100 protein-coding genes and 1 tRNA gene (2 of these 101 only partly in view) are annotated in these 115,343 nt (G+C 44.4%); 52 read left to right on the plus strand and 49 right to left on the minus strand.

The features are described from left to right. From secA to surE, 4 genes are all read right to left on the minus strand, one after another. Window positions 1-678: the 5' end (the start) of a preprotein translocase subunit SecA gene (gene secA, locus SCB77_RS11540; protein ID WP_320186588.1), read on the minus strand. Its footprint begins 2,628 nt before the window's first position; only the first 678 of its 3,306 coding nucleotides appear in the window; it begins with the start codon at window positions 676-678; its stop codon lies beyond the left edge, outside the window. Window positions 679-904: 226 nt separating this feature from the next. After that, window positions 905-1,780 carry a 1,4-dihydroxy-6-naphthoate synthase gene (locus SCB77_RS11545; RefSeq protein WP_320186589.1) on the minus strand — a complete coding sequence of 292 codons (876 nt, stop codon included), beginning with the start codon at window positions 1,778-1,780 and terminating at the stop codon, window positions 905-907. An 89-nt stretch (window positions 1,781-1,869) separates the two neighbouring features. Continuing rightward, window positions 1,870-2,139 (minus strand): hypothetical protein, encoded by a 270-nt coding sequence (locus SCB77_RS11550; RefSeq protein WP_320186590.1) that lies wholly within the window; start codon window positions 2,137-2,139, stop codon window positions 1,870-1,872. Beyond that, window positions 2,126-2,914, minus strand: a complete 789-nt coding sequence (gene surE, locus SCB77_RS11555) for a 5'/3'-nucleotidase SurE (RefSeq protein WP_320186591.1) — start codon at window positions 2,912-2,914, stop codon at window positions 2,126-2,128. The genes SCB77_RS11550 and surE overlap by 14 nt, the downstream gene beginning before the upstream one ends. Before the next feature lie 158 nt (window positions 2,915-3,072). On the opposite strand from surE, the gene kduI reads away from it, so the two are divergent. Together kduI and SCB77_RS11565 are read left to right on the plus strand one after the other, a co-directional pair. Next, window positions 3,073-3,921, plus strand: coding sequence for a 5-dehydro-4-deoxy-D-glucuronate isomerase (kduI, locus tag SCB77_RS11560; protein ID WP_320186592.1), 849 nt, complete (start codon window positions 3,073-3,075; stop codon window positions 3,919-3,921). A 30-nt stretch (window positions 3,922-3,951) separates the two neighbouring features. Next, on the plus strand, window positions 3,952-4,716 hold the full coding sequence (locus SCB77_RS11565; protein ID WP_320186618.1) for an SDR family oxidoreductase: 765 nt from the start codon (window positions 3,952-3,954) through the stop codon (window positions 4,714-4,716). Between the two features lie 38 nt (window positions 4,717-4,754). On the opposite strand, the gene nadD is transcribed toward SCB77_RS11565, so the two are convergent. The 6 genes from nadD to dnaN form a co-directional block, all read right to left on the minus strand. Next, window positions 4,755-5,330, minus strand: coding sequence for a nicotinate (nicotinamide) nucleotide adenylyltransferase (nadD, locus tag SCB77_RS11570; RefSeq protein WP_320186593.1), 576 nt, complete (start codon window positions 5,328-5,330; stop codon window positions 4,755-4,757). Between the two features lie 7 nt (window positions 5,331-5,337). After that, window positions 5,338-5,907 (minus strand): guanylate kinase, encoded by a 570-nt coding sequence (gene gmk / locus SCB77_RS11575; protein ID WP_320186594.1) that lies wholly within the window; start codon window positions 5,905-5,907, stop codon window positions 5,338-5,340. A 2-nt stretch (window positions 5,908-5,909) separates the two neighbouring features. Beyond that, on the minus strand, window positions 5,910-6,785 hold the full coding sequence (locus SCB77_RS11580) for a YicC/YloC family endoribonuclease (protein WP_320186595.1): 876 nt from the start codon (window positions 6,783-6,785) through the stop codon (window positions 5,910-5,912). 54 nt (window positions 6,786-6,839) lie between these two features. After that, the gene (locus SCB77_RS11585; RefSeq protein WP_320186596.1) at window positions 6,840-7,421 is read right to left on the minus strand and encodes a CAP domain-containing protein; all 582 of its coding nucleotides are present in this window, start codon (window positions 7,419-7,421) and stop codon (window positions 6,840-6,842) included. Window positions 7,422-7,564: 143 nt separating this feature from the next. Continuing rightward, a complete protein-coding gene (locus tag SCB77_RS11590; protein ID WP_320186597.1) occupies window positions 7,565-8,224 on the minus strand; it encodes a DedA family protein in 660 nt (219 codons plus the stop codon). 10 nt (window positions 8,225-8,234) lie between these two features. Then, window positions 8,235-9,356, minus strand: coding sequence for a DNA polymerase III subunit beta (gene dnaN / locus SCB77_RS11595; protein WP_320186598.1), 1,122 nt, complete (start codon window positions 9,354-9,356; stop codon window positions 8,235-8,237). 120 nt (window positions 9,357-9,476) lie between these two features. Between dnaN and SCB77_RS11600 the strand changes: the two genes are divergently transcribed. The 6 genes from SCB77_RS11600 (at window position 9,477) to SCB77_RS11625 (ending at window position 14,829) form a co-directional block, all read left to right on the plus strand. Then, on the plus strand, window positions 9,477-10,619 hold the full coding sequence (locus SCB77_RS11600; RefSeq protein ID WP_320186599.1) for a DNA polymerase III subunit: 1,143 nt from the start codon (window positions 9,477-9,479) through the stop codon (window positions 10,617-10,619). A 104-nt stretch (window positions 10,620-10,723) separates the two neighbouring features. After that, window positions 10,724-12,004, plus strand: coding sequence for a PSP1 domain-containing protein (locus SCB77_RS11605; protein WP_320186600.1), 1,281 nt, complete (start codon window positions 10,724-10,726; stop codon window positions 12,002-12,004). Window positions 12,005-12,223: 219 nt separating this feature from the next. Next, window positions 12,224-12,694, plus strand: a complete 471-nt coding sequence (locus SCB77_RS11610; RefSeq protein ID WP_320186601.1) for a gliding motility lipoprotein GldH — start codon at window positions 12,224-12,226, stop codon at window positions 12,692-12,694. Continuing rightward, window positions 12,691-13,725, plus strand: coding sequence for a tetraacyldisaccharide 4'-kinase (gene lpxK, locus SCB77_RS11615; protein ID WP_320186602.1), 1,035 nt, complete (start codon window positions 12,691-12,693; stop codon window positions 13,723-13,725). Before SCB77_RS11610 ends, lpxK begins: the two co-directional genes overlap by 4 nt. Window positions 13,726-13,834: 109 nt before the next feature. Beyond that, the gene (locus SCB77_RS11620; protein WP_320182174.1) at window positions 13,835-14,221 is read left to right on the plus strand and encodes a hypothetical protein; all 387 of its coding nucleotides are present in this window, start codon (window positions 13,835-13,837) and stop codon (window positions 14,219-14,221) included. A 227-nt stretch (window positions 14,222-14,448) separates the two neighbouring features. After that, window positions 14,449-14,829, plus strand: coding sequence for a hypothetical protein (locus tag SCB77_RS11625; protein ID WP_320182175.1), 381 nt, complete (start codon window positions 14,449-14,451; stop codon window positions 14,827-14,829). Between the two features lie 149 nt (window positions 14,830-14,978). Here SCB77_RS11625 and dnaA read toward each other — a convergent pair whose 3' ends face one another. Further along, entirely contained in the window at window positions 14,979-16,406 is a 1,428-nt protein-coding gene (gene dnaA / locus SCB77_RS11630) for a chromosomal replication initiator protein DnaA (RefSeq protein ID WP_320182176.1), read from the minus strand. 372 nt (window positions 16,407-16,778) lie between these two features. Beyond that, window positions 16,779-18,707: a 1-deoxy-D-xylulose-5-phosphate synthase gene (gene dxs / locus SCB77_RS11635; RefSeq protein ID WP_320182177.1), complete on the minus strand. Its 1,929-nt coding sequence runs from the start codon at window positions 18,705-18,707 to the stop codon at window positions 16,779-16,781. Between the two features lie 149 nt (window positions 18,708-18,856). Between dxs and SCB77_RS11640 the strand changes: the two genes are divergently transcribed. Then, window positions 18,857-19,609 (plus strand): segregation and condensation protein A, encoded by a 753-nt coding sequence (locus SCB77_RS11640; RefSeq protein ID WP_320182178.1) that lies wholly within the window; start codon window positions 18,857-18,859, stop codon window positions 19,607-19,609. Here the strand turns inward: SCB77_RS11640 and SCB77_RS11645 are convergent. From SCB77_RS11645 to SCB77_RS11655, 3 genes are read right to left on the minus strand one after another with little or no spacing between them, the layout of a single operon-like run. Continuing rightward, window positions 19,606-20,316: an enoyl-CoA hydratase/isomerase family protein gene (locus SCB77_RS11645; protein WP_320182179.1), complete on the minus strand. Its 711-nt coding sequence runs from the start codon at window positions 20,314-20,316 to the stop codon at window positions 19,606-19,608. The genes SCB77_RS11640 and SCB77_RS11645 overlap by 4 nt on opposite strands. After that, the gene (locus SCB77_RS11650; RefSeq protein ID WP_320182180.1) at window positions 20,306-21,163 is read right to left on the minus strand and encodes a beta/alpha barrel domain-containing protein; all 858 of its coding nucleotides are present in this window, start codon (window positions 21,161-21,163) and stop codon (window positions 20,306-20,308) included. Before SCB77_RS11650 ends, SCB77_RS11645 begins: the two co-directional genes overlap by 11 nt. Further along, the gene (locus SCB77_RS11655) at window positions 21,156-22,304 is read right to left on the minus strand and encodes an acyl-CoA dehydrogenase family protein (RefSeq protein WP_320182181.1); all 1,149 of its coding nucleotides are present in this window, start codon (window positions 22,302-22,304) and stop codon (window positions 21,156-21,158) included. Before SCB77_RS11655 ends, SCB77_RS11650 begins: the two co-directional genes overlap by 8 nt. Before the next feature lie 124 nt (window positions 22,305-22,428). Here SCB77_RS11655 and SCB77_RS11660 point away from each other — a divergent pair, with 124 nt between their 5' ends. Continuing rightward, window positions 22,429-24,036 (plus strand): acyl-CoA carboxylase subunit beta, encoded by a 1,608-nt coding sequence (locus SCB77_RS11660; RefSeq protein ID WP_320182182.1) that lies wholly within the window; start codon window positions 22,429-22,431, stop codon window positions 24,034-24,036. Between the two features lie 33 nt (window positions 24,037-24,069). Here the strand turns inward: SCB77_RS11660 and SCB77_RS11665 are convergent, their stop codons facing one another. The 3 genes from SCB77_RS11665 to nadA form a co-directional block, all read right to left on the minus strand. After that, window positions 24,070-25,989 (minus strand): acetoacetate--CoA ligase, encoded by a 1,920-nt coding sequence (locus tag SCB77_RS11665; RefSeq protein ID WP_320182183.1) that lies wholly within the window; start codon window positions 25,987-25,989, stop codon window positions 24,070-24,072. Between the two features lie 141 nt (window positions 25,990-26,130). Then, window positions 26,131-27,189 (minus strand): thiamine-phosphate kinase, encoded by a 1,059-nt coding sequence (gene thiL, locus SCB77_RS11670; protein ID WP_320182184.1) that lies wholly within the window; start codon window positions 27,187-27,189, stop codon window positions 26,131-26,133. Between the two features lie 106 nt (window positions 27,190-27,295). Further along, complete coding sequence (nadA, locus tag SCB77_RS11675; RefSeq protein WP_320182185.1) at window positions 27,296-28,294, minus strand: quinolinate synthase NadA; 999 nt, start codon at window positions 28,292-28,294, stop codon at window positions 27,296-27,298. Window positions 28,295-28,790: 496 nt separating this feature from the next. Between nadA and nadB the strand changes: the two genes are divergently transcribed. Further along, entirely contained in the window at window positions 28,791-30,383 is a 1,593-nt protein-coding gene (gene nadB / locus SCB77_RS11680; RefSeq protein WP_320182186.1) for an L-aspartate oxidase, read from the plus strand. Window positions 30,384-30,385: 2 nt separating this feature from the next. Beyond that, a complete protein-coding gene (locus SCB77_RS11685; protein WP_320182187.1) occupies window positions 30,386-30,901 on the plus strand; it encodes a gamma carbonic anhydrase family protein in 516 nt (171 codons plus the stop codon). Between the two features lie 16 nt (window positions 30,902-30,917). Here SCB77_RS11685 and SCB77_RS11690 read toward each other — a convergent pair whose 3' ends face one another. The 4 genes from SCB77_RS11690 to apaG form a co-directional block, all read right to left on the minus strand. Then, window positions 30,918-32,600 (minus strand): Ig-like domain-containing domain, encoded by a 1,683-nt coding sequence (locus SCB77_RS11690; protein WP_320182188.1) that lies wholly within the window; start codon window positions 32,598-32,600, stop codon window positions 30,918-30,920. Between the two features lie 76 nt (window positions 32,601-32,676). Further along, window positions 32,677-34,536, minus strand: a complete 1,860-nt coding sequence (mnmG, locus tag SCB77_RS11695; RefSeq protein ID WP_320182189.1) for a tRNA uridine-5-carboxymethylaminomethyl(34) synthesis enzyme MnmG — start codon at window positions 34,534-34,536, stop codon at window positions 32,677-32,679. Between the two features lie 74 nt (window positions 34,537-34,610). After that, window positions 34,611-36,473, minus strand: a complete 1,863-nt coding sequence (locus SCB77_RS11700; RefSeq protein WP_320182190.1) for an ABC-F family ATP-binding cassette domain-containing protein — start codon at window positions 36,471-36,473, stop codon at window positions 34,611-34,613. A gap of 216 nt (window positions 36,474-36,689) precedes the next feature. Beyond that, window positions 36,690-37,076: a Co2+/Mg2+ efflux protein ApaG gene (apaG, locus tag SCB77_RS11705; RefSeq protein WP_320182191.1), complete on the minus strand. Its 387-nt coding sequence runs from the start codon at window positions 37,074-37,076 to the stop codon at window positions 36,690-36,692. Window positions 37,077-37,195: 119 nt separating this feature from the next. Here apaG and SCB77_RS11710 point away from each other — a divergent pair, with 119 nt between their 5' ends. From SCB77_RS11710 to SCB77_RS11750, 9 genes are all read left to right on the plus strand, one after another. After that, complete coding sequence (locus SCB77_RS11710; RefSeq protein ID WP_320182192.1) at window positions 37,196-37,909, plus strand: SAM-dependent methyltransferase; 714 nt, start codon at window positions 37,196-37,198, stop codon at window positions 37,907-37,909. A 13-nt stretch (window positions 37,910-37,922) separates the two neighbouring features. Beyond that, entirely contained in the window at window positions 37,923-38,411 is a 489-nt protein-coding gene (locus SCB77_RS11715) for a hypothetical protein (RefSeq protein WP_320182193.1), read from the plus strand. Further along, window positions 38,401-39,498, plus strand: coding sequence for a Nif3-like dinuclear metal center hexameric protein (locus tag SCB77_RS11720; RefSeq protein WP_320182194.1), 1,098 nt, complete (start codon window positions 38,401-38,403; stop codon window positions 39,496-39,498). The genes SCB77_RS11715 and SCB77_RS11720 overlap by 11 nt, the downstream gene beginning before the upstream one ends. Beyond that, the gene (locus SCB77_RS11725) at window positions 39,498-40,241 is read left to right on the plus strand and encodes a zinc ribbon domain-containing protein (RefSeq protein ID WP_320182195.1); all 744 of its coding nucleotides are present in this window, start codon (window positions 39,498-39,500) and stop codon (window positions 40,239-40,241) included. The genes SCB77_RS11720 and SCB77_RS11725 overlap by 1 nt, the downstream gene beginning before the upstream one ends. A gap of 202 nt (window positions 40,242-40,443) precedes the next feature. Further along, window positions 40,444-43,752 (plus strand): S41 family peptidase, encoded by a 3,309-nt coding sequence (locus SCB77_RS11730; RefSeq protein WP_320182196.1) that lies wholly within the window; start codon window positions 40,444-40,446, stop codon window positions 43,750-43,752. Window positions 43,753-43,820: 68 nt separating this feature from the next. After that, window positions 43,821-44,738 carry a CPBP family intramembrane glutamic endopeptidase gene (locus SCB77_RS11735; RefSeq protein ID WP_320182197.1) on the plus strand — a complete coding sequence of 306 codons (918 nt, stop codon included), beginning with the start codon at window positions 43,821-43,823 and terminating at the stop codon, window positions 44,736-44,738. Next, window positions 44,720-44,941, plus strand: coding sequence for a putative signal transducing protein (locus SCB77_RS11740; protein WP_320182198.1), 222 nt, complete (start codon window positions 44,720-44,722; stop codon window positions 44,939-44,941). The genes SCB77_RS11735 and SCB77_RS11740 overlap by 19 nt, the downstream gene beginning before the upstream one ends. Then, window positions 44,931-45,734: a phosphatidate cytidylyltransferase gene (locus tag SCB77_RS11745; protein ID WP_320182199.1), complete on the plus strand. Its 804-nt coding sequence runs from the start codon at window positions 44,931-44,933 to the stop codon at window positions 45,732-45,734. Before SCB77_RS11740 ends, SCB77_RS11745 begins: the two co-directional genes overlap by 11 nt. Window positions 45,735-45,743: 9 nt before the next feature. Further along, window positions 45,744-46,406, plus strand: a complete 663-nt coding sequence (locus SCB77_RS11750; RefSeq protein ID WP_320182200.1) for a DUF2461 domain-containing protein — start codon at window positions 45,744-45,746, stop codon at window positions 46,404-46,406. Here SCB77_RS11750 and SCB77_RS11755 read toward each other — a convergent pair. Continuing rightward, window positions 46,400-47,620 (minus strand): anhydro-N-acetylmuramic acid kinase, encoded by a 1,221-nt coding sequence (locus SCB77_RS11755; protein ID WP_320182201.1) that lies wholly within the window; start codon window positions 47,618-47,620, stop codon window positions 46,400-46,402. The genes SCB77_RS11750 and SCB77_RS11755 overlap by 7 nt on opposite strands. Before the next feature lie 96 nt (window positions 47,621-47,716). On the opposite strand from SCB77_RS11755, the gene gcvH reads away from it, so the two are divergent. Further along, a complete protein-coding gene (gene gcvH, locus SCB77_RS11760; RefSeq protein ID WP_320182202.1) occupies window positions 47,717-48,097 on the plus strand; it encodes a glycine cleavage system protein GcvH in 381 nt (126 codons plus the stop codon). Window positions 48,098-48,218: 121 nt separating this feature from the next. Here gcvH and SCB77_RS11765 read toward each other — a convergent pair whose 3' ends face one another. The 3 genes from SCB77_RS11765 to SCB77_RS11775 all read right to left on the minus strand — a co-directional run bounded on the left by SCB77_RS11765 (window position 48,219) and on the right by SCB77_RS11775 (window position 50,844). After that, window positions 48,219-48,974 carry a DUF6263 family protein gene (locus SCB77_RS11765; protein WP_320182203.1) on the minus strand — a complete coding sequence of 252 codons (756 nt, stop codon included), beginning with the start codon at window positions 48,972-48,974 and terminating at the stop codon, window positions 48,219-48,221. A gap of 131 nt (window positions 48,975-49,105) precedes the next feature. Continuing rightward, window positions 49,106-50,092, minus strand: coding sequence for a pyruvate dehydrogenase complex E1 component subunit beta (locus SCB77_RS11770; RefSeq protein WP_320182204.1), 987 nt, complete (start codon window positions 50,090-50,092; stop codon window positions 49,106-49,108). A 134-nt stretch (window positions 50,093-50,226) separates the two neighbouring features. Next, window positions 50,227-50,844, minus strand: a complete 618-nt coding sequence (locus SCB77_RS11775) for a nucleoside phosphorylase-I family protein (protein WP_320182205.1) — start codon at window positions 50,842-50,844, stop codon at window positions 50,227-50,229. 65 nt (window positions 50,845-50,909) lie between these two features. Between SCB77_RS11775 and SCB77_RS11780 the strand changes: the two genes are divergently transcribed. The 8 genes from SCB77_RS11780 (at window position 50,910) to SCB77_RS11815 (ending at window position 57,232) form a co-directional block, all read left to right on the plus strand. Then, on the plus strand, window positions 50,910-51,320 hold the full coding sequence (locus SCB77_RS11780; RefSeq protein WP_320182206.1) for a 6-pyruvoyl trahydropterin synthase family protein: 411 nt from the start codon (window positions 50,910-50,912) through the stop codon (window positions 51,318-51,320). A gap of 97 nt (window positions 51,321-51,417) precedes the next feature. After that, window positions 51,418-52,050 (plus strand): GTP cyclohydrolase I FolE, encoded by a 633-nt coding sequence (gene folE / locus SCB77_RS11785; protein WP_320182207.1) that lies wholly within the window; start codon window positions 51,418-51,420, stop codon window positions 52,048-52,050. Window positions 52,051-52,181: 131 nt separating this feature from the next. Continuing rightward, window positions 52,182-52,817, plus strand: coding sequence for an O-methyltransferase (locus tag SCB77_RS11790; RefSeq protein ID WP_320186619.1), 636 nt, complete (start codon window positions 52,182-52,184; stop codon window positions 52,815-52,817). 22 nt (window positions 52,818-52,839) lie between these two features. Beyond that, window positions 52,840-53,574, plus strand: coding sequence for a glucosaminidase domain and LysM peptidoglycan-binding domain-containing protein (locus tag SCB77_RS11795; RefSeq protein WP_320182208.1), 735 nt, complete (start codon window positions 52,840-52,842; stop codon window positions 53,572-53,574). Continuing rightward, on the plus strand, window positions 53,575-54,426 hold the full coding sequence (locus SCB77_RS11800) for a glucosaminidase domain-containing protein (protein ID WP_320182209.1): 852 nt from the start codon (window positions 53,575-53,577) through the stop codon (window positions 54,424-54,426). 58 nt (window positions 54,427-54,484) lie between these two features. Further along, the gene (locus SCB77_RS11805; protein WP_320182210.1) at window positions 54,485-55,246 is read left to right on the plus strand and encodes a hypothetical protein; all 762 of its coding nucleotides are present in this window, start codon (window positions 54,485-54,487) and stop codon (window positions 55,244-55,246) included. 4 nt (window positions 55,247-55,250) lie between these two features. Next, entirely contained in the window at window positions 55,251-56,318 is a 1,068-nt protein-coding gene (locus SCB77_RS11810; RefSeq protein ID WP_320182211.1) for a DUF3078 domain-containing protein, read from the plus strand. An 11-nt stretch (window positions 56,319-56,329) separates the two neighbouring features. Further along, the gene (locus SCB77_RS11815; RefSeq protein WP_320182212.1) at window positions 56,330-57,232 is read left to right on the plus strand and encodes an N-acetylmuramoyl-L-alanine amidase; all 903 of its coding nucleotides are present in this window, start codon (window positions 56,330-56,332) and stop codon (window positions 57,230-57,232) included. On the opposite strand, the gene SCB77_RS11820 is transcribed toward SCB77_RS11815, so the two are convergent. From SCB77_RS11820 to SCB77_RS11845, 6 genes are all read right to left on the minus strand, one after another. Beyond that, window positions 57,212-58,909, minus strand: a complete 1,698-nt coding sequence (locus tag SCB77_RS11820) for a sodium:solute symporter (protein WP_320182213.1) — start codon at window positions 58,907-58,909, stop codon at window positions 57,212-57,214. The genes SCB77_RS11815 and SCB77_RS11820 overlap by 21 nt on opposite strands. 105 nt (window positions 58,910-59,014) lie before the next feature. Further along, window positions 59,015-59,212 carry a hypothetical protein gene (locus tag SCB77_RS11825; protein WP_320182214.1) on the minus strand — a complete coding sequence of 66 codons (198 nt, stop codon included), beginning with the start codon at window positions 59,210-59,212 and terminating at the stop codon, window positions 59,015-59,017. A gap of 13 nt (window positions 59,213-59,225) precedes the next feature. Beyond that, window positions 59,226-61,664 carry a PIG-L family deacetylase gene (locus tag SCB77_RS11830; RefSeq protein WP_320182215.1) on the minus strand — a complete coding sequence of 813 codons (2,439 nt, stop codon included), beginning with the start codon at window positions 61,662-61,664 and terminating at the stop codon, window positions 59,226-59,228. A gap of 392 nt (window positions 61,665-62,056) precedes the next feature. Then, entirely contained in the window at window positions 62,057-62,314 is a 258-nt protein-coding gene (locus SCB77_RS11835) for a DUF6952 family protein (protein WP_320182216.1), read from the minus strand. Next, a complete protein-coding gene (locus tag SCB77_RS11840; RefSeq protein ID WP_320182217.1) occupies window positions 62,295-62,609 on the minus strand; it encodes a thioredoxin family protein in 315 nt (104 codons plus the stop codon). Before SCB77_RS11840 ends, SCB77_RS11835 begins: the two co-directional genes overlap by 20 nt. 63 nt (window positions 62,610-62,672) lie before the next feature. Next, entirely contained in the window at window positions 62,673-63,305 is a 633-nt protein-coding gene (locus SCB77_RS11845; RefSeq protein ID WP_320182218.1) for a peroxiredoxin, read from the minus strand. Between the two features lie 179 nt (window positions 63,306-63,484). Here SCB77_RS11845 and SCB77_RS11850 point away from each other — a divergent pair. Then, window positions 63,485-63,556: transfer RNA gene (locus tag SCB77_RS11850), tRNA-Arg, on the plus strand. Between the two features lie 148 nt (window positions 63,557-63,704). Here the strand turns inward: SCB77_RS11850 and SCB77_RS11855 are convergent. The 10 genes from SCB77_RS11855 to SCB77_RS11900 form a co-directional block, all read right to left on the minus strand. Next, entirely contained in the window at window positions 63,705-64,274 is a 570-nt protein-coding gene (locus SCB77_RS11855; RefSeq protein ID WP_320182219.1) for a hypothetical protein, read from the minus strand. Window positions 64,275-64,540: 266 nt separating this feature from the next. Then, window positions 64,541-65,695, minus strand: a complete 1,155-nt coding sequence (locus SCB77_RS11860; RefSeq protein ID WP_320182220.1) for a PepSY-associated TM helix domain-containing protein — start codon at window positions 65,693-65,695, stop codon at window positions 64,541-64,543. Between the two features lie 86 nt (window positions 65,696-65,781). Then, entirely contained in the window at window positions 65,782-67,014 is a 1,233-nt protein-coding gene (locus tag SCB77_RS11865; RefSeq protein WP_320182221.1) for a DUF4374 domain-containing protein, read from the minus strand. 20 nt (window positions 67,015-67,034) lie between these two features. Further along, a complete protein-coding gene (locus SCB77_RS11870) occupies window positions 67,035-69,464 on the minus strand; it encodes a TonB-dependent receptor domain-containing protein (RefSeq protein WP_320182222.1) in 2,430 nt (809 codons plus the stop codon). A 78-nt stretch (window positions 69,465-69,542) separates the two neighbouring features. Beyond that, on the minus strand, window positions 69,543-70,772 hold the full coding sequence (locus SCB77_RS11875; protein WP_320182223.1) for a hypothetical protein: 1,230 nt from the start codon (window positions 70,770-70,772) through the stop codon (window positions 69,543-69,545). Window positions 70,773-70,778: 6 nt separating this feature from the next. Beyond that, window positions 70,779-71,417 (minus strand): hypothetical protein, encoded by a 639-nt coding sequence (locus SCB77_RS11880; RefSeq protein WP_320182224.1) that lies wholly within the window; start codon window positions 71,415-71,417, stop codon window positions 70,779-70,781. 83 nt (window positions 71,418-71,500) lie between these two features. After that, window positions 71,501-72,046, minus strand: a complete 546-nt coding sequence (locus tag SCB77_RS11885; protein ID WP_320182225.1) for an RNA polymerase sigma-70 factor — start codon at window positions 72,044-72,046, stop codon at window positions 71,501-71,503. A gap of 39 nt (window positions 72,047-72,085) precedes the next feature. Then, the gene (locus SCB77_RS11890; RefSeq protein WP_320182226.1) at window positions 72,086-72,331 is read right to left on the minus strand and encodes a transcriptional repressor; all 246 of its coding nucleotides are present in this window, start codon (window positions 72,329-72,331) and stop codon (window positions 72,086-72,088) included. Between the two features lie 7 nt (window positions 72,332-72,338). Then, window positions 72,339-74,702 carry an outer membrane beta-barrel family protein gene (locus tag SCB77_RS11895; protein ID WP_320182227.1) on the minus strand — a complete coding sequence of 788 codons (2,364 nt, stop codon included), beginning with the start codon at window positions 74,700-74,702 and terminating at the stop codon, window positions 72,339-72,341. Window positions 74,703-74,782: 80 nt separating this feature from the next. Then, window positions 74,783-75,823, minus strand: coding sequence for a YncE family protein (locus SCB77_RS11900; RefSeq protein WP_320182228.1), 1,041 nt, complete (start codon window positions 75,821-75,823; stop codon window positions 74,783-74,785). 247 nt (window positions 75,824-76,070) lie between these two features. On the opposite strand from SCB77_RS11900, the gene SCB77_RS11905 reads away from it, so the two are divergent. From SCB77_RS11905 to SCB77_RS11930, 6 genes are read left to right on the plus strand one after another with little or no spacing between them, the layout of a single operon-like run. Next, window positions 76,071-78,548 carry a tetratricopeptide repeat protein gene (locus SCB77_RS11905; RefSeq protein ID WP_320182229.1) on the plus strand — a complete coding sequence of 826 codons (2,478 nt, stop codon included), beginning with the start codon at window positions 76,071-76,073 and terminating at the stop codon, window positions 78,546-78,548. Between the two features lie 7 nt (window positions 78,549-78,555). Further along, window positions 78,556-80,340 (plus strand): HSP90 family protein, encoded by a 1,785-nt coding sequence (locus tag SCB77_RS11910; protein WP_320182230.1) that lies wholly within the window; start codon window positions 78,556-78,558, stop codon window positions 80,338-80,340. 12 nt (window positions 80,341-80,352) lie between these two features. Next, complete coding sequence (locus SCB77_RS11915; RefSeq protein ID WP_320182231.1) at window positions 80,353-81,420, plus strand: hypothetical protein; 1,068 nt, start codon at window positions 80,353-80,355, stop codon at window positions 81,418-81,420. Window positions 81,421-81,442: 22 nt separating this feature from the next. After that, entirely contained in the window at window positions 81,443-82,429 is a 987-nt protein-coding gene (locus SCB77_RS11920) for a DUF3592 domain-containing protein (protein ID WP_320182232.1), read from the plus strand. A 12-nt stretch (window positions 82,430-82,441) separates the two neighbouring features. Further along, the gene (locus SCB77_RS11925) at window positions 82,442-83,116 is read left to right on the plus strand and encodes a hypothetical protein (RefSeq protein ID WP_320182233.1); all 675 of its coding nucleotides are present in this window, start codon (window positions 82,442-82,444) and stop codon (window positions 83,114-83,116) included. A gap of 35 nt (window positions 83,117-83,151) precedes the next feature. Continuing rightward, a complete protein-coding gene (locus SCB77_RS11930) occupies window positions 83,152-83,277 on the plus strand; it encodes a hypothetical protein (RefSeq protein WP_320182234.1) in 126 nt (41 codons plus the stop codon). A gap of 74 nt (window positions 83,278-83,351) precedes the next feature. On the opposite strand, the gene SCB77_RS11935 is transcribed toward SCB77_RS11930, so the two are convergent. Beyond that, entirely contained in the window at window positions 83,352-83,744 is a 393-nt protein-coding gene (locus SCB77_RS11935; RefSeq protein WP_320182235.1) for a hypothetical protein, read from the minus strand. Between the two features lie 232 nt (window positions 83,745-83,976). Between SCB77_RS11935 and SCB77_RS11940 the strand changes: the two genes are divergently transcribed. From SCB77_RS11940 to SCB77_RS11955, 4 genes are read left to right on the plus strand one after another with little or no spacing between them, the layout of a single operon-like run. Beyond that, window positions 83,977-87,228 (plus strand): SusC/RagA family TonB-linked outer membrane protein, encoded by a 3,252-nt coding sequence (locus SCB77_RS11940; protein ID WP_320182236.1) that lies wholly within the window; start codon window positions 83,977-83,979, stop codon window positions 87,226-87,228. Between the two features lie 55 nt (window positions 87,229-87,283). After that, window positions 87,284-88,804 carry a RagB/SusD family nutrient uptake outer membrane protein gene (locus SCB77_RS11945; protein WP_320182237.1) on the plus strand — a complete coding sequence of 507 codons (1,521 nt, stop codon included), beginning with the start codon at window positions 87,284-87,286 and terminating at the stop codon, window positions 88,802-88,804. A 9-nt stretch (window positions 88,805-88,813) separates the two neighbouring features. Continuing rightward, window positions 88,814-90,058 carry a YdcF family protein gene (locus tag SCB77_RS11950; RefSeq protein ID WP_320182238.1) on the plus strand — a complete coding sequence of 415 codons (1,245 nt, stop codon included), beginning with the start codon at window positions 88,814-88,816 and terminating at the stop codon, window positions 90,056-90,058. A 53-nt stretch (window positions 90,059-90,111) separates the two neighbouring features. Beyond that, the gene (locus tag SCB77_RS11955; protein ID WP_320182239.1) at window positions 90,112-92,166 is read left to right on the plus strand and encodes a glycoside hydrolase domain-containing protein; all 2,055 of its coding nucleotides are present in this window, start codon (window positions 90,112-90,114) and stop codon (window positions 92,164-92,166) included. Window positions 92,167-92,170: 4 nt separating this feature from the next. Here the strand turns inward: SCB77_RS11955 and SCB77_RS11960 are convergent, their stop codons facing one another. The 6 genes from SCB77_RS11960 to SCB77_RS11985 all read right to left on the minus strand — a co-directional run bounded on the left by SCB77_RS11960 (window position 92,171) and on the right by SCB77_RS11985 (window position 100,316). Beyond that, the gene (locus tag SCB77_RS11960) at window positions 92,171-93,382 is read right to left on the minus strand and encodes a hypothetical protein (protein ID WP_320182240.1); all 1,212 of its coding nucleotides are present in this window, start codon (window positions 93,380-93,382) and stop codon (window positions 92,171-92,173) included. Window positions 93,383-93,478: 96 nt separating this feature from the next. Continuing rightward, on the minus strand, window positions 93,479-96,172 hold the full coding sequence (locus SCB77_RS11965; RefSeq protein ID WP_320182241.1) for a TonB-dependent receptor: 2,694 nt from the start codon (window positions 96,170-96,172) through the stop codon (window positions 93,479-93,481). Next, complete coding sequence (locus tag SCB77_RS11970; protein WP_320182242.1) at window positions 96,153-96,935, minus strand: GLPGLI family protein; 783 nt, start codon at window positions 96,933-96,935, stop codon at window positions 96,153-96,155. Before SCB77_RS11970 ends, SCB77_RS11965 begins: the two co-directional genes overlap by 20 nt. 80 nt (window positions 96,936-97,015) lie before the next feature. Then, a complete protein-coding gene (locus tag SCB77_RS11975) occupies window positions 97,016-97,357 on the minus strand; it encodes a hypothetical protein (protein ID WP_320182243.1) in 342 nt (113 codons plus the stop codon). Window positions 97,358-97,673: 316 nt separating this feature from the next. Then, window positions 97,674-98,675: a pectinesterase family protein gene (locus SCB77_RS11980; protein ID WP_320182244.1), complete on the minus strand. Its 1,002-nt coding sequence runs from the start codon at window positions 98,673-98,675 to the stop codon at window positions 97,674-97,676. A gap of 6 nt (window positions 98,676-98,681) precedes the next feature. Then, window positions 98,682-100,316 (minus strand): glycoside hydrolase family 43 protein, encoded by a 1,635-nt coding sequence (locus tag SCB77_RS11985; protein ID WP_320186620.1) that lies wholly within the window; start codon window positions 100,314-100,316, stop codon window positions 98,682-98,684. Between the two features lie 172 nt (window positions 100,317-100,488). On the opposite strand from SCB77_RS11985, the gene SCB77_RS11990 reads away from it, so the two are divergent. The 11 genes from SCB77_RS11990 to SCB77_RS12040 form a co-directional block, all read left to right on the plus strand. After that, a complete protein-coding gene (locus SCB77_RS11990; protein WP_320182245.1) occupies window positions 100,489-101,232 on the plus strand; it encodes a rhamnogalacturonan acetylesterase in 744 nt (247 codons plus the stop codon). A gap of 18 nt (window positions 101,233-101,250) precedes the next feature. Beyond that, window positions 101,251-102,261 (plus strand): zinc-binding alcohol dehydrogenase family protein, encoded by a 1,011-nt coding sequence (locus tag SCB77_RS11995; protein ID WP_320182246.1) that lies wholly within the window; start codon window positions 101,251-101,253, stop codon window positions 102,259-102,261. A 512-nt stretch (window positions 102,262-102,773) separates the two neighbouring features. Further along, complete coding sequence (locus SCB77_RS12000) at window positions 102,774-104,447, plus strand: glycoside hydrolase family 28 protein (RefSeq protein ID WP_320182247.1); 1,674 nt, start codon at window positions 102,774-102,776, stop codon at window positions 104,445-104,447. An 18-nt stretch (window positions 104,448-104,465) separates the two neighbouring features. Continuing rightward, the gene (locus tag SCB77_RS12005; protein ID WP_320182248.1) at window positions 104,466-106,373 is read left to right on the plus strand and encodes a glycoside hydrolase family 88 protein; all 1,908 of its coding nucleotides are present in this window, start codon (window positions 104,466-104,468) and stop codon (window positions 106,371-106,373) included. A gap of 22 nt (window positions 106,374-106,395) precedes the next feature. Further along, window positions 106,396-107,913: a tagaturonate reductase gene (locus SCB77_RS12010; protein ID WP_320182249.1), complete on the plus strand. Its 1,518-nt coding sequence runs from the start codon at window positions 106,396-106,398 to the stop codon at window positions 107,911-107,913. Further along, complete coding sequence (locus SCB77_RS12015; protein ID WP_320182250.1) at window positions 107,895-109,541, plus strand: UxaA family hydrolase; 1,647 nt, start codon at window positions 107,895-107,897, stop codon at window positions 109,539-109,541. Before SCB77_RS12010 ends, SCB77_RS12015 begins: the two co-directional genes overlap by 19 nt. Before the next feature lie 11 nt (window positions 109,542-109,552). Then, window positions 109,553-110,956, plus strand: coding sequence for a glucuronate isomerase (uxaC, locus tag SCB77_RS12020; protein WP_320182251.1), 1,404 nt, complete (start codon window positions 109,553-109,555; stop codon window positions 110,954-110,956). Between the two features lie 3 nt (window positions 110,957-110,959). After that, window positions 110,960-111,991 (plus strand): sugar kinase, encoded by a 1,032-nt coding sequence (locus SCB77_RS12025; protein WP_320182252.1) that lies wholly within the window; start codon window positions 110,960-110,962, stop codon window positions 111,989-111,991. After that, window positions 111,984-112,634, plus strand: a complete 651-nt coding sequence (locus SCB77_RS12030; RefSeq protein WP_320182253.1) for a bifunctional 4-hydroxy-2-oxoglutarate aldolase/2-dehydro-3-deoxy-phosphogluconate aldolase — start codon at window positions 111,984-111,986, stop codon at window positions 112,632-112,634. Before SCB77_RS12025 ends, SCB77_RS12030 begins: the two co-directional genes overlap by 8 nt. A gap of 106 nt (window positions 112,635-112,740) precedes the next feature. Next, window positions 112,741-114,189 carry an MFS transporter gene (locus tag SCB77_RS12035; protein WP_320182254.1) on the plus strand — a complete coding sequence of 483 codons (1,449 nt, stop codon included), beginning with the start codon at window positions 112,741-112,743 and terminating at the stop codon, window positions 114,187-114,189. A gap of 41 nt (window positions 114,190-114,230) precedes the next feature. Continuing rightward, a protein-coding gene (locus SCB77_RS12040; RefSeq protein WP_320182255.1) for an NADP-dependent glyceraldehyde-3-phosphate dehydrogenase crosses the window boundary here: on the plus strand, window positions 114,231-115,343 show its 5' portion. It continues 507 nt past the right edge of the window; the window shows 1,113 of its 1,620 coding nt (coding positions 1-1,113); it begins with the start codon at window positions 114,231-114,233; the stop codon falls past the right edge of the window.

Here is a 115,343-nt window from a genome sequence, read left to right on the forward strand (position 1 = left end):
ACGACGAGCTAGGTAGTCATTCACCGTCACGATATGTACCCCTTGACCAGAAAGCGCATTGAGATAAGTAGGCAATGTACCTACCAAGGTTTTACCCTCTCCCGTAGACATTTCCGAAATTTTACCTTGGTGTAATACGATACCACCGATCAACTGTACATCATAGTGCACCATATTCCAAGTAACTTCGGTGCCTGCCGCCAACCAAGAATTCTTCCAAACGGCTTTATCACCATGAATAGTAACATTGGGCTTACGGCTAGCAATTTCACGGTCAAAGTCGGTCGCGGTAACTTCGATTTCTTTATTTTCAGAAAGACGACGTGCTGTTTCTTTAACAACGGCAAATCCTTCGGGCAATATCTCCAATAAAACCTCTTCCAATTTCTTGTCGCGGTCTTTAGATAGCTTATCAACCTTTTCGTAAAGCTCTGTCTTTTTACCCATATCCACCTCGTCACGATCCGCTTCTGCTTTCAATGACGAGATTTCTTCATCTATTTCCGATAAATATTCTTTGATTCTATTTTTGAAGGCCAATGTTTTGCCACGAAGTTCATCGTTTGACAGCGACGCCAACTTTTCGTACTCTTCTTTTATCTTCTCAACAATAGGTTGTATGGATTTAATATCTCGCTCCGACTTACTGCCAAATAATTTACTTAAAAATTTCAACATACTATTTTTTTTATCTCAGTTTACCGCTGTGCAATAATGGCTCCAATCCTTTTTTGCAGACATTTTGGCACTAATCGGGCAAATTTACTTATTACATGTGATAACTAACAGAATTACAAGTTATTTTTTTGTTTCGTAATCCTATTGTTATGCCTCGCTTTTCCATTCCCGCGATTTCTATTTATCTCCGGACTTATAGTTATCGAAAAAGACAGCCCGGCAGTTATTAGTTCGTTAAAAACAGAGATTGGGTCGAAGAAGGTATTATACTCAAATCCAACGCTTTGTCAAACATCTGCTGAATGGCACGACGCCCCTCATCACCCAAATTCTCCGAATATCGATTGACGTACAATTCAATATGTTTATACATCACCTCCTCTTCCATTTCTTGCGCGTGTGAACGAACGTAGTCGACACTTGATTTTGGGTGCGCAAAGGCATACTGTACACTCTTCCTAATCAACTCATTTACACGAAGCTTCAGCTGTGGGTCTAAACTACGTTTGATAACAATTCCCCCCAAGGGAATGGGACTGCCCGTGGTACGCTCCCAGTAATCGCCCAGATCCACCACCTTATGCAGACCTTTATCCTGATAGGTGAACCTATTTTCGTGAATGATAAGCCCTAGATCTATCCGTTCCTCCAACAAGGCCTGCTCGATGTCCGAAAAGACTAGTGCAATCTTATCCTGCAGAGCCGGCAGAGCCAAGCCCAATAAAAAATTGGCGGTAGTATATTTTCCGGGAATACCAACCCTTAACTTGGAATCCTCTGTGGAAAGCTCTGCTTTGCCGTCAAGAATTGCCTGCAAACGTGCAGCAAGCTTCTCATCTTTGGCAATCAGCAATGGTCCCACCCCAAATCCTAGCGCACTACCCGCATCCAATAGCTCATAATCTTTTGCCGCATAGGCAAAGGCATGATAGCTTAGTTTCGTGATGTCTAGTGTGCCGCTAAATGCTTGTTGGTTTAAGGTTTCCACATCTTGATATTGCACGTCGAATTCCAAACCTTCGGTATCAATCTTATGGTGGATCAATGCATCAAAGATAAACGTGTCGTTTGGGCAAGGAGAAAAGCCCAATGTCAATTTCATATTCATTTTCTTGTTTCCATATTCTTCTACTAATCGGCGATGTTGACAGGTATATATAGACATATCATCGCATACTCGCCTCTAGTAGATTACAAATTCATCTTAAAAAAATAAAGCAGCAGCAATAGTCCGATAAACGTCGTTAATATAATGCCTTTTGCCACTTGATCCTGCGGTTGCTCTTTCCGGAAAAACACACGTACCAAGATCATGTTTATGCCTGCTGCAAGCACATAAAACACAATAGGCTTGTTTGGGAAATACTGTGCAATCAGCGCGGTATGATGTGTCAAGAAAAAGGCAATCAGCGGCGCAACAGCACCGATACCGACCCCTGTAACTACGCTATTTCGCATCATCTACGCTAAAAGTCCAAGAATTCAGTTCCGTTATGGCGTGGTGCGCCGTCATATCAAATTGAGTAGGCACAACCGATACATAACCTTTGCTTAGCGCATACACGTCCGTATCTTCGCCCTTATCGAGCAACTGGAATTTTCCGGTCATCCAAAAATATTCACGTTGGTAAGGATCCAATCGTTCATCAAACTCCTCGAACCATTTCGCGGTGGCTTGTCTACATATCTTAATTCCCTTAATTTCTTGGCTAACATGCGGAAAATTAACGTTAAGCAAAGTCGCCTTTTGCAGGCCGTTTTCCAGCACCTGCTCAGCAATGGCGCGCAGGTAGGGTCTACAGTGTGAAAAGTCAGCGTGGTGCGAGAAATCGTCCAATGAAAAACCAATGGATGGAATACCCTCAATAGCGCCTTCTACCGCTGCCGACATCGTTCCTGAATACAACACGTTAATGGAATAGTTGAGTCCATGGTTTATTCCGGACACACAGAGGTCGGGCTTCTTGCCCTTAAAGATCTTGTTAACGGCCAATTTGACACAGTCTACTGGCGTTCCCGAACATTTATACATCTCTACACCTTCATAAAGATCGATTTTATCCAAACGCAGCGGTTTTCCAATAGTGATTGCGTGCCCCATTCCCGATTGCGGACTATCGGGGGCAACCACCACTACCTGACCTATTTTTTGCATTTCCTCTAATAGAACTTTGATACCGGGCGCGGTTATGCCATCGTCGTTAACGACCAAAATTGTCGGTTTCCTCTTTGTCATAATGCGAATTTATGAAAAAAGCGCCATGAATTGGCTATTCCATAAAAGAGTTACATCCTATGGATAAATGGCAACGTTTCCGAAGAATGCCCTAGTGCAAACCAACATTAAGCGCTATCTTAGGAAGATTATCAATCTTTGTTTATTAAATACATATTATGAGTCATACCATTTTCGAAAGTCGTTACGCTATTGGCCCCAACGAAACCAAATCACTGGATACCAAAGGCCTTCGCGAGAATTTTCTTATCGAAAAAGTGTTTTCAGCAGATAAGATACACTTTGTTTATACACATTATGACCGCTACATGGCGGGGGGCGCAATGCCGGTTCTGGGTCGTCTACAACTGGAAACAATCGATGAGCTGTTGAAAGAACCTTATTTTTTGTCGCGACGAGAATTGGGTATCATTAACGTGGGTGGCGATGGAAAAGTTGAGGTAGATGGCACTTCTTATGACATAAACCACAAAGAAGCTTTGTATATAGGTAAAGGAGCAAAGGAAGTGTTCTTTAGTAGCAACGATTCATCAAATCCAGCTAAATTTTACCTAAACTCTACGCCTGCACACCACAGTTACCCTACCAAGCGTGTTACCAAAGCCGAAGCCAATAAAATTGAACTAGGCTCATTGGAAACCGCAAACCACCGTACCATCAACCAAATGCTATTGAACAAAGTGGTAGATACCTGCCAATTACAGATGGGGATGACTGAACTTAAACCCGGTTCGGTATGGAACACCATGCCTTCGCACACCCACGACCGACGCATGGAGGTATACTTTTACTTTGAAGTGCCGGAGGCGCAAGCTGTTTCCCATTTCATGGGTCCAATTGACGAGACACGCCACATCTGGATGCAGAATGAGCAAGCGGTTATATCACCACCTTGGTCGATCCACTCGGGCGCAGGCACCAGTAACTACACCTTTATTTGGGGCATGGCGGGCGAAAACCTAGACTATGACGATATGGATAAATGTGCGATCACCGACTTACGTTAATTATATTTTAGCTTTACATACAACATGTCTATACTACATAAATTTGACCTCACGGGGAAAGTAGCGCTGGTTACGGGCTGCAAAAGAGGTATTGGAAAGGCTTTAGCAGAGGCCTTGGCTGAAGCGGGTGCAGATATCATCGGCGTTTCCGCATCGCTGGAACTCGAGCATTCTAAGGTAGCAGACTCCATAAAAGCCCTGGGCAGAAACTTCTACCCTTACCAATGCAATTTCTCGGACAGGAAATCACTTTATGCTTTCATCGAACAGGTGAAGAAAGATCATCCGGTTATCGATATTCTTTTCAACAATGCGGGAAACATCTTACGTAAACCTGCTGCAGAGCACCCCGACGAGATGTGGGATGAGGTTATTGAGATCAACCAAAATGCACAGTTTATATTGACACGCGAAATAGGAAAAGAGATGCTTTCACGTGGAACGGGAAAAATCGTGTTCACAGCATCCTTATTAACGTTCCAAGGTGGTATTAATGTTCCGGGCTATGCTGCATCCAAAGGAGCTATTGGTTCGCTAACGAAGGCTTTCGCCAACGAATGGGCTAGTAAAGGCGTCAACGTCAATGCGATCGCTCCTGGCTACATAGCAACCGACAATACGGAAGCTTTACGTGATGACCCTGAACGCTCAGCGTCCATCTTGTCCCGTATCCCCGCAGCGCGTTGGGGACAGCCCGAAGATTTTAAAGGCCCAGCCGTCTTCTTGGCTTCCGATGCCTCCGATTATGTACATGGCACCATCCTTACCGTCGATGGCGGATGGATGGGGAGATAAAAACAAAAAATGGTATGCTTTTGGCATCCCATTTTTTGTTATACGTACAAGCCCTTCTTATCGATAAACTCGCGTACCTTATCGACGGTATAGTATCGGATATCCTTTTTGTCTTTAATACATTTTCGCAGAAAGGTAGATGACAACTCCATCATTGGTGTTTCGGTCATGATAACCGAAGGATGATTTTTATATTTTCCTGCATCATAGCCCGGCCGTGGGTACACAATTAATTTATAATCCCGCAAGATCACATCGGCATTCTTCCATTTAGAAAAACCCTGCAGGTTGTCCTCTCCCATAATCAGCATAAATTCCTTGTTAGGATACTTCTCACGCAGATGGATAAGGGTGTCCACGGTGTACGAAGGCTGCGGAAGGTTAAATTCAATATCTGAAGCACGCAACTTATCCTCGCCTTCTAAAGCCAAGTTGACCATCTCCAGCCTATCGTACATATTGCCCAAACTCTTCTTTTCCTTAAACGGATTCTGCGGAGATACAACGAACCAAACTTCGTCGAGCTCCGTAAAATTGCACATATATTTAGCGATGATCAGGTGGCCCACATGAATGGGATTAAAAGAGCCGAAAAACAAGCCTACCTTCGCCATAAGATATCTATTTGTTAAGGAAATCCGTTACCAGTTGTTCCGCTTCATCACATGCAGTATCCAAATCGAAGTTGTTCAATACCACATCAAACTTATCGGCGTAGCTAAGCTCGGTTTCTGCCTTTGCAAAGCGCTCCTGTAGCTTCTCTTCCGAATCGGTGCCGCGACCCGTTAAACGCGCTTTCAGTACATCCAGCGATGGCGGATTAACAAAAATTGCCAAGGCTTTTTCCGGAAACTTAGACTTCAAACGCAAACCGCCCACCACGTCAATATCAAATATCACTGATTTACCTTCTGCCCAAATACGTTCCACTTCCTTGCGTAACGTACCATAGAACGTTCCTGCATAAACTTCTTCGAACTCAATAAATTCGTGTTTCGCAATCTTATGTAAAAAATCTTCCTTGCTTATAAAATAATAGTCTTTCCCATCAACTTCCGCTCCGCGTGGGGCGCGTGTGCTTGCCGATATCGAAAAGACAATCTTATCGCCATGTTTCTCCAAAAGTCGTTTAACGATCGTTGTTTTTCCTGCACCGGATGGCGCAGAAAATATGATTAGTTTGCCGCTCATTTTTATAATACGTTAAGCAGTTGTTCTTTTATTTTTTCCAGTTCCTCCTTCATGCGCACCACAATTTGCTGAATGCCGGCATCATTTGCTTTCGAGCCTAACGTATTAATTTCGCGACCCATCTCTTGAGAGATAAAGCCAAGCTTCTTTCCGTTAGAATCCGACGCATTCAAGGCATCGATAAAATAATTGCAATGGCTGCGCAGACGAACTTTCTCTTCCGTGATGTCCAACTTGTCGATATAGAAAATCAGCTCCTGCTCAAAGCGATTCATATCTACATTCTCCTTTCCTACAGCCTCATCCAAGTAATGGCTGATGCGCTCGCGTATCAGTGGGATGCGAGAACCCTCTGTTCCCTCCACTTGCTTCAGATAAGAAAGGATCATCTGTACGCGCGACTCTAGATCATCCTTTAGGATCTGTCCTTCATCTTGCCTAAATCTATTGAACCGTTCTATGGCTGCGTAATAGGCATCCATAAGCACCTTGCCTTCTTCTTCATCCACGACATCTTCGTTTGACGTGACGACCTCGGGCATATTCAAGGCCATTTCGAATAATGATGCGTCTTTCTCGCCCACCTGAAAGGCTATTTCTTGCAGCTGCTTATAATATTTAGTCAATAACGTTGCATTAATGGAAGAGGCTTTGGCTGTTTGGTCGGCATACTCTACCGTCACCATAATATTCACCTTGCCACGCTCGATCAACTTGCTAGACTCGGAACGCAAGGCAAATTCTTTATCGGAAACAACCTTTGGCAAACGAAGGTTTAGCTCTAGAAATTTCGAATTCAGGGATTTTAATTCGACGGTATATTTAACTTTCCCATTTTCTTGGGAACCAATACCATACCCTGTCATAGATTTTATCATATGCAAAGGTATGAAAAGTAAATATGAAATTAAGCTTTATAGTTTTCTTTCGCCCTACCAGTCGTGTTTGGCAATAATAACACTCATATAGGTTTTATAAGCTGCGCCATGAGGCACACGTACAAAGCCTATACCTATATCCTGAAGCGATCCATTCCACTCGTCCATACCAAGTACGTGCTTACGATGCATAAAGCCCGGCGACCCCTTGCCAATAATAAAGGCTTTGATGCCATCCACTGCTGTGGGATGATTGGCAGCTATGGATTCGAAATTATTAGCCGTCCGTTTTTTCAGCCAGTCGCTGCTCAACGAATAGCCCGCCTGCACGATAAAATGGTTAGGGCCTATCCCTTCGGGATTATTATGGTCAAAGTAATTTCGCTCAGCCATATCCCTTGCGCGTTGTTCGGCGGCCCTAGCGAGGTCATTGTTCCAACGGAGCTTTACTTTCGAAACCTTCGCGACATCAAATCGGATACCCAAAGCGCGCATCATCGCCCTGGGGTTATCCCGAAAATCAAGCAAGTAAGTATAAGCTTCTTTGGCCGCAGCTTTATCAACGGACACCTTATTACGCTGTCCATACAACGCCGTGTTAAGTAATAGAAAAAGTAATATTGAGCAAATACGCATGTGAATCGTTCTTTACGATGTAGACTAAGAAATAGCTTGATTGTTTAACGTCTACAGTGCAAAGATTATTCTTCAAGAATAGGCACCAAGAGATAAGATGCGGAGAATCAGCGGAAAATTAATTTATAAAAAAAGGAAGCTACTTAAATAGCTTCCTTTTTAGCACTCATTTTTTCTTTAATGAGCCCGAATATGATCGGTAGTACGGATACCAAAATGATGCCGATAACCACCTTCTCAAAATTATCGCGTATCCACGGTATATTACCTAGGAAGTACCCTGCTAGGGTGATGCCCACAACCCATAGTATCCCACCAACGAGATTATAGGTTAGGAAGATCCCATATTTCATTTTCCCAACACCGGCCACAAAAGGAGCGAAAGTGCGTACTATAGGCACAAAGCGTGCGATAATGATGGTTTGCGGACCATGTTTAGCATAGAAGCCATGGGTCTTCACGATATATTCCGGTTTAACCAGTTGCTTTCCGAACAGACGAAGCTTAACGAATTTATCTCCCGCATACTTCCCAATCAGATAATTGCATGCATCGCCCAATACGGCTGCAACTAGCATCAAGGCAATACTCGTGGATATATCCAACATTCCTTGCGCGGCAAACATTCCGGTAGCAAACAGTAGTGAATCGCCCGGCAAAAAGGGCATGATGACCAATCCGGTTTCCACGAAGATAATCAGAAAAAGGATCAGGTAAATCCAATAATTATACTCCGCGATAAGGGTTGCCAAATGATCATCTATATGCAAGATGAAATCAATGACCGCATAAATAACTTCCACAATAGGGGGTTTAGATATTGTTCAACATGACCGGCATAACGAGCATCAAAATATCCTCATTATCTTCCTTGATTGCTGGGATTAACAAACCTGCTCGATTTGGTGTGCTCATCTCGATCACCACCTCACTTGAACTCAAATTGTTCAACATCTCCACCAAAAATTTGGCATTGAAACCAATTTCCATATCCTGCCCTTCAAACTGACAGCTCAAACGTTCGTGGGCCTCGTTGGAGAAATCCAAGTCTTCCGCCGATATATGCAATTCGCTACCAGAAATCTTCAAGCGAACCTGATGTGTGGTCTTATTGGCAAAAATAACCACCCGACGAAGGGTGTTCAAGAACAACAGGCGATCTACCGTTAACTTATTCGGGTTTACCTGTGGGATAACGGCCTCATAATCTGGGTAACGCTCATCAATCAAACGACAGATCAAATGAATATTTGCAAACTGGAAAAAGGCATTCGTATTATTATATTCAATCGATACAATGGTTTCATCGGAAGGCAACGAAGACTTTAATAAAGTCAGCGCCTTTTTTGGAAGGATTAACGATGTAGGCTTCTCGGAACTTACATCGGTACGACGGTAGCGCACCAATTTATGTGCATCGGTAGATACAAAGGTGATACCTTGCTCTGCCAACTGTACCAATACACCTGACATCGCCGGACGAAGTTCGTCGTTACTTACTGCAAAGATGGTCTTATTGATGGCTTCAGAAAGTATCGACGCACCCAAAGTAACCGTAGAAACATTGTCCACCACGGGAATTTTGGGAAAATCGTCTGCATTCTCGCCACTCAATTTGTATTTACCGTCGCCGGCACTGATCTCAATGGCCAATGTGTTGGTATCCACCGAAAAAGCAACGGGTTGATCAGGAAGAGTTTTTAGTGTTTCGATCAAGATTTTAGACGGCATAGCCACACGTCCCTCTTCTTTCGCCTCGATCTGCAGCGATGTCACCATACTTGTCTGTAGATCTGTTGCTGAAATCGTCAACAAGTTATCTTTGATTTCGAACAAGAAATTTTCAAGGATGGGAAGGACTGTACTACTGCTTGAAGCCCCGCTAATTGCCTGTAATTGTTTTAATAAAATTGAAGTGGATACAATAAATCTCATTTCCTGAATTTTATAGATTTTTATATGCAATATTACAGAAAAGAATCTACATTTTATAAACACAATGTGTCTTAATTCCCATCAGAAATTAATTAATTAGTACATTTGTGCAATCAAAATATGCAGTTCAAAGATATCATAGGCCATGAAGAGGTAAAGACGCATTTGCTACAAACGGTGAAAGACAACCGGGTGAGTCATGCGCAGCTTTTTTTAGGCCCTGAGGGCTCTGGAAGCTTGGCTCTTGCCGTAGCATACGCCCAATATATAAACTGCGAAAATAAACAGGATGATGACAGCTGTGGAGTCTGCAGTTCCTGCAACAAGTATCAAAAGCTGATTCATCCCGATCTACATTTTTCCTACCCGTTCTTTGCCAAGGGAAAAGAAGAGGTCGCGGTGAGCTACTTGGATGAATGGCGAAAAGCCTTTCTTTCTAATCCATACATGGGGATTGATTTTTGGCGACACAACCTAGATGCGGAAAACAAACAGGCCAATATCAATATTGCGGAAGCACACGACATCATCAAAAAGCTTAGCCTAAAAGCCTTCGAAGCGGAATACAAGGTGCTCATTATGTGGCTGCCCGAATTTTTGGACGTGCAGGGCAATGCTTTGCTCAAGCTCATCGAGGAACCTCCGGCAAAAACACTCTTTTTATTGGTTGCCGAAAATCAGGACCGCATATTAAATACCATTATTTCGCGCACGCAGCTGGTCAAAGTATTTAAGCTAGGCCATGACAAGGTAAAGGATTACCTGATTACACAAAAACATGTGGATGCACAGCGGGCCAATGAGATAGCCTTTATTGCTGACGGGAATATACAGGCTGCACTTAATTTGCTGGAGGAAGAGGCCAACCCCTATTTTGAACTGTTGATACAGTGGTTGCGATTTATTGTCACCGATGCGGGTCTACATATCATCCGATTTTGCGAAGAGGACTTTCCAAAGTTAGGGCGTGAAAATCAGAAAAATTTCTTACTTTATGCCATTAATATGCTGCGACAGATTATTCTCGTGCAGCAAGAATTACAACAAATGGTGCTTTTACAGGGGCAAGAGCTGGACTTTGTTCAGAAGTTTAGTGTGAATTTTCGGGGGGATCAGCTCGAAACGGCTATTGACTTTTTGGAGAAAACGCATTATAAAGTAGAACGCAATGCAAATCCTAAAATATTATTTTTAGATTTATCTTTGCAATTAGTTTTAATATTTAAATATCAAACGTTCCCACAAGGGACTCAATATATATAAAAAAAGAAAATATGGGATGTGGCAGTTGCTCATCCGGAGGTGGGTGTGGTAGTACAGCTACTACTGGAAAAACCCCTGCGGGATGCCAGAATAATGGCTCTTGCATGACTAGCGGATGTAATAAATTAGACGTTTACGATTGGCTCTCCGATATGGATTTGCCATCAAATTATAAACCATTTAATATTGTAGAAGTAAGATTTAAAGGATCGCGTAAGGATTTTTATATCAATACCGATAACCTTTATTTGGAAATGGGCGAGATGGTCGCTGTAGAGCCTTCCACTGGAGGTTTTGATATTGGCCATGTGTCCTTGACCGGTGAATTGGTGCGCTTGCAATTGAAAAAGAGCAACGTAAAGGCGGATGCCGTGCTCAAGAAGATCTACCGAAAGGCCAACGAGGCAGATGTACAGAAGTACAATGCAGCGAAGGACTTGGAATGGGAGACGATGCACCGAGCGCGTAACCTAGCCTTAGAGCTGGGTCTGTCGATGAAGATCTCCGATGTGGATTATCAGGGAGATAAAACCAAAGCTACCTTTTACTATACTGCAGAAGGACGCGTAGACTTCAGAGAACTGATAAAACGCATGGCGGAAGCTTTCCGTATCCGAATTGAGATGCGGCAGATAGGCATGCGCCAAGAAGCCAGTCGATTGGGTGGTATAGGTTCTTGTGGACGCGAGCTGTGCTGCTCCACTTGGCTAACCGACTTTAAGACGGTATCCACTTCGGCGGCGCGCTATCAAAATCTATCGCTCAATACGCTGAAACTTGCCGGACAATGTGGTAAGTTGAAATGTTGTCTAAACTACGAACTAGACAGCTATATGGATGCCTTGCGCGATATACCGACCAATGTAGAACGATTGGACACAGAGGTGGGTATCGCCTATCTCCAAAAGACGGATATCTTTAAAAAGGTGATGTGGTATGCTTATCCTGGTGCAGAAAACTGGATTCCTTTGGATGTGTGCAAAGTCAAAGAGTATGCAGAACTGAACAGAGAAGGCCGCAAAACGCAGGATATTACCGTAAATTTCGTTACTGAAGAGGTTCAAAAACCTATCTCTTACGATTATGAAAATGTCGTTGGCCAAGATTCGCTGACACGTCTTGACGACAAGAACAAACGTAAAAAGCGTAAAAAACCAAAAGGAAAAAGAGAGCCCGGTACAGAAAACAAGGGTCCGGAACAAAGACGTCCGGAAGCAAAAAAAACCGTTACCAAAGAGACGCGACCGGCTCCTTCACCGAGAAATGAGCAACAGAAGGACGACACATCGGCGGCAAATAAACCAAAGAAGAAGTTCAACCGTAATAAAAACAGGAATAGGAACAAAGGTCCGGAAAATAACAAAAGTGCGGGAGGCGAATCTTAATATAGAAAACTAGTCTGTTTAAAATAGTGATTACATTTCGCCATGGCGAGCAAAAGGAATGACAACAACCTCTGGAGAAATCTCCGCAAGAAAGCAATCAATGGAGATTGCTTCGTCATACTTTCTCGCCATGACGTATTTTTACGTCGGTTGGTTACCTTTTTAAAAACAGGCTGATTTCGCTAAAAAATGACCGATTTTTTGATTTAGACTTATAGCATGAAAAATATCTCGGCACTTATTTTGCTTTTAGGCGCTCTTTTTTTTGTTTACGCTTGCGGCGATCGCGCTTACTACGAACATAATGAAAGTATTGCCAACCACAGCTGGAGCTATAGCGATGTACCAAAATTTGATGTTCATGTAACGGATCCAAGCATTCGATACGATATTTGGGTGAACGTTCGCCATACCAATGCATATCGATATGCCAATCTTTTTTTCTTATTGCACGAAAAAGGCCCCGCAGTAAAAGATACCGTACATCGATATGAAATAAAGCTCGCCGAACTGGATGGGCGATGGACGGGTAGCAGTGCGGGCAGCCGCTATGCCAATAAGTTGTTGGTGAAAGAAAACTACCAATTTCCCGATTCCGGTGTGTATAGCTTCTCCATTGAGCAAAATATGCGCGAAAACCCTCTTCGTGATATGACTGATGTCGGTTTAACGATTGTCAAAAAGCCATGATCAATTTTATCCGTTGGTTGCTCCTTCCTTTATCTTTTCTATATGCTTGTATCATTTGGGTAAGAAACCGACTGTACGATCTTCGTCTACTAAAAAGTACCTCCTTTAATATACCCGTAGTTGTTATTGGGAATCTATCGGTCGGCGGAACCGGAAAAAGCCCGATGACCGAATATGTTTTGCGTATCTTATCGCCAGCAAGGGCTATCACCGTTTTAAGCCGTGGATACGGACGTAAAACCAAAGGTTTTCGCGAGGTATCCGTGGGAGACGACGCCAGCCAAAGTGGTGATGAGCCTTTACAGATTAAGCGAAAATTTCCAGAAACAAGCGTTGTTGTATGCGAAGATCGCGTGAAGGGCATACAACATATATTACCTCACGTTGAAGGCGTACTCCTCGACGATGCATATCAGCACCGGGCGCTAACACCTAGTTTTGCTATACTATTATTCGATTACAGATCGTTGCTAGCACCGCGCCTTCCATTACCTACTGGAAATTTCAGGGACGGCATAGGGGAAAGTAAACGAGCAAATATCATCGTGATCAACAAATGTCCCGCAGATTTGAATGCCTCCGTAAAATTTGAACTGACAGCAAAGCTTCGTGCCTTTAGCCAAGCAGAAATATTTTTCGCTAAAATAGCTTACGATCGTTTAACAAACAGCGATGGCGTTTATTTTCCAGAAGAGTTCTTGGAAGAAACCGCGGTATTGCTCGTGACTGGTATTGCAAATCCACAGCCTCTATATGAATACTTGTCAACCAAGGTGAAGTCCATACAGCAAATTAGGTACAGTGATCACCATCAATTCACTGCGCAAGACCAACAACGCATCGCAGAGAAATTCAATAATATACCGTCCATTGGTCAAAAGATTATCATCACAACCGAAAAAGATATCCAACGTCTCTCCGTTGATTTTTTAGCCCAGTATCCTATCTATTTTACGCCAATATATCCAAAGATACTTTTCGATGAGGCTGCCCTATTCGAAAAAATGGTTCGTGATGCTTTTGGAAAATGAGAAATGTAAATAAACCTTAATGGACGTTAAATTACCCTAAATAAACAGTTCTAAACAAACAAGTTAACATACATTACATTATTTTTATCAAAACAAATTTGTAGATAAGATGATGTATTTAAAAAGATTTTTAGTCGGCTGCATGCTCCTTATTGGCATCAGTGGCTATGCGCAAGAACGACAAGGTCGTGGTAACATGCAAAATATGGATCCCGCAGAGCGGGCAAAAAATACCGTAACAAGGCTGACTGAGCAACTGCAACTGGAAAAGAGCCAACAAGATTCCATTTACAAACAGGTACTTCAACAGGCACAGGAGGAAAAGATAATTTTCAGCAATGCAGGTGATGATCGTGAGAAAGCTCGCAGCGCGATGCAAGCTTCTCGAGAAAAATACAGTGGAAAAATCAAAAATTTCCTGAATGCAGAGCAAGCGAAAAAATATGATGAGCTGCAACAGCAATGGTCGCAAAGACGACCTCGACAAAATCAGTAACACGATGCTATTATAGCCAACAACTTGAAAGTGCCGGATAAATTTCCGGCACTTTTTTTATACAGCAACGATCTAAGCTCATCGAGTTAGGTCAAATTCGAGCATATAGTTAACGAATGTTAAACTGTAACAGGCCTGATACAATTGATGCAATAAATGCTGTTATATTTCTGTTATTATAACAAAAGGAATTATTCTTAATGGTTGAACAATAAAATTATAATGTCATGAAAAAAATCATTTTAACAGGTATCAGTTTATTATTTGCTATTACATTGACTTTTGCACAAAGCAACCCGGAAGAAGCCGCTAAACAGGAAGTTGCTGTACTCACCGAAAAATTGACCCTAACGGAAGATCAGCAAACGAGCGTCTTGCAGATTGTTTGGGAAGGAGCAAAAGCGAAGGCCGCCGTTAAGGAGGATGCCACGTTATCGCCAGAAGTATTAGCAGAATCATTAAACAAAATCCAAGCAACTACGGATGCACAGGTAGCTGAAAAGCTATCAGATGAACAAAAACCTGTCTTTGAGAAGCTTGTTTCCGAACGACCAAAGGAAACGGTACCAACGCCGGTGCAAACTCCAGCGCAACCCGTACAGCCTTAATAAGAAGACTTCCGAAGGATTTAATTGTACTATTGCTTGTCAATAGATCATTAGACAGCAATTCTTAGTAACAGGAATATAGGTAAACAGAAAATGCGAAGCTATTTAAAGCTTCGCATTTTCACATTCAAAAATTACACAAAATACCTTTAGGAAGTTTTTAGCTTCTTCTGTATATCTTGTACATAAGTTTTAAATTTCTTGTCGGTCTCTATCAAATCTTCTACTGTTTGGCAGGCATAGATCACGGTGGAATGATCGCGGCCACCAAAGAAGCTTCCAATAGATTTCAACGAAGACTTGGTGTGGTTCTTCGCCAGATACATGGAAATTTGACGTGCTTGCACGATTTCTCGCTTACGCACTTTAGATTTCACCATTTCTACAGGTACCTCAAAATACTCGCAAACCAATTTTTGGATATATTCCATGGAAATCTCTTTGTGTGTGTTCTTCACAAAGTTTTTCAACATAGATTTAGCCAGATTTAAATCGATTTCCTTTCTATTTAAGGTAGACTGCGCTAAAAGTGAAACCATTGCGCCTTCGAGCTCGCGTACACTGTTGTCAATTTGCGTGGCAACATATTCCATGACATTTTCTGGCAGTTCGATACCATCGGAATACATTTTTTTCTTCAAAATGGCCATTCTGGTTTCCAAATCAGGGATCTGGATGTCTGCCGACAATCCCCATTTGAAACGACTCAATAAGCGTTCCTCCAATCCGGAAAGGTCTTTAGGGGCCTTATCCGAGGTAAGGATGATTTGTTTCCCCGATTGATGTAGGTGATTAAAGATGTGGAAAAAGATGTCTTGCGTTTTCTCTTTACCCGCAAAATTGTGCACATCGTCCATAATAATAACATCCATCGCTTGGTAGAAGTTTACGAAATCGTTGATCGTGTTATTCTTTAGGGAATCCACGAACTGCTGACAAAACTTCTCACAAGAAACATAAATCACGAGCCTATCCGGTAAATTTCTTTTGATTTCATTACCGATAGCTTGCGCTAAGTGAGTTTTACCCAATCCCACATCGCCATAGATCATCAAAGGATTGAATGACGTTCCACCAGGTTTGTTTGCTACTGCAAAACCTGCCGAACGCGCCAAACGGTTACACTCCCCTTCAATAAAATTATCGAAGGTGTAATGATGATTAAGCTGCGGATCGACCTGTAATTTCTTCAATCCAGGAATAACAAAAGGATTTTTGATATTCTTGTTCAAAGCTACAGGAACAGGAATAGATTGCTTTTTACCTTCCGCACCATTGCCGTTAGACGGAATGTTGGTGGTGTACGGTGTATTAGCAGATGATTTGTCTACGATGATGTTGTACTCCAAACGTCCTTGTTCACCCAAAAACTTTTTAATTGTTTTGCGTAGAATACCGACATAATGTTCCTCCAACCATTCGTAGAAAAATACAGAAGGCACTTGAATAGTTAAAACGTTTCCATTAAGACCCACCGCTTTCACGGGCTCGAACCAGGTCTTGAAACTTTGCGCAGGAATATTGTCTTTTATGATTTGAAGACAGCTATTCCAGACACTTGTACACGTTTTTTCCATTCTTAAATTGTTAATAACTTGAAAACCAATATTTGACAAAAAAATTGTTTAAAACTTTCACTTAAGACGAAGATGACAAAAAAATTTGAGCTAAAAAACTAAAATGTTAAAAAATAGTAAACACACAACAAATCAGCAACTTAAGTCTATTTTAGAGGTATTTTTTTACTAAAGATTCGTCCTTTTAGTAGTTTTCAACACCAACGTCGCGCGGTCGGGAAACCTTCAATTTTTTAAGCTAAAATATACAATAGCGCAAACCTGTGTGGAAAACTATTGACTACTCTTCGTTTTTAAATATACAGGTTTTTAACGCGAAAAAAAAGGGAAGATTTGTTAAATTTTCCCTTTTAAATTTTTATTATCAGTGGTTTAGGAAACCATTGCATCCGTCTTGATAGACGGCGCAAGTCTCTTGGAGGCCGTAACGATAGAAACAGCATCATATCCACACAATTTCCAAAGCTCTGCTTGTTCACCATGCTCAACGACTTCATCAGCTATTCCTAAACGCACAACCTGCGCATTGTAACAATGGTCAGCCATAAATTCCAATACGGCCGATCCAATTCCGCCCATTAACGCGCCATCCTCTACCGTAATTATTTTGCTGTATTTACTAAATACTTCATGCAAGAGCTCCTCATCTAACGGTTTAGCAAAACGAAGGTCGTAATGCGCTGGGTATATACCATCCTGATTAAGCAACTGTGTAGCTTTAGCCACTTCATTTCCAATCGCACCAAAGCTGAGTATCGCTAATTCCTCACCATCGTGTATTTTCCTTCCCTTTCCGATCGCAATTTCCGTAAAAGGACGTTTCCAATCGGACATGACCCCATTACCACGCGGATACCGTATTACAAAAGGGCCTTTATCAGGCAACTGTGCAGTATACATCAGATTACGCAATTCCTCCTCATTCATCGGTGCAGAAACGATCATGTTAGGCACACAGCGCATGAAAGCTATATCGTATGCTCCATGATGCGTAGGCCCATCGGCACCCACAAGGCCTGCTCGGTCCAAGCAGAGCACCACATTCAGCTTCTGTAAAGCTACATCGTGGATCACTTGATCATATGCGCGTTGCATAAAAGAGGAATAGATATTACAAAACGGAACCATTCCCTGTGTAGCGAGGCCTGCACTAAATGTAACGGCGTGCTGTTCAGCAATACCTACGTCAAAAGCTCTATTGGGCATCGCCTTCATCATGATATTCATGGAAGAACCTGAGGGCATTGCCGGCGTGATACCCATAATCTTGGTATTGCTTTCTGCAAGTTCCACCAAGGTATGTCCAAAAACATCTTGGTATTTTGGTGGCTGAGGTTTATCAACTACACTTTTCTTAATCTCTCCTGTTATCTTGTCGAACAAACCTGGAGCATGCCATTTTGTTTGATCTTTCTCGGCAAGCGCATAGCCTTTTCCTTTAACGGTTACTGCATGCAACAGCTTGGGGCCAGGAATATGTTTTAGATCTTCTATCGTCTTCGCGAGCTTCACAACATCATGTCCATCTACCGGACCGAAATACCTAAAATTCAAGGACTCGAACAGGTTGGCATTTTTCAACAAGGTTCCCTTGATACTTTGTTCCAATTTTTTGGCCCATCCATAAGCATCAGGCCCGTTCTTGGATATTTTGGCCAACACTGCAATGAGGTCGTCCCGAAATTTGTTGTAACTTTTTGATGTCGTTATGCTAGTCAAATATTCTTTCATTGCCCCTACATTGGGATCAATGGACATGCAGTTATCATTCAATATAACCAAAAGGTTGGATTTCTCGATACCGGCATGGTTCAGCGCTTCGAAAGCCATACCACCGGTCAAGGCACCATCCCCGATAATGGCAACATGCTGCCTATCGGTTTCGCCTTTATATTCTGAAGCGACGGCCATGCCCAATGCTGCAGAAATAGACGTAGAAGAGTGGCCTACACCAAAGGTATCGTAGTCGCTTTCTCCGCGTTTAGGAAATCCAGATAAGCCACCAAAAACACGGTTGGTATGAAATACTTCACGTCTTCCGGTCAGGATTTTATGGCCGTACGCTTGGTGACCCACATCGAAAATAATCTGATCATAAGGCGTATTGAGTGCATAATGTAGGGCAACAGTCAATTCGACCACCCCTAAACTGGCCGCAAAATGCCCACCATTTACCGACACGATATCAATGATAAACTGCCTTAATTCATCGCAAACCTTCTCCAGTTCTGCGGGTTTTAACTTCCGTAGATCGTCGGGATAGTTTATTTGCTGTAACAGTGGACCTGCCTCTACTTGCATATCTTCTCTTGTCTATAAATAAGTTACAAATTAACAACTTATTCGCTAAACTACAGAACAATAAATCCAAATAAAAGTTTAGCTTGGCGTCGCTAATTCAAAAATTATGCCGACATATTCGCTATCAAATACTTATTTTTGGTCAAAATATGCAGACGGAAGCTTACGAAATAAAATTGGAGCAATTTGAAGGGCCTTTTGACCTTCTATTGTTTTTTATCGAACGGGATGAATTGAATATCCATGATATTCCTATTTCCAAGATAACGGATGACTTTTTGGACTTTATCCAGAAGATGCAGTCCCTCAATATCGAGCTAGCAAGTGAGTTTATCTTCGTAGCTTCTACCTTAATGCGTATTAAGGCCAAGATGCTGTTGCCGCGTCCGGAGCTGGACGATGCCGAAAACGAAATAGACCTCAAGAAAGAACTTACGCAGAAACTTATTCTATACAAGCAGTTCAAGGAAATATGTGAAGATATGCGCCTACTAGAAGAAAAGCGTGGCCGTGTACACAGTCGAGGCAATATTCTTAGCGACAATAAAATAGCGAGAAAGAAAGATAATACCGACGAACAGCTGGATTCTTTTGATCTCTATAAGCTTATGGTTGTGTACGAAAAACTAATGTTTAGCTACAAGCATCGCATTCAGGAGGTTACCCATACCGTCGTGAAATACCCATACACCATTGAGCAGCAAAAGCGTGCCCTCGCCGAGCTTATAGACATCAATAATAAACTTGATTTCCAACAGATGCGCCGGCACTCTGAAAACAAAGTGCAGTTTGTCTATAATTTTTTGGCCATGTTGGAAATGCTTCAACAGCGATTACTGGAAATCCAAGTTGGTTTGGGCTACAATAATTTTTGGATAGAAAAACGAGCTGATCTAAACTAGTTTTTTTCATCACGTAGTTGTTCAAGGCATTTTTTTAGGAAAGAAAATCTATCTGCTGCCGCTATAGTCGGCAATGCCCTGCAGGCGGCAATCCCCGCCTTTAAAGCATCGGTTGGCTTATCGGCGAATAATAGCTTATATCTCTCCAAGGTACCTTTCTCCAAAATTTCATCTACAATTCTCAAGCCCAAAGCTTTGTTCACATCAAAATAACTGCTATCCAAACACATTTGCAGCATCTTCTTTTCGGGCATCACTTTCATTAAGCTAGCCATCACCTGAAAAGGAAATATTCCCAGTTCTATTTCCGGCAATCTAAAGCGTACTGAAGCTGCAGACAGTACATAAGTACATCCTAATATAAGGAGGAAAGCTCCAGCTATGACGTCTCCTTCAACAACCGCTATGCTAGGTTTATGAAAACGTTCCATAACCTCGCCCAGCGAGAGATCACTATTTTCTATATGCGGATTAGTTATATCCAATAGCGGATCGCGAAAGGTTTTAAGATCCATACCTGCGCAAAAGACAGGGCCTTCGGCGCGCAATATTAGCAGCTTTATAGCAGGGTCTGCATGCGCGATAGCCAAGGCATGTGCAATCTCATTTACCATCGTCGGTGTAAACGCATTTCTCTTTTCGGCACGCGCTAAGGTAAGATTACACGTAAAGCCTTCGTTTTCTACCCGAATAAAATTATACTGCATGGCTGATCAATTTTCTAAAATTCTCTGTTAGCTGATCGATGCTTCCTTCCGCCTGCGGCCGAAACCTTTTCAAAAGCAATTCACTCGATATATTTCCGACAAGCTCATCCTGTGCAAATGGACATCCACCATAGCCCATTACAGCTCCTTCAAATATACGACATCCGGCTGTAAACGCCGCCTCTACCTTAGCTAGGGCCGTTTCCGGTCTACTATGCAGATGAACGCTCATTTCTACTTTTGGGAAACTATCATACAACACGGAGCATAGCTTTTCAATAGCATCCGGCGTAGCCGCGGACGTCGTGTCGGCAATAGAAAACTTTCGGACACCAATAGTCACTAGCTTATCCATCCACTCGCCCACCATCTCCGGATGCCAATGGTCTCCATAAGGATTACCAAATGCCATGGACATATATACCATCAATTCAGGCGAGGTTTCATCGGATAATATAGCCTGAGATGTTTGAATAGCCGAAAACGCTTCCACACTGCTGCGATTGGTATTCCGCTGCTGAAAAGTATCCGATACTGAAAAAGGATAACCAAGATAATCTATCTGCCTATATGCACGTCCAAGTTCCGCTCCCCTTTCGTTGGCTATAATGGCGATCAACTTACTAGCCCCTTTGCTTTCCAATCCTTCGAGCACCAAGCCCGTATCTGCCAATTGTGGCACCGCTTTGGGCGATACAAAACTTCCAAAATCAATATAGTCAAATAGGCCACTTTGCAGCAGGCCATTTATATAGCTTATCTTATCCGCGGTTGGAATAATCTTTTTTATTCCCTGTATGGCATCCCGCGGACAATCTACCAAGGAAATTAAGGTCTGTTTATGCATCTTTTCTAATCTCTCTGGATATAACCATTTTTTGAATGGCACTAGTGCCTTCGCCAATGGTACATAATTTGGCATCGCGGAAATATTTCTCTGCCGGATAATCTTTTGTGAAGCCATATCCGCCATGTATCTGCACACTTTCGTTGGCCACTTCCACCGCTACTTCAGAAGCGTACAATTTGGCCATAGCACTTTCCTTAGTGACTTTCTTACCCTCATCTTTCAGCTGTCCCGCTTGGCGCACCAACAGTTCCGACGCTTCTATTTTTGTTGCTAGATCAGCAATGCTAAAGCCTACCGCCTGAAAATCATAGATCTTTTGATTGAACTGTTCGCGTTCGTTGGCATAGCGTAAAGCCGAAAGATAGGCACCACGAGCAATACCCAAGGATAGCGCAGCGATAGAAATACGTCCGCCATCCAACAATTTTAAGGCCTGCACAAATCCATCCCCTTCCTCGCCAATAACCTGATCTTGGTGTACCTTACAGTTATCAAAAAATAAACTCGCTGTTTCCGAGGCACGCATCCCTAGTTTATCGAGCTTCTTTCCTGCTGAAAACCCCGGTGTACCTTTCTCTATGATAAAAGCCGTTACGCCTTTCTTATCCCCTTTGGCGCCTGTCCGCACCATTACGACGGCCACATCACCACTGATGGCATGGGTAATGAAAGTTTTGGAACCATTAATAATGTAGTATTCGCCCTCTTTTACAGCCGTCGTGGATAAACCACCAGCGTCAGATCCGGATCCCGTCTCCGTCAGCCCCCAAGCACCAATCCATTCTGCAGTAGCCAATTTGGGCAGATATTTCTGTTTTTGTGCTTCGTTCGCAAATGACAAAATATGATTGGTACATAAGGAGTTATGCGCCGCTACAGACAAACCAATAGACCCGCAGACTTGGGAAATCTCATCCAAAATAGTGATGTATTCTTGGTAGCCGAGCCCTGCACCATTATATTGTTCTGGCACGATAGCCCCCATAAAGCCGTATTCTCCTAGTTTCTTAAACAGCTCAACAGGAAAATGTTGCCGTTCATCCCAATCCATGACGTGGGGTTTAATAAAATCGCGTGCAAATTGTTTGGCACTTTCCCGTACCAAAGCTAATTGTTCATTTTCGTAGATACGTAACATAATATTTTGTAAGTTTATACTGGATTTACGAAAAATATAAAATAAAATTCATATTTTAAAATTTTAGTAATTCAATTCATATGAACCTTTTGTAAATTGATAATTTCTTAAAAAATAACCAAATATGCTGGAATTATTACAACTGCTGAAGAGCAAAATAGAGAAACTTCATCTGGGCGGTGGTCCAGATAAAATACAGAAACATAAAGAGAAAGGAAAGCTAACCGCTTGGGAACGTGTATTTACTTTACTTGATCCGGGCAAGACCTATGTAGAAATAGGTAGGTTTGCTGGGGATGATCTTTATACCGAACACGGGGGCTGTCCGAATGCGGGCGTTGCCGTGGTTATGGGTTACATTTCAGGTCGATTGTGTGTGGTTGTATCCAATGATGCGACCGTCAAAGCCGGCGCTTGGTTTCCCATTACGGCAAAGAAAACGCTGCGGGCACAGGAAGTGGCCATGGAAAACAATCTACCGATCATCTATTTGGTAGATTCTGCCGGTGTTTATCTACCTATGCAAGAAGAAATCTTCCCAGACAAGGAGCATTTCGGTCGCGTTTTCCGCAATAATGCCAAGCTATCATCCATGGGTATCCCCCAAATCTCAGCGATAATGGGTTCTTGTGTTGCCGGAGGGGCTTATTTACCGATCATGTCGGATTACGCACTAATTGTGGAAGGAACAGGATCCGTTTTTCTAGCAGGATCTTATTTGGTAAAATCTTCCATTGGTGAAGTTATAGACAATGAAACGCTTGGCGGCGCCCATACCCATTGTGAGATATCCGGCGTGACAGACAATAAATACCCCGATGATGAAAGCTGTTTGACAGCTATTCGCCATATCGTTGATAAATTTGGTGATCGTCCGAAAGCCAATTTTTCCCGAATTGATGCTATAGCTCCTGCACACGGAGCAGATTTCATTCCGTCCTATCTGCCGACAGACCGATTGAAAGCTTACGATATGCGAGAGATTATTAAAGCCTTGGTGGATGCTGGATCTATGGAAGAATATAAGACCGATTACGGGAAAACCATAATCTGTAGTTTGGCACGTATTGACGGATGGGCCGTAGGTATTGTGGCTAACCAGCGAGAAGTTGTGAAAGCCAAGAAAGCTGGAAACGCAAATGAAATGCAAATGGGGGGCGTTATCTATTCCGATTCTGCAGATAAGGCAGCGCGATTTATTATGAATTGTAACCAGCAGCGCATCCCATTGGTATTTCTGCAAGATGTTACGGGCTTTATGGTAGGTTCTCGATCGGAGCACGGGGGCATTATCAAAGACGGCGCAAAGATGGTCAATGCGATGGCCAATTCTGTTGTTCCGAAGTTTACGTTCATTGCGGGAAACAGCTATGGCGCCGGAAACTACGCTATGTGTGGAAAAGCCTACGATCCGAGATTGATCTATGCATGGCCCACCGCGCAGATGGCGGTGATGAGCGGTGCCTCTGCGGGCAAAACACTGCTGCAAATTGATGAAGCAACGATGAAAAACAAAGGCATCAACCTAGACGAAGAAGCGCGAAAAAAACGTTTAGAAGACATAGAACAGCAATATAATGAACAACTTAGCCCTTATTATGCTGCTGCTCGATTGTGGGTAGACGGTGTGATCGATCCACGTGAAACAAGGTCGATTATCTCCCTAGGGATAGAAGCTGCTAACCATAACCCCGATATACCAAGATATAACGTAGGTGTTATACAGGTTTAAAGACAGAAAATACTACATGTTAGATATATTCAATTAACCGTTTACCATCTCATCATAGATGTTTTTAAACGCTGCCAAGCTATCAGGGTTGCGTACCACGTCTCGCGAAGCGACCGCTGATAGCTCTTTGCCCGAAAAAATCTTCTTGATAGGTATTTCCATTTTTTTTCCACTCAAGGTATAGGGTATATCGGGTACCTTAAAAAGAAGATCGGGTACATGCCTCGGACTGTATTGCGTGCGAATAGCATCTTTCAGCGATTGCGCTATATCCGCTACCTGATATCCGTCTTCCATTTGTAAAAACAGCAACATCAGCGAGCTACCATCTGATTCATCCGTGCTAATGACAAGACTGTCCAAGATATGATCCACCGTTTGCACGGCATTATATATCTCTGCTGTGCCAATACGTACACCTCCGCGGTTTAGTGTGGCATCCGATCGACCGTACATCATAATTGCTCCCGTCTCTTCAATAGCTATCCAGTCGCCATGACTCCATAGGCCTGGCCGTGCGGCGAAATAACTTTCCCTATATTTTACATGACCTGGGTCATTCCAAAAAAATACCGGCATAGAGGGCATCGGTTTTTCTATTATAAGCTCTCCCACCTCATCGTACACTTCTTCCCCTTCTTCATTTAACGCTACAATCGCAGATCCTAATGTCCTACATTGGATTCTGCCCGCATAAACCGGAAGTAATGGACATCCGGAAAGAAAGGCACTACACACATCTGTTCCACCACTCAAGGAAATAATTTGGGCATTCGGAAATTTAGCCTGCAGATTTTCAAAAGTAGCTTCCGGTAATGGCGACCCTGTAGAACCAATCACCTTTGGCTGGTAACCATCTATTTGGAGATCATGTATGGCAGAAAAATAGGACGCACCGGCTCCGAGATGATCCACCTTGACACGTTTTACAAAGTCCCAAAAGTTTATATGATTATTGTAGGAAATAGCACCATTGAACAGGCAAAGACTGGCTCCGCATAACAGGCTCGAAAGCGCATAGTTCCACATCATCCAACCGGTCGTTGTGTACCACAAAAATTTCTCTCCAGCTTGCACATTTTGGTGGATTGCTAACGCCTTGAAATGTTCAATAAGGTTTCCTCCCGAACGATGCGTTATAGCTTTGGGCTTCCCAGTTGTCCCCGATGAGTATAGTATCCAAATGGGAAAGTCAAATGGTACCTCCGTAAATACTAAATCCGTTGGCCTGTAGCTTTCAAACAGCTTCTGCCATGTAGGACTATCAACTTGCATACATTCCGTTAGAGTGAAAACTCCCTCTTTAATAGCTTTCAAGGTGTTCTCTTTCGAATAATCCTTACCGTTGTAGCGGTAATTCATTTCTATGAAAAGCAGCTTGGGCGATACTAGAGAAAAGCGTTCTACGATACTCTTATCTCCAAAATCCGGTGAACAACAGGACCAAATCGCACCGATGGAATTTACGGCTAAAAAAATCGCTATTGCTTCGATGCTATTAGTTAATACTGCGACCACACGATCGCCACGTTGCACGCCCTGATCAATTAAATATTGCTGCAGTACAGATACTTTATTACGAAGACCGGACCAGCTTAATTCTTGATAATTATACTTTTCATCGGTGTAATACAAAGCTATATCAGCTGCCCGCCTACCTTTAAAAATATGAGCTGCATAGTTCAGTGAAATCCCTTCAAACCATTTTACCTCCGTGAAATCTGTTGAACTATTATCCCAGTTTAGCACCTGTTGATAATCGCCACTATAGCTGATATCAAAGTACTGTAATAATACTTCCCAAAATTCTTCTAATTGCTCGACAGACCATGAATAGATATCATCATAGTTTTGTATATCGTAGGACAAAAAACTCCGTACATAATCCTGAAAATCAAATAGAACGGAAGATTCCTGATACTGTCTCGAAGGACGCCAAAGCGGATTTTTCATCGCGTTTACAAATGGTTTACACAGCTAAAGTAGTAAAAAAAAATAAGTATCAGGTAGGTTTCGGTTTAGTTGCTATTGGAAAAAAAAGCGCTCAATTGCAAATATCAATCGAGCGCCTTCTAAATAATTACCTTCACAGGTTTAAGCTTTATCTGTACTGTCTGACTTAAAAGCATTCCATCCCTGTGCCTTTAAGCTGTGTACGTGACCAGATTTTGATACCATTTCGTAACCTGCAGCTTCTTCAGTAATATATCCAATGATAGAAATATCTAACTGATTTTTCACTTTATCATACTGGTCCTGCGGAACCGTAAATAGTAGTTCGTAGTCTTCGCCACCACTAAGCGCACATACCGTTGGGTCGAGCCCAAACTCACGAGCTGTCTCATAAGTCATCGGATCGACTGGGATCTTTTCTTCATACAATTTACAACCTACCTTAGAAGCTTTACAGATGTGTAAAATTTCAGAAGCCAACCCGTCCGATACATCAATCATAGCATGTGGTTGTATACCATATGTTTCGAAGAGTTCCACCACATCTTTACGCGCCTCAGGCTTCAACTGTCTTTCTACAATATAATCCTTACCTTCCAGATCTGGTTGAATGTTAGGGTTTTCTAAGAATATCTGCTTCTCACGCTCTAACAGTTGTAAACCAACATAAGCCCCACCCAGATCGCCGCTTACGCAAAGTAAATCGCCTTCTTTCGCACCGGAACGATAAACAACTTTGTCTTTATCGGCATGACCAATACTGGTTACAGAAATAACTAAACCTTGTGCTGAAGCAGAGGTATCGCCACCAATAAGATCCACATTAAATTTTTTACAGGCAATCAATGCTCCTTCATAAATCTCCTCCACTGCCTCCAAAGGAAATTTAGAAGATAGTCCAATAGAAAAAGTAATCTGCGAAGCAATACCGTTCATGGCATAGATATCGCTGAGATTAACCTGAACAGCCTTATAACCCAAATGTTTAAGTGGCACATAGCGTAAGTCAAAATGTATGCCCTCCAACAAAAGATCGGTGGAAATGAGTGTCTGTTTATTGGAAAAATCAAGCACAGCAGCATCATCGCCTATTCCTTTTATCGTAGAGGGTTCGTTGACTTCCACAGCCTTTGTCAGATAATCGATCAAGCCGAATTCACCCAATTCGCTAATATCTGTTCGTTCTTTGTTATCAAACATCCATTTAAAATTAAAAAGTAAAATATAAAAAAGTTAAAGCTATACTCCACGATGACGAAGCGTTATCAGCGGCGTAAACTTAACTTTCTCCAATCCCATATTAGCCCTATAAACCGAAACGTTCCGAAATCTCCAACATGCGCTCGATAGGTTTTCTAGCCCTCACCACCACATCTGCCGGTAGATCAACTTCAGGAAGTTCGTAATATAAGCAATTATACAGTTTCTCCAGTGTATTCAATTTCATATGTGGACAGTCGTTACAAGCACACACATTATTTGGCGGTGCCGGAATAAATGTTTTTGTCGGACTGGCTTTTTGCATCTGGTGCAAGATCCCTGATTCTGTGGCTACGATAAATTGCTGCGCCGGATTTTCAATAGTGTATTTCAACATCCCTGAAGTAGAACCGATATAGTCGGCTTGGCTTAGGATATGTTCCTCACATTCGGGATGCGCTATAAACTTAGCTTGCGGAAATTGACTCCGTAGATCAACGATTTTATCCTGCGAAAAAATCTCGTGTACCATACAAGCGCCGTTCCAAAGAACTAAATCGCGCCCTGTTTTCTTTTTGACATAGTCGCCAAGGTTACGATCAGGACCGAAAATTATCTTTTGATCCTTCGGCAAGCTTTCCACAATCTCCACTGCATTGCTTGAGGTACACACGATATCTGACAAAGCTTTGAGTTCTGCTGTACAGTTTACGTATGTAATCACCAAATGATCAGGATACTGCTCTTTAAATTTTGCAAATAAATGCGGTGGACAGCTATCCGAAAGCGAACATCCCGCTTTTAAATCAGGTAACAGTACTTTTTTCGACGGAGATAATATTTTTGCTGTCTCTGCCATAAAATGAACTCCAGCAAAAACTATGACCTCAGCATCGGTCTTTGCCGCTTGTTGAGATAAGCCCAAACTATCCCCTATATAGTCTGCAATATCTTGAATTTCAGCATCTTGGTAATAATGCGCCAAGATAACGGCATTCTTTTCTTTCTTAAGTCGCTGTATTTCAGCAACAAGATCTAGTGTAGGATCTACCGGCTCATCGATATAACCTTTGGCCTCCAGATCTTTTTCGAAGGTTGTGTCCATTTATCGTTCTTCTCTACAATTTGATGTGCACTTTGTTTGACTAAGCGACTCTACAAAAGTAAACAAAGAAAATGAAACGAAATCCACATTCCCTTTTTCCAATAAATGATAATGTTTTTTTAAAGAAAGAATCTTGTTGTTTATTAGTCTGTGGAAAATGAGGATAATTGCTGGAATTTATTTTTTGATTAGTGAGTTTTTTCGTGTTATCAACAATTTATCCACAGTTTTCAATCGCTTAAGTACTGATTTTCAATTCTGTGATTTTTTCAGTTTTTCTCTTTCCATATTTTACTGTTGATTTTTTACTGTTCACAATTTGTTAATATCTGCTTCATTTTCTCTTAATTTTCAGACGGTAAATGTTAGCTTTTGGGTGCAGCTGTGGAAACTTTAAAAGTTTTCAATTTTAGTTAACGGTTTATGTACAGGTTTTCCACATATTTTGTTAATTTGTTTCTTCTAATTCAGATACAGCGCACGGTTAATTACGGATATGGCACATAGAAAGGTGGATTTTTTAATTATTGGCTCGGGAATAGCAGGATTGAGTTTCGCTTTGAAAGCTGCATCCTTAGGTAAAGTGTTGATTATCACGAAATCTAATGAAGATGAGTCTAATACTAAGTATGCGCAGGGTGGAGTAGCGGCAGTTGTGGATAAGTCTGATAGCTTTGAGAAGCATATCGTTGATACTGAGGTTGCTGGCGATGGTTTATGCCATCCACAAATTGTGGAAAACGTTGTGAAAGAAGCTCCAGAGCGTATTAAGGAGCTTATTGATTATGGTACAAATTTCGATAAGGTCGATGAGGGGCACTACGACTTAGCCCGCGAAGGTGGACATTCCAAGCATCGCATCCTCCATTACAAGGATATTACCGGTTATGAAATAGAGCGGGCATTGTTGGAACAAGTGCATGCTCACCCAAATATCGAGATGTTGACACATTATTTTGCAGTTGATCTCATTACTCAGCACCATAAGGGCGTACATGTGGATAAAGGTACTCCAGATATTACCTGTTACGGTCTATATGCTTTGGATACACGGACGAGTAGAATAGAGACATTTCTTAGTAGGGTGACTTTAATGGCGTCTGGCGGCGCGGGCCATGTTTATGCAAGTACAACGAATCCTACGATAGCTACAGGCGATGGAATTGCTATGGTTTACCGGGCGAAAGGGAAAGTACGTAATATGGAATTTATTCAGTTTCATCCCACCTCACTTTACAATCCGAAAGAGTCGCCAGCATTTTTGATATCAGAAGCTGTTAGGGGCTTTGGCGGTATTTTGCGGCGCGTGGATGGTGTTTCTTTTATGGAGGAATATGACTCCCGAGGTTCATTGGCATCACGGGATATCGTGGCTAGAGCAATCGACAATGAAATGAAGAAATCTGGTTTGGATTTTGTGTATTTGGACATTACGCATAGAAAGAAAGCAGATATATTGGCTCATTTTCCGAATATTTATGAGAAATGCCTTTCCATTGGATTAGACATGACTAAGGATTATATTCCGGTGACCCCAGCTGCACATTATATTTGTGGAGGTGTACAGGTCGATGAGGTGGGTAAAACGTCTATACAACGTCTCTATGCCTGCGGTGAGTGTTCTTCCACTGGTTTACACGGAGCTAATAGATTAGCTTCTAATTCGCTCTTAGAGGCGGTAGTGTATGCGCATCGTATTTTTGAGGATGCTAAGGCTATTTTTCCGAATTTATCTTATGATGAAAGTATCCCCGATTGGGATGAATCGAAAGTTGCTTCACTTAATGAGGAGATTTTGGTAACGCACAATCTTCGGGAAACGCAGAAATTAATGAGTGACTATGTAGGGATAGTGCGTTCTGATTTCCGCTTGGATCGTGCTATGCGCAGATTAGGTTTTTTACACGAGGAAACAGAGGATTTTTATAAGGGAACGAAGTTGTCTGTTAAGTTGTGTGAATTGCGCAATGTTATTCAGGTAGCCTATTTGATCGTTAAATCGGCGATGCAGCGTAAGGAAAGTAGAGGTTTACATTTTACGACGGATTATCCGCAAAAGTCAGACAGTTTACATGATACCATACTATAATTATGCCGACAATTCTACCTATTAAAGGAATTTCGCCCCTTATTGGCGAAGAAGTATATATCGCTGATAATGCGACGCTGGTGGGCGATGTCACTATCGGAAATCATTGCTCTATATGGTTCAACGCTGTAGTTCGTGGAGACGTGAATTATATTAAGATTGGTGATTATACGAATATTCAGGACGGCGTAGTCGTGCATTGCACGTATTTGAAGAATGGCACGGACATAGGTAGTTATGTCAATGTCGGTCATCAGGCTATCGTTCACGGTTGTGTGGTTCACGACTATGTTTTAATAGGGATGGGGGCTATTGTTATGGATCGAGCTGTTGTGCAGTCGAATGTAATTATAGCTGCTGGCGCTGTTGTATTGGAAGATAGTGTGTTGGAAAGTGGATTTCTATATGCTGGTGTACCTGCAAAGAAAATTAAACCATTGACTGAAGAGCAATTAGCTATGTTGAAGCAGTTGCCGCATAACTACGTGCTCTACAGTTCTTGGTTGAAGCCGGAATAGCTTTTTAGTTTATGCCTTAAGGTTTTGGTAACGTGATCGTTTCGTTTTGATCCCAGTTGGCTCTTATGGTAAAGGTCTTTTCCAAATACCAGATGTTTTCAGCCTGTTTTTTAGCATATACGTCAGCTGGATCCCATTTACCGTTTTTATTTGCATCATAGATAATACGCAAGGTATATTTTCCGCCAGGAAACTTGTCGTATATTATTTTGTTGGTACTTAGATCCAATAAACGGCTATCGTGTATCTTTTCTTTTTGTTCATCAATAAGTTCCACTATATACTGCATAGTGGAGTCAGTGCCATTTATAGCGAAGCTGATATTACCATAGTTGTCTGATTCGTCAAACGTAAATTGTGTTTTAGATTCTTTATTGGTGTCATCAAAAGGACTTTTTAATGCACCTTCCTGGATAACGAACTCATAGTTACGTTTGGCGCGCCAATTAAACCGTATATGATAAAGGTTTAGGTTTACGCTATCTTGTTGTAATTGAAAATTTCTACGTGAAACAGAATCTTCATAAACCATTATTTTCGCTTTGTCGACATTCGCTAATGGGGTAAGGCTTGTCAATTTGATATGGCTGGTGCGGTCTACTTTATTGGTAATGTTCAATATAGGCTTTATTTCTCTATCGAATTTAACATTTCTGCCTGTTCGAATTAGTATCGTATCGTTGATTGCATTGCCACTTTGCAAGTTGAGCTTAATGGAATCTAGTTCAGTTGGGCTGAAGAAAATTCTAGCCGAGTCATTTTGGAGACTATAACGTATAATTTTTGAAGCATCTAATTCTGTTGGATGCAATATCCGTAATGTGGGGTTTTCTACAGGTTTATTAAATGTCAGTAGTATATTGCCTGTTTGCTCTATTTTCTTTTCTAATGTACGAAAGTCCTTTGGATAGGCTTTAGTTATCTCTAATTTGATTCCCGTAGTATCTTTGCTGAGCACAATACTGTCATTTAGGAAGCCTATCCATTCATCATTTCCATTGAATATTCTATCGTTATTTTGCTCTTTAAGCGCATATATTCGGTATGTATTTTCTCTTAGATTATTGAATTTGAAGTTACCTGATGTATCGACATTGGTGAATATGTTCGCTTTCCTCTTTCCAAAAATACTGTCTTGACTGGTCGGGATAAGTAGAACTTTGATGTTTTCGTCCTTCTTCATGTCGAAAGCTTTCGTAAATCCATTTTTTACAGATCCGCTGATTGATAGAGAGTCAAGTTCTGCCCCTGTTGCAAAAACATAATTGTAGTTCAGTAAAGCATTACCTTCATTATAATCAACTAAGCCTTTTCCGAAGTTGATGGTATAGGTGGTATTTTTCTCTAGTGAGTCGGGCAGCTGTATAACTAAGTTTTTCTTGCGAACTTTAAACAGCGGCTGTTCGTCAAGATCAGGGCTTATGCTAAATTCTTTAAATTGATTATTTAGTTTGATATACTCGTCGAATGTTAATACGATCTCCTTATCCTTGAAGTTGATGCCGAAGTTAGTTGGTGATTCATTTAACACTTTAGGTGGGAGCGAATCTTTAGGCCCACCAGAAGGTCTCTGTACATTGGCACAGCGGCTGAATGTCAATAACAGTAATAAAATAAAGCCTGCAAGTGCTATATTTTGTGATTTACGTATTTTAAGGCTTTTTAAGCCATTTTTCTCTTTTTTGGAGTACTGTGTCATAAATTATAAAATAGTCGCTTAGAAGGCTTTATTTTAAGTTTTTTAATTTTTATTCAAGTTATTGATTATCAATTATTTAACTCATGTGTACCATTAAAACACTGATATCGGAAGGCGATACTCCAGATATTCGCGAAGCTTGACCTAATGTACGCGGTTTTACTTTTAATAATTTTTCTCGCGCTTCGATAGAAAGAGAGTTTAGCGATTTATAATCGAAATCCGGATTGATTTCTTTATCTTCCATCTTTTTCATTTTATTGACAATCTCCATTTCTTTCTCAAAGTAACTTTCATACTTTACTTTTATCTCTGCTTGCTCAATGGTTTCTTCGTCAAATTTTGAAAGGAATTTTTGAAATTCATCATCAGCTCTCGAAAGATCAACGATATTGACCTGTGGCCTACTTAATATGTTGAACAACCTCGATTTTTGAACTACTGCGCTTGATCCAGCTTCTTGCAAAATAGGATTTATCTGATCGACTTCTACACTATGCTGTCTCATGTAGTTGACGATGCTATCTGAGTTTTCAATTTTTTGATTTACCTTGGCTAAGCGCTCCTCCCCCACTAATCCCAATTTGTATGCTATTGGAGTGAGTCTGATATCGGCATTGTCTTGTCGAAGTAGGAGTCGGTGCTCAGCTCGCGAGGTGAACATGCGGTAAGGTTCCTCCGTACCTTTGGTGACAAGATCGTCAATCAGCACCCCAATATATGATTCGGAACGTTTAAGTATCAATTCATGGAGATCGTTCACACGCTGATGTGCGTTAACACCGGCAACAAATCCTTGTGCTGCGGCTTCTTCGTATCCTGTAGTACCATTGATTTGACCTGCGAAAAATAGATGCTTCACGCGTTGTGTTTCCAAAGTCAAGTCTAATTGCATTGGTGGAAAATAATCATATTCTATGGCGTAACCAGGCCTATACATTTTTGCATTTTCAAAACCTGGTATCAATTGTAAAGCTTTCAATTGCACATCTTCTGGAAGCGACGTAGAAAATCCATTGACATAAATTTCTACAGTTTTAAAGCCCTCTGGTTCCACAAATATTTGGTGTCTGTCCCTTTCTGCAAATCGATTTATTTTATCTTCTATCGAAGGACAGTATCGAGGACCAAGACCTTTTATTCTGCCCGTAAACATCGGAGAGCGGGCAAAGCCAGTTTTCAATACTTCGTGCACTTTGTCATTGGTATAGGTTATCCAGCAACAGCGTTGTTCAGTTGGTATCTCTACATCGGTATAAGAAAAGCGTCCTCTTTTTTCATCTCCCCACTGCTCTTCCATTAGTGAGTAGTTCAATGAGCGTCCATCTATACGTGGTGGCGTTCCGGTTTTCATTCGCCCTGCTTCGAAGCCTAAACTTACGAGTTGTTCCGTCAGTCCTGTTGCAGCCTTTTCGCCAGTTCGGCCGCCACCAATCTTTTTCTCTCCGATATGTATTAAGCCATTTAGGAAGGTGCCGTTTGTCAATACAACGGCATCAGCTTCAATACGAATTCCTAATGATGTAATTACTCCTTTAGCCTGACCATTTTCGACGATAACTTCTTTTACGGTATCCTGCCACATATCGACATTGGCTAATGACTCTAAAGTCAATCGCCATTCTTCAGCGAAGCGCATGCGGTCATTTTGCGTACGTGGACTCCACATCGCTGGTCCTTTTGATCGGTTAAGCATTCTAAATTGGATTGTGGATTTATCAGCTATGACTCCAGTGTATCCACCCATAGCGTCTATCTCACGAACTATTTGACCTTTAGCTACACCGCCTACTGCTGGGTTGCAGCTCATCTGCGCGATAACACCCATATTCATCGTGATCAATAACACCGATGAACCAAGGTTCGCTGCTGCTGCTGCTGCTTCACATCCTGCGTGGCCTGCCCCTACTACTATAACATTGTATTTTTTAAACATGATTATCTAAATGTGTTTCACGTGGAACAAGATTAAATTTTATAAATAAAAGATATTGTTTCACGTGGAACGTATTATATAAATTCTGCCAATTCCATCCAGCGCTCGGATTTTTTATCCAGCGCTACTTTTAATTGTTCTATGCCCTCCGCCTGCTCTTGCAATTTGTCGTAAGCAGTCGTTTCGTTCATCTCTTTTTGTTTATCGGCGATCGATTGCTCCATCTCCTCTATTTCCTTTTCCAAGGTTTCGTACTCTTTGATTTCTTTGTAGGATAGCTTTCTCTTATCCGTAGTCAGATTTTTTTGTGGGACTACTTCTTTGATAGTTGCTTTGTCTTTCTGTGCTTTTGCCTTTAACTCTTCTTCTGCTTTATGGTCTGCGTAGTTACCGTTGTATATACGAATGTGGCCTTCTCCTTCGAAGATAAAAAGTTGCTCGCTTAACCTGTCAATGAGATAACGATCGTGAGATACGAGTATAAGGATGCCGGGGTAATTATCTAAAAATTCTTCTAGTACGTTTAATGTATCTATATCTAGATCGTTGGATGGCTCATCGAGAATAAGGAAGTTCGGACTTTTCATTAATACACGCATCAATTGAAGTCTCTTCTTCTCTCCCCCACTCAATTTGCTAACTAAATTAAATTGCTTCTCTGGCGGAAATAAAAATAAGGTTAACAGTTGTGAAGCGGTTAGATTATCTCCATTCGCCATGGATATATATTCCGCTACATTTTTTACAACGTCGAGAACTTTATCTGTATCTTTGAACTCTAGTCCACCTTGCTGATAGTAGCCGAACACCGTAGTTTCTCCGACGTCTACCGTGCCGGTATCTGGCGACACTTGTTCGGTTAATAGATTCAAAAATGTAGTCTTTCCAGTTCCGTTCTTTCCCGCTAAACCTATACGGTCTCCCTTTTTGAAAGTATAGCTAAACTCGCTGATAATGGTTTTTCCGTTGTATGACTTGCCTAGGTTTTCAATTTCGATTATTTTAGAACCCTGACGCGACACTTTAACGGAAAGCTGGACGCTATCGTTTTTACGCGGACCTTTAGATTTTTCTTCCAGATCATAGTAAGCTTCGATACGCGCTTTAGACTTTGTACCGCGAGCCTGCGGTTGCCTACGCATCCATTCCAATTCTTTCTTGAGTAAGTTGCGCGCCTTATCAGCCATCGCTACATCTATAGTTTCTCGTTCCGCCTTCTTCTCCAAGAAATACGTATAGTTTCCTTTGTATAAATATACCTCTCCTCTGTCCAGTTCGCGGATCTCGTTGCACACATTATCTAAAAAATATCTATCATGCGTTACCAGTAAAACTGTTTTGTTACCTGTGGTAAGTAATTTCTCTAGCCACTCGATGGTTTCTATATCCAAATGGTTGGTGGGCTCATCGAGAATATAAACATCCGGTTCGTCGATTAACAGTTTAGCTAACGAGAGCCGTTTCTTTTGTCCGCCAGATAACTCATGTATGTTCTGTTCGAAATTAGATATATGTAGCCGATTTAAGATCGTTTTTATATTGTATTCATATTCCCAAGCCTCTAAAGCCGAAAGTTTATCCGTTAGTTCGGCTAGCCTATCGTGATCTATATCTTCAGAAGCAAGAAGCTCTTCATAGTCCCTGATCAGTTGCTGCTGCTCGTTGTCTGCGCTGTAGATAAAGTCATTGACAGTCTTCAATCCGTCAAAATTTGGCTCTTGGTTCAAAAAGCCAACCTTCAGGCCTCGCTCTTTAACAACCTTTCCCGCAGTGGGCGATTCCACTTCTGCTAATATTTTTAGTAAAGTTGATTTACCCGTACCGTTTATTCCGACCAAGGCTACTCTATCTCCTTTTTGAAGGCCAAAATGCAGATTTCTAAAAAGCCATTTATCGTTGTAGGAATGCCCCAGCTGTTCCGTTGATAGTATACTCACTTTTTTAATATTTTGAAAATCAATGTATTATATAATTTTATATTGAAAACGCACTTTGTATTTCTAATGCTGATCAATAGACAAAATTATATATGTTGAAATGCTTATCTAGCCGCTCTTCGAGGATAGACTATTCCAAGCACAAAAATAAGTAAATATTTGTGGTATTCGCGATATAGAGTGCTGTCGCGATATTAATTTACAAAGTACGGAGATTTAATTGAGCTTATAGGAAGCTATCAAATTAAATCTGGGGATGTCTACCAAAAAGTAGTTGCCATCGACTTCCTTCAGCATTTCATAATATCCTTCCATAAATCCGATGTCACTCTTGAGGTTGCAACCCGATGTATAACGGTGTACGGCACCTGGCGATAGCACCGGCTGCTCGCCTACAACACCCTCTCCGTCAACACTTTTGTACTCGCCATTCGAGTCAAAAATATCCCAATGTCTACTTATCAGTTGGATCGTATAATCACTTAGGTTCTCAATCGTAATTTGATAGGAGAACATAAAATGCAGCTTTTCTGGATTTGAATATTCTGGCTGATAAACAACATCTACGGATACCTTAATACCTGCTGTGATCTGTGTAGTCATTTGAAAATAAACTTATTAGTCCATGCCAAATTATCAAATTATATCGAGATGTCAAATTTTCTTTTATTTAGTTTGGCAAAGGGCATGTGCGCGTGCGCGAATATTTAGTAGTTTTGAGTATGTCAAAAGGAACATTGTATCTCATTCCGGTGCCGTTGGCGGAAGCTGCAGAACAGGCAAGTTACACTGCTTTCCATAAGCAGTTGATCGAGGAGATAGATGAATATGTAGTGGAAAATGAGAAAACAGCGCGGCGTTTTTTAAAATTGGCCGGGCGCACAAAGCCACAGAGTGAATTGATTATCCACGACTATGGTAAGCATGTACGTGATAAGGTTGACTACAACCATATTTTTCGATCAGCGCAGCAGGGAAAGAATATCGGATTGATGTCCGATGCGGGTTGCCCAGGTGTAGCCGATCCGGGAGCAGAAGTGGTGGCCGAAGCACACAAACGTGGTATACGCGTTGTCCCACTTGTAGGGCCTAGTTCTATTTTATTGGCTTTAATGGCTTCTGGATTCAGTGGACAAAAATTCGCTTTTCATGGCTATTTGCCGATTGATAAAGCAGATCGTTCTCGAAAATTAAAGGATCTCGAATCTCAGTCGGCAAAGGAAAAGCAGACACAGATTTTTATAGAGACCCCTTTTCGTAATAATGTGCTATTTGAAGAACTCTTGAAACACTGTAAGCCGCAAACCAAAATTTGCGTAGCCTGCAACTTAACAGCGGAGGATGAAATGGTGATGACTAGATCCGTTTTGGATTGGAAGCAACAACAAGTGGATCTTCATAAGAAGCCAGCAATTTTTTTAATTTATGCCCAATAAATAAGGATAAGATATGTTTGAAATGCTACCAGAGCGCGTAACAGAAGAAATGTTGTATGCTGCATTAATTGCTGGTGCAATACGAATCCTCGTGTGGATTGCTTTTGCATATACCATTTATAGTACGTTAAAGCTCATCAAGAAAGAAAACCAAAATATATTGCCCAGTCAGGCTTGGTTCGTGGCTCTACCATTGTTTAATATTTTTTGGAATTTTGAAGTTGTACGTCGATTAACGGATTCCCTCAATAATGAATTTTACGACCGGCAGGTGGAGGTAGACGACCGGCCTACGCAAAAGTGGGGAATGTGGTTTGCTTGGACCTTTCTGATCAGCTTCTTGCCGCTGCCCATGTTTATTATCATTGTGGTTTCGGTATTGCATTTGGTGTATTTTATAACCTATTGGGTGAAAGTGCATGAGCATAAGGTGCTATTGAAAATGCATATCACACAATTTGGTAAAGATTATAACGCACATAAAAACGAAGATGAAGATTAGAGAACTTACCCAATATTTGGAGCAGCTTGCTCCCCTATCCTATCAAGAAGCCTACGATAATTCCGGATTGTTGGTTGGAAACCCGGATGATGACATTCAGCGTGGGTTGATATCGTTGGACTGTACAGAGGATGTGTTGGATGAAGCCATTGAAAAAGGATGTGATATTGTGATCTCGCACCATCCTATTGTCTTCAAAGCTTTAAAGAAGCTGAATGGAAAAAACTATGTAGAACGCGTCATCATAAAGGCTATTAAGCATAATATTGCGTTATACGCCATTCATACCAACCTAGACAACGTGTTTGGTGGTGTAAGTAGTAAGTTGGCTGAAAAATTGGAACTCGAATCGCATGCTGTGCTACAGCCTAAAACAGGGCTAATGAAGAAGCTTTCGGTATTCGTACCCCGTACACATGTAGAGCTCGTTCGGGAAGCCTTGTTCAATGCAGGCGCCGGTGCCATAGGCAATTATGATCAGTGCAGTTATAATACGGTTGGATATGGAACGTTTAGGGCATTGGAAGGTGCTGATCCTACGATTGGTGAAGTCGGCCTACAGGAGCGGGTGGAGGAAACTAAAGTGGAGGTTGTCTATCCGGTGAACAGGGAGCGGGCCGTATTATTGGCGATGTATCATTCGCATCCCTATGAGGAGGTTGCACATGATATACTTGCTTTGGAAAATACCTTGTATACGGTAGGGTCTGGCGCCATAGGTAACTTGCCTAGTCCTATGCGTGGGGAGGCTTTCTTGTCTTATCTCAAGGAAAAGCTCAATTTACAGGTAATCCGACATACGCGTTTGTTGGATAAGCCCATCAGCCGCGTGGCGGTGTGTGGCGGTGCAGGTAGCTTTCTCTTAGCCGAAGCGAAGCGATCGGGAGCCGATATCTTTATTTCGGCAGATTACAAGTACCACGAGTTCTTTGATGCGGAAGATGAAATCGTGATCGCTGATATCGGACATTTTGAAAGTGAACAATTTACACAAGAATTATTATTGGAAATTATTCGGAAAAAATTTGTTAACTTTGCTGTCCTATTGACAGAAATAGAGACAAATCCTATAAAATACTACAGTTAATGGAACAAACCGTAGAACAAAAGTTAAAAGCATTATGGGCCTTGCAGTCCATTCATACGAAAATAGATAAGATTCGCCAGGTACGTGGCGAGTTACCTATTGAGGTAGCCGATCTAGAAGACGAGATTGCGGGTCTTGACACACGCATCGAAAAGATCAGAACTGATCTTGACGACTTGGAGGATTCCATTGTTAAACGTAAGAATATGATCAAAGATGCGCAAGCAGCGATCAAGAAATACGAAGGACAGTTGAACGAAGTGAAAAACAACCGTGAGTACGATGCTATTTCGAAAGAAATCGAGATTCAAGGTTTGGAGATCCAAGTGTGTGAAAAACGTATTCGTGAAGCCGAGTTCGAAATCAAAAACAAAACGGAAGGTTACGAAAGTACGCTTAAAAACGTTGATTACAGCAAAGGTGAACTTGATGTGAAGAAACAAGAATTGGAAACAATTACTTCGGAAACACAGAAGGAAGAGGATGCGCTAGTTGAAAAGGCAGATGCTGCAACTACGCATATCGAAGATCGCTTGCTTAAAGTTTACGATAAACTACGTGGTTCATTCCGCAATGGTTTAGCGGTAGTTTCTATCGAGCGTGATAGCTGTTCAGGATGTTATAATAAGATCCCACCTCAGCTACAATCTGAAATTCGTCAGCGCAAGAAAATTATTATCTGCGAACATTGCGGTAGAATTATTGTCGATGAGGGCATCGTTTTCGAAGAAGAGAACGGTTAATTCGATTCAAAGCATAAGGAAAGGGCTAAAGTATATTTACTTAGCCCTTTTCTCGTTTTAGACCTAAATAAGCAAGGATATTTAAGTGACTTTTTTGGTTTAGTAGGTTATACTTTTCGTTTATATGCAACATATCTGATATATTTACGAAGAAGTCCTAAATTAAATTACTTTTGATCGAATTAATTAGTCACTTATTTACATGAATTACAAAAAATCTTTGGTTTGGCAAGCCCTACTCTACTCGAGTTTCTTGTTTTCCAGCGCTCAGGCACAACAGAAGGAAACCTTGTTGTTGCGCAGTCCAAGTATAAGCGATAAGCATATTTCTTTTGTATATGCTGGTGATATATGGATCGCCGATAAAAACGGCGGCAATCCGCGTCAATTGACGGTAAACCCAGGCGTTGAACAGAACCCTATGTTTTCACCCGATGGACAGCAGGTTGCATTCACGGGGAATTATGACGGTAATAACGATGTTTATGTGGTGTCTATTTACGGAGGAACCCCTAAACGCGTGACGTTCCATCCTTCATCCGATGTATTGCGTGGTTGGTTAAACAATAATGAAGTCTATTTTACGACAACCCGTGAGTTTACCTATTCTTTAGGGTCACGATTGTACAAATCGTCATTGTCATCCGATGTTTCAACAGCGCTACCTATGCCAGAGGCTTACCAAGGTAGTCCCTCAAAAGATGGCCGCTACTGGGCTTATATCAAAAATACAGACCCTACGGAGCGGGATCGGGTGGCTTTCAAACGTTACCGAGGAGGTGGAATGCCCTCTATTTGGATTTTTGATACACAAACTAAGGAGGTCGAGGCCATTCCCGGTGAGCGTAGCAATGATGTCAAACCGGTTTGGTTAGGTGACAAAGTGTTTTTCCTCTCGGATCGCGACAAGATCGTCAATATCTACAGTTACGATACAAAAACCAAAAAAGTCGAGAAGATAACAAACTACAAAGATTACGATGTACGTACATTAAACGGCAACGGTAATGAGCTTACTTTTGAGTATGATGGTCGCGTACATATTCTGAACATCGCCAACAATAAAGTAAACAGTTTGGCTATTCAGGTTAATGTAGATGCGATGTACAAGCGTCCGCACTATATCGATATGGGCAAAGATATCCGCTCCTATACGATATCCCCTACCGGACAACGCGCGCTTTTCGAAAATCGTGGAGAGATATTCTCTGTGCCGAAGGAAAAAGGTGATGCGCGAAATATCTCCAATTCGCCTGGTTCGCATGAGCGATATCCGTCTTGGTCGCCCAATGGAAAATGGATTTCCTTTATATCCGATAAAAACGGGAAGTATGAATTGGTTTTACGGGATCAAATGGCAAAAGATGATCCTATCTATATCAGCTTAGGACAAACGTCTTTTTATTTTCAGCCAACCTGGTCTCCAGATTCCAAGAAGCTTTTCTACAATGATGCGCACCTCAACCTGTATTATGTAGATATTGAAACCAAAAAGATCACTTTGGTGGACAACGATAAATTGGCTTCTGTTACCGGTAGAACATCTAACCATTTCCAACCCGCTTGGTCATACGACTCGAATTGGATTTCTTACGTGAAAAGCCTAAATAATGGTGTACGCACGTTGTTTATGTACAATTTGGAGACAAAGCAGCAAACCCAGATTACCGATGGCATGAGTGCTGTAAATCAACCCACATTTAGCCGCGATGGTAAATATCTGTTCTTTACAGCGAGCACCAATGTAGGGTTGACAAATTCTGGTCTGCATATGTCTGCTTACGAAAAGAATGTAAGCTTTAATGTATATGCATTTTTACTTTCTAAAGATACACCGTCTATTTTCAAGAACGAAAGCGATGAAGAGAAGGTAGCGGAGGACAAAAAAGAAGATAAGAAAGCGGATAAAAAAGAAGATGCAAAGGCTGATAAGAAGAAAGACGACGATAAAGATGCAAAGAAAGATGCGAGCAAAGAGGATGATAAGAAGCCTAAGGTCAAAGTAGATTTGGATGATATCAACAGCCGTATTGTGGCTTTGCCATTGCAACCAGGCTATTACAGTCTAGACGGAAGTACCGAAAACATGCTAACTTACATGCGCGGACGCTCGATTGGTGTATACGACTTGGTAAAACTGGAAGATAAGACTATTGTTGATAATGCGAATGGCTTTGAGATCAGTGCAGATGGCAAGAAGATGATATACAGCAACAACCGCGAGTACTTTATCGTGGCGGCAGGCCAGAAGCCAGCGCCAGGAAGCGGAAAGATTGAATTCAAGGATATCAAGCAGCTGGTTGATCCGGTAGCAGAATGGAAGCAAGTATTCAACGAAGTTTGGAGCATGCAGAAGGAATTTTTCTATGTAGAGAATATGCATGGTGTGGACTGGAATGCTGTTAAAACAAAGTATGCGAAGTTTTTACCGTACGTAGGACATCGGTCTGACTTAGGCTATCTATTGAATGAAATGATGGGCGAAATGGTCGTAGGGCACAACTACATCTATCCTGGCGATCAACCATCGAGTCCTTCTGTCAATACAGGTACCTTGGGTGCGGATTTGGAAGCTACATCCAATGGATATAAGATTAATAAAATCTACACACGTTTGGATTGGAATCCTTCCTTCAAAGCGCCATTGGCCGAACCGGGTTTAAATATCAAAGAAGGCGAATACATAGTCGCTGTCAATGGTATTCCTGTAAATGCAGATATTAACCTTTATCAACTGTTGGAGAATGCTGTCGACAAGCAGGTAACGTTGAAGGTAAACGCTACGGCATCCCTTGAGGGCGCTCGCGAGGTGATCGTTAAGCCTATTTCCTTTAGTGATGAGGTAGCCTTGCGTAGAATGGAATGGGTGGAAGCAAACCGAAGAAAGGTCGATGCAATGAGTAACGGAAAGATAGCCTATGTCTATATGCCAAATACCGGCGGCGAAGGCTATACTTATTTTAATCGTTACTATTTCTCCCAAATGGACAAAAAAGCTCTTCTGCTCGACGAGCGTAATAATGGTGGCGGTTCGGTAGCGGACTATGTGATCGACTTGCTTTCCCGAGAGCTTATTTCCGGATGGAAGATTCGTGATGGAAAGAGCTTTACCACGCCAGGAAATGGAATTTTTGGCCCTAAGGCGATGATCATTAACGAGAATGCGGGTTCTGGTGGCGATATGATGCCTTACATGTTCCGCTTCAAGGGATTAGGTAAGTTAGTTGGCCGCACAACGATGGGTATTCTTGTCGGTATCTCAGGCTATCCTCCGCTGTTGGATGGTGGTAGTATCACCTCCCCTAACTTTGGCATCTTTGATCGGGATGGTAACTACATCATCGAAAACGAAGGTGTTGCACCAGATGTCTTTGTGGAGCAAATGCCGAAAGACCTACTTGAAGGCAGAGATCCGCAATTGGAAAAGACGGTTAATCTCCTGCTGGAGGAAATGAAAACTTATCCGTATAAAGAATTAAAGGATCCCAAAGATCCTATTCGGGTAAAATAAACAAAGAAGGAGCGAATTTTCGCTCCTTCTTTCGTTATCTTCGTTTTGGGAAACGCTAAATTAAACTTATGAATACGACGGACGGATCGATCAAAAATCCATGGGTAGATTTATTCCAGCTTTTTGTATGGCTGTTAATATGTACAATAGGGATGCAGGTCGTTTTGCTTATTACTGCTTTGATTTTCGGTAAAGAATTGAGCGATCTTGCCGTGATTATTCCGAATCGCGGACCAGATTTTTTCTCCTATTTGGCTTTGGCATCGGGCTCTCTGGGTACTTTTTTACTTCCCGCCTATTTTTTTCAACAGCGCCGGCGGGAGTTTTCCTTGTTTCCAACGGATAATCCTGCAGACTGGAAGCGCTATATAGGCCCTATCCTTTTTTTGTTTGCCTTGGCTCCTTTGATGAACCTGATCGGTGAGTGGAATATGCATATGCAACTTCCGGAATCCCTTTCGAAGATAGAAGCATGGATGCGTCAACAGGAAGATAATATGGCGCAGTTGACTGGGCAGATTGTGATGACAACAAGCTGGAAGCGCTTGCTCTTGAACATTATCGTCATAGGTATGCTTCCTGCTATCTGTGAAGAGTTTTTTTTTCGCGGAGCGTTGCAGCATATTTTTAAACACATTTTAAAGAATGAACATGCAGCTGTTTGGGTCGTTGGTTTTATTTTCAGTGTTATACATTTCCAATTTTATGGTTTTTTCCCACGGTTCATATTGGGTGTTATATTCGGTTACGCGGTGCTGTGGACAGGTAATATATGGACGGCTGTGCTTGCCCATTTTGTAAATAATACGAGCGTAGTAATAATTGCATTTTATTTTGCTCGCCAAGGAAAGGGGTATGAGGCACTCATGGAAGTCGACACTTATCCAATTATTATGTATCTTGGCAGCTTCGTTTTTAGTGCGATGATTGGATTCGCATTTTATCACTACATAAAAAAAGAAGCTATATGGAAAAAGGCTGGGTAAAGATAGCTACCTATTCGAACGAATTGACCGCAGAGTTAGCGAAGCTTGCGCTGGAGCAAAATGGCGTTATGGCCGTCTTATTAAATAAGCAGGACTCTTCCCTGAAGTTTGGTAGGATCGAACTCTTCGTGCAGGAAAATGATCAAATCAAGGCAGCTGAAATAATGGAAACGAACGACACCAACGGACTGAATGAAAACTAGGGCGATAACTGGCTTCTTTTTTATTGCTGTCCTGATTGCGGCTGTATTGTTGGGGCCTTATGTGTTTATACCATTTTTTACGGTATTAGGTGTGTACAGCGTCTATGAATTTTACAAGATGGTGCAAACAGAGCAGTCAACACCCTTGCTGTGGACAGGGATTTTCTCGGCGCTGGCCGGATTAACCGTACTTGGTGCTGTTTTGCTTGGATTTATCCCAGAAACAAGTCTATTATTGGCCTTCTCGTTCGCTTTTGTGCTATACATTACCGCCTTGTTTAGAAAAACAAACTCAGCGATTCAGGACATCGCATATACTTTGTTTGGCCTGCTTTATGCCGCGGTTCCCTTTGGTATATTTATATGCTTGGGTTTCGTGACGGGGATATACAACCCCTATATTCCCTTGGGTTTCCTAATATTGCTTTGGACAAATGATACCGGCGCGTATTTGGCAGGAAAAAGCTTCGGCAGAAGGAAACTCTTCGAACGTATTTCGCCTAACAAAACATGGGAGGGCTTTATCGGAGGTTTGGTATTGGCTGTGGTCGTTTCGCTGAATCTCGCACGCTATTTCGATGCGCTATTAAGTTGGCAGTGGTTGGTGTTGGCGCTGATAATAGGCTCGTTCGGTACCCTAGGTGATCTTGTGGAATCCATGCTTAAACGTAATACTGGCGTGAAAGATTCTGGAAATATCCTGCCCGGGCACGGCGGTCTTTTGGATCGATTTGATGGTCTTTTAATGGCTGCTCCTTTGGTGTATTTATTTCTGAAATTCTTTGTATTTTAAATTGAACCGATGAATATAGAAAAACAAACGTTCGACTTTCTTAAGCAGTTGAAAGAGAATAACGATAGGGAGTGGTTTCAAGCAAATAGGGAAGCTTATGAGGCAGCCTTAGCCAATGTGAAAGCATTTATCACGGCATTGATCAAAGAGCTTTCCTCCTTCGATCCACATATCAATACGGATATACAGGCTGGAAAGTGTCTCTTTCGGATTTATCGAGATACCCGCTTCTCCAAAGATAAGACTCCCTACAAAAACTGGTTTGCTGCTGGTATTTCCGTTGACGGACGTAAATTGGACGGGCCGGAATACTATCTGCATATCGAGCCGGGAAAAAACTTTCTAGCAGCGGGCTACTGGCGTCCCGAGAAGCAACACTTGGATAGCATTCGTCAAGAGATAGACTATAACTTTACTGGCCTTGAAGAGGCTCTTCAGCAGGGCGGATGGTCCGTGGATGATTTATCATCAGAAGATAAATTGAAGCGGGCCCCAGCCGGTTACAATGAGGATGATCCACATATTGATGTGCTCAAGCTCAAAAGCTTTATTCTGTACCAGCCTTTCGACGATAAGCAACTATGCAGTGCTAAAGGTTTAGAGCTTCTTGTGGATACGGCCAAGCGAATTTTACCATTCAAGAGTTTTATACACGAAGCCCTGGATCAATAAGGAAAAGATAGTTTGCCCATACAAACTGCCGGTGAATCTTTAATCTGTGTCACGTTTTCTGGTTTTCCGGCAATCGTTTCGTTCGCCAAAATGGCGAATAGACAAGCTTCCTTCGCATCTGGATTCAAGTTCAATGCCTCGAATGAAGCCACCTTGGCTTCCGGTAGAAGATCTTGGATGAATGTTGTCATAAGCGGATTATGTATGCCGCCCCCACTGATATAGACGGCTATTTCGGTAAGATCTACGGCTTGTCTTTTTATGGCATCTGTCATTGTGACCGCGGAAAATCGCGTCAACGTTGCCAAAACATCCTGCGGAGACAAAGCTTCTGTGCCCGAATTTCGCAGTGCCTTACGTAAGAAATCTAGGTTAAATAATTCTGGTCCTGTCGTTTTAGGGAAGGGCTCATCGAAGAAACTTTCTTCCAATAAATGCTGAAGTAAAGGGTTGTTTACAGAGCCTTTGCTAGCTTCCTCGGCATTCTCATCCATTTCTCTACCAAAAAAAGCATCCATATACTGGTTTATCAAGGTGTTTCCCGGACCTACATCTGTTGCGTATGCAGCAGCAGCACTTCCCTTGCTTGGAAGAAACGTGAAATTGGCTATTCCACCGATGTTCAGTAAAAAACGACTTTCTTTGTCAGAACGAAAGAGTAGAAAATCGCCATAAGCGGCAAGCGGAGCCCCTTCTCCCCCTGCAGCGAGGTGTTTCTGTCTGAAATCACTCAAGGTGATGATACCTGTTTGGACAGCGATATGATCGGCATCACCTATCTGCAGCGTGCTATTGGGGTAGATAGGATCCTGCAGAAGCCTTCTTGGCGCATGGTAAACGGTTTGCCCATGACTTGCGATAAGGTCTACCTCGGAAGCGTTTATTTGCCAATCACTAAGCGCCTGATTGATCATGTGCGCATGTACTTCGCCCACGTAAGCGTGAAGGCCGCAAAGCGCTTGTTGGTCGATTTGCCGTTTCGCAAAAACAGAACGAACCCTTTCCCTGAAAATGCGGTCGTAAGGCAGCGTTGTAAATTTTTCTAAGACCAAGCTGGACGCTGTTCCGCTGCCGGATATGCTACACAAGGCGATATCCAAGCCATCTAAGGATGTTCCAGACATCAGTCCGATAATGCGTCGGGTTTGCTTTTTACCGATTTGATATAGTCGTTCGATCTGCGCGTTCATTGTACTAAAATACGATAAATCCATCGGTAAACGGCCGCAATTACACATACGATTGTGTGAAAATGTCTAATTTTTGGTTATGTCGAAGGATAATTATATTTTTGGGCAAAGAAAAAATATATGAATTTCCCAGCAGAATTAAAATACACTAAAGATCACGAATGGATTCGTGTGGAAGGTGACGAAGCCGTTATCGGTATCACTGATTTCGCGCAGCGCGAATTAGGGGATATCGTGTTTGTCGATATTAGCACCGTAGGTGAAGAGATCGCAGAGAACGAAGTTTTTGGCACTGTAGAAGCTGTTAAAACGGTTTCTGATCTTTTTATGCCTGTTAAGTCAACAGTTTTAGCTGTTAATGATGCTATTGATTCTTCACCTGAGTTAGTAAATACAGATCCTTATGGAGATGGCTGGATCATCCGCGTAAAATTGTCTGATGTAGCTGATGTAGAAGCACTATTGTCTGCAGATCAATACAAAGCTGAAATAAACGCATAGTTCGTATAAAATGACAGCATAATTAGGGCTTTCCCCATAGGGTCGAAAGCCGACTGTTTGTATAAAAAAATGACCTGTTTGCTAGCTAAACAGGTCATTTTTTTATGGAGTATTGATCAATCTATTGCACCGTCAATACCACATCACTGATTACTTTGGTTCCTTGGACTTCAATCGATGTTTTTACATCTGCGTTTTTTGTAACAAGTGTCTTTTTATCCAACACATAGGATCCGATTACGCTACCTACTTCGTTGGATGAATCGTCTAATAGTTTTCCGACGACATCGATAACGTAACCATTTTCGTTTTCTTCTTTAAACGTAGACGTTGTTTCTGTTTTGGATATAAGTGGATTTTCACCCATATCTGCGCTATGTTGCCAAGTTGCACCAACAGCGACTGGATTTTCTGGAAGCGGTGTAGAGATACTTGCAAAGGAGGTTTTATCCATTCCTTGCCCAATACCTTCCGGTAGGATTACGTCAACCGTTTTGCCTTTTGGTGTCAATATTACAGTGATGACTTGATTAATGATCTTCTCGAACTGCGAGCCCATCATCTTGGCCATTTCATCTTTTGGCTCTTCTTCCGAATTGTAAGACATATTCATCATTCCCGCATCAACATCTACCTTTACAGCCTTTGTGACAGTTTCGATCTTAAAATTTTCATCCTGTTTTTCCGTAGCTGTCATGACCATTTTCATATTCATGTCCATAATCATACTTTGCGGTCCTTCCACATCGGTTTTAACTTGCATCAGCATATTTATGGGTTTGCCAATTTCGGGGTTTAATTTGAAATCAACGGCCTTTTGGGCGAAAGAAACGAATCCGAGACAAAGGGCTATTCCCGTAACGAAGTATTTTTTCATAATAATATCTATATGTAGTGAATATAATAAAAAAAATGGAAAGAGAATGTAAAAGCCATTGTTTCTAAACACTTAAACATAAAAAAAGGTATCCATTAGGATACCTTTTCTATGTATATTTTTAATACCGATTACTTTTTCAAGTAGGACACTTCTTTTACGGCTTTTACCACTTTTGCAACGCTTGGTAATGTCGCTTCTACCAAAGTAGGTGCATAACCAAGAGGAACGTCTGCAGAAGTAACGCGAATAACAGGTGCGTCAAGGTAATCGAAGGCATCTTTCTGCACACGGAATGCTACCTCTGAAGAGATAGATGCCAAAGGCCAAGCTTCTTCTACGACAACAAGTCTATTTGTTTTCTTAACAGATTCAATGATTGCAGGGAAGTCAATCGGACGAACAGAGCGTAAGTCGATCAATTCCACATTGATGCCTTCTTTTGTCAATTCTTCAACGGCAGGAAGTACAACCCGCGGAATCATTTTTCCGAAAGACACGATGGTTACATCCGTACCTTCTTTGATGACGTTGGCTTTTCCGATAGGAAGGTAGTATTCTTCTTCAGGAACAGGGCCTTTATCACCATACATCACTTCAGACTCCATAAAGATAACCGGATCTGGATCAATGATGGAGGACTTTAATAAACCTTTAGCATCGTAAGGGTTTGATGGTACAACGACTTTCAAACCGGGAGTATTTGCATACCAATTTTCAAAGTTCTGAGAGTGCTGAGCAGCCAATTGTCCGGCGTTACCTGTAGGTCCACGGAAAACAATTGGGCAAGAGAACTGACCGCCGCTCATTTGACGAATCTTTGCCGCAGCATTGATCACTTGGTCAATCGCAACCAAAGAGAAGTTGAAGGTCATGAATTCGATAATTGGACGTAAACCGTTCATGGCAGCACCAACACCGATACCAGCGAACCCTAGTTCGGCGATAGGTGTGTCGATGATACGTTTTGCACCAAATTCTTCCAACATGCCTTGGCTTACTTTGTATGCACCATTGTATTCGGCGACTTCCTCGCCCATCAAGAATATTTTATCATCTTTACGCATTTCTTCGTTCATTGCTTCACGAAGTGCTTCTCTGAATTGTATTTCTCTCATCAGTTGTAAAATTGTGTCTTTTTTGAATATCGCAAAACTACTATATTTAATTGATATATCGTAATGGATTTGGCGCAAAAAAGCCTAAAATATGTCATTATTTGGGAGTTTTCCCCAACGTAGTTTAGCGTTCTTTATGACAGATAGTTAAGGAGTTCCTGTAAGAACACGTTCAAATTTTTTATAGCTGGGCCGATTTGCCATGCCCCCCTGTTTCGGGGTTCAATATAATTTGACGTTGCTCGAAACTGTAGGACAGGAATGTTCTCCTGTGCCGCAACAAAAAATGCAGCTACGCCCTCCATCGATTCAACAATGGGCTCATCGTATGTATGCCGTAACTGCTCAATACTGTTGGTGTTGCCATGCACTTTATTTACGGTGATGCCTCGTCGTTGTGGAGTGACTGGTATTGCGAAAGGCGGTGGCGGCAATTGTTGTCTAAAGTGACCTTCCCCGAAGCCCAATTCGGCAATAGGGAGAAAGCGTTCGTGATCTTCAGCACCAAAGGCGAAGATTTCGTCTTCCACAATTTGGTAAACAGCGCCCAATTCGTCATCGCTGTCAAGAATCCCTCCTATTCCCACCTGTACAATTAAATCGGGTTTAATTGTTTGGAGCGATTTAGTCAGCGTATAAACGGTAGCAAGCATGCCCACGCCGCTTATCAGGAAAGGAATGTCCTGTTCCTCAAGAAAAGCGATAGATGGCTGTATTTCCGCTTGGGTAGCTGCAACAACAAGTATATTCATGGTGCGATAATTGCTTAAGAAGGTGAAGTTACTAAAATATACTTTTTTGCCCTATCTTTGTTTTTATGATCTATATCACAAGACGCGAAAGATTCTGCGCAGCACATAAGTTGTTTCGCGAAGATTGGTCGACAGCACAAAATGAAGCCGTATTCGGAAAATGTTCTAACCCAAACTGGCATGGACATAACTATGAGCTTTTTGTCACGGTGAAGGGCGAAGTAAATCCTGAGACGGGCTTTCTTATCGACCTGAAGAAGATGAAACAAATTATGCTGCGCGAGGTGATTGATAAGTTAGATCATAAAAACGTGAACCTGGACGTGGATTTCATGGCAGGAAAGAGAGCATCCACAGAGGTTATCGCTATAGCGATCTTCGATGTTCTTCGCCCATGTTTCGAGCAGGAAGGGGTTACTTTGCATGCCGTTAAGCTGTACGAAACGGAAAACAATTTTGTGGAGTATTTTGGTTGATGCTTAGCAGGATTTCTTTTGAGCGATTTTGCCATCAACATATTATAGAGCCTAAGTGCTCACCTATGATAATTTTTACTATTTACGTGAACAAAAAATGAGTAATCTAACATCTTTCGAAGACGAAGAACAAGAAGGGTATATTAAGATCGATCGATATAATGAGAAGCAAGTAAAGGATATTGCGGCGCATTATCCGGCAATATTGGAGTCTCTAGGTGAAAATCCGGCGCGAGAAGGATTGGTCAAAACCCCCGAACGCGTAGCAAAAGCTCTTCAGTTCCTTACGCACGGCTACGATATCGATGCGGCCAAGGTACTACGTAGCGCTATGTTTGAAGAAGATTATAGCCAGATGGTCGTGGTTAAAGATATCGAAGTATACTCGATGTGCGAACACCATATGTTGCCTTTTTTTGGAAAGGCACATATAGCCTACATTCCTAACGGTCATATTGTTGGATTGAGTAAGATACCACGTGTGGTGGACGCATTTGCACGTCGCCTTCAGGTACAGGAGCGCTTAACCAATGAGATCCGCGATTGTATACAGGAGACATTGAAACCAGCCGGTGTAGCCGTGGTGATGGAGTGTAAACATATGTGTATGGCAATGCGTGGTGTGCAAAAGCAAAACTCCGTGACGACAACCTCTGCTTTTACGGGGGCTTTTCAGAATGATGTTACACGATCTGAGTTTTTACGACTGATCACAGCATCTTTAGACTAGGTTGTAATACCTTATAAAAGGCACTTTTCATAGCTAAAAAGTGCCTTTTTTCGGCTAATGCCGTGTACACTAGAATTTTAATTTTTGTTAAAGTATTTCGGGATATCGATGTACTTACTACATTTGTGATTATGCTTGGTAGCGAAGAGGCCTTAGAGGCCTATCTTGAAAAGACCTGCGATGCAGAGAATGACTTGTTAAAACGCATAAATAGAGAGACCTATTTGCGAGAAACGATGCCTCATATGTTATCTGGTCATTTTCAAGGGCGTGTATTGTCGATGTTGGCGCAGTTGCTGCAGCCAAAGCGGATTTTGGAGATCGGGACATTTACGGGATATGCTACCCTGTGTTTAGCGGAAGGCCTTGCAAAAGAAGGGGTTATTCATACCATTGACATTAACGAAGAACAGCAGGAACGCGTGCAGCAATATTTTGATGCCTCGGTTTTTGCTGATCAAATCAATTATCATATTGGCGATGCCGCCGATATCATCCCACAGATTGGGGGTGAATTTGATTTAGTGTTTATCGATGCGGATAAAAAGAACAACCTTTTTTATTACGAAACGTTAATTGATCATGTTCCACGTGGAGGAATGCTGCTGATCGATAATGTACTGTGGAAAGGTAAGGTACTATTGGATAATCCCGATAGCCAAACGCAGCGCGTAAAGGAATTAAATGATTTTTTGGCAAGCGATGATCGCGTAGAGAAATTGATTTTGCCTATTAGAGACGGGCTTTTTGTATTACGCAAAAAGTAATTGTTGAACTAAAAGTAAATATATGCAAAAGACAGGTATTGGTCGGTACATTCTTGTGCTGCTGATGTTTGTGTTTACTGTCAAGACGACAATTGCACAAAAATTTTCACCGAGTAGTTATATTGCTGAACACAAAGCTATTGCACAGCAGTTGATGCTCGAAACAGGGGTTCCCGCATCGGTTATTCTCGCTGTAGCGATTCATGAAAGTGCTTACGGAAATAGTAGAATAGCGCAACACCTGAATAACCATTTTGGAATCAAGGGTAAGAATAATAGCCGTACCATTCGCTCAGCATACAAAGGGTATAGCTCCGTTAAAGAATCCTATTTGGACTTTATAAGTTTTCTGAAGAGACGACAATCGACGAGCAGCCTATTTGAAGACCATGGACAGGAAGACTATAGAAGTTGGGTCAAAGGCATCGGTCGATCGGGTTATTCGACAACAAAAACATGGTCATCCAAGGTGCTAGCAACAATAAACCGCTATAACCTCGACGAATATGACGAGATGCTGGAGCAACCAACGCAGCAATTAGCAGAAAGTCCCAATAAGTCAGCAGATATTCTCCTAACGGCGATGGAAAAGCAAGAATCCTCGACATCGTTTAACAGTGCACAAACCCACATCGTGCGAAAAGGCGAAACACTTACGGCGGTAGCTAAACGTTATGAAACATCTGTCGAAGCATTAAAAAGACGAAATAACCTCCAATCTTCTAAACTTTCTATAGGCCAGCGATTATTATTGTAGATGAAAAGAAACCAATTCTTCCTTTTCTTTATTGCTTTTTTAGTTTTATTTGCGGCTTGTAAGACGCCCAAATCAAGAGTTTTACAGTCTCCATCAGGACAAACGAACGGTCGCACGGGAACCTTTGGTTCCAAACCAACTCGATCGGGAGGTACTTCTACATCCGGCATGGACTATATTACGCGCTACAAAGATATCGCGATAGCGGAGATGAACCAGTTTGGTATACCGGCGAGCATTAAATTGGCGCAGGCTTTACTGGAGTCAGGAAACGGAAACAGTTATCTGGCAAAGGAAGCCAATAATCACTTTGGAATAAAATGTGGAGGCGTATGGAACGGAAGGTCTGTCAACAGACCGGACGACAATCTAAATGATTGTTTTCGGGTCTACGATAATCCAGAACAATCTTTTAAGGATCATAGCCAATTTCTACTTAGAAAGCGTTACGAGAAGCTCTTTATGCTAGATAAGGATGATTATCGCGGATGGGCAAAAGGGCTGAAAGAGGCTGGTTATGCAACCAATCCCCGCTATCCGGACTTATTGATTGACTTGATCGAACGATACCAACTGTATCAATATGACCGCGCGGAACGCTCGTACATAGCGAAAGAACAACGCGAAGAAAAGGTGGAGGAGATTATACAGGAAAAAGCAGTCGTGGAGCCTGAAGTTAAAACTGAAGAGATAAAAACGGCGGTGGCGATGCTTATTCATGAAGTGAAAGCTACAGACACCTTATATAATATAAGTAAGCGGTACAATGTAACCGTTGAGCAACTGAAACAATTAAATGGCTTGGAGTCAGACAACCTTTCTATCGGACAGCTTTTGGTTATCACCAAATAAAAGCCTAAAAGGTGTTAAAAAATAAAAACCTAATATTCTTTCCTGTAGTTTTATAGACGTGGAAACCATCAGAATCTTATTCATTGTATTTCTACTTTCAATTTCTTCTTTTTTAGGCTTTACGCAAACAAAAACCGTTCAAGGCATCGTTTTTGATAAGGATACGAATCAACGTATTGGCAAAGTGTTTATAAAGAACGAGAAAACGAAAGAGAATACCTTCAACAATGTGAGGGGTGAGTTCGATATGCATGTATCACAGGGCGATCTAATCGTGACGGAGAAAGAAGGTTTTTTCGCCGATACGATACGTTATAATGGACAACAGGTGCTTATGGTGTATCTAAAGCGATCTTCCATCTATATTCCAGAAGTCAATGTGGTCGCGCGGCGATCACCGGAAGAGGTTTTGAAGCAGAGACGCGAGGACTTTAGCAAAGCATATAAACTAGCCGACCCAGGATCGATATTTTCAGTGGGTCCAACCGGTGCCGGCGTAAGCATAGGCTCGATCTTCAACATGTTGAGCCGCGAAGGAAAGAATGCGCGGCGCCTAACCAATATCATCCAGCAGGAATATGAGCAGAATGTAGTGGATTCAAAATTTACGCCGGATTTGGTTTCAAACCTAACAGGGCTAAGCGGGCAGAAGCTAGCTAATTTTATGCGTAATTATAGACCAACATATAACTTTGTGTCTATAGCATCTCCCTATGAGCTTTCTTCCTATATTCGTAGCAAGTATGAAATATTTAAATTAAATCCTAACTTGCGCTTTTTACCCACGTTGCCTGACATTAATTTAGAAGTTAATAATTAAGAAGATGATGTTTAACAGAATCAAATTACTTACCGTTGTTTTTACGCTTTTCATTGGCCAATGGAGCTTTGCTCAGATCGATTTGAAAAGATTGCGTGCAAAGCCGGATACAAACTTAGTTGACGCGCCAAAGTCGCCAGTGTCTAATATTAATCAGGTTATTGTACCTATTCCTAAGCTAGCTCTAGAGGTTGACTATTGGAAGCATTGGACGAAGTTAGGATTAAACCTTAACCAAGCATATTTTAATAAACATTGGAATGCGGGAGGAGTGAACTCTATCGCAATACTTGGAACAGGATGGCATAAATCAGAATATAATAAAAATAATTTCAATTTTACGACAGAGCTTGATTTACGCTACGGAAGGATTCAAAATGACTTTTTGGATAGAGAAGCACAAACGTTATCGAAGAAAAATATCGACCGTATTTTTTGGGATAATAAGCTTGCTTATAAGTTATCTCAAAGCTGGGCCGTATACGTGTCGTTCACGTTTGAATCGCAGTTTGACGCTGGGTATACTTATACAAGAGACGTCAACGGTGCCGAAATAGTTGATACGATTAAGACAAATTTCATGGCTCCAGGATACTTTACGGAATCATTCGGTTTGGAATACAAACCAGATAACACATTTTCTTTAAGATTAGGTACCGGTACTGCGCGACAAACACTTATTTTAGACGATCGTATAAGACCCCTTACTGGAGAACAGTATTTTCGTAAGAACGGACGGTATTTAGATGCTAACGATCCAAGTAAAGGAGAGTCAACATTTGGTGTGGAGTCTGGAAGAAGCTTTAGAAATGACCTCGCGTTCCAGCTGACAGCGAATCTTGACAGGAATCTTTCTAAAAATCTTCATTTGAAGTCTAGGTATAATCTATTTGCAGACTATACCGATCTCGGCGATCCTGCGCACCGCTTAGATGCCGTATTAACTGCGAAAGTGACCAGCTTGGTTAACGTTTCTCTAACGGGCATTGTCGTTTATAACTCATTGGAACAGCCCGGTGTTCAGGTCAGTCAAGCTTTGGCATTAGGAATTCTGTACAGCCTACCTCGATAATTTAGCAAAATTTGAGAAAAACCGTACTTTTCCTTTCCCTGTTGGGGCTTATTGTTGCCTGTAGCGCGCCCAAGAGTCGTGTTTTACGGGCAACGAATGTACCTGTTTTAAGAACGGATACGGTCAAAATAAATATTGACTCTGCTCGTCCCTCTGCATTGGGAGAAGCGGCTGTGACCGAGGCACAGCAGACGGCTATTCCGCCGATTATGACCACTGAAGATCGTGTGCAGCTATTGATGCGTACGGGAATCAATAAAAATGCCGATTGGACCGAAGCCATCCATTACGATATTCGTAAACCTAATTTCGTTATCATACACCATACTGCGCAGCATAGCATCAATCAAACGATACGCACTTTTCAGTTGGAACACACCAAAGTTTCTGCACACTATGTTATAGGGAAAGATGGGCGAGTCGTACAGATGCTCAATGATTACCTTCGATCATGGCATGCTGGAAAATCCAAATGGGGAAATATCACGGATATGAACTCCATTTCTTTAGGTATAGAACTCGATAACAACGGCCGAGAGCCCTTTCCAGAACCACAGATACAGTCGTTGATGAGCCTATTGGATACGCTTAAGACGAAATATCAAATCCCCTTCACCAATTTTATCGGACATGCCGATATCGCACCAACACGGAAAGACGATCCTAGCATGTTTTTCCCTTGGAAGCGATTGGCTGAAAGAGGCTTTGGCGTATGGTATGATGAATCTAACCTGAGCGCTGTCCCTACAAACTTCAACCATGTGGATGCATTGCGCATCATCGGCTATGATGTCAGCAATTTGCGTGCGGCCATTATCGCCTTCAAAAGAAAGTTTATAGTAACGGATGTAAGTGAGGTGTTAACAGATCATGACCGGCGAGTTCTTTATAACCTATACCGTCGCTACTTTTGATCGAACAAGAAATTGAAATGCCGCGGCCAAGACGATGACGAGCGCACAACCAACAAGGTTAAGCCATAGATAGGCCATCATATCTGCTTTCCAAATGATGCAGACAATAATCTCCGAGAGTATAGCTGCCCAGAATACCGCCTTACCCATAATCTTTTTGATGTAGAAAGCGACCACGAATATCCCCAATATAGTGCCGTAAAATAAAGAACCAAGAATATTCACGGCCTCCAAGAGGTTGCCTAGTCTACTCGCGTAAAGCGCCACAACAAGGCTGATAATCCCCCAGAATAGTGTAAATAGACGTGATGCATTTAGGTAGCCACGTTCGCTTCCTTTCTTGTTTACAAAACGTTTATAGATATCGATGACAGTGGTGGACGAAAGGGAATTGATAGCACTGGCTGTGGCTCCCATCGAGGCCAAAAAGATAATTGCAATCAGTAAACCAATCAGACCTTGTGGAAAGACCGAGGTAACGAATGCAAGAAAGATATAATTGTTGTCCTGGACATCGGCCTTCTCATCATTCTTTTTGAGTACCGTTTCTACCTCCGCGCGGAGCTGTTTATCTGCTACAGTATATTTATCCAGCTGTTTGCGAATATCGTCTACGCGGGTTTCGTCATCTGTCTTTAGTGCATTAACAAGCTCGCCTACTGCGGCCTTTTTTTGGTCAGCAAGTGATTCATGACGATGAATAATGGCATTATATTCATCACGATACTCACTTTTTTGTACTTTATCGACCTCTACTCTATTAAAAAATAGAGGTGCTGTGTTGAATTGGTAATACGTGAAGACTAACACGCCGATTAGCAGGATGCAAAACTGCATCGGAATCTTCAGTAAGCCGTTCATTAATAAGCCCAGACGGGAATCTCGAACAGAGGAACCGGTAAGATAACGACCTACTTGGCTTTGGTCAGTACCGAAGTAAGATAGCTGCAGAAAAAAACCTCCGATAAGGCCGGTCCACACCGTATATTGGTTATTCAGATCCCAGCTCCAGTCAATGGCATTCGTTTTTCCAGATTTACCCGCAATATGTAAAGCTTCAGCAAAACCAACATCTTCTGGAAGCAGCCGCACCACCATGAAGCCGGCAGCGAGCAGCGAGGCGAAGATAATGCCCATCTGCAGCAACTGTGTATAAGATACCGCTTTGGTGCCGCCCCAGACAGTATACAGGATCACAGCAGAGCCGATGATCAAGGTGGTGTAGGTCACATCTAAACCGAGTATACTGGATAGTATAATGGATGGTGCAAAGATGGTGATCCCAGTAGAAACACCACGTTGTATAAGGAAAAGCAATGCAGTTAATACGCGCGTTTTTACATCAAAACGTTTTTCGAGGAACTCATAGGCGGTATATACCTTAAGTTTGTGGAAAATGGGGACAAAGGTGATGCAAAGAATGATCATGGCCAGCGGAAGGCCAAAGTAAAACTGGACAAAGCTCATTCCCGAGGTATAGGCAAGGCCCGGAGCCGATAGGAAGGTAATTGCGCTGGCCTGTGTCGCCATGACAGAAAGCCCTACATTATACCAAGGAAGCTGTCGATCGCCAACGAGATATCCTTCAATATCTTTTATTCCCCGGCTTCTGTACATGCCATAGGCGATGATAAAAAGCAGGGTGAGGAAGAGTACAATCCAGTCTGTCGTACTCATGAAAAGAATTCAGTAAACCAATACATAAATAAAATACAGGCGACAAGCCATATACAAACCAGTATATAAAATTGTCGCCAGCTTTTTACTAAGGGTGGTAAACCGTTATCGATCACTTGGTTTTTCGGGCAATAAAACGCTAATAAAGAAGATCGCGAAGATTAAACCAATAACGATACCGCCGATAAAGCCTAAGAATGTACCGCTAACAACGGTAGAAATTAAAGCGCCGAACACTGTTCCTACCAATAAAATAATGCTTTTTGCATCGATAGTTTCGTTCTTTTCTACTTGATTTTCCATTATGATATGTATGCTAATTTTCTTTTGTTAACAAATTTACAAATAATCTAGTAGCTCCGGGAACTCCTGCGGGTAATTGTCTAAAAAAAGATAGCCCGGTATACATGAATTTTCCTTTGCCCATTTTATAAATCAACAAGGAGCCCTTGTGCGGAGACTCGTTCTTGTCCGCCATTTCTAAAGGAGTGCGGTAGCTCGGATCGATATTTTCTGCAAAATATAGACCTCGTTCTTGCACCCATCCTTCAAAATCCTGCTTCGTAATTTTATTCGGATAGTTCAATGCCGGATCGTTGCTTTGTACAAAGCGAACCTCTGCGTCTTCCTCGGTGACGCGAGCTCTAGATAAAGAAAAGGGCTTAGGTGCAAACTCTTCTTCCTGCAATCGGCTGTTCACATTGTATTGCATCAACACCACACCGCCATCGTTGGCGTAGCGGTACAGAATGTCTAGTGCTTTGCCGACCTGAGGGTTCACATTCAAGAGGCGCACGCCGCAGATAACAGCATCATATTGTGCGAGTACGGAACCGTTTAATTTTGCTATATCCAAGAGGTCAACCTGTATGCCTAGATTTCGTAGGGCTTCCGGGATAAGGTCCCCTGCACCCATAATATATCCGACACGTTTTATCGGGTTTACGATGCTGATTGGCTGCAGCTTAAGCTCGACATTCGGGAACCAAGCTTGTCGGGGTATATGTTCGTAAGCGATTTCCCGAATACCTTTAAGAGGCTGCCCATCGATGTTGAATGTTAAAGTTTGCGATGCGTCGGCTCCAATGTTGGTAACGGTGACGGTTTTGATGACACTGTTTCCCCGTTCCGGAAAAGAAAGCTCGAAGGTTCGTGGCGCAATGTTCCATCCCTTCGCGGTTGAACCAAGCTGAATACTGCTTGCACTGCTTGAAGCCGAGTTGCGTTGGAATGTGATCTCCACTGTTCTTTTTTCTCCTTGAGGGATGAGCAGGGCTTGCTGTGATAGGGATGCGCTAATGGCCGGAACCACTTCGAGGTACTCATGCACTTCGCCGCGAACAGGATCAACAAGCCGATATTGTATGGCCTGCTGTACCATGATAGGCACTTCACCAATCTGCAGTTCAATCTTTGCCGTCGGAAGATCTGGGTTCATGGGATAGCCGTAATCCTTGGACTCTACAGCAAATCTACCTAGCGTATGCGGTTTAACCAACCAATACGGCTGTGTGGTGCTGTTTGCAAGGGTAGTTGAAGAAAAGGATATCAACTCATTTTCGGGGAGTTGTTGGTCAATCTTCTGACCATTTATTGCTGAAATATTGGCCTTAACGCCGGGGTTGCGGATAATGATTTCTGTTTTGAAAGGTACCGATGTGCCAGCAACAGCACGCGAGCTGGAAACGATAGACTCGATGCGGAGACCGGCGCAGGCCAAAAGGAGGTCTTCCACTTCTTGCGTTTTTCGTACTTTCCAGTAGCTATTAGGAAGTTGTTGTATGGCCTTCCATAACTTCGCTAAAGCGGGGATTGAATGTTGTGGAGCGCGGTCGTCGAAGCTATTTCTTAGGCGGTCAATATCCTGCTGTATAGCGGAGGCACCTTCCACCCTATTCCAAGTGAGATCAATACCATCAAAAAGATCGTTGCTTGCTTTTTCACCGGCGACATATTCGAAAGATTCGATAAAACGGCCATTGGAAGACGCCGAGCCAAAGCCTTGGCTTTTATGTTGAGATCTGCTAAGAGCTGATATTTCGCCGTAGGACTGCCCCAGCAAGGGATTGAAATTCCCTATATCGATCTTCAATTGGTCTTTGCTCTCTCCCTGCATACGCATAAAACTGGCCGTATTCCAAAGTAATCGCTTTGCTTGCCATATGCCGACTTCTTGGAGCTGCTCGGGAAATTGTTTTGGATCAGCGGCAGCCAAAAATGCCTCATGTGCTAAAATAGCTGATGCTTGGTGGTGCCCATGCCCGCCTCGTTCGTCAGGAGGAAAGCGTGTGATGATCACATCGGGTTGTAACTTACGGATCAACCAAACCGCCTCACGAAGAACTTCGTTCTTCTGCCAAAATCGAAACGTTTCATCGTAGGTTTTTGAAAATCCAAAGTCGTATGCTGAAGAAAAATACTGCTCTCCACCATCGATACGTCGTGCTTGCAGCAATTCTTGGGTACGTATCAGCCCCAACTCTATGCCTTGTTCTGTGCCGATGAGGTTTTGTCCGCCGTCACCGCGGGTTAAGGATAGGTAGGCTGTTCTCACTTTTCGCTCGGAAGCGAGATAGGCAATAAGCTTGGTGTTTTCATCATCAGGGTGCGCAGCAAAATACAGTGCAGACCCCAGTACAGAGAGTCGCTCCATCTTTTGGCGAATTTCTGCGGATGATAAAGATTGAGGTGCTTGCGCAAAGGAGAATTTAACAAAAAAAGAAGCAATTAAAATGCGGATATAGTGTCTGCCCATGATCTAAAAATAGAAAATATTTTGCGGTACAAAGCGTCTTCTTAGGGTAAAAGTTTTGTTGCTTCGATCATTTGGCGATTATGCCGGAGCCTTTCGTCGGTGGGCAAAAATAAAGGGACTCAAATCGCCATTAGAGTCCCTTTACCAACAATTAAAAATCTTTTTGTCTACAGCTCCAATTCAGCAATTTGAATTTCGAAAAAACCAACCGTAGTTGTCGACAGTTTTTAAAATAGTAACCTTTAGTATTAGTAAAAATAGTATTATTTGCTAGGAATTGTTGATGAGATGAAAAAAAACTTTTCCACACCGCGCAAGTTATGAACAAGGGTGCTCTCTAGAGCCCCATCCTACAATAATCCGCACGGAAACATTTGTAACAAAGCCTGCTATTATTTATCGATGGAGCCGAGCACGCGTTGCATAAAACCATTCAATGCGTCTTTTTTCGAGGCCCCGTCTTTGATAAGTTTATCCACTTCTACCGCACCATACATATTGGAAATCAATTCGCCAATAACATCGAGCTCCTCATCTTTTAACGATGGAATTTCGGTTAGCGCCTCCAACGTTTCAATCGTTTCCAAAACAAAATCTGCATCATTCTGCTCGATAAACTCGATAAGATGTTTAATTACTGGTAACTTCATTTAAAAGATCTATTAGTCCGTCAATTTTGTTTGTTTGTACCTGATTTACCAGTTGACCGTTTTTGAATGCGGCAAAGGTAGGTAGATTATTTACGTTCGCCAATTTCCTAGATTCAGGAAACTTCTCCGCATCAACGATCACAAATGAAATATCCTCGTTTTCCGTAGAAAGCTTTTTGAATTTCGGCTTCATTATGCGACAATTACCGCACCACGATGCAGAAAATTGAACCAATACCGTCTCATTACTATTTACAACTTCTTGTAAAGAGTCATTATCTAATTCTTGTAGCATGTGTAATGTATATTTGAAGAAAGGAAGGAAAGAGCCTCCCTCCTTTCTGGTGAATTAATGTTACTAGTTGGCTGATAGGTAAGAAGCAACACCCTCACGAGTAGCGTTCATTGCATCTTTTCCTTCTTCCCAGTTTGCAGGACAAACTTCGCCATGTTTTTGAACGTGCGTGTAAGCATCGATCAAACGGATATATTCTTTTACGTTACGTCCCAAAGGCATATCATTTACCGACTCGTGGAATACTTTTCCTGTTTCGTCGATCAAATAGGTAGCACGGTAACTTACTGCTGAACCTTCTACCAAAGTGCCATACTCAGGGTGCTCCACTTCTTTCATTTCCAAGATACCTAGCACGCTAGATAAGTTACGGTTTGTGTCAGCGATCAATGGATATTCTACTCCTTCGATACCACCATTATCTTTTGCGGTATTTAACCAAGCAAAGTGCACCTCTGCTGAATCACAAGAAGCACCGATAAGGATTGTATTTCTTTTAGCAAACTCTTCTGCTTGCTCTTGGAAAGCATGTAATTCTGTAGGACAAACAAAAGTGAAGTCTTTTGGATACCAAAAAAGTAATACTTTCTTGCCTTCTGCCTGTGCCTTCTCAAAAACGTTAAGGGCGATGTTGTCACCTAAGTAATCAATAGCATCAACAGTGATGTTCGGGAAATTTTTACCTGTAAAACTCATAATATTTTGTTCTTTATTTTTCTTCTACAAAAGTACTCTTTTTTTGGGCAGTAACGAATCAAAATTCTTGATATACTATTGTTAAAATCTATATTGTTTTGCTTGGTATTATAGATTATGATTATTTAATAAAATCAATAAAAAGACTATTTTTGTGCAGTAGGTTTTACCTATCGGATGGCCCCGTAGTTCAACGGATAGAATAGATGTTTCCTAAACATTTGATAGCAGTTCGATTCTGCTCGGGGCTACATATAGAGAAGGGCTAAATAGCTCTTCTTCTTTTTTCAGTTTCAATAGTATTTTGTTTTAACATGCTTCGTAGTACGAGTGGATCCTGAGCAATTATCTTTTTTTGTAAAGCACACCATCAAATTTTAAAGCCCATAAGTTTATCTCCTAAGTAATTTCGGTATCCCTATTGCGCCTAGCATTACTAATTTCTCGATACGTAATGTCTTGAAGATCATTTTGAAATATCGAAAAGGAAGTCCAATATCTTTTAAAAACGGTTGATTCCTCCGCCGGGATTAATGTCTTAATTTTTCCGACTGTTTGTTCGATAAATTCGGAGTTTCTTTTATATATCCTAATTGGGATGGCAATGATTATTCCTTTATTAGTGCTTTCATTATAAATTTTTAAAAAAAAATTAGGCGGATAAACGGTGGAGATAACCTTATCCCAGTGAGGACTCCAAACTTCTGTACCTAAAAAAATAAGATTTTTATTAGCAAATTCTTTTGTTTTATATTTTGAAGTCCATTTCTTGTTGTTACCTAAATTCCATTTCATACGACCAAATCCTAGCCATTTATTTTCAAACGTAAAAGTTTGGAAGGTTCTGATATGGCAATCTTCCTTTATCTCAAACTTAGATAGAAGAGCATCTATAACAGAATAAATATCCTTCCAATGGTCCCAGTCATTTATCTCGAAATCCACAGAAGAGTTTATATTAAAAACCATAAATCGAGGTATAATTAATTTATCGAATTCGCTGTATACTATCCCTTTTAGCTTTCGCCATATGTGTTTGAAAAAATGAAAAAACTTCATCCCAATTTTATTTTGCTAACAACAATTGTCCGGTCTAAATTAACCCAATTTTATAGTAAAGACTAATTCATGTCCAAAATAATTCCTGCCAAAGAGATTGATTCACAAGGGACGAAAGAGCTGATTGAATGACAGGAATAAGCGGAGAAGGGAGGTTTCTCAATCTCCCTTCTTTTCTAAGTATATCCTAGCGGCACCGTTTTCCGCGTAGTGCCTTTTTGGCGCCCCTTTTTGGACTTTTTCTTTTTCTTGCCCCACCATACATAGAAACCCGTAATGGGCAACGATGCACAAATTAGGCTGGCAATAAAATAGAGAATCTTAGTTGTTAATCCTCCGATAAATCCCGTATGTAGACCAAAGTTGGAACGGGAAACCCATTCTGCCGTATTGCTGTCATCGATTCTCTTTTGGGTGCGTGGTAGCAGTTCCAAGGTGTTTCTGTCGAAACTTAAATCGCGCCAACGGCCCGCATGCATGTCGGTGCAGGCATAAACGGTTGTCTCCTCTTCGTGTGGATAATGTATAATAACGGATTCCTTATTATACGCAGCGATTTCTTGGCGGACTTTATACCAAATCTTGTCGGCAACGACGAGCGCATCGGCCAATTTTTCGTTCTCGGGCGGCTCCACCTTTTCCATCTTCACCCGTGGTGGCATGCCACCACTCAGCCATATGACGGATTTCCGCATCCACGGAAAAGCCATAATAAGGCCTGTCAAGCCCATAACCAGCGCAAGCGATAGGGAGTAGAAGCCCAATACATTATGCAGGTCGTAGTTTATCCGTTTCCATTTCGCTTTCGTATTTATGGTTAGACTTTGTTTGAGCATGCGTTTGTTCCATCGTTTTGGCCACCATAAGATGATGCCAGTTATCGTGACGACGACGAATACAAAGGTGCCCCAGCCGACAATTTGACGACCGATCTTGACAGGAAGCCATAGATGCCGATGTCCTTCGTCCATAACATGAAAAATATCTTCATGATCTACTAGGGCGAGCACTGCGCCGGTATAAGGATTAACATAGGCAATGGAATCGCTGTTTTCGAGACTAACCTTCACCGACTTATCCAAGCCATAGTACCAGGCACTTTCGATATGCAATTCGGGATATTGTGCTTGAATTTTTTTGTAGAGGGCGCTTGGTGGCAGCTGCTTTTCCGAGGTCTGTGGATCCACATTGATGTAGGAGGTTGTGAGCTCCTTGATCTCCTGTTCGAACACTAGCACACAGCCTGTTATCGAAAGGATGATTACAATGATGCCGGAAACCAAACCGAGCCAAAGGTGCAACCAATCATTTATTTTTTTTAATCTATTCACGTTAGAAATCTTGAAATCCTTTAAACATAATAGAGGCCCCTTGCAAGCAAACTGCAAAGGACCTCCTGATTGAATGAAAAAGAGTATTATTTATTTAAGTTATAAAGTATCGGCGTATCGTTATCACCACCTTCGATCTTAGCACCTCTGGTCAGCTTGTCCGTTTCTGGATCATATTCCCAGATGTAAATGGCATCTGCCGTAGGGTCGTTGACCGCAATGTAGGCTTTTCCGTTATGGACAAGTGCCGAGCTGGAGTTGGACACCAACGGGAAATCCAGTTTCTTAACCACTTTTTGCGTGTTAACATCCACGATAAGATATTCCCACATCACGGCATACCACCAATCGTCCTTTACCTTGACATTGTTGGCAGCATCATGCGCGGAGATCAAGAGTGCTTTTCCGTTACCTAGGTATTGTACGCCCAGCTGGTTGTCACCATTCCGTTGCGCGCTTACGTTGAAAAAGTAGTCTTGGTCCAAGGTCTGCTCACCATCCTTAATACGGAAGAATCCTGTAGGCATGTTGGCTTTACCGCCTCCGAGCATAGGCATCGGATAGGTCATCAGGTAGGTGTAGCCATTATCTTTGAACTTGTGGAAGTAGCCATTTCTTACCGGGCCAATAGGGTTCGAGCGGAGGTCTTTTCCGGTTAATTTAAAGTTGGCAAAATTCGGATAGTCCACGACTGCGGTATAAGTGGTATCGTAAACGACTTTGGTAATCTGATTGTATAGGCTATAACCAAGGAAAATCTTATCGCCTTGTGAAACCATAGCATAAAGGCGAATTTGGTGATCTTTAGGGACTGCTGTTCCCGTGTCAAAGGTTCCTGATGCTGTTACATCCAGTGTGTTAATGTCAACAACGGTATATTCATTGCTACTGCGCGGGCCGAAGGCCAAGTGGGTATCGTCCAGCCAGGTGTGCCAACCAAGGTATAGGCTGGAAAGGGTTGAAAAGGGAACGACCTTTATGGTTTGTAATAGACCGTTTTCGATGCTGTATTTTCCGAATTTTTTGGCTGTAGGATCCAAGTGGTAAAAGTATTTACCCTTTTGGATTTTGTTTTCGCCCCAAGTAAAGATGCTGGTTACATCCGTTCCGTTGCCTACGGGTGTAATCACGCCGTTCATTAGGTCTTTGATGGGAACCATAAACGTTCCGTTATCGGTGCTGTAAGAAATAATGAAATTGGGCTCTTCCTGTGCTGGTGTGTCAGGTTCGTTAGATGAGTCGCTACAAGAGACCGACAGAAAAGTAACGGCTGCTAAAGCTAGCGAGCCAAATAGGCTTCTTTTAATGATAGAGTACATAGTTATTATTGATATAATTATTATTTAATGGATTGTAAGAAATAGCGGAACTTGATGGCGTAGGAACGACCAGGTTTCTGCAGCTTAAACATATCATAAGCGATCTCATCGGTGAGGTTGCGCCCCTCGATCGTAACATTGTATTTGTTCATGCCGAAAGAATAGGTTAAAGCAATATTATGCAGCCATTGTGCCGGAATGTAATCTTTCGTTGACTTGTCGCCGAGTTTCGACCAGCTCAAAGAATAGTCGTTTACAAATTGGAGGTAGTAATTGATGAACAAGTTCGTGTTTTTTTTGCCGAAAGCATCACGTACAATCGTGCTTAGATCGGCATTACCGTAAAGCCATGGTTCATTGGGTGTTCTGTTTCCGTAGCTGATTTTCGTTCTATTCGTTCCTTTTATATACTTTTCACGGTCTACCGCATTGTAATAGCTCAGGTTGACCATCGCTCTGATCAGACCTCCTTTATAGTTGTAACGCAGTTCAACGTCAGCTCCGTTTATCTTGATTCCACCCTCGTTGGAAGAATATCTTCTAGTGCCAAATTGCCCTTCGTAGGTTGTGTTGATGATGTAGTCTTTAGCATTACGATAGAATAAGCCCCCATCAAAAAACACATCGTGGTCACCTTGAACATATTGATAGTATAGAGAAAGATTGTAGTTATCGCTGTTTACAGGTTTTAAACCGGGGCTGGCATCCACGTTGATGCCGTCTCCGTGAAGTTCTACAAAGCTGGGAAGTCTATATGCATGCTCGTAGGAAGCCTTGATACCCAATTTCTCTAGAATGCGAAAATTGCTGGCGGCGCCGTAGCCGGTAAAACTTGTTGACTCGTCTGTCGAGGGATTTTCTCCGCCTTGGGTTTTACCAATTACGGTATATCTTTTGACAAAAAAGGAGTTGTTTAATCGTTCTTTTAATAATACTTGTTGGTAGTTTAAACCTGTAGTATGTTGTGTGGTACGATTTGTTTTGTTATAGAAATCGTTGTACGGATCAATTTCGTTGTATGATTCTCGGGTAAAGCTATTTACGTTGTGGTTTAACGTAAAGATGTGGTTGGGCCTAAGGGCATAGTTTACATTGGCCTGTGCAAAAAAGGTATTATTTTTCTGATGCTGTATTGATTTATTTGAAGTGAGCTCTCCGGCATTGGGAAAGTAAGTGTCCAAGTGGTAGCCCAGCCAAGTGTAGTCGTTGTAAGAGGCTGTGTCGGTAATAACCGACTTACTATTGGAAAAGTTTGTATACATCGAAGCAGAAAGACCATCGGTAAACAGGCGGTCTTTACGATATCGGAAGCTCGGTGTGAAGCTTCTTGTCGTGTTGTGCACTTTCCCCAACACTCGTTCTTGGGTAGCTCCGGTCTGTACATCATTGTCTACAAAGGTATGAGTGAAGCCAAGGACGGCCAGATCGGCCCACTTCTTATTGCTTAGACCTACCTCAAGCTGTGTCATGTAGGACTCGTAGCTATCGTGAAATCTTCGTGCCGAAGGTATAGTATCGTAGGACTGCTTAACGGAACCAAATTCATCGTCGCCTACCGTTCTTTTGGGAACTACTAAGTAGAGGCCAGCCTCAGGGTTGGTCCGCATCAGGTAGTTGTTGTCCGAGTAGTTATAATATGTGTTCAGGTTGAAACGAAGTCCAGTTTTAGGCTCTGTGTATCCGGCGCTTAGTGCTGTTCGATGGGTGTTAAACGAAGATAGGCTGTAGCTGAGGTCAAGAAACTTCGACTTATCCCTGTTAGTCACGATATTGATTGCGCCTCCAAGTGCATCCGATCCGAGGTAGGCGGGAACGACCCCCTTGTATACCTCTATCCGCTCGGCTATATTAACCGGGATGTTATTGAAGGATAGTCCACTGCCCATCGACTCGATCGGTATCCCGTCCATGAAGAATCGGACGTTGTTGCCTGATAATCCATTAAGCGAAAAGCTAAAGTTGGAACCGAGTCCCCCCTGTTCGCGAATACGAATACCTGTACTACGGTTCAGCAATTGGTTGATGTCGGTATTTGTATTGGCAAATTCTTTGGTCTCGATAACGTTGACGTTGAAGCCGGTTTCCTTGATCTTCTGTGCCACACGCCTACCTGTAATCTCAACCTTTTCGATATGATTGGCCGATTCAACAAGTTGAAAGTCGGCGCGTAGGAGCTTATTATCCGCAAGAGTTATTTTTCGCTCCTGCTCTTGGTGGCCTAGGCTGTGTACACGAAGTAAATAATTTCCTTTGGAAGACTTTGTACTGATCTCGTAGTCTCCCTTTATGTCACTAAGCGTCTGCTCGCCGGTTGACAGATCGATTTTTGCGCCGGCGATTCCTGCCCCGGACGTTGACGTAATTTTACCTGTGATTTTGTAATACTGGCCTTGTACACTTAAAGTAAGGAATAACAATAGTGAACAACAGGTCCATTTGATATCAAGCATTTTATTTAGATTAATTATATATAGGAACGTAGCCTATATATCGATTAACCGAAGGTTTGCTTGAAAAAAAAGTTGAATTTATTTTATCCGGTCCATTCTGACGATAAAATCGACTGATTTTGAAAGGGTTAGTGTTTTTTGGATTTTTTTGCTTTTAATGGAATAGCTCCACACAGCGTGATTATCGTCTTTATCATCAATAGCAAAATAGACCATATCTCCGTCTACGATCACATTTTCTTTGCGCGTACCTTTATCGAGAGGTAGCGCCAGCTTGTGGAGAGTCCCGTTGTCTAGATCAACGAGATAATACTCAAATTGGTAGGTTGAATGGTGGTTGGAGAAGTCGGTATACTTATCCTTTTGCTCGCTACGGATGATGGCTTGCTGATTTCCGAGATACCAAAAACCGTAGGCATGGTTACCTATCTGCTGCGAGATGTTAATCATGTAATTTGGATCTAGTGCGTCGTCGCCCTTCTTTTTTCGGAAGATAGCTGTAGGGGCGTCAAGCTTGTTGCCCAAGGCAATACCGGGGCAGCTCATGAAATACAGATCGCCGTTTTCGTTCTTGGCTGCATAAGATTGCACTGTGTTTATTCCGCCAGGATAAGTAGATCGGGCGTCGGAATGGGTACTTTTCAGACTTAGCGTCTGCATGTTGATCGTGCTAAAATACATGCTGTCGGATGTCGTGTAGTCGCCATCTGCCAAGTATTTGCTATAGGAATAGCCCACCCACAGCTTTTCATGATCGTAGTTAACTACGCCGATATTAAGCTGATCATATCCCGCTGAGATGCTTTTGGGAAGAGGCAGCTTTTGTTGCTGGAGCAAAGTCATGGACTTGGTGTCAATAATATGCATAAATCCGATACTTCCCTGATCCCGCAATACGGTAAATAGCATTAAGGTATCTGTATTTTCCTTCCAGATGAAATGCTCTACATCACCAATCTTACCTAAGGAGATAGAATCCCATGCGGCAAGTGTATTTCTTTCTGATAGATCGTAACGGACAAATTGGTTGGTTTTGTAGTTCAGTTGAAAGAAAGATCGGCCTTTGAGAATAAACTCCCGATTGAACGTAGCGCTTGGAATAGATGCTTCCCTTTGCTGGGAAAGGCTGTCGAGCCTATCCGTTAATATAAAGTTGTTCGGCCCTGTTTTGTTTAAGTTGTAAAATGAAAACGAGGCAGAAAAATCGTCAACAGGCTGTTGTTTATCGGATCGCGGCGAACAGGCAGAAAGCAGGCAGAAAGAAGTGATAAGGAGCAAGAAGTTGTGACAAGCGCGATTTTTAGCCATAAATACCTAGGTAATCTGAAATTGCTTTTTAAGTTTTCGTTGAATAGGTGGAGGCAAAAAGGCCATTTCGTCCTTTTGGAAGACCAAGAATTTATTTTCAGAAGGATGTTCGGAGAGCACGTAGACTTGATTCCGCTTAAAATGAAAGACCCTATTGTTTCGCGTATCGTGAAGCGTAAAATCTCGTTTTGGCTTGAACATAATATTTCCGGATAGCGCAATGCTTCCGGCATGCAGATCGATCTGCGCGGAACTGTTTTTGCTCAACAACAGGTCGAAATTTTGCTCATGCTGCCAAGCCACATCGTGTTGCTTGTTGTCTGCATAGAAAAGGCTTTTTTCGGAAGCATCAAACTGCAGGCGGACTGCCGAAACAGCAACCACGAGCAGCAAACAGGCTGCGGCGGCATAGATGGGCCATAGCACGCGTTTTTTGGTTACAAGTGGTGTCGCGCTAGGCGCTTCGTTTGCTATATGAGCCGTTAGATTTGCCCATATATCCGCCTTGACCGCTTGATCTTCTTCCGGCATATCTTCTTCATCTTCCCAGCGATCATTGTCCAACCATTTTTGCACGGCATCGCGCTCTTGGTCGGTGCATTGACCAAGCTCGTACTTTTCTAAAAGTGCCTTGCTAATTTCCATGGTTATTCTTACTATGTCCTGATCTATACTTCTGCTTATCAAAAATACGAAATATATCTATTTGTATATGGCTAAGCATCATTTTAACTGCTGTTGGTGTCTAGGTGCGTTCGAAGCGTCAGTAAGGCCTTGCTAATATGGTACTCCACGGCCCGCTCGGATATAAGAAGCGCCTTGGCAATCTCTTTGTTACTGAGTCCCTCTTCCCGGCTCATCTTAAACACATTTTTACATTGCTTGGGTAGCGATTCAACAATACGCTGCAGTTTTGTCTGCAGCTCTTTAACATGTAATTGCTGATCTTCGTATTCCGTTAAGCTTTGTTCTTGAATAATATCATGATGCCTTTGTCTGGTGGCTTTGTTACGGATGTATTCCAAGGTGCGTAATTTCACCGACCGAAGGAGGTAGCGCTCTGCATCGAGGATAGATAAGCTCTCTCGCCTCTCCCATAAAGACTTGAAAATATCCTGCACAATTTCCTTGGCATCGTCTTCCTGTTCGGTCGTTTTCAATGCAAAGCGATACATACGATGCCAAAAGCTTTCAAACAATGCTTCGAATGATGCTTGCGTAATCGTGATACCTTCGTTATGTATAGGGGGTTCCAAATCATCGCAAATATACATTATTTAGAATAATTATAAATAATAATCTTCATTTTTCCCCTAATTATTTACCAAAATAGACTTGACGCAAAAGAAATGCTGTTTGTAAGGGTGAAACTTACACGAAGCAACCAATTCCTTTTGTGTTAAGCTTCGTATATTCTTATATACCGCAGCATAGCTGAAACATTTGATATTGGGATTGAGCGACTGAAAGATGGCGTCAAAGTCCATCCAACGTTTTTCTTCATCCAGCAGATGGAAGATCGCACGTTCTGTTTTGTTCAAGTTTTCATTCGTTGTCATTGTGCTATTATTTTCCAAAGCGATAGCTTAACGTGAGCAATACTTTCCTGTTGTCTGGTCTAGCGGAGTGGAAGATGGTCAGATCGCCAAATGTGCTGCTGTACCGAGGATTTCGGTTGCGTACTAAGCCGTTCACGGCTAATTTTAACATCGCTCTATCGGCCCATAATTTTTTCTCAAAAGCAAGATCGACGCCGTAGTTCTTCTCTTTCCTTCTGGCTCCGCTGGTTATCCCCGAATTGTAGTAGGCGATTAGTTCTGATCGCATGGTCCAAGGAAATTCTAGTGTATGCTTGCTGTTCAACGTCCAGCTCGAGCCTTCGTTGTCCAGCACGGTACCGTCGATCTCGCCACGGTAGGCATTATGGAATGCGTTGAGGTAATGACTTCCACTCCACCACGAGGCGAAACGATTGTTGTACATCACGCTGGCACTGTAATTTGTAAATTGTCCGATGTTTTCGGGTCTACTGTAGGTTTCGTTGGCCGATTCGCCTGCACGGCTGACGAAAGTGATCACATCACGGTTGTTGCCATAGCTCAAGGTGGTAAACAGTTTATTTTTGTAGCTGTGTCCTATCTCAACGATGGTGCTTTTTTCCGGCTTAATATCCGCGTTTCCCTGAAAATAGGTGAAAGCGTCTTCATAAACCCGGAAAACGTTGACGTCATGGTCGCTAGGACGTTGAATACGGCTGCTCAACGATCCGCGCAGAACGTGGTTTTCGGTGAGGTGGTACATCAAAAATGCATTGGGAAACAGGTCAAAGTAGTTATTTCGATCGCTTTCTCCGGTTGTAACTTGGTTCGCCTTGGTAAAGGTGTATTCGCCGCGAAGACCCAGTTGGTACTCTATTTTTGAGAGCTTGCCCGAATAGGTGAGGTAAGCAGCCTGCACATGTTGTGTATATTGGAAAGCGTTCGAAGAATTCCTGTCATTTACCCACATCGAATTGGAGAGGGTGTCATTTTGTACGGCATTGTCAATAAAGAGGTGCGTCGCTTTCCAACCCAATTCTATTTTTTGCAGGTTTTTCAATGGCCTGCTGTAGTCCAGTCGCGCCGCGTAGGTGGTATTGTGGAGATCCTGTAGGTTATGTCGAGCAGAAACACCGGTTACGTTGTTACTGCTGGCAGCATAGTAGTCCGTGTGGAAGATATTGTCGTAATCGTTTGTATGCGGTGCGAAATCGATGTTGGCCTTAAGATAGTGATCCTCTCCACGGTATTTTTTTGCATAGTTAACGTTGAACGTTAGGTTATTGTAGCCTTCATCAAAGCTGTTGCGTGTTGCTGCCCGATCGATGCTGGATACGCCTCGACGATAGATATCCATATCGATGTTTGAAGTAGAGATAAATAAACCTTTGATCCAATTGATGCTCGCTTCTAAGGTACTGTTGCTATCCGCCTCGTATACAAATCCAGTATGCAAACTATGGTATTTCCCCGGGTCGAGTATACGTTCTTCCCGCTGTACTTGTCGTCTTTCCGGATTTGCGACATCGCCGAAGGTGCGCTCGCTGTAGGAACTTTCCTTTGATGATTCGTATCCTCTAGAAGCTTGTAAGAAGACGTTCAACTTTTCCGTTTTGTAGTGTACGCCACCGCCAAAGCTTCCTTGCGACTTGCGCGATTGGCCGCCCCGTACAAAAACATCGGCCCCAAATCCACCACGTCTATTTTTCTTGGTGACGATATTGATCGCACCTGCACTTCCGGCGGCATCCTCTTTTGCTGAAGGGCTACTCATCAGTTCTAGTTTAGAAATATCGCGTGCCTGCATGCCTCTTAACAAGCTTGCCAGTTGAGCGCCCGTGAGGTACGTCTCTTTACCATCAATCTTGACGGTTGCACCCGTACGACCTTGAATCGAAAAATTTCCCTTGCCATCAGATAGTACTCCCGGTGTTTTTTCTAGCAGTTCCAATACATTGTTGCCTTCGGCTGCGACGCTACCTTCTACATCGACAACCATCTTGTCGACGTATTGGCGGATCCCGGGAAGCTTGCCCTCCACGTTCACGGAGGCCAGCGATATGGGTGCTGTTTTTAGGATGATTGGTGCTACGGTTTGCTTATCTCCATTTTTTAAGCTGTAATTTCGGCTGAACTGCGTTTGCTGCCCTACGGCCGAATACCGCAAGAGAAAGGTTCCCGCACGCTGGATCTGTACGAGGTAATTTCCACTTTCATCAGTGATGGTTTGCCCTTGCGAAAGCGAGTCGGGCAGGAGCAAAATGTCGACGGATACGTTCTCGAAGGCACGCCCATCTTCATGGAGAATCTTGCCGGTTAATGTTGTTTGCGCAAATGTTTTGCAGACCATGCCTGCGCAGAGGAGGAAAAGCGTTAATAAATGGATGTTCATGAATGATAGATGCAGGGACTTGCTAGCGTTTTTAAGCGATCCCCGCAGCGCCATGACGGCCTGCAGGGATTTTTTGTTGTTTAGATTTTTATCTTGTCGATTTTTAGGACGGTGTTTCCGTTTTCTACAGGCGCACCTTTACGTCCAGCTTCCTTATTGGTTACATATACCGAGCCGGTTGCTTGGTCTATGCTGATCGTGTTTGGTAGACCTTTCGTCGCGATACGCTCTTTTACCTCGAACGAATTGCAGTCGATCACGGCTACTTCGTTTTTACTGCGGTTGGCCGTATACAGGAGGTTGTTCTGCTCGTCGTAGGCAATGCCTATTGGCGATGAATCATAGCCTAGATAAACTTTGAAAGCGATCTCACCTGTCGCTCCATCCAGTACCGTAATGTTGTTGTCATTGGATTGGCTCACAAAGATGCGATTGTTCTTTTTGTCAAGAGCGATGTTCAAAGGGCAGTAAGACCAAGTCTTGTATTTTCCTGCTAGATTCCCAGATTTGCTATCGTAAACCACAACATTACCTTCCATATTGTTTGCATCCGTTCCATAAACCAAGCCTCTTGAAGCATCGACGTTTACACCAAGCAAGTAGGCGCCTGGCAGATCAAAAGATCGTTGGTAGGTATTTGTTGCGCCATCGATTTCCCAAATAGATGGATTTCCATGATCTGAAACATATACTTTGTTCCGCTCTTCGTCTACAGCAATTTCCCGGATTTTGGATTTTTCCTTTCCACTTGGAATAAGCTGCTGTTTCTTGCTGCGTAGATCAATGGCGCTCACCGCCCCCTGCAAGGAATGGCCTACATATAGGGTTTGTGTTTTGTTGTTCAGCGCAACACCAAAAGGCAGGTTTTTGCCCACGGCGATAGAGTCTTTTATTGCTAGATCATTTGCGTCGAGTACATAGACATAGTTGTCCACTTCTTTGTTGAACCCCTTGCGTGGCCCCGTAACGTAAACCTGTTTGTTGCTGGGGTTAAACACCAGTTGATAAACTTCAATGGGAAGCTTTTGCGTATTGGCTATCTGGAAAGTTGGCTTTGCGTCTTGCGCAAAACTACTGAAGGAAGAAAGGGCAAGACCGATGCCTGCGAGAAGGTGTTTCATTGTTCTTGTTGTTTGTGATATTTAGACTTGTTTTTAATAAACCTTTTAAGGTAAGTTGCACAGGCTCCTCTTTTCCGAAGTCGGGAATTGAAAAAAATGGAAAATAGCGTTCGTTTGTGCAAGATCCTAGGTGGTATGAACAACGTAAAGCCTGTTCTATTGGCAGAGTTTTTGTTGAGGTTCGACGGATGGGCCTATGGTCAACTAAATCCGTAATCAATTAAATAAGTAAGAATATATCAACCGTATGCAGCTCCAAAGACAATACAGCGAGAAGCTTTTGGCTATACAGCAAGCTAATGAATCATTGAATAACAGCCCTTCAGATCAAACGGAAAGGGAAGATTGGTTTGATATTCTAGCGCAATTTGAAGTTTCTTTTTTACAAGAAAAATCAAAAATGCTTTACCATAGATTGTTTGATAAAGGCGGCGATTTTCCAGCCAATCTGTACTTGGATGAAGACGATTACCGTTTTTTTGTAGATAAATCGCGCGCCCTATTGCTAGCCTTTGCGCCGCAATATCCAGAAGCTTGGATCGAGCTGGGCTTGCAGCATGTGCTTTGCAGAAGAGCCTATGTCGACAAAGGTCAAGCTTCTTTCTATCTGCAAAAGGCTATTGATGCTGCCGTGCCGGCAGCCAGCGCCCTTTATTTATACTATAATGCCCTAGGTATCTTGACCGATATGGAAAAGGAAGCTGCTAGTAGCAAGCTCCACCAAATGGCACAGGAGGGAGATCTTTGGGCGGTAGCCTATAATTCCCATCTTGAAGTTTGGAAAGATGATTTTGAATCGGTGTATGAGCACATACAGCCACTAGCGCAACAGGGAGACAAGAAGCTTCAACGGCATTACTACGAAACACTACAATACTACTATGCGCGTCGCGGCGAGATAGATCTTCAACGGCAGGCGTTGGAGGAAGGCATTAAAGAGACGGATTCTTCCTACTGCAAGTTTGTGTTGACAGAGCTCAAACGCCGAGAAGCAACCTCCGCAGAACAATTGGAAGCGCTTATTCCGAGTTACCTTTTGGCCTTTGAAACGGGAATAACCGATGCCGCAGTGCAGATTGCCCTTATCAAGCTATCCAACATTTCTGCAGATGATCAGAAAGTAGAGGATTACAGGGATATCGTTTTCTATTTACAAAAAGCTTGGGAATACAATAATGCTTATGCAGGCTATCGTTTGGCCTGTCTATATCTTTATAATGAGCTGTTGCAAAATGTGGCTCAAGGGATGGAAATCTTGGAAGAGCTTCAGGATAACTACGATCAGCCGGATGCACAGGTTGAGCTGGCCGAGATCTATCTAGAGGGTCGCTTTGTGGAGCGAGATGAGCAGCGTGCCCGTTCGATATTTCAACAACTTGCTGATAAACAAGTGCCCTATGCGCAGCTGCGCTTGGGCAACTTTCACGAATATGGAAGCGCCGAGAAGCAACCGGATTATGCACAAGCTTTTTCGCTATACCAACAGGCGGCTCAGGCAAAGTTGCCACAAGCACTTTATCAAGTAGGGCGTTACCTAAAATATGGTATACATAATGGTGAACCTGATCTTCAGGCGGCCATGCCTTATTTTGAGGAAGCGGCGGCAGCAGACAACGCCGTAGCAATAACAGAGCTGGGCATCGCGCAGGAACTGCTTTCACCACCAAATTATCCAGAGGCATTCCGCTATTTCACGCGTGCCGCGGAATTGGGCTATCCCTACGCCTATTTTCTGCAAGGGGTTTACCTTGAATACGACTACCATCAATCCGGGGCCAAGCTTCCCGAGGAGGCCTTTAAAAGCTATAGCCAAGGAGCGGCTGGTCACGACTTGAGCAGCATCTACGAGCTCGCACGTTGCTACCGCTTTGGCGTTGGCACCGAGGCAAATCTAGACAAAGCGATGGATTTTTATCGGCAGGCTGCGGAACGAAATCATGCGCAGGCGCTCACCGATCTAGCGCTATGCCATGAATATGGTTATGGTGTTGCAAAGAATGACGATAAGGCCATGGAGTATATTGCTAAAGCCGTCGATTTGGGTTATGCCTATGCCTATTACGTGATGGGACGTTATTATGTGAATGGTATGGTAGAGCAGCGCGCAGAAGAAGGCTTGGCACTGTTGGAGCGCGCTTCGGCAGAAAATATTGCGGAGGCTAAATTGCTGTTGGGCGACTACTATTTCTTTGACTATGACCAACGGGGCGAGTATGATCGGGCGTTTGATTACTATAAGCAAGCGGAAGAGCTTGGAAGCCTCACCGATGGCTTGGGGATGTGCTACGAATTCGGTGCAGGTGTAGAAGCAAACGCCATGCAAGCATTTAAATATTACCAAATGGCCGCTGAAAAGGGGAACGATGGAGCAATTTACCGCTTAGGTCGATGTTTTTATTTCGGAATTGGTACCGATGTAGATAAGGAAAAGGCATTCCAATACTACGAACAAAGTGGGCAGCAGGGTAATATTTACGCCCGCTACTTTGCAGGCTTGCAGCTCTTGCAGGGCGATGGCGTCCTCGCCGATCAGGCCAAGGGAGCCCAATGGATTCAGGATGCTGCCGAAGGGGAATATGCAGAGGCGCAATATCAGCTAGGAAACTGTTACCTGATGGGCGATGGTGTGGAAGAGAATGAAGATATTGCCTTGCACTGGTTTCAGCGGGCAGCAGAAAACGGACATGAACAGGCTACAAGGATTATGAAGGGTGCAAGAGGATAATTGAACGATGAGTAAGGAAACAGCATACGCATTTCAGGTGAACTTAAAGGGCATGATTGCCCTGTTGTCGGAACATTTGTACAGTGATCCGAACACCTTTATTCGGGAACTTCTGCAAAATGCGGTGGATGCGATAACGGCCATCCGTTATTTGGATGAGGAGCACGCTGGGGAGATAATGGTTACATTGCCCAATGAGGCAGAAGATAGCTTTGTTTTTCAAGACAACGGAATTGGGCTTAAAGAAGAAGAGATACATCGTTTTCTTTCCGTCATCGGAGAAAGCTCCAAGGGTAAAGACCTTAATGAAGCAAAAGACTTTATCGGCAAGTTCGGCATCGGCCTATTATCCTGTTTCGTCGTTAGCGACGAGATTGTCGTCGAAACATGTTCTGCGTTGGAAAAGATAGCATGGCGCTGGACAGCCCAAGCCGAAGGTGATTATAAAATCGAACGGATGGATGAGGAAATCCCTTTTGGGACACGTGTTATCCTAAAGCCAAAAGCCCAGTTCAAGCATATTTTTGAATATGCCTACTTTAAAGGGAAGCTAAAACACTATGGCGATGCGCTGCGCGAAAAGGTTGTGCTGCAAAAGGGCGAGATGCAAGACGTCCTCAACACCCAGCAACCCGCTTGGTTAAACTCTTCCGATAGAGGCACATTGCTGGACGTCGGAAAGGACACGTTAAATGTGAATTTCCTAGATGCTGTACCATTCCATACGACGCATGGCGATTGTACGGGGGTATTGTATATCCTTCCTTTCAAAACGCAGTTTAGCAGCAAGCAGCATCACCGTGTTTACCTGAAACGCATGTTTCTGTCTGAGGAGGATCAGTCTTTATTGCCCAATTGGGCTTTCTTTGTGCGCATGCTCGTCAATACCGAGGGGCTTAGCGCAACAGCATCGCGGGAATCGCTGATGAAAAATGAGCTGCTCCAGAAAACAAGAAAGGAAATCGCCGTCGCGCTCAAAGATTATTTGAGAAATTGTAAGGCCATAGATCCATCGGTTTACAACAGGATCATACAAACACACTTCTTGCATCTTAAAGCGTTCGCGCTAGAGGATAATGACTTCCTAGATATTTTTCTGGATGATATTCCATTTGAAACAAATCGAGGACAGCGGAATTTTAGGGAGATCAGGCAATTTCAGCAAACGGTATACTATAGTGCAGATTTTGAAGATTTCAAGCAAATCGACCGCATGGCCGATACACAGGGCATCCTGCTCATCAATGGTTCTTACACCTTTGACACCGAGCTCTTGAAAAAGATCGCTACGCGCTATCCCGATCTTTCGATAAAGGCCATGCTGCCCAGTGAGCTTGTAGGCACCTTTGTCGATCTGGATGCGGAGCAACTGAAGCGTCTCTCTACATTCAAGGATCTTGTTCAGCAAATATTGGATGAACATGGCTGTGCGTTGGAAATAAAACATTTCAGGCCACATGATACACCCGCAATATATACCAAGACCGAGCAATCCAACGTGGAGCAAACGGTGAACCAGCTCAAGGCTGATGCGAATCCCTTTGCGCGCGTACTGAAGTCGGCCGCGAAGCCTCGTCAGCGGCCTATCCTCTGCCTAAATGCCGATAATGAGCTGGTGCAGCAGATTGCATCCGTGACTGATCGCTACCTGCTGCAGTCTATCGTCGAGGTTCTTTACGTGCAGGCCATGATCTTGGGCAAGTATAATGTCCAAGAAAAGGAAATGAAGATATTGAACAATGCCCTGAAAAACCTCATCGTTATGGGGCTCACAAATTTTGTTAACATTTAATACACAGCGTGCATGTACACCCTGAAGATTCAAAAAATACTTAACCAGATCGACCGCGTCGATAACAACAATGAAAAGGTGCGCCTGTTGGTGCAGGCGATACAACTTGCCGATGACAACCAAGATATCGAATGGGCCTACGACATGAGGCTGGAACTGATAAACTACGAGATCGATCTTGCCTTCTCGCCCGAGTCTTTGCCCGCCTTTGCCTGGATACTGCAGGCCCACGATGAAAACCCCAATCTGTTCAATGAAGAGGATTTTCTTTGGCAGTACAAGTGGATGATGTCCGAGCTCTATGACAACCCCGATGTCAGCCGGGAGCAGATCGAGTCGGCATTACAGGACTTCCAAATGCGCCTGCTGCGCAATGGATACGGAAAAAGAGCGATTTACAACGAAAGGCTCAGCGATGCATTGGTGCAGAAAGATAATGATCTTATCCAGGCGGCATTAGAAGCTGTAAATAGCTTGGAGCGGGATGATATGAGCGACTGCGAAGCCTGTGAGATGGATGCTGAGGTATCTGCAGTCCTGCTCCGGGAAGGTTATAAGGCCGCTTATGAAAAGGCACGTCCACTATTGGAAAAACAGTTTACCTGTGCCCACGTGCCTCTGCGCACAACAGTGAATCTGACTTACGCAGCATTAAGAGCCGATGCCGGCGAGCAAGCCGCTGAATTGGCCGCACAAGCCGAGATGGAGATCTATAAAAAGGAAAAAGACTCCTCTATCCTGTTGTCTGCGATCAAACTGGCAGCTTATTACGCGAAAACAGATCTCTCCAAGGCCAAGGAGTGGTTTGAGCGATTTATCCCGTGGGCAGATGGACCGGCAGACCGTTCCATGTTCCAGATAGCATGCCTGCTTGTGGAGTCCATGGAGGCTTTTGACCCACAAGAAAGCTTTACGCTTGATCTTTCGGAAACCCATAGCTTGTACCGCGGACAAAATTCGTTCACCGCAACCGAGATTGCCGTGCATTACCGCGAACTTGCCCACAGTCTGGCGGCTCGTTTTGATGAGCGGAATGGGAACAATAATTTTCAAAAACAGCTTTCCATGGCAGCTATTTAAGGGAGGTAGAAAACAGCGTTATATGAACGGCATATTGAAAGGTTTTTCTTTTTTTTGGACCATTTTTATTGGTTACTTTATTTTTGTCCACCCGGCGATTATTTACTATTCGACGAGTTATGAAAATGTAGACCTTTCTACCGTCAGTCCCAATACCGCGCTGGCGATGCTTGCCCTGAGCGGTATCCTTTGGTTCATCGTGGGCTGTCTTTCGCTGTGGATTTTGTTGCGGTACACCTACTTTGCTCTGCGTAACATACGTATCCTGCTGCGAGACGGCGTGCGCCTGAGGTCCACGGTTGTCGGTGTGACCTTGTTGAAAGGCGCTAGTAGCAAATCCGTGCCCAAGACAATTGTGCTAGAGCTGGTTAATCTGGAGGGAGAAACTATCCGGCACAGCATGAGCTTCAATGATTCGAAACCCGAACAACAGCGGTATAAGGTAGGTTCGATCTGCTATCTACGTGTTGACCCTTCCTTCAAGAAGTTGCCGAGTGTGTTGCTGGAAGAAAGTTTTGTTAAAGTAAACTGGGTTTTACCCTTGGTTTGGCTGCTCTTTGTGGCTTCGGCGATCTATTACTTCTTGTTTTCCTATCAGTTGGAAAGCGCGGGCTATGGCTGGCGATTCCTAAGTTTCTGGCATCCGCTGATTATTATTCCTGCATGTTGCCTGTTTTTTCCTGGCATAATTTATGGGTTTAAAAAGTTTGTCTTTATGAAATTCATGAACATGGGCAGGGTAATGGAGTTCTTGAAATTTAAGGGAAAAAAGACGTTGGCATCGATTACTCGAGCGGAGCAGACCGGAACTTTAATCAACGATCAGCCAGAAATTCGATTTCATGTTGAGTTCCTCGATGGTGCTGGCCGTAAGGTGTCGGCTCAGATCAAGAAAATCGTGTCCCTCATCGATGTTGCACAGGTTCGTAGTCAAAAAGAGGCATTCGTGTTTTACAATCCGAGCAACCCTCAATCTGTTGCTTTTGAACAGGATATTAACAAACAATAATCGCTACCAACCATGAAAAAGGTATTCGTAAGATCTTTAGTTAGCCTATTTATTACAGCTTCTTTGTTGCAGATGAGCTGTCAATCCTTTGTCAATAGCCTCAAAGAGACTAAAGAGGGCACCACAGATATAGATACGACAGCTGCAGAAATTGAGCCGGCACCTCGGTCAAGCCAAGAGGCTGTTGCAGTCGAGCAAGAGGAGCGCGCAGACGAAACGCCTTTTTTGGCAGATTCTTCAGCGCTGATCGCTGCCGAGCGGTCGCTGCGCGATCGGCCGGAGCTTCGCGGACAGGATATTTTTATTTACCGTTCGGTGCATTTTTACGACGATGGGCGCATATCCCTGAAGGTTCAGCATCCGCAACAAAAGAACTATGTAGACTCCTACGATTATCGGGATGGTAAATGGTCTGACCCCTCACCTGTTGTGCTTTCCAAGCGCGATATTGTTGCCAAGGATATCGTTAGTCTGAACAGCTTGCCTTTTAAGACGGCTAATCAGGTATTTCTTCATTTAAAGGAAAAGTTGCAACAGATCGGTAGCCGATCAGAAGATTATACGGTGTACGCAATTACGTCGGGTAACGAAATAAGATGGTATCCTCGTACCATTTCCAACGAGCGCAGCAAGTACAGCATCGAATTTAATGCTGATGGAACCATTCGTTCCTTCGAACAGGAATAGTGAGCATGGCTACTCTTGGAAATTAAGCGGCTTTTATGTCCTTCACAATTGGCGACGATACCGGCGTCGGATCCAACGCCCATCGTGCAAAGGGACTTCCCAAGGTTGGGGAAATAGGCGACTTTTTAAACCCTTTTAGGTTAATAATGTCCAAAGAATAGTGATGTTTGATTGGAATAATTAGTTTTTTAAAATATCCCGAGGACCTAGGTTTTCGGGATATTTTGCTATGCATCTATCCAAAGCAACTGTTTTCATCGCTCCGCAGTTCATTACCATTCCTCCAATTCACGTCCTCTGTAGGAATATTTTCTTCTTGCCCACGGAGTTGGCGTGGACAAACTCTCGCGTCCATCGCTGAAGTTTCGGCAGCGATGCTGTCCATGAACTCTTTGGCAATAGATTCTATTTTTTGATACACAATACTATCGCTATTTGGCTGTTGAATCCTTTCTAAGGAGAACAGATGCACTTGTCCGTCAATAGATCTGCATTCAAAGAGCTCTCGGTACCCATTAAAATCGCAAATCAATATGTTTATGAATTCACTAGCTCTAGTTATTTCCACGGTATAGTTGTATTCCGAGCCATCTTCTAATGGCACTGTAAATTGCGTTTTATAATCCATACTTTTTGTATACGTCGAAAATATGAAATTGTTTGCAACGTACTGGGATATTTTCTCTTCCGTCTGACAAGTAGAATTGTGTTCGGGTAATTTGTGTTGTGTCCGTGATAAGCTTCCACTTAAAGTTAACTTTGAAGTCCAATAATACGTTTTAGCTAATGATATTATAAAAGCAATTTAATGTTTCCGTAACATTAGACTGCTAGGTTTGCGGCAACTAATACGTGAAGAAATGTATCCGAAACCATCCAGATTACTCTGGCTGTTACTTTCACTGAGTGCCGCATCTCTCCCTGCCGGCGCGCACAGTACAGAAAGCAATAGCTTAACAAAAACAATTAATAAAGATCAGCAAAATTTACGCGGTAAAGTTGTCGACTCGCAAGGAAACCCAATCGCAGGGGCGACGGTTACAAACACGCGTACCAAGCAAAGTTTACAAACAAGCATAGACGGAACCTTTGCTATTCCTGGTAATGTAGGTGATGTGCTTTCGGTGCGTTACATCGGATATAATCCGGCAGATATGCCCGCAACGGGAACGGACAATATTTTGTTTTCCTTGGAATCTCAATCGCAGGCAATTGATGAAGTTCTTGTTTCTATCGGCTACCAACGCGTTCGTAAATCGGATGTGACAGGAGCTATCGCCAGTGTGAAGGCGGAGGAGTTAAATTTGAACTCACCAAAGCTGGGACAAGCTCTAGTAGGTAAAGTAGCCGGCGTACAGGTCATGCAGACCTCTGGAGCGCCTTACGATGGCACAAAGATCCGCGTACGCGGAATGGGATCCATCAACGCGGGTTCAGATCCACTATATGTAATTGATGGTTATCCTGCGGGGAATAACCTAAATATCAATCCCAACGATATCGAAACCATCGATGTATTGAAAGATGCAGCTTCTGCGGCCATTTATGGTTCCCGCGCCGCGGCGGGTGTAGTACTCATCACAACAAAAAGAGGTAAAGAAGGGAAGAGCAATATTGATTACGACCTAGTAACGGGATTCGGGCAGCTCTCCAAAAAGATCGATCTACTCAATGCAGAGGAATTTATCGACTTGATCATCGATGGACGTAACAATGCTTATAAAGATTTGGTCGTTAACAGAGGCATGACTTGGACAGATGCTATGCGGATGGACAATAATGCTGCGCGTGTCGCGCGCGTCGGAAACGCAGGATCTGTGTCCATCCCTGAGGATTACTATGATTTTGCGACAGGTACGGCCAAGAAATCGCAGTATGATACAGACTGGCAGGATGCCCTTTATAGAAATGCACCTTTCCAGCGGCACAACATATCAGCGACAGGCGGGAACGATAAAACACGTTACTTGGCCAGCGTAGCTTACCAAGATCAACAAGGTATTATGCTTGGAACCGATCAGCAGACGTTTAATTTCCGAACCAATATTGACTCGAAGGTAAATGACCGCTTGACCGTTGGAGCCAACGTAGCATTCACCTATAACGATAACAATGAAGTGACGACGGGCCGCTACGACCGCAGTCCATCAATGGCCGCCTTGATATACCTACCAACGTTGCCCGTCTATAATGAAGACGGCAGCTATGCGCAGTATCTGATGGGTGATCTATCTGCCAACAACTATGGTATACAAAACCCGGAGAATCCATTGGCTTACGTGACCATGATCAAAAACAACCGTCGCGGCAAGCGTGGCTTGTACAATGCATTTGCGGATTTTGAGATTCTGAGCGGTTTGAACCTTAAGGTGAATGGTGGCCTGTCTACATATGATGAGAAGTACGAATACTACAGACCAACAAGTATCTCCGACGGAAATAACAGACCCTTCTCGAATCAGGCTAAGACAGCGGCTTACGCTGATGCCAACACACGAAGTGAAATCGATAAGTTGGTCGAAACGACATTGAACTACAACAAGACATTCAACGAGAAGCATCAGGTAAACGCGTTATTGGGGTATTCAGCACAGCGGACAGATATCGACGTTATTGAATTGCGGGCTAGAGGTTTTCAAAACGATAAGATTGGCGAGATCAGTGACAAAGGGGCAGATCCATCGAACTTCACGCTACAAGATGCTTTCAAGCGCGCAATCACCTTGCAGTCGTATTTCAGCCGTGTGATGTATAACTACGATGCAAAATACTTCCTATCCGCATCCTTCCGTACCGACGGATCTTCACGCTTCGGATCGGAGACAAAATGGGGTACCTTCCCTTCAGTTTCTGCAGGCTGGACATTGTCTAACGAGGAGTTTTATGGCGATTGGCTAGGTTCCGGTTCGTCGATTAAACTGCGGGCGAGCTGGGGCTTGAGCGGTAACAACAATATTGGGGATTACCGGAACAAAACGACCATGAGTACTCCTGGTGGTGTGATCATCGGTGACGCGGTAGCGACGGGTTACTGGCCTAACGATTTTCAAGATTCTGGATTGGGATGGGAGTCAACCTCGCAGTATAACGGGGGGATCGACATCGGTCTTTTCAATGGACGTGTCAATGTGATGGCCAACCTTTACCGCAGCCGTTCATTTAACCTGTTGTTCAATCAGCCTGTCTCGGCCATCTCTGGCGCGACAGCAGTCTTGACCAATATGCGCGACAGTAAGGTAGAAAATAAGGGATTTGATTTACAGATTGACGCTACACTCATAAGAAAAGAGAATTTCCAATTGGGCTTCAGTGGAAACATCAATGTAAACCGTAATAAGGTGCTTGATCTTGGCGGTGCGGCAACCATTATGACAAACGGTGCCGAGCGTTCCTACATCACCCATATTACCCAACAAGGAAGTCCTATTGGCATGTTCTATGGTTTCCAAGTGTTGGGCGTAGCCACTGAGGATAACTACGATAAAGTTGCCCCTTCTGCAGGTTCTACAAACCCAATGCAACCCGGAGATTTATATTTTGAGGATGTTGATGGAAACGGAATCGTCAATGATGCGGACAAGCGCGTTATCGGCAATCCACATCCCGACTTTACCTACGGTTTTGCATTGAATGCATCCTACAAGCAATTTGATATCCGAGCTTCTTTCAACGGATCGCAAGGCAATCAGGTGTTGGACGGTTATGATTACTACCTATACAATATGGAAGGATCCGGAAACCAGTATGCCGACGTTGCACAACGTTACCGTTCGGCGCAGGATCCCGGTAACGGTAAGGTATACCGCGCGTCACGCGCAGGAACGCAGAGCAACAGCACGCGCCTATCTTCCTTCTACCTACAGGATGGTTCTTTCTTAAGGATGACCAATGTGATGTTGGGCTACAGCGTACCGCAGTCGCTAAGCAACAAACTAAAAATTGCAGGCGTACGGATTTTCGCTAGCGTGGAAAACCCGTTCACGATCTCTAAATACAAAGGATACAATCCAGAGCCAGATTACAACCAACGTGGAAACTTGACGCCAGGTGTAGATTATGGTTTATACCCATTAGTTAGAGGTTATAACCTTGGTTTAAAAGTAACATTCTAATATTCGAAGATTGGCCCCCTGCCTAGGTGGAGGGTCTACTATTAAAAATACAGTAATGAAAAAAAGATATATTTTACCCTTTCTACTTTTGAGCCTAGCCTCTTGTAAGGAAGATTTTCTAAATCAGTTAGACCCCAATAAAGTAGCCGTAGAGAACTATTTTGAAACGGAGAATGACGTTCTACTTGCCGTCAATGGTGTATATCAGGCTTTGCGCTCAGGGAATAACATTGGTGAAGGAAGTGGGCTGTTCAGTGAGGAACGTTCAGACAATACAGGACGTGACGACAACCAGTCGAATGCTGGTGAGCCTTTCCAGTTTAACGACTTCTCCATTCTGCCTAGCAATTCCTACCTGAAAAGCCATTGGGCCAATATGTTTGATGGTATCTCCCGTTGTAATACGCTTCTTTCACGCATCGATCAGGTTTCTTTCACCGATGAGGCCTTGAAGAAGCGGTATATTGCGGAGACCAAGTTTGTTCGTGGACTACTTTACTTCCACATGGTGCGTAAATTTGGTGACCTTCCCTTGGCGATAGTGGAAGTGACAAGTAAGGAGCAGGCCAATGAGTTGGCCTTCCGCCAGCCTGAGGCTGTTATCTACCAGCAAATTGTCGCTGATCTTACTGATGCACTGGATAGCAACCTGCCCAACACGCAATTGGAATATGCTGTAGGAAGGACATCTAAGGCAGCTATAAATGCCATATTGGGTCAGGTGTACCTGACGATGGGCTCCACTGTCGCCGAAGGTAGCACAGAAAACTTTCAACGCGCAGAGCAGCATCTGAGCGCTGCATATGGCATGCGGACCTTTGGCAAGCTAAATGAGATTCCCTATGAGCAGGTGTTCGATGTAGATAGAAAGATGGACTGTAAGGAGTTGATCTTCCAGGTGCAATATCTGCAGGGCGATCAGAACTATAGTTCATCGATTGCGCGCAACAATCAAGCACGCGGAGAGACCGTAAATTCGCAATACCCTTCGACAGGTATCGGAGGCAATGTCACTCCGGATTTGGTGAAAGATTATGAGCAAGGTGATGGCCGCAAAGACTTCTCAATCAAGTTTGCTGCTAATAGCCAGGTAAATGACTATTTCATTACCAAATTCAGGGACAATAGCGACGCTGCCGGGACGGCCGGTTGGGGTGGTAACGACTGGATTTTGATTCGTTATGCTGATGTGATGCTGCTGCTGGCCGAAGCAAAAATGAACTTAGGCAAAGATGCAGAAGCTATCGTGTTGCTGAATGAGGTACGCGAGCGTGCTGGTCTGCCCAATTACGCAACCTCGAGAAACAACACAAGTTACAATACAAAGTATCCAACACTGAAGGACGCTATTTTACACGAACGTCGTGTAGAGCTAGCCTTTGAGAACCACCGTTGGTTTGATTTGATCCGTAATTACAATGCTGCGGAATTGGTCGCGTATTTTAAAGCAAAAAGTCAGGCCGACTATGGAAATGCACAGCTTTCCAATATCAACACCAAAGATAGGTACTACCCTATTCCTTTTGATGAATATCAGCTTGACCCGACGCGTATGTATCAAAATGCGGGCTATTAACCGCTAAGCATGTACAAATTGCTAAAAATAACATGCCTGATGCTTGTGTGGTGCTGTTTCTTGCCCACACAAGCACAGGTTACTGCGGCCTACGAAACGCCGCAGGATTGGGTGGTCGCGAAGAATTACTTGGCGACCTTTTTATTGAATCAACATCCGGAAATCCTACAGCGCATGTTGGCGGAGGATAAACAAATAGCGGAACTATTGTCGAAAAAGCAACAGCGCTATGCCGCAAGCTTAGCCTGTAAGGATCTGGACTGTATGCTGCAGGCCTTCAAATGGAGCCCACAAGAGCTCGAATTGTTTACGCAACGCTGGACAAAACGCGTATCCACGGATGCGGGCCTATTAAAGATGCTGGAAACGCAGCTGTTGCCGAGTCAGGCTTATGGCCCGTCTGCCGGTGTACCTGCGGAAGCCTACTTTGCGAAAGCCATTCGGCAGGATATGGAAGCGATGAATCTCGTAATCGATATCTATGCCGGTGCAAAGAAACCCAATTACCCGAAGATCGATTCTATATCTTTTAACGTACGTGATCCGCGATACCTTGGCCTACTGCTTGATGTGCGACAAGACGTGTTGACCGATATCAGACAGCCCGAAGATGCTTTTCACACGACCTTGCTAACGGCGGTTCGCTTGTTGGAGGTTAATGAGCGTTGGGATGCCGCGCAGCTCGAGCCGCTGATTGAAAAGGAAAATAAACGGGCCTACGAGGCGATATCCAAGACAGATTTTGCCCAATATCCCTACAGTTTGCTGTTAACGCTGGGCGCAGGGCCAGAGGTTTACGGACAACCGATAAGCCCGGGCGGTATGCTGCGCAGCCGAATGGCAGCGCGCAGTTATTTTGACGGACTAGCTCCCTTTATTGTTGTCTCGGGCGGACGTGTGCATCCCTACAAAACGACCTTTATTGAAGCCATCGAGATGAAACGATACCTGATGGAGGTGCTCCGAGTGCCCGAAGAAGCGATATTGATCGATCCTCATGCCCGACATACCACCACGAACCTACGCAATACGGCACGTATCCTGCTGAAATACGGATTTCCAAAGGATAAGTTTGCCATTGTAAACAGTAGCGTGGCCCACATCAATGCTGTAGAACGGATGGCGGATCGTTGCATGCGCGAGCTTGGATATGTGCCCTATGTACTTGGTAAACGCGTGAGCGATGTTATCCTCGAGTTTAAGCCGCGCATAGAGGCCTTGACGATTGACCCCGATGAGCCTTTGGATCCCTAACAAATTTGCTAAACCGTTTTAAATGGTTATTTTAGCTCTAAATTAAAATCAACATGCTTCGCAATCTTAAACCCTATCTTTTTTCGGCTTTACTGGCTACGGCGAGTATCAACCTATCGGCTCAGCAGATAGCCGATCAGGTGAATGTTTTTTTGGGTACATCGGGCGACCACGGGCAACTGTCTCCGGGAGCCTCTTCCCCATTCCATCAAATGGATATCGCCCCACAGACCTCTCCAAATCTCCATGCCGGCTATGAACATTATGCCAAGAAGATCGTGGGCTTCACCCACAATCGTTTCGAAGGGGTGGGATGCGTGGGCAGCGGCGGTTTGCTGATGGTGCAGCCTTATGTCGGAGAACAGGTAGGCATTTTGGAGAAAAGCAGCGAACAGGCGGGTCCGGGTTTTTATGAAATTGACTTGAAAGAAGGAATTCAAGCCCGTTTTGCGGTACACGAAAACTTGGGCATTCATCAATATACATTTCCGAAAGGAAAAAAAGGTGTCCGGCTCCGGCTAAACCACGCCTTTAACGGGGCTTTTGTTTCCAATGAGTACAAACTATTGGCCGATGGAACCCTACTTGGTAAAGTTCGTGCAAAGACCACTTGCCATGCCGGTACCTATAGCATATATTACGCGATTAGTCTTCCCAAAGGGACAACGACAACAGCGGATCAAGAGGTGACTATCGCCTTGGAAAGCGAAGCTGAGCGGGCAGAACTTAAAGTTGCCTTTTCTGCTGTCGATGAAGCTTCGGCCTTGCAGACATTGCACAAAAACAAGAACGTCGACTATGCCTCTTTGAAGAAAATAACACTGCAACATTGGAACGAGCAGCTGTCGCACATTCAGGTAGAGGGCGACTCGGATCGCGTTAAGCTATTCTACAGTCTTTTCTATCGCACCTTGCAATCGCCTTATCGCACCTCCGAGGCGGATGGTCGCTATCGGGGCACCGATGGACAGATCCACCAAGCCAAAGGACAGCGCTACCACGGTTGGGCCATTTGGGACAATTATAAAACCCAGCTGCCCCTATTGGCCTTGGCTTTTCCAAGCAAGTATCAAGATATTGTTTCATCCATCGCCGATCTTTATAAATATGGAAAGTATGATTTCGCAGGTCCGCAAGAGCCCGCTAACTCCGTACGTACCGAGCATGCTGCGGTGGTTTTACTTGATGCCCAGCGCAAAGGATTTAGCCTAGATGTCAAAGGCATCCGCGACTCGCTGATCCGCGATACTTCACGTTTTGACTTCAGTAAGCCCGATAAGTATTTGGAGGCTGCTTATGATATGTGGGCTATGGCACGGCTGTTGCCGAAAGACAGTGCGCATTACAATGCACGTAGCCGAACCTATAAGAACATTTGGAATAAAGAATTTAGAGATCTTTCCCAGCGGGATGTGGATCGCATGTCTGCACGCAATATGTATCAAGGCACCATACGCCAATACCGTTGGAACGTACCCTATGATATGGTCGGGCTTACGCGCTTAATTGGCGGTAAGGCCGAGTTGTCGAAGCAGTTGGATGATTTTTTCGACAATTATTATTTCAACCGCGCCAACGAACCGGATATACAATCGCCCACGCTTTACTACGCCAGCGACAAGCCTTGGCGTTATCAGTCCTTGCTGCATGAACTGGCCTTAGATACCGTTGTGCAGTACTACTTCAATGACAACAGTCGCGGGATCGATCCCTTTATAGACCGCATCTATAAAAACGAACCGAAGGCTTTCGTGCGCACGATGGATGATGATGCTGGCGCCATGTCGGGCTGGTTTGTCATGACGGCATTAGGCCTACAGCAACCCTTGGTCGGCGCACCGGTGTATTACCTGAATGTTCCCTTGTTTCCATCGATCACGTTAGGCGAGGGAAAAAACAAGTTAAAGATTACTGTTCATGGTTTCAAACAGGAGAACCGCTACATACAGCGTGTGCGCCTTAATGGCAAAGACCTGAATCGCCTTTGGCTACGCCATGATGAAATTGCAAAAGGCGGTCATTTGGAGATCGATGCAACGGATAGCCCAAGCAAGTACGGGCAGGATACGATCTGGATTGCAGACTTGGAGAAGGACGATAAGTTGTAGTTCATTATTCCTGGCTGTCCCAAATATCCGTCAAACGCGTCCATTTAAAGACATAGTTGTTGATGTTCCCGCTAGTCAGGCTTTCGCTGCTGTTTTCCTTGGCATGCAACAGCTGATCAAATTCATTGGAAACAATAAATATGTTCAGGTTTGTTCGATCTATTAAGCCAAGGTAGTGACGAAAGATCTTTTTTATTTCATCGGCCGTGCCCCCTTCTGCGGGTACGGCTATATTTTGGTCTACTTCGGCGATGTACAACTCTTCCGGTACATCGTCTATCGCAAATTTTATGGTCTGCGAACCACTTTTCAGCGTAATCGCCATAAAACTATGGATGCCTAGCGCCGTGCCATCCTCGTAAAATTTAGGTAGCCCAAATTGGGCGACCTGTGCATCCTTATTTTGCGCCAGTAGCTCATCATAGAGCTTCAATAATACCGACTGCTCCACGTTCTTTTCAACGGCGATAACGGCCTGCAGCGTCTTGTTTTTTGCGTCGCTGATATACTCCGTCGTGTGGAAATCCACACCCTGAAGACGAGCTGTGGGTGTTGCGCTGTTTTCTAGGCCGATATTGCTGTATTCCTGCTTTAGCGCTCCTTTGGTCAATGTAAACGTTCTATCAATGGCTTTCGTGCTCTGCTCGTCGCCCGTAAGTTCTTGCGCCATTTGGATCGGGTTGATTTTGGCCAGCGTGCGAGGATCAATTTCGGGCATTTTGAACGCCGCGAGTTTCAGCGCGGAAAGATCGATCGCTCCAAACGCTGCCGCATTTGCTGAGCTTTCTTTGTAGAGCTGCTCCAGTTCTTGCACGTAGCTCTCGCGATTCTGCGGCAGCATGTGCAAGCAAAAGCGGTTATCCTTTTCGCTCGTGCCCAAATAGCGAAACCAGATTTTCAAGCTTTCTGATGTTACTTCAACCTTCTCCACACTATCCAAAAGTGCCCCAGTTTGCTCGATGCGCGCATTGGTAAGCGATTTAAATGTAGAAATCTCTAGGCTACGCTGATAGGGATAATCAACGATCAAGCTGTCGCCTTTCAGCTGTATGTGCAGCTGCATGTCCATCAGCATCTCCATATAAGACTCGGTTATGCCCCTGAAGGCTTCTCCATCGGCTTTAACAATTTCAGCAGCTTTCCAATAGCTTTCTTGTTGCTGCGCAGCGCAGGCGTTGAACAACAGAATACAAACAAATAAGGGCAATAATCTCATGCTTTCGGTAGGTTGTTTATTTCGATTTATGTTGATATCCATCCTTCAAATATCATACCTAATAACATGTGCAAAGACTGTATAGCGATCTAGCGTTTAAAAATTATAATCTACCCCAAAGCTTACGTAGCGAGGGAACAGCCGGTATTCGGTCGTGTAGCGCGAGATGTCCGTGAGCATGGCATTTCTGAATGAGCGGGTGTTGAGTATGTTTTTAGCCGTTATGTCAAACCGGGTTTTGTATTTTTTGAGTTCGTAAAACACCGAAAAATCGGAGAAATAATACGTTTGCGCTTTTTGTTGGGGCAAGCTTCCAAAGCGATACGATTCGTTCTTAAGGCTGAACTGCAAATCGCTGCCCAAGTTTAAAAAGAGATGCAGAAAAGCTTGGCTGTTTGTCAAGGTATTTATCGTGCCATCGGTGCGGTAGCTATTGCTTTGAATGCGGTACGATGTATATATATTGAAGCTAGATTTCCAAGAGCTTCGGAAGGATAGTCCATAGTCGTATGTGTTGCTTCGGATTTGCCTGCTCCCCAGTCCGGTTACCAAAGTTTCGTAATCATCCCTGTTGAAGCCAACATCCAGACGCATATTTCCATGCAAGGATTTTAAATAATAATTCAGTTCTCCTTTATAATAAGTAGCGGTTTTATTTTTGAGCAAGCGCTGCTGCACAAGATTAAAATTGGGGTTGAGCTCGCTTTCCGTTCCAATGTAGTCAAACAAAATCTGGTGCCCGATGTGTACCCTGGCAAAAAAGCGATCGCTCATATTCCCATACGTATACAGGAGTGTCCCGCCCGAGCTGCTTAAGTTCACGAAGTTATCCATCCCTTTTACAAAATTACGTACACCGCTGCTGTAATAGTTGGGTATCAATTCGGGAAGTGTAGCATTTTGCTGTTGAAAAAAAAGGTCCGTTTCCAGTCGTCCCTTTCGGTGTATGGCCCATTTTGCCGATAGGCCTGGGGAGAGCTGCAGGTCGTTCTTGCGTTTTTGCTGCTCAAAATTGGCCAAACGGCTATGTACCATGCCGGCTTGCAGGCGCGGAGTGAGCTCCCAGCGGCGTTGTTTTACCGTGTATTTGCCAATAGCGGAAGTTTGAAATAAGCTTAAGGTCATATCATTGGCAAACGCTGGGGGCGATACAACCATTTGTTGCGCTGCTTCGGCGGTCGGCAGTAGCTGCAATTGGCTGTTCAGCTGCTGCTGTTGATAGGTTGAACGTAGCGCGAGCTCAAGAAAATTGCCTTCTTTTTGTCGGCTTACATAATGGGAGGTCGCCCCAACGTAGCGTAGGTTGTTGGCTATCTGCTGTTGTACCTCACTCACCGAGTCGGTACCAAAAAGATCTTGGTAATAATATTGGTTGATGCTGTAAGCAACGGGCGACTGTTGGCTAATGAAGCGTAAAGAGCTAATCAATGCTTCCCGCTCCGAGAGTTTGCGGCTGTACGTAAGGTTATGGTTCGTGAGGTGGCCCTTATTTTTGGTGGTTTCCAAGCTCGCTACGTTATTAAAAACAAGCTCGCCCAACTCGTTGCTGTTCAGCGATCCTAGCGTTCCGGTATAGTTCAGCATGGCGCTGGCGCTAGGCTCATACTGCAGTTCCAGTTTGGTGAAATAATTATCGATTTTGCGGGTAAATTCATAGTTTTCGGTGATGCTAAATTGAATGTCTTCCAGGTTATATTCCTGCACCGTATTGCGGTAGAATGTTTTTTTCGTAGTGTTGACAAAGCCCAGCCATTTGATTTTCAATGCCGATGTAGGGTTTAAAATGGTATTTAATGATACCAGCTTGTCATTATTGAAGTTCGTGCGCCGATAATCGAAGTAGGGCAGGTTGGGTGTGTTATCAATAAGGGTGGGCGTGCCTACATCCACGCCAATTTGCCCGGGCTCGTTTGCCGAGCCGGACTGAATGAGGTGGTTGATGCTGCTTACCGCATCGTGTCCATTGTTGTTGGCGCTAGCCAATAGGTAATATTTGCTGCGCTTGCTAAAATTCATCAGGTTGGCGCTGGCTTGGTAATATTTTAAATCGATCGCTGAGCCCTGCAGTCCCACCGTGCCCATCCACTGGTTTTTGCTGTCGTCTTTCAGCTGCAGGTTAAGGGCTACCTTGTCCGAGTTTTCGATGCCTTTTAGCTGCTTGTTGTTGGAATAACGTTGCAGTACTTGAATTTTTTCTAGCGGCTGCACGCTCATATTTTGTGTCAGCAGGCGGTAGCCTTTTTCGAAGAAGTCGTCGCCTTCTACCATCACCTTTTCCACTTCTTTGTTGCCAATCTTGATGCTTCCATCGGTGCCTACATTAATCCCTGGAATCTTGCGCAGCAGATCTTCTACATTGCGTTCATCGCCCTGTAAAAAAGAGTTTACGGACAGTTCGACAGTATCTCGGCCATTTCGGTAAGGCTGTTTGGCGTGTACGATTACCTCTTGTAATCGTTGGACACCACCGGGCTGCATTTGCACATCAATAAGGGTGTCGGCTTGTGTGGGTACAACTCTTAAGCTAATCGGCTCGAAACCAAGCGCCCTGAATTGCAGCATCAATTTTTCGGTCTGCGCGTGCTGTAAACGATAATTTCCCCGCTCGTCGCTAAAGGTGTAGGCCAGCATTTGCGAGTCGGCCTCAAGCCTTAAGTCTACGCGCACGCTAGGTAAAGCTTCACCGTTGAGGCTAACCCTGCCCCGTATGGCGACCTGTGCCTGTGTAAACAAGGACAATAGGCATAGCCCAAGACATCCTACCGTGAGCCTAATTTTTCTCCCACTCATATACCTGCTCTACACTACCGCGAATCTTTTTACGTTCGACGGTTACGCCTTCCACGAGGGGCATTTTGCTCATCATCATGCGCACGTGCTCTTCATTTGCGAGATCTGCTTTTTTTATGTAGTTCTCCAGACTGAGTTTGGGGAGCGAATTCATGTATTTCTCGTTAACGGGTATGCCGCCTGTAAAGGGGTATTCGATTTCTTTCAGCAGCCAGTAGTGCGGGTTGGCTCCTTCGTTGTATAGCATGACGATAAGACCCGGCAGGCCAGCAAATTTGTATGGCCCGGCAGGTACCGGAATATCTTCCGTATAATAGGCCACGATCGTAGTGCCGCGGTAAGCTGCGGTAGCTTTATGGCAGATATATTTGCCCAGCGTATCTACATCCGTGTAGTTGGTGTTCCAGTCCAGAGTAGGGAAATCGTCGCTAATCAAGTAGTTGCTACCTTTGATTGAGTTCGTTTCCAGCAGTTGCGTCGAATTGTTTTTTTGGATGACGATGTTTCGGTATACCTTGCCCATATCTATCATAACCGACATACTGCCGCTCATTTCTCCGTCCTCTTCCTCTTCATTGCCAGCATTGGCTTTAGACTGTGGTATCGAATCGCGGACGGAGGTTTTCACACCGTCCTGAAAATAAACCTCTTCGCGATAGGTCGCCATGGGCGATAGGATGTATTCGTACACAGCTTTTAGCTTTTGTCCATAGGAAGCCGTAGTGCCCAGTGATAGGAGAAAGAATAAAAAGTATTTGTTCATGATCGTTGGGTTTGAAAAAGCGAGGCTGGGCCTCGCTTAAGTTTTGCATTTGAGATTCGACTGAAATAGATTTCTAGGACTTATATCCCTAGGCTGCCATCTGCAAGCATGTGTCTGTACATGATAGCTGCGGATCCGAAGAATCCTGAGCAGGAGTTTTCTACATAAGTTGACGAGGTGAAAGAATCGATCACTTGCCCGTTAGTGTTGTACACTGTAAATGTGTAAACACATTTTTTTCTAAACATTGCGTTGTTTTCTTCTGTCGATTCGGCAACTTCAGCTTCGCTGTTGTTTTCGGTAGGTTTTTCAGTCGCTGTTTTTACATCAGCGCTTTCTTTTGGAGCGTTTGTGTCCGTGCCGGCAATAGCCGCTGTTGATAGCACCGTTACGGCCATCAAGCTCATAAATAATTTTTTCATTTTTATCATTATTTTGTTTTACCATCCATGCCTTTGGGGCATGTTTTAATTACATGGTAATAAAAATAGGATGAGGGAACGTAATTATTGAGTTCGCTTAATATTCGTAAAGAGCGGTTTATTATTCGCGTATATTTAACGGGTTTTTGATTTTATGAGTATGCTGAAACCGCTGCGCAATTGTAAAGGTTCCTATACTAGATATAGCGACGAGAACGAGATGTAAAAAAATCTGCACGGTTGCATAACAGCCACCTTAAGGCGTAGTTGGCCATGTTTCGCCGTCCGCGGTCTCCCCTAAGCCACCTCTAGCACACTAAAAAGAAGGGTTCCAATCGCCTAGAACAGCCGATATCGTATACTGCCGGAGATCCTTTTTGCGTAATTGTTTAGACCAAGATACGCGCTTGGAGACAGCGCTGCCGCCGAGACCTTTGCTGCCATATTCAGCATAAAAGGTCGTTTGTTCCTTATTTGGGAAGTTTTTGTCTCCGGGCCAAGGGTGCCAACCTTCTGGAACAATGTGTTTGCCCAGTTCGCAGTTGATGAATACCGTTTTCGCATAGGGGCGCCACGGGCGTCCTAGGTAAACCTTGGTTACTGCGCTATCTTTTGCAAGCAGCGTGCAGGAATCAAATACAAAGCCATGCTTGTCATGTGCGGTGGTCGAAGCCGCCGTGATGTAGGAGTTGCTTAAGCTCTCTATCTGGCAATTTAGAAAGTAGGCTGTTGCTGCGCCGAATATAAAATCTGTTGTTCCGGAAATCAAGCAGTTTTCTACAAAATTTCGTGTGCCCGCTTTGGCCAAGTAAAAGCTGTCTTGGTTGCCCAAGATGTTGCAGTTGCGTATGCTGATGCGGTCGCCTTCCGTATGCAGAGCCACCGCTTGGCCTACGCGGCCTGCGGTATTGATGATGGTCAGATCTTCCAGGCTACAGTCGTTGGCCGCCATCAGCAGCACGTATGACGTATAAGTGCTATAGTTCGCATTTCCCGTCACATCAATACCACGAAAGGGCTTGCCCGAATAGTCGTCGAAGCTGATGATCGTTTTTTCGCGACCTTCCCCTTTTAATCGGACGTTTCTTTTATAGGCCGGGATCACGATTTTCTCGTGGTAGGTACCCGCTTTGATATGTATGGTTACCAGCCTCTCTGCATGATCCCTTACTTGATTGATCGCCTCTTGGATCGTTTTGAAATCCGCATCGCCCGCTTGCGATACCACGAGCTCCAGTCGGTTGTCCGTCGTTTGTGCGCCCGCTCTTAGCAGCAGAAAACAAAGGATGGCGCATAGCAAAGTCTTGTTGAGGTACATCGGTCTTTATTTTAAAGGTTCTATCCTAAACCAATCGATGTCGGCATAGCCACTATCGTTGATGGTCTGTTTTCTAGCAGCATACAGGCCCAAGGTGGCGCCGATCCATTTTCCGGGTTTTGCGATGAAAGCCTCGCCCACGGGTGTAAAAGCTTTGCCATCCAAGCTGTAAGACCAGTGGCAGATACCCCCTTTTTTTACGATCACGCGCAGGTACACATCGCTTTTATCGGCTACTTTGGTAACTTCCTGCGCGGTCTCCTTGCCGTTGGTAAGCCCATTTTTGCAAGTCCCGTAATACAGCACCTGCTCCCCTTTACGCTGTATCAGGTAGAGGTGGCTGTAGTCCTCGCCAATCACGGCAAAACCGGCAACTTCGCTTTCCAGCTTCGGGTTACCAATCAGGCGCAGCTTGCTGGTCGCCATAAATTCCTCGGCCGGAAATTTCTGCGTCAGTATATTGGGAATATCCAACAGGTTTTGCGCTTCCGGGGGCGGCAGTTGGGTGTATAGGCGGAGGTGTCCATGGTTGCTGGGCATCAGCCAAGTGCCGTCAGGGTTGGCCTGCCACTGCCACTGTTTCCCCAAGGTTGTGCTGTTAAACTCGTCTGATTCGGCGGGCGTTTCTATGGGGTATGTGTTCCCGACATTCGGCTTTTTGTAGGTCAGCACCGGCTCCCCTATTCCTGTATTTTTTTTGTCCGCGCCAATCACCGGCCAGTCGTTTGTCCATTTCATGGGCTGTAGGTGCACGATGCGTCCATAAGCGTCTTTATCCTGAAAGTGCAAGAACCAGTCTTCGCCCGTTTGGGTGTCTACCCAAGCCCCTTGATGTGGTCCGTTAATGGGCGTATTTCCCTGGTTCATCACCACTTTTCGTTCATAAGGGCCGTAAATGTTCTTGGAGCGTAGCACCAGCTGCCATCCGGTGGCTACGCCTCCCGCTGGTGCAAAGAGGTAGTAATATCCATTTCGTTTATGCACTTTGGGTCCTTCGATCGTCGGGTCAAGCTCGTGCCCATCATACACGATGCTGCCGCGATCCAACACCTGCGTGCCCTCCGCATTCAGGCGGGCGATGGCCAGTACGCTTTTCAGTCCAGCCCTGCTGCCGGCATAGGCATAGGCCAAGTAGGCTTTTCCGTCCTCATCCCAAAACGGGCAAGGGTCTATGAGCCCTTTTCCTGCAAATACCAATACGGGGTCGCTCCAGCTGCCGGCAGGATCCTTAGTTTTGGTCATGTAAATACCGTAATCAGGGTCGGGGAAGTAGATGTAAAACTCGCCTTTATGAAAACGGATGGCTGGTGCCCATACCCCATTGCCATGCTGAACGCGGCTAAACACATCCAAGGGACGTTGGTAAGGGAGCACATGCGTAAGGATACGCCAATTCACCAAATCCTTGGAATGCAGCAGCGGAAGCCCCGGGGCATGGTTAAAGCTAGAGGCTATCATGTAAAAATCGTCACCCACGCGAATCGCATCGGGATCGGAGTAGTCGGCATGCAAGATGGGGTTTTTATATTGCCCATTGCCTAGGTCGGCTACCCACACCGAAGAGATATTTTTCTCCTGCGAAATGGCGTAATGGCTTGACGTCAAGAATGAGCAAAGCGATAAGAGCACAAGTTTATTCATCACAGCGATTTTGGATTTATATTGGTACTCACAAGAATACATAATTTCAGGGCGGTAACAAACAAAGAAGTGTGCAATCGTTACCGGCAACGATTGCGTTTAATTTTATGGATTAGTCCAAAAAAATGTAGAAATTCAGCGGCATAAACAACATTGTAAATCTAGGAAGCTCATGAACAGGTATTTTATTTATGGAGTTGGCAGCCTTATGCTGCTGCTGCTATGTAGTTTTGCTTGGCAGAAGAAGAAACTTACCGTCTGGATGATGGGCGATTCCACGATGGCCATCAAGGCCGAAAACAAATACCCAGAGACCGGTTGGGGCGTACCGTTTGCGACGCTGTTCAACGAACACGTCCAGGTAAACAATACCGCAAAAAATGGACGAAGCACCAAGTCCTTCATTCGCGAGGGACTTTGGGATGGCGTACAACAAGGCCTGCAAAAGGGCGATTACCTATTGATACAGTTTGGGCATAACGATGAAAAAGTGGACAAGCCCAATGTAGGCGTAACCGTCGACGAGTACAAAGCAAACCTCGCTCTTTTTGTGCAGGCAGCACGCGCCAAAGAGGCCATCCCCATTTTGTTGACCCCTATTGCGCGGCGATCCTTTGTGCAGGGCAAACCAGCCAACACGCACAAAGCATACGCCGAAGGCATGATGGAGCTGGCCGATAGCTTGGACGTAGCGCTGATCGACCTGACGCAGCTAACTGGAGCCATGTTGGCGGAAAAAGGCGAGGCCGAATCAATGGCCTATTTTCTGCATCTGCCCGAGGGCTCGACGAACTATCCACAAGGCGTTAAGGACAATACCCACCTCAATGTGGAAGGAGCCGACGCCGTTGCCCGGCTGGTTGCGGAGGCCCTAAGCAAGCAGCATATACCCTTAGCCAAGGAATTAAAAAAATAAAAAATATAAAAATACGACATGAAGAAACTTGTTTGTGTAGAGCCCGGAACCTTTGCCTATGTAGATGAAGCAATCCCCGAACCGGGCCCCGGGCAATCCTTGCTACGCGTGCGTAAGATAGGAATCTGTGGAACGGATATTCATGCTTTTGCCGGTCGTCAGCCCTTTTTCTCCTATCCCCGCGTGTTGGGGCACGAAGTGGCGGCGGACTATGTGAAGGGAGATGCCGAAGGATTTTCCGAAGGCGACAAAGTAACGCTCATTCCCTATTTTACCGAAGGTAAAGATATCGCCTCGCGTATGGGCAAGCCCAATTGCAGCACCGATATGCGGGTGCTAGGCGTGCATATCGATGGCGCTATGGCCGAATATGTAGTGGTGCCTTCGGCGTCGCTCCGTAAAGAGGAAGGCTTGGATTATGATGACTTGGTCTTGGTAGAGCCCTTGGCTATTGGCGCGCATGGCATACAGCGTGGAGGCGTCATTCCTGGAGAATATGTACTGGTGATCGGTGTTGGCCCGATAGGCTTGGGGATTATAGCCCTTGCCGCCATCGCCGGAGCCAACGTGATTGCGCTGGATGTGGATAATGCACGCCTGCAGTACGCCCGCGATCTAGGTGCCACGCATACACTATCTGGTCGAGATACGGATGTGTTTGCGCAGCTGCAGACCATCACCGCCGGCGATATGCCGACCCTAATCTTTGATGCTACGGGCAATACGGGAGCTATTAATAATGCTTTCCAGTATATGGCTCATGGTGCTCGTTATGTGTTGGTGGGGCTACAGAAAGAAGAGATCCACTTTAGCCACCCTGAGTTCCACAAGCGGGAAGGTACACTCATGAGCAGCCGTAACGCCGTGGCTAGCGATTTTCAATACGTCATGGAGCGCCTGCGCGACAAATCTTTGAAATCGGATCAGTTTATTACCAGAAGAGTGAATTTTAGCGAGGCTGCGGCGCTATTTGAAGATAGCAACACTCCGCTTAGTAAAGGCATTAAAACAGTGATTGAGTTTGATTGATTATAGCACCACTAAAGCGCTTTAGTGAAGGGCTATCGTCCTGCCCTATTCCAAAAAACAATGCTGGGCTATGTCGTTCCGAGATATCCTGCAAAACGCAAACGTTACCGATAACGTTTGCGTTTTTAATTTAGGGGCCAATGCAAAGTAAAACCAAAATTATTGAGTAAATTTCCGGGCAGCCAGTTGCTAGGAAGTAGCTTGTGTGATAGAAAACTTAAGCCTTATACGCGTTCCATTTTTGTGTGTCAACCAAAATTTGTGGGTAGCACCTGTGTATGCAGGCGAGGATGCTTTGTCACAAAGTCGTGTCAAAGGGCGGCGTCGGCTTCTGCTAGCAAAGGTGCAAAAGAGCTTGTTATCAGTGGTTTTGGGCGCTTGGTGTGCCTCGTCGGTCATCGCGCAGGATAGGGAATTCCGGTAACGATTGCATAGTTTTTTCTTTACAATCACAGGCAAAGCATGTAGACTTGTTAAAACAATCGCTACCAATTTTAAGCACAGCTAAAAAAATGATAAGAAAAAAAATAAAAGGGGATAGTTTTAGACCGGCGGCCGTTTTGCTGCTTGGCCTCCTGAGCCTTTCTTCTTTATGGGCACAAGAGCCCGCGCGTCCTATCGTTCAGCAAGCCAGCTTTCCAAAAGACACCTTATTTATTGCCGATTTTGGAGGCAAAGGCGATGGACAATTTCTCAATACCGAAGCCATCAATAGCGCTATTGCCGCGGCAAGCGCAAAGGGAGGTGCTGTGGTATCGCTCCCTGCAGGCCTATGGCTAAGCGGCCCTATCGAAATGAAAAGCAACGTCAACCTGCACATCTCGCGGGAGGCCATTTTGTTGTTTTCCGATGATTTCAATCAGTACAAGCTGGTGGAATCCAATTGGGAGGGCGAACCGGCTTGGCGTAACCAAAACCCCATTTCAGGAAAAAATCTAGAAAATATAGCCATCACCGGTACGGGTATCATCGATGGTAATGGCGGCGCTTGGCGTATGGTAAAGCGCAGCAAGATGACCGAATCGCAATGGAAGAAGTTGATTTCTTCGGGTGGTGTGGTCGATAGTAAATCGAATATCTGGTATCCTTCCGAAGGATCGCTACGTGGTGCGCAGCAAAAGAAGGCCGGCGTTATGCGCCCGGGCACAACAGCGGCAGATTTTCAAGATGTGAAAGATTTTCTGCGCCCCAACCTGTTGGTGTTTACCCAGTGCAAGCGGGTGCTGTTGGAGGGCGTCACCATACAAAATTCGCCCGCCTGGAACCTGCATCCCTTGATGTGCGAAGATCTCACGGTGCGCAAGCTGCTGGTGCGCAACCCTTGGTATGCCCAAAATGGCGATGGCTTGGATATCGAGTCCTGCAAGAATGTGTTGGTGGAAGACTGCACCTTTGATGTGGGCGATGACGGTATTTGCATCAAATCGGGAAGAGATAAGGCTGGTCGCGATCGCGGCATGCCCACGGAGAATGTAATCATCCGCAATAACATCGTTTACCATGCCCATGGCGGTTTTGTGATAGGCAGCGAGATGAGCGGTGGTGCCCGCAACATATGGGTAGAAAACTGTTCGTTTATCGGTACCGATATCGGCCTGCGCTTCAAGACCACCCGTGGTCGTGGCGGCTTGGTGGAGAATATCTTTATCAACAACATCAATATGGTGGATATTCCCGGCGAGGCCATCCTCTTCGATATGTACTATGCAGCGGTAGATCCCGTTCCTTTGGTTGGCGAGCAGAAGCAGGCCGTCACTGTGGTGAAGCGCCCTGTTACCGAGGAAACGCCCCGCTTTCAAAACTTTGTGATCCGCAATGTGCATGTCCATGGAGCCGATAAAGGAATCTTCCTGCGAGGCTTGCCCGAGATGCCTATCAAGAATGTGCTTATAGAGCATGCGCAGATCTCGGCCAAGAAAGGGATAGAGATTATGGAAGCCTCGGATATTGTATTGAAAGATATCACCTTGGCCAGTCAGGAATCCAGTCCGCTTGTGCATATTGACAACAGCGAAAATGTGCTGGTAGAAGGCTTAAAGCCCGTAAACCCCACCGATCTATTGATCGAGTTGACAGGCGAAAGCAGCAAAGGCATCGTGCTGCGCGCAACAGATGTACAGCAAGTGAAACAGCAAAGCCGTCTTTCAGGCAACGCGAAAAAGAATGCACTAACTATTAAACCCTAAAAAAGATACTTCAACAAAATGAAAAAGCATATCATCCTTATACTTTGTTTGTTCTTGTCTATGCCGGTGCTGAAGGCCCAAAAGGCGGTTTCCGAGCAGATGGCACTGACGGCCATCGACAAGTTATTTAAAGATGCACGGTTCACCAATCCCGAGAAGGGACCTACTTGGACCTACGACATGGGCGTGGTGCTAGAAGGTGTGGCCGAAGTGTGGCGCAACACCGGCGATGGCGCCTATTTTGATTACATCCAAAAATCGATGGATCAGTTTATATCCAAAGATGGGGATATCCGCAATTATAAAGCCACAGAATACAATATCGATCATGTAAAGAACGGTCGTTCTCTATTATTCCTGTATAAGGTAACCGGAAATCCCAAATACCTAAAAGCCAGCGAGAAGCTGTACACCCAATTGAAGTCGCATCCCCGCACTAAGGAAGGGGGCTTTTGGCATAAGCAGATTTATCCTTACCAAATGTGGCTGGATGGATTGTATATGGCACAACCCTTCTATACCGAATATGCGGCCTTGATGAACATACCGAGCATTTATGATGATGTGGTCAACCAGTTTACCTATATGGAAAACCATGCGCGCGATAGCAAGACCGGCCTCTTGTACCATGGTTGGGATGAATCACGCCAAGAGCGCTGGGCAGATCCCAATACGGGGCTTTCCAAGCATTTCTGGGGTCGCGGAATGGGCTGGTTTGCCATGGCTCTTGTTGATGTGCTCGACAATTTTCCGCAAGACCACCCTCGGCGCGGCGAGTTGCTCGCCATCTTGACGCGCACCTTAACCGCTGCAGCCAAGTTTCAAGATCCTAAAACAGGCGTATGGTTTGATGTGATCGACCTCGGTACACGCGAAGGCAACTATGTGGAGGCTTCGGCTTCCAGCATGTTTGTTTATGCGATGGCCAAAGCCGTTCGTAAAGGATATGTTAAAGCCTCTTTCCAAAAAAATGTGGACAAGGGCTATGCAGGCCTGCTGAAGGAGTTTGTGACGCCGGCCGGGCCAGACCGCGTAGATCTTAACCGCGTCGTGGAGGTATCGGGCTTGGGCGGCAAAAAATATCGCGATGGTAGCTTTGAATATTACATGAGCGAGCCTATCCGCAGCAACGACCCCAAAGGTGTGGGCGCCTTTATCTTGGCTTCCTCCGAAGTGGAATTTGCCAAGAAGCCCCAGCCGAAGAAGAAGGTACTCGTTACCCTCGATAATTTCTACAACAAAGAATTTAAGAAAGGCCCTAGCGGGCAGATGGAGCCTTACCACTACCTATGGAATGGCGATGATAACAATGGCTTCTCCCTCTTGGGGCGTATTTTTGAGCAGCACGGTGCTGCCTTGCATACCCTGCCGGATGCTCCGACAAGCCAAAACTTAGCGAAGAGCAAGATCTACGTGATCGTGGATCCCGATACGGAGAAGGAAACCGAGAAGCCGAACTTTATGACCGAGGCCCAAGCCAAGGAGATTGCCAAGTGGGTGCATAAAGGGGGCGTGTTGGTGCTCTTCTTAAACGATGCCGGCAACTGCGAGATCAGCAAGTTCAATATCCTGCCGCAGCAGTTTGGCATTACCTTCAATGAAGATAGCCGCAACCGCGTGCAGGGCGATCAGTTCGAGATGGGCGCTATACAGATACCGGCCGGAACGGGCATTTTCGATCGCACGAAAAAGATATATATCAAAGAGATATCCACCATGCAGGTGAAAGATCCTGCCAAAGCAACCGTGCAGGATAAGGGCGATAATATTATCGTGACAGCCAAGTATGGCAAAGGCACGGTATTCGCTATCGGCGACCCTTGGCTATACAATGAATATACGGATGGACGTAAGCTGCCAGCCGAGTTTCAAAACTTTGATGCAGCCAACGAATTGGTGAGCTGGTTGATAAAACAGACAAAATAATTAAGGAAATAGGAATCGTATAATGTTGCTTTCAAGAGAAAATTTAGAGAAAATCACATCGGCGGATGTGCAGTTGCCTGCGGCAGACTCCTTTGCGCTGCCCGAGCGTGTGCTGCAATTTGGTACAGGGGTGCTGTTGCGCGGTCTGCCAGATTATTACGTCGATCAGGCTAATAAGCAAGGCCTGTTCAACGGACGCATTTTAGTGGTGAAGTCGACCAGCTCGTCTGGTGCCGATGCCTTCGAGCAGCAAGATGGGCTATATACCCTCTGCATCAAAGGAAAGAAAGATGGGCAGGAAGTGGTGCAGTATACGCTAAACAATGCCATCTCGCGCGTGCTATCTGCTTCTACAGACTGGAGTAGCATTTTAGAGGCTGCTAAAAATCCGGACCTGCAGGCTGTGTTTTCCAATACCACCGAGGTGGGCATTGTAATGAGCAATGATCAATTGACCGATGCGCCACCGGCCTCCTTTCCCGGAAAATTGTTGGCCTTCCTGTATGAGCGCTATGGCTATTTCAAGGGCGATCCCGAAAAGGGATTGGTGATTTTGCCTACCGAATTGATCTCGGACAATGCGCAAAAGCTGAAGAAAATCTTATTGAGCTTGGCCGCACAGAACAACCTCGAAACGGCCTTTGTCGTTTGGCTAGAAGAGGCCAACGACTTTTGCAATACCTTGGTAGATCGTATCGTGCCGGGGCGCTTGCCCGCGGCGGAGCAGGCGGCCACGGAAGCGCTCTTGGGTTATCAGGACGAGCTGATGATTATGGCCGAGCCTTTCAGCCTATGGGCCATCGAGACCGATTCGGCGCGCGTGCGCGAGAAACTTTCCTTCGCACCGGTAGATGCCGGTATTGTATTGGTGCCTTCTATCGACAAGTTTAAAGAAATCAAGCTTCGCTTACTCAACGGAACGCATACTTTAAGTTGTGCGGCTGCGTTGTGGAGTGGTTTTAGCACCGTCAAGGAAGCGATGAACAATAGCACCTTCAAGCAGTTTGTCCGCGGGCTTATGCAGCAGGAAATTGGCAAGGCTATTCTAGATCCCTATATCGAGCAGCAGGATGTAGACGCCTTCTCCAGCAGTGTGATCGATCGCTTTAGCAATCCCTTTTTGGATCACCGCTGGGAAAATATAGCCCTCAACTTTACCTCCAAGATGAATATGCGCAATATCGCGCTGTTGGATAAATGGTACAGCAAAAACCTGGTGCCACCCCAGCATTTTGCGCTCGGCTTTGCGGCCTACCTCAAGTTTATGGATACGCAGCAAGCAGATGGTAAATATGTGCAGCAGCTACCGGCTGGCAGCGTCACCTTGCAAGACGAGTTTGCGCCGCAACTGCAGGAATACTGGAAAGAACCCAACAGTCTCGTGCAGCATGCACTCAGCGATGAAAGCCTTTGGGGCAAAGATTTAACCAAATACCCAGAATTTGCATCCACCGTACAACATTATTTGGACGAGATCAACGCATCGGGCGTATTGAAAACAATGGAAAAGCTAAATACAGCATGGCCAGTAGAATATTAAGGATACACCCCAAGGACAATGTGCTGGTGGCCTTGCAGGATCTCGCCCAGGGCGAAGTGATCGAATTTGAAGGAATAGATTATCAATTGGTCGATGCTATCCCGGCCAAGCATAAGTTTTTTATGCAGGATATGCAGCCCGCCGATGAGATCTACATGTACGGCGTGCTGGTGGGCAAAGCACAATATGCCATTCCGCGTGGCGGATTGATGAACACCGATAATACCAAACATGCGGCCGACCCCTATACGTTTCGGCCATACAACTACCATTGGGAGGCTCCAGATGTTTCCCGCTTTGCAGGGCGCACCTTCAATGGCTACCTGCGTAGCGATGGGCGTGTAGGTACCGCCAACTACTGGTTGTTCATTCCGACGGTATTCTGTGAAAACAGGAACCTTGACGTCATCAAAGAAGCCTTGTACAATGAGCTGGGCTATTCGGTAACGGGCAAATACCGTGCTTTCACGCACGAGCTGTTGGCCGCTTACGAAGAAGGCCAAGATATCGAGCAGCTTTCTCCGGATGCGCTGAGCGTGATCACGCATAAGCAAAATCGGGTATTCAAAAATGTCGATGGCATCAAGTTTTTAAATCACCAAGGGGGCTGCGGTGGCATTCGGCAGGATGCCGCGGTGCTGGGCAAGCTGTTGGCAGCCTATGCCGATCATCCCAATGTGGCTGGTGTGACCGTATTGAGCTTGGGCTGCCAAAACCTGCAGCTCACGGACCTGCTGGCCGATATCAAGGCGCGCAATCCACAATTTGATAAGCCCATGTTTGTCTTTGAGCAGCAGCAGTCCAAAAGTGAAGAGCAGCTGATCAAGGAAGCGATACAAAAAACCTTTACGGGCTTGGTGGAAATCAATAAGTTTACTCGCCAGCCGGCACCATTGAGCAAGCTTACCTTAGGCGTGAAGTGTGGGGGTAGTGATGGCTTCAGTGGCATCTCGGCCAATCCGGCGGTGGGCTACACCTCCGACCTGTTGGTGGCCTTGGGCGGCAAGGTGCTGTTGGCCGAGTTTCCGGAGCTCTGCGGTGCCGAGCAAAATCTGATCGATCGCACCATCGAACCCCAGGCGGCGCATAAATTTATGGCGCTGATGGGTGCTTACAGCCAAGCGGCCGAAAATGTAGGCTCCGGCTTCCACATGAACCCCTCGCCCGGCAATATCCGCGACGGTTTGATCACCGATGCCATAAAAAGTACCGGTGCGGCCAAGAAGGGCGGCAACTCGCCCGTGGTGGATGTGCTCGACTATACCGAAGAGGCCACCAAGCCGGGGCTTAATCTGGTGTGTACACCCGGCAATGATGTCGAGGCGACGACCGGCAAAACAGCTTCGGGCGCTACCTTGATCTTGTTTACCACAGGCTTGGGTACGCCGACCGGCAACCCGATCTGTCCGGTTATCAAAGTGGCCACCAACAATGCCCTAGCCACACGCATGGCCGATATCATCGATATCAATACAGGCGCCATTATCGATGGCGAGAAAACCATTGAACAAATGGGCGAGGATATCCTCGAATATTGTATCAAAGCGGCCAGCGGAGAGGTGATCCCCAAAGCTGTACAGTTAAATCAAGACGACTTTATCCCTTGGAAAAGGGGTGTAAGTCTATAAAACAAAGAGACATGAAAGCATTTTTAGACGACAATTTTTTATTGCAGAGCAAGACGGCGCAGGATCTTTACCATCAGTTTGCGAAGAACCAGCCCATCATTGACTACCATAATCATTTGATACCCGAGCAGATTGCCAATAACAGCCGTTTTGAAAACATCAGCCAGGTATGGCTGAACGGTGACCACTACAAGTGGCGGGCAATGCGCACCAACGGCGTATCCGAAAAATATATCACCGGCGATGCCTCCGATAAGGACAAGTTTTTGAAATGGGCCGAGACGGTGCCTTATACGTTGCGCAATCCACTGTATCATTGGACACACCTCGAGCTGCAGCGCTATTTCGGCATCACCGATCTTTTATCGCCCAAAACGGCGGAGAAGATTTACGAGGAGACGGCGGCAAAGCTGGCCGAACCGGGCTATGATGTGCGTGGCCTGTTGAAGCGCATGAACGTGGAGGTGGTATGCACCACCGATGATCCTATTGATGCGCTGAACTTCCACCAGCAGTTTGCCCAAGAGCAGGATAGCTTCAAGATGCTGCCTGCCTTCCGTCCGGATAAAGCGATGAACAGCGACGACCCCTCGGCGCTGAACGCTTATATTGGGCAGGTGGAGGAGGTAACCAACCGGTCGATCAGCAGCTACCAAGATTACCTCGATGCCTTGAAGGCTCGCCATGATTTCTTTGCCCAAAATGGATGCTCGGTATCTGACCACGGGTTAGAGCAGATTTATGCCGAGGATTATACCGACCAAGAGATTGCTACTATTTTTCAGAAGATCAGAACTGGGCAGGATTTGACCTATGTAGAAAACCTGAAATTCAAGTCTGCAATGCTGGTGCAGTTTGCCGAGTGGGATCACGAAAAAGGATGGGTGCAGCAGTACCACTTGGGCGCCCTGCGCAATAACAATGCGCGCATGTTGCGCGCCAACGGCCCCGATACGGGATGGGATTCCATTGGCGATTTCAGCCAGGCAAGGGCGCTTTCGAAGTTCCTTAACCGACTGGATAACCAGGATCAGTTGGCCAAGACCATCCTCTATAACCTCAACCCGGCGGATAATGAGCTGATGGCAACCATGATCGGTAACTTCAATGACGGCTCGGTGAAAGGTAAGGTGCAGTTTGGCTCGGCTTGGTGGTTCTTAGACCAGAAAGACGGCATGACCAAGCAAATCAATGCGCTGTCCAACATGGGCTTGTTGAGCCGATTGGTGGGTATGTTGACCGACTCGCGCAGCTTTCTTTCCTTCCCTCGGCACGAGTACTTCCGCCGTTTGATCTGTGATATCTTCGGTGAGGATATCGAGAAGGGTGAACTGCCCAATGATCTGGAATGGATTGGCAAGATCGTGAGCGATATCAGCTACCACAATGCCAAGGAATATTTCAATTTTAAATAGGGGATGGCACAAGGGAAAATACTCAGCTTCGGTGAAATATTGCTGCGCATCTGCCCAGATCTAACGACAGATTGGGTAGCTGCTGGGCAATTGCCCTTTTACGTGGGCGGTGCCGAGCTGAATGTAGCCACAGCCTTGTCCTTGTGGGGCCTTCCCTCGGCCTATATGTCGGCTATGCCGAGCAATGCCATTAGCGAAGGTATAGCGCAGCACCTGTTGGGCAAGGGACTGGACCTATCGGCCATGTGCTGGCAGGGCGAGCGCATCGGCATCTACTACCTGCCGCAGGGCAAGGATGTGAAGCATGCTGCTGTGGTCTATGATCGGGCAGGCTCCGCATTTGCCAGCCTGAAGCGGAGCGATGTAGATTGGGATGCGCTGCTCGAGGGCGTCAGTTGGTTTCACTTTTCGGCCATTTGCCCAGCCATCAATGCCACGATCGCCGAGATCTGTTTGGATGCCGTGCAGGCTTGCCAACGCAAAGGAATCACGGTGTCGCTAGACTTAAACTACCGCGCCAAGCTTTGGAAATATGGCCAAGAGCCCATCGAGGTCATGCCGCAACTGGCGGCGTATTGCGATGTGATCATGGGCAATATCTGGGCGGCACAGCAGATGCTGGGCACGAGTTTGGACGATCAGTTTAAGGTAAGCCAATCGCAGTACCCCAAGGAGGCGCTATTGGCGCAGGCCGAGCGCAGCAGTGCCGAGCTTAGGGCGCGCTATCCGCGTTGCCGCTATGTGGCCAACACGTTTCGATTTGACCACCTCGAAAAAGGCATAAAATATTATACCAGCCTGTATGGACAGGACGGACTTTTGGTTTCAAATGAGTATCTTTCCGAAAGCATTGTAGATAAGGTCGGTAGCGGTGATTGCTTTATGGCAGGACTGATCTACGGCCTTTATCACGAACAGGACGCCAGTTATACGCTCGAATTTGCTACCGCCGCCGCTTATGATAAGCTGTTTATCCCGAGCGACGCAACCGTAAGTTCAGTGTCGGACATAGAAAAAAGAATTAAACATGAGTAAGAAACAAGCGGTTTTAGACGCTATTTTAACGCAGGGGATGCTTCCTCTGTTCTTCCATGCAGATGCGCAGGAGAGTGTGACCATCGTGCACACCCTATATGCTGCAGGCATCCGTGTTTTCGAATTTACCAACCGAGGTGCCGAGGCCGGTGCCGTATTCCAAGCGCTGGTTGAGGCGCGTGATGCCGATATGCCGGGGCTCTACTTGGGCATTGGCACCATCAAGAATACCGAGGAAGCCGAGCAGTTTTTGGCCTTGGGGGCCGATTTTATTGTGGCGCCCATTGTAACGCCTGCCGTGGGCGAGCTGGTGCACAACGCGGGGCTCCTGTGGGTGCCGGGCTGTATGACGCCTACGGAAATCGCCTTTGCGCAAAGCCATGGTGCTTCCCTAATTAAGCTTTTTCCGGCCAATATCTTGGGGCCTGGCTTTCTGTCGGCCATCCGCGAGCTCTTTAAGGGGCAGCTGTTTATCCCGACTGGGGGCGTCGATCTAGAGATTGGCAACCTTACGGACTGGTTCAAGGCCGGTGTATGTGCCGTCGGTATGGGCAGCAAGCTGATCGATCCGAAGCGTGTGGAGGGACTCGCCGAAAGAACAGCGCAAGCCTTGGCCTTGGTCAAGCAGGCTCAACAACATTAATCCGTTGCGCTGCGCGCTTTGCGGGCGCAGCGCAACTATAAACCTATACTTCGTAAACCACAATTTTTGATATTTTTATTTTAACGTTTTAATTTCCAAGCTACCAATGACGAATGATAAAAAGGGAAACTACAGATGGACCATATGCGCCCTTCTGTTTTTCGCAACCACGATAAACTACATGGACCGACAGGTGCTTTCACTCACTTGGAAGGATTTCATCAGCCCCGAATTTCACTGGACCAATAGCGACTATGGCCTTATCACGGCGCTGTTTTCTATTTTCTACGCCGTAAGTATGCTCTTCGCGGGGCCTTTCGTCGATTGGATGGATACCAAAAAAGGCTTTCTTTGGGCCATCGGTATATGGTCTATAGGTGCTATTCTGCACGCTTTCTGTGGCATCGCTACCTCAGGTATTGTGGCTGGCGAATGGTTTGTGGGCTTCGAAGGTGCCAAGCATGCCATAGGGCAGGTCAATGATGTTGCCCGTGTTATCAGTGTCAGTGTCGTCCTTTTTATCTTTGCGCGCTTTGTGCTGGCCGTGGGTGAAGCCGGAAATTTCCCTGCTGCCATTAAGGCTACGGCCGAGTACTTTCCCAAGAAAGACCGGGCATTGGCCACCAGTATCTTCAATGCTGGTGCTACCATCGGTGCCTTAGCGGCTCCCTTGACCATTCCGGTTATCGCGGCCTACTGGGGATGGGAAATGTCCTTTATTATCATTGGTGCCTTGGGCTTTGTATGGATGGGCTTTTGGGTATTTCTATACAAGAAGCCCCACCGCAACCCCAAGGTCAACGCTGCCGAACTAGCTTACATCATGCAGGATGGCGACCACGAAGAGGAAACGACGCCCGAAGTGGCGGTGCCTGTGGTCAAGAAAAAAATGTCTTTGGGAGCCTGCTTTAAGTACAAGCAAACATGGGCCTTTGCCTTCGGTAAATTTATGACCGATGGGGTGTGGTGGTTCTTCCTATTCTGGATGCCGGCCTATCTTTCGGCAGTGTATGATATCAAATCGTCGGACACACAGGGGCAGTTGGCCATCTTTGTGCTCTATTTGATTACGTTACTATCGATTATCGGGGGCTGGTTGCCCAGCTACTTTGTGGATAAAAAAGGTCTTAACCCCTACGATGGCCGTATGAAGTCCATGCTTATCTTCGCCTTTGTGCCGTTGGCGGTATTGTTTGCGCAGCCTTTGGGGCATATCTCTTATTGGATTCCCGTGCTGTTGATCGGCTTGGCTGGTGCAGCGCACCAATCGTGGTCGGCCAATATTTTCTCTACCGTGGGCGACATGTTTCCGCGGCGCGCCATTGCTACCGTTACCGGTATTGGCGGTTTGGCCGGCGGTGTGGGCTCCACCTTTATCAACTTCTTTTCGGGCAAGCTGTTTGACCATGCCAAGGAAACACAGATGGCCTTTATGGGCTTTCAAGGTGAAGAGGCTGGTTATTTTATCGTGTTTTCCTTCTGTGCCGTGGCTTACCTGATCGCCTGGACGGTGATGAAGACTTTGGTGCCGCGCATGCAGGTGATCACCGACTAAAAGATCGACTTATTTTAATACCTACCTAAATAATTTTAACCATGCAGTTAGATTTAGAAAGCATATTCTACGGGGATGAAGATATCCCCGTAGAATATGCCCTGCAAGAACAGATCGACCAGCGCGAGTTCTTGTCGAATGGCGAGATGTTGCCCTGGACGGGCGAAGTCAGCGAGGTGTTCTCGCCCATTTGTGTGAAAACCAAAGATGGCATTCAACGAAAGCGTATCGGCAGTTATCCGGTATGTACGGAGAAGGAATCTATGGAGGCCTTGGATGCTGCGGTGAAGGCTTATGATAATGGTCGCGGCGAATGGCCCACCATGAGTGTGGCTGATAGGATTGCCTGCGTGGAGCGTTTTACGCAGCAGATGATCGAGAAAAAGGATATCGTGGTGAAGCTGATTATGTGGGAGATCGGCAAGTCCTACACAGATTCGGTGAAGGAGTTTGACCGCACGGTGGAATATATCTACGCCACGATCGATGCGTTGAAGGATGTGGATCGCGATTCCTCGCGCTTCCAGATCGAGCAGGGTATCATTGCGCAGATTCGCCGCTCGCCTTTGGGCGTGGTGCTTTGTATGGGGCCCTTCAACTACCCGTTGAATGAAACCTTTACTACGCTTATCCCGGCGCTTATTATGGGCAATACGCTTTTATTTAAACCACCAAAGCATGGTACGCTGTTGCATTATCCCCTGCTGGAGGCCTTCCGGGCTAGTTTTCCAAAGGGGGTGGTGAATACCATTTATGGCCGGGGCAACAAGATTGTTCCACAGCTGATGCAGTCGGGCAAGATCAATGTGCTCACGCTGATCGGCTCTAGCCGTGTGGCCGATGAGCTGAAGAAGTTGCACCCTCGTGTAAATCGCCTGCGCGCTATCTTGGGCTTGGATGCCAAGAATGCGGCCATCGTTACCAAAGATGCCGACCTCGACCTTGCGGTCTCAGAAACGGTGCTGGGTTCGCTTTCCTTCAATGGGCAGCGCTGCACGGCACTTAAGATTATCTATGTACACCGTAGCATCGCACAGGAGTTTTTGAAAAGGCTGAGCGCAGAGGTGGGCAAGCTGAAATATGGTATGCCTTGGGAGCAAGGCGTGGCGCTAACCCCGCTGCCCGAGGTCAACAAGCCGGCCTACCTAACAGAA

The sequence above is a fragment of the Sphingobacterium bambusae genome (assembly GCF_033955345.1).
GTDB lineage: Bacteria > Bacteroidota > Bacteroidia > Sphingobacteriales > Sphingobacteriaceae > Sphingobacterium > Sphingobacterium bambusae.

What these genes read in the sequence shown, in the direction of transcription:
- folE (WP_320182207.1), top strand. Translation starts at nt 51,418, where the DNA reads ATGAGTAATCTAACATCTTTCGAAGACGAAGAACAAGAAGGGTATATT.
- SCB77_RS11870 (WP_320182222.1), bottom strand. Translation starts at nt 69,464, where the DNA reads ATGCTTGATATCAAATGGACCTGTTGTTCACTATTGTTATTCCTTACT.
- SCB77_RS11875 (WP_320182223.1), bottom strand. Translation starts at nt 70,772, where the DNA reads ATGGCTAAAAATCGCGCTTGTCACAACTTCTTGCTCCTTATCACTTCT.
- kduI (WP_320186592.1), top strand. Translation starts at nt 3,073, where the DNA reads ATGAGTCATACCATTTTCGAAAGTCGTTACGCTATTGGCCCCAACGAA.
- SCB77_RS11665 (WP_320182183.1), bottom strand. Translation starts at nt 25,989, where the DNA reads ATGAAAAATCCGCTTTGGCGTCCTTCGAGACAGTATCAGGAATCTTCC.
- SCB77_RS11580 (WP_320186595.1), bottom strand. Translation starts at nt 6,785, where the DNA reads ATGATAAAATCTATGACAGGGTATGGTATTGGTTCCCAAGAAAATGGG.
- SCB77_RS11940 (WP_320182236.1), top strand. Translation starts at nt 83,977, where the DNA reads ATGTATCCGAAACCATCCAGATTACTCTGGCTGTTACTTTCACTGAGT.
- SCB77_RS11985 (WP_320186620.1), bottom strand. Translation starts at nt 100,316, where the DNA reads ATGAATAAACTTGTGCTCTTATCGCTTTGCTCATTCTTGACGTCAAGC.
- SCB77_RS11755 (WP_320182201.1), bottom strand. Translation starts at nt 47,620, where the DNA reads ATGGATTTATCGTATTTTAGTACAATGAACGCGCAGATCGAACGACTA.
- SCB77_RS12000 (WP_320182247.1), top strand. Translation starts at nt 102,774, where the DNA reads ATGATAAGAAAAAAAATAAAAGGGGATAGTTTTAGACCGGCGGCCGTT.
- SCB77_RS11880 (WP_320182224.1), bottom strand. Translation starts at nt 71,417, where the DNA reads ATGGAAATTAGCAAGGCACTTTTAGAAAAGTACGAGCTTGGTCAATGC.
- SCB77_RS11550 (WP_320186590.1), bottom strand. Translation starts at nt 2,139, where the DNA reads ATGATGCGAAATAGCGTAGTTACAGGGGTCGGTATCGGTGCTGTTGCG.
- SCB77_RS11640 (WP_320182178.1), top strand. Translation starts at nt 18,857, where the DNA reads ATGCAGACGGAAGCTTACGAAATAAAATTGGAGCAATTTGAAGGGCCT.
- dnaN (WP_320186598.1), bottom strand. Translation starts at nt 9,356, where the DNA reads ATGAGATTTATTGTATCCACTTCAATTTTATTAAAACAATTACAGGCA.
- lpxK (WP_320186602.1), top strand. Translation starts at nt 12,691, where the DNA reads ATGATCAATTTTATCCGTTGGTTGCTCCTTCCTTTATCTTTTCTATAT.
- SCB77_RS11925 (WP_320182233.1), top strand. Translation starts at nt 82,442, where the DNA reads ATGAAAAAGGTATTCGTAAGATCTTTAGTTAGCCTATTTATTACAGCT.
- SCB77_RS11545 (WP_320186589.1), bottom strand. Translation starts at nt 1,780, where the DNA reads ATGAAATTGACATTGGGCTTTTCTCCTTGCCCAAACGACACGTTTATC.
- SCB77_RS11685 (WP_320182187.1), top strand. Translation starts at nt 30,386, where the DNA reads ATGCCGACAATTCTACCTATTAAAGGAATTTCGCCCCTTATTGGCGAA.
- SCB77_RS11885 (WP_320182225.1), bottom strand. Translation starts at nt 72,046, where the DNA reads ATGTATATTTGCGATGATTTGGAACCCCCTATACATAACGAAGGTATC.
- dxs (WP_320182177.1), bottom strand. Translation starts at nt 18,707, where the DNA reads ATGCAAGTAGAGGCAGGTCCACTGTTACAGCAAATAAACTATCCCGAC.
- SCB77_RS11955 (WP_320182239.1), top strand. Translation starts at nt 90,112, where the DNA reads ATGCTTCGCAATCTTAAACCCTATCTTTTTTCGGCTTTACTGGCTACG.
- SCB77_RS11920 (WP_320182232.1), top strand. Translation starts at nt 81,443, where the DNA reads ATGAACGGCATATTGAAAGGTTTTTCTTTTTTTTGGACCATTTTTATT.
- SCB77_RS12005 (WP_320182248.1), top strand. Translation starts at nt 104,466, where the DNA reads ATGAAAAAGCATATCATCCTTATACTTTGTTTGTTCTTGTCTATGCCG.
- SCB77_RS11930 (WP_320182234.1), top strand. Translation starts at nt 83,152, where the DNA reads ATGTCCTTCACAATTGGCGACGATACCGGCGTCGGATCCAACGCCCAT.
- SCB77_RS11735 (WP_320182197.1), top strand. Translation starts at nt 43,821, where the DNA reads ATGAATACGACGGACGGATCGATCAAAAATCCATGGGTAGATTTATTC.
- SCB77_RS11855 (WP_320182219.1), bottom strand. Translation starts at nt 64,274, where the DNA reads ATGGTTTTTAATATAAACTCTTCTGTGGATTTCGAGATAAATGACTGG.
- SCB77_RS12030 (WP_320182253.1), top strand. Translation starts at nt 111,984, where the DNA reads ATGAGTAAGAAACAAGCGGTTTTAGACGCTATTTTAACGCAGGGGATG.
- SCB77_RS11745 (WP_320182199.1), top strand. Translation starts at nt 44,931, where the DNA reads ATGAAAACTAGGGCGATAACTGGCTTCTTTTTTATTGCTGTCCTGATT.
- SCB77_RS11605 (WP_320186600.1), top strand. Translation starts at nt 10,724, where the DNA reads ATGACTAGCGGATGTAATAAATTAGACGTTTACGATTGGCTCTCCGAT.
- SCB77_RS11660 (WP_320182182.1), top strand. Translation starts at nt 22,429, where the DNA reads ATGCTGGAATTATTACAACTGCTGAAGAGCAAAATAGAGAAACTTCAT.
- SCB77_RS12035 (WP_320182254.1), top strand. Translation starts at nt 112,741, where the DNA reads ATGACGAATGATAAAAAGGGAAACTACAGATGGACCATATGCGCCCTT.
- SCB77_RS11830 (WP_320182215.1), bottom strand. Translation starts at nt 61,664, where the DNA reads ATGGGCAGACACTATATCCGCATTTTAATTGCTTCTTTTTTTGTTAAA.
- SCB77_RS11990 (WP_320182245.1), top strand. Translation starts at nt 100,489, where the DNA reads ATGAACAGGTATTTTATTTATGGAGTTGGCAGCCTTATGCTGCTGCTG.
- surE (WP_320186591.1), bottom strand. Translation starts at nt 2,914, where the DNA reads ATGACAAAGAGGAAACCGACAATTTTGGTCGTTAACGACGATGGCATA.
- SCB77_RS11905 (WP_320182229.1), top strand. Translation starts at nt 76,071, where the DNA reads ATGCAGCTCCAAAGACAATACAGCGAGAAGCTTTTGGCTATACAGCAA.
- SCB77_RS11825 (WP_320182214.1), bottom strand. Translation starts at nt 59,212, where the DNA reads ATGGAAAATCAAGTAGAAAAGAACGAAACTATCGATGCAAAAAGCATT.
- SCB77_RS12010 (WP_320182249.1), top strand. Translation starts at nt 106,396, where the DNA reads ATGTTGCTTTCAAGAGAAAATTTAGAGAAAATCACATCGGCGGATGTG.
- SCB77_RS11965 (WP_320182241.1), bottom strand. Translation starts at nt 96,172, where the DNA reads ATGAGTGGGAGAAAAATTAGGCTCACGGTAGGATGTCTTGGGCTATGC.
- SCB77_RS11790 (WP_320186619.1), top strand. Translation starts at nt 52,182, where the DNA reads ATGCTTGGTAGCGAAGAGGCCTTAGAGGCCTATCTTGAAAAGACCTGC.
- SCB77_RS11715 (WP_320182193.1), top strand. Translation starts at nt 37,923, where the DNA reads ATGTTTGAAATGCTACCAGAGCGCGTAACAGAAGAAATGTTGTATGCT.
- SCB77_RS11800 (WP_320182209.1), top strand. Translation starts at nt 53,575, where the DNA reads ATGAAAAGAAACCAATTCTTCCTTTTCTTTATTGCTTTTTTAGTTTTA.
- SCB77_RS11720 (WP_320182194.1), top strand. Translation starts at nt 38,401, where the DNA reads ATGAAGATTAGAGAACTTACCCAATATTTGGAGCAGCTTGCTCCCCTA.
- SCB77_RS11845 (WP_320182218.1), bottom strand. Translation starts at nt 63,305, where the DNA reads ATGAGTTTTACAGGTAAAAATTTCCCGAACATCACTGTTGATGCTATT.
- SCB77_RS11725 (WP_320182195.1), top strand. Translation starts at nt 39,498, where the DNA reads ATGGAACAAACCGTAGAACAAAAGTTAAAAGCATTATGGGCCTTGCAG.
- SCB77_RS11960 (WP_320182240.1), bottom strand. Translation starts at nt 93,382, where the DNA reads ATGAGATTATTGCCCTTATTTGTTTGTATTCTGTTGTTCAACGCCTGC.
- thiL (WP_320182184.1), bottom strand. Translation starts at nt 27,189, where the DNA reads ATGTTTGATAACAAAGAACGAACAGATATTAGCGAATTGGGTGAATTC.
- SCB77_RS11865 (WP_320182221.1), bottom strand. Translation starts at nt 67,014, where the DNA reads ATGTACTCTATCATTAAAAGAAGCCTATTTGGCTCGCTAGCTTTAGCA.
- apaG (WP_320182191.1), bottom strand. Translation starts at nt 37,076, where the DNA reads ATGACTACACAGATCACAGCAGGTATTAAGGTATCCGTAGATGTTGTT.
- SCB77_RS11645 (WP_320182179.1), bottom strand. Translation starts at nt 20,316, where the DNA reads ATGCAGTATAATTTTATTCGGGTAGAAAACGAAGGCTTTACGTGTAAT.
- SCB77_RS11620 (WP_320182174.1), top strand. Translation starts at nt 13,835, where the DNA reads ATGATGTATTTAAAAAGATTTTTAGTCGGCTGCATGCTCCTTATTGGC.
- SCB77_RS11820 (WP_320182213.1), bottom strand. Translation starts at nt 58,909, where the DNA reads ATGAGTACGACAGACTGGATTGTACTCTTCCTCACCCTGCTTTTTATC.
- SCB77_RS11780 (WP_320182206.1), top strand. Translation starts at nt 50,910, where the DNA reads ATGATCTATATCACAAGACGCGAAAGATTCTGCGCAGCACATAAGTTG.
- SCB77_RS11975 (WP_320182243.1), bottom strand. Translation starts at nt 97,357, where the DNA reads ATGAAAAAATTATTTATGAGCTTGATGGCCGTAACGGTGCTATCAACA.
- dnaA (WP_320182176.1), bottom strand. Translation starts at nt 16,406, where the DNA reads ATGGAAAAAACGTGTACAAGTGTCTGGAATAGCTGTCTTCAAATCATA.
- SCB77_RS11900 (WP_320182228.1), bottom strand. Translation starts at nt 75,823, where the DNA reads ATGAAACACCTTCTCGCAGGCATCGGTCTTGCCCTTTCTTCCTTCAGT.
- SCB77_RS11995 (WP_320182246.1), top strand. Translation starts at nt 101,251, where the DNA reads ATGAAGAAACTTGTTTGTGTAGAGCCCGGAACCTTTGCCTATGTAGAT.
- SCB77_RS11730 (WP_320182196.1), top strand. Translation starts at nt 40,444, where the DNA reads ATGAATTACAAAAAATCTTTGGTTTGGCAAGCCCTACTCTACTCGAGT.
- gmk (WP_320186594.1), bottom strand. Translation starts at nt 5,907, where the DNA reads ATGAGCGGCAAACTAATCATATTTTCTGCGCCATCCGGTGCAGGAAAA.
- SCB77_RS11750 (WP_320182200.1), top strand. Translation starts at nt 45,744, where the DNA reads ATGAATATAGAAAAACAAACGTTCGACTTTCTTAAGCAGTTGAAAGAG.
- uxaC (WP_320182251.1), top strand. Translation starts at nt 109,553, where the DNA reads ATGAAAGCATTTTTAGACGACAATTTTTTATTGCAGAGCAAGACGGCG.
- SCB77_RS11910 (WP_320182230.1), top strand. Translation starts at nt 78,556, where the DNA reads ATGAGTAAGGAAACAGCATACGCATTTCAGGTGAACTTAAAGGGCATG.
- SCB77_RS11795 (WP_320182208.1), top strand. Translation starts at nt 52,840, where the DNA reads ATGCAAAAGACAGGTATTGGTCGGTACATTCTTGTGCTGCTGATGTTT.
- SCB77_RS11840 (WP_320182217.1), bottom strand. Translation starts at nt 62,609, where the DNA reads ATGCTACAAGAATTAGATAATGACTCTTTACAAGAAGTTGTAAATAGT.
- SCB77_RS11810 (WP_320182211.1), top strand. Translation starts at nt 55,251, where the DNA reads ATGATGTTTAACAGAATCAAATTACTTACCGTTGTTTTTACGCTTTTC.
- SCB77_RS11770 (WP_320182204.1), bottom strand. Translation starts at nt 50,092, where the DNA reads ATGAGAGAAATACAATTCAGAGAAGCACTTCGTGAAGCAATGAACGAA.
- SCB77_RS11690 (WP_320182188.1), bottom strand. Translation starts at nt 32,600, where the DNA reads ATGACACAGTACTCCAAAAAAGAGAAAAATGGCTTAAAAAGCCTTAAA.
- SCB77_RS11740 (WP_320182198.1), top strand. Translation starts at nt 44,720, where the DNA reads ATGGAAAAAGGCTGGGTAAAGATAGCTACCTATTCGAACGAATTGACC.
- SCB77_RS11775 (WP_320182205.1), bottom strand. Translation starts at nt 50,844, where the DNA reads ATGAATATACTTGTTGTTGCAGCTACCCAAGCGGAAATACAGCCATCT.
- SCB77_RS11970 (WP_320182242.1), bottom strand. Translation starts at nt 96,935, where the DNA reads ATGAACAAATACTTTTTATTCTTTCTCCTATCACTGGGCACTACGGCT.
- SCB77_RS11765 (WP_320182203.1), bottom strand. Translation starts at nt 48,974, where the DNA reads ATGAAAAAATACTTCGTTACGGGAATAGCCCTTTGTCTCGGATTCGTT.
- SCB77_RS11655 (WP_320182181.1), bottom strand. Translation starts at nt 22,304, where the DNA reads ATGTTACGTATCTACGAAAATGAACAATTAGCTTTGGTACGGGAAAGT.
- SCB77_RS11585 (WP_320186596.1), bottom strand. Translation starts at nt 7,421, where the DNA reads ATGCGTATTTGCTCAATATTACTTTTTCTATTACTTAACACGGCGTTG.
- SCB77_RS11650 (WP_320182180.1), bottom strand. Translation starts at nt 21,163, where the DNA reads ATGCATAAACAGACCTTAATTTCCTTGGTAGATTGTCCGCGGGATGCC.
- SCB77_RS12015 (WP_320182250.1), top strand. Translation starts at nt 107,895, where the DNA reads ATGGCCAGTAGAATATTAAGGATACACCCCAAGGACAATGTGCTGGTG.
- nadD (WP_320186593.1), bottom strand. Translation starts at nt 5,330, where the DNA reads ATGGCGAAGGTAGGCTTGTTTTTCGGCTCTTTTAATCCCATTCATGTG.
- SCB77_RS11895 (WP_320182227.1), bottom strand. Translation starts at nt 74,702, where the DNA reads ATGAACATCCATTTATTAACGCTTTTCCTCCTCTGCGCAGGCATGGTC.
- SCB77_RS11935 (WP_320182235.1), bottom strand. Translation starts at nt 83,744, where the DNA reads ATGGATTATAAAACGCAATTTACAGTGCCATTAGAAGATGGCTCGGAA.
- SCB77_RS11915 (WP_320182231.1), top strand. Translation starts at nt 80,353, where the DNA reads ATGTACACCCTGAAGATTCAAAAAATACTTAACCAGATCGACCGCGTC.
- SCB77_RS12025 (WP_320182252.1), top strand. Translation starts at nt 110,960, where the DNA reads ATGGCACAAGGGAAAATACTCAGCTTCGGTGAAATATTGCTGCGCATC.
- gcvH (WP_320182202.1), top strand. Translation starts at nt 47,717, where the DNA reads ATGAATTTCCCAGCAGAATTAAAATACACTAAAGATCACGAATGGATT.
- SCB77_RS11610 (WP_320186601.1), top strand. Translation starts at nt 12,224, where the DNA reads ATGAAAAATATCTCGGCACTTATTTTGCTTTTAGGCGCTCTTTTTTTT.
- nadA (WP_320182185.1), bottom strand. Translation starts at nt 28,294, where the DNA reads ATGGACACAACCTTCGAAAAAGATCTGGAGGCCAAAGGTTATATCGAT.
- mnmG (WP_320182189.1), bottom strand. Translation starts at nt 34,536, where the DNA reads ATGTTTAAAAAATACAATGTTATAGTAGTAGGGGCAGGCCACGCAGGA.
- SCB77_RS11945 (WP_320182237.1), top strand. Translation starts at nt 87,284, where the DNA reads ATGAAAAAAAGATATATTTTACCCTTTCTACTTTTGAGCCTAGCCTCT.
- SCB77_RS11600 (WP_320186599.1), top strand. Translation starts at nt 9,477, where the DNA reads ATGCAGTTCAAAGATATCATAGGCCATGAAGAGGTAAAGACGCATTTG.
- SCB77_RS11950 (WP_320182238.1), top strand. Translation starts at nt 88,814, where the DNA reads ATGTACAAATTGCTAAAAATAACATGCCTGATGCTTGTGTGGTGCTGT.
- SCB77_RS11890 (WP_320182226.1), bottom strand. Translation starts at nt 72,331, where the DNA reads ATGACAACGAATGAAAACTTGAACAAAACAGAACGTGCGATCTTCCAT.
- SCB77_RS11625 (WP_320182175.1), top strand. Translation starts at nt 14,449, where the DNA reads ATGAAAAAAATCATTTTAACAGGTATCAGTTTATTATTTGCTATTACA.
- SCB77_RS11835 (WP_320182216.1), bottom strand. Translation starts at nt 62,314, where the DNA reads ATGAAGTTACCAGTAATTAAACATCTTATCGAGTTTATCGAGCAGAAT.
- nadB (WP_320182186.1), top strand. Translation starts at nt 28,791, where the DNA reads ATGGCACATAGAAAGGTGGATTTTTTAATTATTGGCTCGGGAATAGCA.
- SCB77_RS11980 (WP_320182244.1), bottom strand. Translation starts at nt 98,675, where the DNA reads ATGTACCTCAACAAGACTTTGCTATGCGCCATCCTTTGTTTTCTGCTG.
- SCB77_RS11710 (WP_320182192.1), top strand. Translation starts at nt 37,196, where the DNA reads ATGTCAAAAGGAACATTGTATCTCATTCCGGTGCCGTTGGCGGAAGCT.